Below are 115,343 nucleotides of genomic sequence, written 5' to 3'. Positions count from 1 at the left end.
CCTGACGGCCTTATTGGCATCAGCGCCCGGTCGCTGGGGCGGATGAACGTGCAGGTGGTTATGGAAAAGCTGGGAGGCGGCGGCCACTTGTCCAACGCTGCCGTACAGCTTGAAGGAACAAGCAAGGAAGCAGAAGCCAGACTGCTTGCAGTGCTGGCCGAAATTGAAGCGAAAGAGGGGCTGTTCGAATGAAGGTCATTTTCATAAAAGATGTTAAGGGTCAAGGCAAAAAAGGGCAGGTTAAAGAGGTATCAGAGGGCTATGCATCCAACTTCCTGCTGCCGCGGGGTTTGGTTCGCCCGGCTACTGAAGGCAACGTAAAGACGCTGGAGAATCAGGCGGCTGCAGAAAAGCGCCGCAAGGATCAGGAGAAAGAGGAAGCTGTTCAGCTGGGGAAGAAGCTTGATGAACTGACGCTGACGCTGAAGGCCAAAGCAGGCGAAGGCGGCCGGCTGTTCGGTGCCATTACCAGCAAACAGATCGGTGAAGCTCTGGCAGCTGCCCACGGCATCACCATTGACAAACGCAAAATCGAACTGAGTGATCCAATCCGCCATGTGGGCACATTTCAGGTAACGGTGAAGCTGCATACTGAAGTAAAGGCTAACCTCACGGTTCAGGTAACGGAGGAGTAAGATGGGTGGAGATCTCTTTTTCGATCGGATTCCCCCGCAGAACCTGGAGGCGGAGCAGGCCGTAATCGGTGCTGTGCTCCTGCAGGATGAAGCGCTGATTACCGCGATGGAGCGGGTGAATACCGAAGACTTCTACGATAAACCGCATCAGATGATATTTGAAGCGATGGTGCAGCTCGGAGAAGAGAGCCAGCCGATTGACCTGGTTACACTGACGTCCAGACTGCAGGACAAGGGACAGCTTGAGGATATCGGCGGAGTGAGCTATCTGGCGAAGCTGGCACATGCGGTACCGACTGCGGCCAACGTCGATTATTATGCCCAGATCATTGAAGAGAAGGCGATGCTGCGCCGTCTCATCCGTACAGCAACTCAGATTGTCAGCGAAGGCTATACCGGCGGGGAAGATGTAGCTAATATGCTGAGCGATGCCGAGCGGCGGATTCTGGAAATCTCCAACCGGCGCAGCGGCAGCGGGTTTATTGCGATCCGTGATGTACTTATGCAGGTGTTTGACCGTGTAGAATTGCTTCATCAGAATAAGGGCGGCACTTCAGGGATTCCTACCGGCTTTGTGGATCTCGATCATATGACCAACGGCTTTCAGCGCAATGATCTGATTATTGTGGCTGCCCGTCCTTCTGTAGGAAAAACAGCGTTTGCGCTGAATATTGCCCAGAATGTAGCGGTGCGGGCCAAAGAGACTGTAGCTATCTTTAGCCTGGAAATGTCGGCGCCGCAGCTGGTTCAGCGTATGATCTGCGCTGAAGCCAATCTGGATGCCAATATTATGCGTACCGGTGACTTCAAAAGCGATGATGACTGGTCGAAGCTGACGATGGGCATTCAGTCGTTGTCCGAATCAGAAATCTATATTGATGATACTCCCGGTGTTACGGTTACGGATATCCGGGCCAAATGCCGCAGACTGAAGAAGGAAAAAGGCCTCGGTATGATCGTCATCGACTATTTGCAGCTCATTCAGGGGCGCGGCAAGGCCGGTGAGAACCGCCAGCAGGAAGTATCGGAAATCTCCCGTACCTTGAAGCAGATTGCCCGTGAGCTCGATGTTCCGGTCATTGCCCTGTCCCAGCTCAGCCGTGGTGTAGAACAGCGTCAGGATAAACGTCCGATGATGAGTGACCTTCGTGAATCCGGTTCGATCGAGCAGGATGCCGATATCGTGGCCTTCTTATACCGTGACGATTATTATAACCAGGATACCGAGAAGAAAAATATCATCGAAATTATTATTGCCAAACAGCGTAATGGTCCCGTGGGCACCGTAGAGCTTGTGTTTCTGAAAAATTTCAACAAGTTCGTCAACTACGAGCGTGCTCATAACGAACCGTTTGCAGGTTAGGCAGTTTTCGCACAATATCCGAACGATCACACATTTCCTTGTGGGATCGTTCGTTTTTATTTGACTTTAAAAAGTCCCGCTGTTACACTGATTATTGTGCTTTAGCGGGTTAAACCGCTGGGCGTCCGGAGGGCTGCGTACATAAGAAGCACGTACAGAGCCCATATTATGAAAAATAATGGTGCTAAAGCGAGCACCTACGGAGGAATGAACATGTCAACGGTAGTCGTCGTGGGAACACAATGGGGAGACGAAGGCAAAGGCAAGATCACGGATTTTCTGGCGGAGAGCGCAGATGTGGTCGCCCGGTATCAAGGGGGTAACAATGCCGGTCACACGATTCTGATTGACGGGAAGAAATTCAAGCTGAGCTTGATTCCATCAGGCGTATTTTACAAAGAGAAAACTTGTGTCATCGGCAACGGAATGGTTATCAACCCTGAGGCTCTGATTCAAGAAATTAATTATATTCATGAGAATGGCTTTGACACCAAGAATCTGGTGATTAGTGACCGTGCCCATGTCATCATGCCTTATCATATGCTGCTGGATGCACTGGAAGAGGACCGCAAAGGCCCGAACAAGATTGGGACTACCCGAAAAGGGATTGGCCCGGCTTATATGGATAAGGCCGCACGCAACGGTATCCGCATTTCCGATCTGATGGATGCAGAGGAATTCGAGCTGAGACTGCGCCACTTAATGAAAGAAAAGAACCAGGTGATTACTCAGGTATACGGAGCTGAAGCGCTGGATGTAGAAGAGGTTCTGACCAAATACCTCGAATATGCAGAAGTTCTCCGCAGCTATGTTACGGATACGTCTGTTGTGTTGAACGATGCCATTGATGCCAATTCCAAAGTGCTGTTCGAAGGTGCGCAAGGCGTAATGCTTGATATCGACCAAGGAACATATCCGTTCGTGACTTCATCTAATCCGTCTGCAGGCGGGGTCTGCATCGGTTCCGGCGTAGGTCCGTCCAAGATTCAACAGGTTATCGGTGTAGCGAAGTCCTATACTACCCGTGTTGGCGATGGCCCGTTCCCTACGGAACTGAATGATTCTATCGGCGACTATATCCGTGAGACCGGACATGAGTACGGTACAATCACTGGGCGCGCCCGCCGCGTAGGCTGGTTTGACAGCGTAGTGGTGCGCCATGCCCGCCGTGTCAGCGGAATCACCGGTTTGTCCCTGAACTCGCTGGACGTTCTCAGCGGCTTGGAAACCGTGAAGATCTGCACAGGTTATAAATACCGTGGGGAAGTTATCACTCACTATCCGGCCTCGCTGAAAATGCTGGCGGAATGCGAAGCCGTCTACGAGGAGCTTCCAGGCTGGAGTGAGGATATCACTACGGCGAAGACGCTGGAAGACCTGCCGGTAAATACGCGGAAATATGTGGAGAGGGTATCGGAGCTTACTGGCATCCCGATCTCGATTTTCTCCGTAGGCCGCAACCGTGAGCAGACTAATCAAGTACTGCCGATCTATATCTAAACTTGAATATCCGTTTTATCCTTTGAGGGGCCTCAGCTGAGGCTCCTTTTTTATATCTCAGAATTATGCTATTCAGACAGTCTCTTTATCCGCCCAAAGACGTTTCCCAGCCTCTGTTCTAGTCAATACTGGAAGAATAGAAGAACCAAAGGCCTGATTCTCCGGAGATTGGCAATGAACAGAAGAAGCAAGGGAGAGATGAAGATGAAAATCGTAAAACATGCACTTGCCGTCTGTCTAATTATGGTGCTGGCGAGTGCGCTATCCATTTTGACCACAGCCTTTGTCGTCAATACGTATATTCAATCCGTACTGGCAAGCTTTGATATCAAGCTGGACGGGCCAGAGCCGGGTATCGGCGGATTCATGAAAAGTCTGACGGGGATGAACTCAAAGCCAGCCTCAGACCAAACAGAGGAGCAGAAAGTTACAGCACCCCGTGATCAGGAGAAGGATATAAGCGGGGCGGACGGTACTGTCAGCAGCGATGTAAACGGCAGCGGCAAGAAAGCTGGGGAGGAAGATGCCCCTGAGGATGCTCTGCCTGTGATGGGGGAAGCGTCCATTAATGAGGAGCAAAGCGGAAGTGCCCTTGATCAGAAATTGGTAATGACACCAGAAGCGATGAAGGACATGAAGAATAATCTGCCTGCCGATGAAAAAACCAATATTTTCAATATCTTAATGGCGAAGCTGCCGCAGGAGGAAATGCAAAAAATATCCAAGGCAATGGAGGATGGCCTGACGGAGAGTGAAGTCAAGGATTTGCAGCAGGTCATAGCGAAGTACGTAGATCAAGAAGAATACGATACCCTAATGAAAATGCTTACACCGGAAACTGCTGGCCCTTCGCAAAATTAAAACTGTCACTTTTTGGACACGGGCACGCTGTTTAATCGTCATATTTTTGGAAAAACCCGCTTAATTGGCGGGTTTTGTCGTGTGTGTAAAGTTGAAATATTTCTCCCGGCTGTGGTACAGTAAAAAAGGACTATAAAGGGTTAATTTTTTGTAACCTTTTTCATGTGCCTTACAACTTGATTATTCACACTAACGCAAATAGAAAAATAAATGCTCCAGCATATATAAGAGGGGACGTAAAACAAAGCTTGACCGCTCTTTGCAGTGGGAATGGGCGGACTGAAAGGGAGAGTTTCATGAAGGGATTTAAGTTCATGCGCCAGGTGGGGAAACTGCGAAACGAGGACGCGCGTTCTGTAGAACCCGGTGCAGCAAGTCAACAGGGCAGCGATGCCGCTAGCGATACTGATGTCTTTCATCAAGAAACCAAACCCCGGAGATTACGGCGCTCCTGGATTGCGGCTTCCGCTGGTCTGGTGCTGTTGGGTGCCTTTCTGGTCGGAGCCGAAAAAAGATATGTGACCGCCAATACGGTAACTTATTACAAGGTTCTGGTGAAGGGCGAGGAAATCGGCAGAATTAGCCAGGAGGCCGAGCTCGATCAGCTGTTTGAACAGAAGCGGAAGGAATACCAAGTAAAGTATCCTGAGTCGGTGATGGTACTGCAAACGGACGGAATTACCACAGAAGCGGAAAGAGCTTTTAAACCCCAGATAGACAGCCGTAAGACACTGGATAAGCTGGACGGTATGCTCAAAGCTTATGCTGTAGGCGTCCAATTAACGGTAGACGGCGAGGTGCTTGGAACCGTAAAGGACCAGGAGACTGCAGCAGCGGTATTAAAAGGTGTGAAGGAGCACTATCTGCCGCAAGCTGAAGCTTCCACAGGAGCCCGGCTCAAGAAAACGGCTGCTGCAAGTTCGGCCAAGGCATCGAATACAGGCGCTGACACCGTAGAATCTGCGGCGATCCGGGAGCAAGTGTCCATTGTGCCGGTCAAAGCCGATCCGAACAAGGTTTTAAGTGTAGATGAAGCGGTCAAGGCGCTTACAGAGGGAAAAGAAGAGCCGTTGACGTATACGGTCCAGGAAGGCGATACGATCTCGGGAATCGCCAAGCTGTACGATACGACACAGGCTGAGATTTTCAAGAACAACCCTACGGTTAAAGAACTGACACTGCAAATTGGAGATACTCTGCAATTGACGGTACCACAGCCCGCCCTTACGGTTGTTACCGTAGAGCAGGTGGCGGAACAGGTAGTGACCGAGCCGGAAGTGATTGTCCGCACGAGCGATCAGCTCACCGCCGGCAAGAGCAAAGTGGTCCGTCCCGGACAGACCGGTCTCAAAACCATGCAATACCGCTTGACCAAAGAAAATGGGCAGGTCGTCAAGGAAGAGTGGTTGGGACAGACCGTGGTGCAAGCATCACTGCCGGAAGTGGTGTACCGTGGAACGAAGGTGGTCGGAGAAGGTACAGGGATGTTCGCCTGGCCCGTTAGTGGGGCGACAATTTCCAGCAGCTACGGCGAACGTTGGGGCCGCGTACATAAGGGCGTCGATCTGGTATCCGGCAATCGTACAATCAAAGCAGCCGATGCCGGGACGGTCAGCTTCGCTGGCGTTCAGAACGGGTATGGCAACGTGGTTATTGTAGATCATCATAACGGTTATATCACGTATTATGGACATCTTAGCAGAATTTCAGTCTCTCAGGGACAGCGGCTTGAGCAGGGTGCATCCATCGGAATCATGGGCAGCACCGGACGTTCAACCGGAACGCATCTGCATTTTGAAATCCGCAAGAACGGGACCGCGATCAATCCTATGAAGTATCTGCAATAATTCATATCTTCAGCTCAGGGCCGTCCGATTTCGGGCGGCTTTTAAAAATTTAAGGGTTTATATGTTTCACGCCAGATAAGATTGCGTATCGTAGGGTGTGACGCCAGGACAGGTATGTTAAAATAGGAGCATCAATGATAAGTATGGTTAGAAAGGTGAAGCGGAGCATATGCAGATGGGGACGATTCTGGTAGTAGACGATGAACAGCCTATTGCTGATATATTGAAATTCAATTTGGAAAAAGAGGGCTATGAGGTGATCTGCGCCTTTGACGGCAATAGTGCAGTAGAGCTGGCATTGTCCAAACGGCCCGACCTGATGCTGCTCGATCTCATGCTTCCCGGCAAGGACGGCATGGATGTCTGCCGTGAGGTGCGTTCAGCGCATCTGGATATCCCGATTATTATGCTTACCGCCAAAGACGGGGAGATAGACAAGGTACTGGGACTGGAGCTTGGCGCAGATGATTATGTGACCAAGCCGTTCAGCACGCGGGAACTGCTGGCCAGAGTCAAAGCCCAAATGCGGCGCCAGCATAAGCCGGCTCCCTCGGAAGCTCTCAGTGAACCGCTGGAAAGCAAGCAGGGGATACATCATTTTGGCCTTTTTGTGGACACCGATATGTATATGGTCTATAAGGAAGGCGAACCGCTCGATCTGACACACCGCGAGTATGAGCTGCTCTATTATATGATTCGCCACGCCGGCAAGGTAATGACCCGGGAGCATTTGCTGCAGGCCGTATGGGGTTTCGAGTATTTCGGGGATGTGCGGACCGTCGATGTGACGATTCGCCGTCTGAGAGAGAAGATTGAGGAGAATCCCAGCAAACCGGAGTATATTTTTACCCGGCGCGGACTTGGTTATTTGATGCATAGCCCCAAAAGCGGAGGGCTGTGATGAAGGGACTGTCCTTTTTCCGGACGATACAGGCCAAGCTTATTATTATTTATGTGCTGCTGATTCTGATCGCCATGCAGCTGATCGGTGTGTATTTTGTCAGCTCGATGAAGAATTCACTAACCGATAATTTCACCAAGGATCTGAAAGCGCGGGCGGAGATGCTGTCAATTCTGACCGCCGATAAGTTCGGCAGCGAAGCCGGAACGGCAGATGAAGAGACGGCTGTGGAGAGTCTGCGCGGAATGGTCAACAATCTGTATATCAGTGGTGCCGAAATTCAGGTGCTGGATGCAAGCGGCAAGATTATCACCACTTCGGTGCCTTCGCAAAATGACTATGTTGGCCAGCGCAATACACAGACGGTAGTCAGCCGTGCCCTGCAGGGAATCAGCGATAACGAGGAATATATTATTGCGGATGATAATGTGCGCAAGAAGGTAGTCGCCAAGCCGGTGCTATCCGGTGACAAGGTGGTTGGGGCCATTTATATTGCTGCCGATATGAAGGATCTGTATGCCACCATCAGCCGGATCAACAGTGTATTTCTCTCCGGGCTGCTGCTGGCGCTGGCGCTGACAGCCGTTCTTGGTGTTATTCTGGCGCATACGATCACCCATCCGATCAAGGAAATGACCCGTCATGCCACCGCAGTAGCCGAAGGACGCTATAACCGCAAGATGCCGGTGTTCGGCAACGACGAGATTGGCCAGCTAAGCCAGGCCTTTAATTATATGACAGGCAGACTGCGGGATGCCCTGTCCCAGAATGAAGAGGAAAAGGAGAAGCTGGCCTCCATTCTTGCCAATATGAGTGACGGCGTCGTTGCCACTGATGAGAGCGGCGGAGTGATTCTGATGAACACCCGGGCAGCGCATATGCTGGGTTCGGAAGGTCCGCTTCCCGAAGGCGCTCCCTTGGATGAGCTGCTGGGTCTGGATCATGAGCAGTCCGGCTCGCTTGCCCAGGGCAATGCCCAGTCGGCCATGCTTCATCTGTCCCCAATGGGCGGAGAAGATCCTAACATTGTGCGGGTGACCTTCACGCCGATTCACCGCCGGGAAGGCGGAGGGATTGCGGGGACGATTGCGGTTCTGCAGGATGTTACTGAGCAGGAGAATCTGGAAGAGTCCCGCCGCGAGTTCGTAGCGAATGTGTCACATGAGCTGCGGACACCGCTGACGACCATCAAAAGCTATGCCGAAGCCCTGGATGACGGCGCACTTGAAGATCCGCAGCTTGCTGTGCGGTTCGTTGGCGTCATCCGCAATGAGACAGAGCGAATGATCCGTCTTGTGACAGATCTGCTGCATCTCTCGCGCCTGGATTCGAAGGAATCCAGCCTGCGCATTCAGCAGACGGATATCTCCGAAATGCTGGAGGATGTGGCCGACCGCTTCTCCTTTCAAATCCGCCAGAAGCGGATTCATATCAGTACCAGAGTCCGCGAGGACGTGGCGAGTGCCTGGCTTGACCGGGATCAAATCGACCAGGTACTGGGCAATCTTGTTTCCAATGCGCTGAAGTATACGCCGGAAGGCGGGATGATTCAATTGGAGGCCCTGAAGAATGAAGAGGGAATGCTGGCGATATCAGTCCGGGATTCTGGTATAGGAATCCCCAAGAAGGATATCGAACGGATCTTTGAGCGGTTTTACCGGGTGGACAAGGCCCGCTCCCGCAATATGGGGGGCACAGGCCTCGGGTTGTCCATTGCCCGGGAAATTGTCAAAGCGCATGGCGGCTCCATATCCCTCCAATCCGAATTGAATGAGGGCTCACTCGTTACCTTTACCTTGCCTTTGAAGCAGGAAGGGGGGAGTGCGTCATGAAAGAAAAAGTAAAATCCTGGATTCTTACGCTGCTCGTATTTGGAAGCCTTGTAGAGAGCTATTATCTGATTTACCGGCTGCCGGGCAGTGATTCTGCGGTCATGTCGGAGAATTTGTATGTAAAGACTGATAATATGGGGCCGGAGGAAAAGGTAGAGAACCTGCTATACCCCGACAAAATGATTATCCATATGGGGCAGAGCAAGCATACGCTTTTCTATCCCAATACTACCTTCTATAATCTGATCCTCAACCGCCTGAAAGGCCGGGGCTTTGAGAGCTTCCAACGGCGGTCGGTGCAGGACTTCGACTGGAACAAAATCCGGAATGAAAACCCGGGCATCGAGCTGTCGTTCGGTTCAGGCATTCCCGTAACCCTGCTGCAGCGTGTAATGCAGCTGTCTCCGGATTCGCTGTTTGAAGGGGAGAGCATTGACCGGATTTGGATTTACAATATCAAGAATGATTCCAAAGCGCATGCTGTCTTCTTCAGTACCCGGGGCGATATCGTGTATGAAGCGGCCAAGGCCGATCTCACAGTGCAGGATGTGCAGCAGCATGTGGACTTTGGCAGCGACCTGACGAATTATAAGGCCGTGAACAGCGACTATTATGTGCCGGCAGCGAAGGTATCCATGGTTGAAGTTGAAATGCCGCTGGGCATGTATACCATTCAGCAGATGCAGAGCAATCTTTTTTTGATGCGGGAAGCACCCGATATATTCCGGAAAAAGACGGCTCCGAGATTTATACGGACAGCAAACGCAGCCTCCAGGTGGACCAAGAGCAGAACTGGATGAGCTACAGCGATCCGGCTGCTCTTCCAGCCGGAGAGAGCACACCGGCCAAGGATGCGCTGGAGGCCGTTGATTTTGTCAATGAGCACGGGGGCTGGAATGGAACCTACCGGCTGGCGGCTACGGAAGAAGGCAGGCAGGAGCGCAAAGTCTCCTTTCAGCAGTTCTATGGCTCTTCACCTTATGGCTCATATCCGATTATCAGCCAGCCGCAGCTGCAGTACGGGGTAATTAATCTAGAACTGCAGCAGGGAACTGTATCCTCTTATGAGCGTTCGCTGATGTTTGTAGATGAGAGCAAAGCGGTTAAGAGAATTGTGGACCTGTCGTTTGGCGAAAGACTGGAGAAGCGGCTGGCGCGGCTCAGTCAGGCATCAGTGGTGAAGGAGCTTACCCCAGCCTATGTCCCTGAAGTACAGGGAGAGAAGCTTCGGCTGACTCCGGTATGGCGGGTCACGCTTAACGACGGCACTGTGCTCACGCTGAATTAGGCGTACAGCTAACAAAAAAACGTTTGAGGAGGACAAGGCATGGACTGGGGAAGAGCAAAAAATGTGCTGATATACGCCTTTCTGGTGCTGAATCTGCTGCTGTGCTACCAGCTCTGGATTGATCTGCGGGATCAGGCCAGCGCCAACCTTGATTTCACCTCCTTGTCCCAGGACACGCAAGCTGTCATGGAACAGAAAGACATCCGGGTTCTGTGTCCAATTCCGGCCGCCACACCACAGCTGCCGGACATTACGTACCATTACTCTGGTGAGGAGCAGAACCAACCGCCCGTTGAGCTTAAGGAGCCGGTAGACAGCAAGCTGATCTATTCCTCATTTACCGAGCTGAGCACTGCACTGCAGGGACAGATCCCGGACATCGCCAATTACCGCTTCGATTCACAGGAAAGCGAGGTCGGCAAATTCGTGCTTCATCCGCTGGTGGACAAGAAGTGGTCGCTGTTCAGGGTTAGGCTGGAGCTGATTAACAGTGATCAAAAAATAATCGCCTACCGCTGGCCGAAGATTCAGATTGGGGCCGGCAGCAGTGATAATGTGCAGAAGGTGCTTCCGGCCTCCCAGGCGCTCAGCAGTCTGATTGAGAAATATTTTCCGGAAAATTCAGTGGTGAAGGAAATTGAGCTCGGATATTACGGCGAACTGTTCAATTCCGAGAGCCAGGTAGCTTCGCCCATGTGGCGGTTCATGCTGGAGAATGGCAATGCCTACTACGTAGATGCCATAAGTGCGGACATTATCAGTCCCAAGACAACAGAGTAGAAGGAGCAGGGGAGAGAAATGGGAATATCTTTTACAGTGCTGTCCAGCGGTTCTACCGGGAACGTGACGGTGGTGCGCAACGGCGAAACGACACTAATGATCGACGCGGGCCTCAGCGCGAAGCGGATTGACGAGCTGCTGGCCATGCGCGAGCTGACCGGACAGGATATCGATGGAATTCTGGTTACGCATGAGCATTCGGATCATATTAAGGGACTCGGGGCGATGGCGCGCAAATATGATCTTCCGATCTATGCCAACACGAACACCTGGGGGGCGATTGAGAAGGGAATCGGCAATATTGCCGAGCAGAACCGGGTTGTTCTGGAGACGGGGCAGTATAGGGATTTCGGCAGTCTGCGGGTAGAGTCGTTTGCCATCTCGCATGATGCGGCTGAGCCGGTGGGGTATAACTTTTATGATGGCAAAGAGAAGCTGTGTGTGGCGACAGATCTGGGATATGTGAGCGATAAAGTGCGTACGGCGATCTCGGATGCCGATGTCCTTGTACTTGAAGCCAATCATGATATCGAGATGCTGCGGATGGGACGTTATCCCTGGAACACGAAGCGGCGGATTCTCGGCGATTTGGGCCATCTGTCCAATGAGGCGGCTGGCGCGGCGCTGAGTGAAATCCTTACAGGGCGGACCAAACGCACGTATCTGGCACACCTGAGCCGGGACCACAATATGATGGACTTGGCCAAAATGTCTGTGCGCGGAGCGATGGAAGACCGGGGCTGTTTTTTCAAAGACAGTGAGTTCAGACTCTGCGACACCTACTATGACCGGCCTACGCCATGGGATAAGGTGAGCCATTCATAAGCTGATCCATATCCGTAATCTTGGTTTCCAGCTCCTGGCGTGAAAAGAAGCCCTTGTCAATCAGCAGTTCGATGATGGCGCTCTGGACAAGAATGAGATGATAGTGCTCATCCTTAAGATCACCCAGCTTGCCGATAAATTGCACCAGATCCATACTGGCCGAAAAAGATTCCATTAGTACTCCTCCTTCTGTAAACGGGTCAAAGCATGAAATAATTTACATGGATTTTACGTCAGAAAAAATACGGTACGACATCTGTGTGTGATACAATCAAATAGTAAGAATGAGATAGGTGTTCAGCTCCCTCGCTTCTATTATTGTAGTCTTTTAGGCTGCAAAATATTCCTGAAAAACAGTAATAGCAAATCGCTAGGTTGCAAGAGTCGGAAGACAGATGTGTTGCTCTACCCCTGTACTTATATGGTGAATAAATAAGATGAAACCTTTTAGCGCTTCCTGGAGTCTAAGAGAAGATGAGGTTAACTCGGGCGTGGTTGCTTGGCGTTCAAGTCTTGAATGCAGTAGCAATAGAGGGGAGAGGATGTAACGGTGGGACTGTTTGATGATGATTTCTATTCCACGAAAATATCACGGCGCAGAAGCAGGATGCATGAAGCCTCAAGCGGATCGGGCGGGCATAAATGGCCGCGCAGATCGCGGAGGGGGCTGGCTACATGGCAGGTAGCGATGATCTGTTCTGTAGCCAGTGCAGTGACGGCGGTGCTTCTGTTCAGTCTGGTGACAGGACAGCTGACCCATGAAAAAGCCGAATCACCGGCGGTAATCGGTAAGGTTGCTGCGAGCAGCGGTGATCCCTATGACCGGATTATTCAGGCTGCCGCTCTTGTACGCCCTGCGGTAGTAAGTATTATTAATCATAAGGAAGATAACAAGGAACTTAATATTCTCGATGAATCCGCACTCGGGTCGGGAGTTATCTATAAGAAGGACGACGGCAAGGCATTTATCATTACGAACAACCATGTGATTGAAGGCGCCGGCAAGCTGGAAGTGGTTACGGTCAACGGGGAGACCCGCAAGGCAACCCTTGTTGGGGCGGATAAAGTCAGCGATATTGCAGTACTCTCCATCGATGCGGAAGGCATTAAAACGGTTGCCCAAATCGGTGATTCTTCCAAGCTCCGGCTGGGGGAGACCGTCATTGCCATCGGCAATCCCCTGGGGCTGGGGGATACGCTGACCTCTGGTATCGTCAGTTATACAGAGCGGACGATTCCTGTATCCTTGAACCAGGATGGTGTATATGACTGGGAGCAGGAGGTCATTCAGACTGACGCTGCGATTAACGAAGGCAACAGCGGAGGTGCGCTGGTCGATCTGAATGGCAAGGTGATCGGAATCAATACCATGAAGATATCCGACACTGGCGTGGAAGGGCTTGGTTTCGCAATTCCGGCCAACCATGTGATGGAAACGGCGGATGAGCTGGCAGCCAAAGGCAAAATCGCCCGCTCCTACTTAGGTGTCTATTCGGTTGATCTGAACAATCCTTATGTGCCGCTGGCGGAGGATCAACGCAAGGAGCTGAAACTTCCGGACAGTGTAAAGGACGGAGTCGTTGTACTGGATGCGGTTGGACCAGCGAAGGTTGCCGGTCTGCAGTTGAATGATGTAATCACGAAATTCGATAACCAGTCCATTACCTCTACGCTATCCTTGCGCAAGTATCTCTATGACCACACCAAGATCGGGGATGAGCTTAAGATTACCTTTTACCGTAATGGAGAAGTGAAGCAGGTCACGGTAAAACTTCTTGAGAAGCCGGAGGAATAAAAGCCGGTCGGGCAGTATATAATAAAAAGGCAGTCACATAAAGGAAGCGGTCAGGCCGTCCTTATCACTTAGATTTATTTAAGGACGGCACCCGTTTCTAAGCTGTGAATATGGGGTAAATGATAACGTAGAGATTAAATTATTAAGTGTATTTAGTACACTGGCAGCCCTTACATTGGAAAGTTAACCTAATAACTGAAAAAACGGAGATATTCGGATATGACTGCTTGCCTTTGTTATGGAGGTGTGGTAACATGAACTTAATCATACAATTGATACCTAATTCTCGTATTGAAAAGGGCTGTCAAGTGGAGTACAACCTTTTTCAATGTGTGAATTTTTTCTTTGTTTGAAGATAAAAAGAACATATTAATTTAAATTTGTGGAGGTAACACACATGCAAACAGGTACAGTTAAATGGTTCAACGCAGAAAAAGGATTCGGTTTCATCGAAGTTGAAGGCGGAAGCGACGTATTCGTTCACTTCAGCGCTATTACTGGCGACGGCTTCAAAACTTTGGACGAAGGCCAACGCGTTGAATTCAACGTTGTTCAAGGCAACCGTGGACCACAAGCCGAAAACGTTGTAAAACTGTAATAATAGAAGATACCGTCCCCGCTTGTGAGAGTTGGGACGGTCTTTTTTTACAATATAAGGAATGATATGCCTTGTGCAATAAAGGTCCTTATATTACCCGTGAAACGGTTGCCGTCCTTACTATCAAGGACGGCAATGTCGTTTCTACTTGTCTGGATTCTCTGGCTTGTGACATAAAGGAAGGGAGGAACGGCAATGAACTACCGGAAGAAACCTTTGGAGGAAGTACCGGAGGAAAATACCGCAATTTGGGCCTGTACCAACGATGGATGTAATGGATGGATGAGGGATAATTTTGCATTCGAGCATGCGCCCTCTTGCCGTCTCTGTCACTCCCCCATGGAGCGCAGTATGAAGATGCTGCCGCAGCTGCTCAATTCCAATGGCGATCTGAAATCGCTGAAGAAGGGTATTTCCATTACCTGACCAATGCCTTTATGAGTCAAGACTTCTATAGAACAATGAACACATCCAAGACGGTTAAACCGTCTTATTTTTTTTGCTTTCTGGAGGCAATATTGTGATATTTGTCACAAATTTATTGAATTCTAAGCCCAAATAGGGTGTATAATGTGATAAATATCACACTTTGCCCTTTGGATTTTTGACAGAATAGACATATCGAATGGGAAGAAGGAAGGGGAGAAATATGGATACAGTGATGCTGTCGCGTATACAATTTGCGTCGACGACAATTTTTCATTATTTCTTTGTACCGGTATCAATTGGACTCGCGCTCTTGATTGCAATTATGGAGACGATGTATGTCAGAAAAGGCAATGATGAGTACAAAAGAATGGCGCAGTTCTGGGGAAAGCTTTTCCTGATTAACTTCGCTGTGGGCGTAGTAACAGGAATTTTGCAGGAGTTTCAGTTCGGGATGAACTGGTCGGATTACTCGCGTTTTGTCGGTGATGTCTTTGGGGCTCCGCTGGCGATTGAAGCGCTGCTTGCTTTCTTTATGGAGTCTACATTTATTGGAATCTGGATTTTTGGCTGGGATAAGGTATCCAAACGCGTTCACCTGCTCTCGATCTGGCTGGTAGCGCTCGGAACGATGCTGTCGGCTTTCTGGATTCTGCTGGCTAACTCGTTTATGCAGCATCCGGTAGGTTTTGCTGTCAATAACGGACGGGCGGAAATGAATGATATCTGGGCACTCATTACGAACGGACAATTGCTGGTCGAGTTCCCCCATACGGTGCTGGCCGCTTACGCGACAGGGGCATTCCTGGTAACGGGAATTAGTGCATATAAATTACTGAAGAAGCAGGATGTTTCCTTTTTCCGCAAATCATTTGAGATTGCTGCGATTGTCGGCATCATTTCCTCATTTGGCGTAGCCATTGCAGGCCATGCTCAGGCGCAGTATCTGGTTGAGACCCAACCGATGAAGATGGCTGCTTCCGAAGGACTGTGGGACGACAGCGGTGACCCGGCGGCTTGGACGGTTATTGCAAATATTGACCCTGATAATAAAATAAGCACCCATGAAGTGAAAATTCCATATATGCTGAGCTTTCTCTCCTATAGTAAGTTTTCGGGATCTGTTAAAGGCATGAATACGCTGCAGGCTGAATATGAACAAGCATACGGTCCTGGTAATTATATTCCACCGGTCCGCACGACGTTCTGGAGTTTCCGGATCATGGTTGCTGCAGGCTCGCTGATGATTTTGCTGGGCGTATATGCCATTTACCTGATGTGGCGCAAGAAGATGGAACGTCCGAATACCTGGTTCATGCGCTTTATGTTCTGGGGACTGCTGCTTCCGCCGATTGCCAATACGTCGGGCTGGATCATGACAGAGATGGGGCGTCAGCCATGGACGGTATTTGGATTAATGACCACAGAGGATAGTGTATCGCCTAATATTACGAGCGGACAGGTGTTGTTCTCGGTAATTTCTTTTACAGCAATCTATGCAATCCTTGGTTTAGTGCTGGTTGGCTTATTTATCAAGGTAATCAAAAAAGGTCCTTACGCCATGGATAACGATCACGGCGAATCCCATGATCCGTATAACAAGGAGGGATCCCATGCTTTCTCTTAATGAATTATGGTTTGTGCTGATTGCCGTGCTGTTTGTCGGTTTCTTCTTCCTTGAAGGCTTTGACTTCGGAGTAGGGATGGAAACCCAGATTCTGGCCAAGAATGATACGGAGCGCCGGGTGCTGATTAATTCGATCGGGCCGTTCTGGGATGCTAACGAAGTATGGCTGCTTACAGGTGCCGGGGCGATGTTCGCCGCCTTTCCGCACTGGTATGCCACGCTTTTCAGCGGATTCTATATTCCTTTTGTGTTCGCGCTGCTGGCGCTGATTGCCCGTGGTGTGGCTTTTGAATTCAGAGGCAAAAGAGATTCGCTGGCCTGGCAGAAAACCTGGGATGTCTGCATTTTTGTAGGCAGCTTCCTGCCGCCGTTCCTGCTTGCTGTAGTGTTCGCCAGCTTCATCAAAGGGCTGCCGATCGACGGGGATATGCAGATGTATGCCGGATTCTTCGATGTAGTGAATGTTTACACTGTAGTTGCTGGTATTACAGTAGTGATGCTCTGCCTCGTACACGGCCTGATGTTCACTACGCTTCGTACGGTTGGTGATTTGCAGGAACGTGCACGCAGGCTGGCGCAAAAGCTGTTGTTCCCGCTGGCCGCGCTGCTGGTTGCTTTTGTGGTTATGACGTATTATATGACGGATGTATTTGAACAACGCGGAGGGCTGCTGCTCGTTATCGTTATTCTCGGTATTGCCGCTTATGTACTGTCCGGCTTCTTCATGAGCAAGAAGAAAGACGGGCTGGCCTTCGGAATGACTGGTGCAGTCATGGCCTTGTCGGTAGTTTCTGTCTTTGTCGGACTGTTCCCGCGGGTGATGATCAGCTCGCTGGACCAAGCCTTTAACCTGACGATTACCAACGCCGCTTCCGGCCATTATTCGCTGAAGGTGATGACGATTGTGGCGCTGTCGCTGCTGCCGTTCGTGCTGGGTTATCAGATCTGGAGCTATTTCGTCTTCCATAAACGGGTTCACGAGAAGGAGCATCTTGAATACTAATGGATAAAAATTTGCTTGGGTACAAAGGAGTTAAGCCGGTCTTTCTGATCGTCGGCTTCCTTACCCTGGTGCAAAGCCTGTCCATTCTTCTGCTGGCCAAGTCGCTGGCAGAAGTGGTCTCTGCGCTGTTTGCGGGAGAACCGCTGAAGGAACAAGGGGCGAAATTGCTCTTGTTCCTTCTTGCGTTTCTGGTGCGCCATGCCAGCGCCATGCTGATGAGCCGTGTATCTTACCGCTTCGCGGAGGCAACCGGCAGCAGCATGAGAAGACAAATGATGGATAAGCTGTTCCAGCTGGGGCCAAGGCTGGCAGGCAACCGGGGAACCGGCGATCTGGTCACGCTTGTGCTTGAAGGAGTCACGAAGTTCCGGACCTATCTGGAGCTGATTATCCCCCGGATGGTGGGGATGGCGGTTACACCGGCACTGCTGCTGGTGTATGTCTACACCCAGGATACATCAAGCGGTGTTATTCTTACCTTGACGATGCCGATCATTATTGTCTTTATGATTCTAATCGGGATGACGGCCCGCAAGCAGATGGACCGTCAATTGAAATCGTACCGCACCTTGTCCAATCACTTTGTGGATTCGCTGCGCGGTCTGGAAACGCTGAAGTTCCTCGGCCGCAGCCGCAGCCACAGCGAGAGTATTGCCGCGGTCAGTGACCGCTACCGCTCGGCGACTATGCGTACGCTGCGCGTGGCTTTTCTCTCTTCGTTCGCTATGGACTTCTTCACGATGCTGTCTGTGGCTTCGGTAGCCGTAAGCCTGGGGCTCCGGTTGGTGAATGAACAGATGACTCTGGTTACCGGACTGACGATTCTGATCCTGGCCCCGGAATATTTCCTGCCGGTGCGGCTGGTTGGTGCCGACTTCCATGCTACGCTTGACGGCAAGGAAGCAGGAGAAGCGATGAAGAGTATGATTGACCGGGAGACGGTGGAAGCCAAGCTGCTGGATGCTGCTGGAGATGCGGCTGCAGCAACAGATGCAGCCAAAACTGCTGTATTCACCTGGCAGAAGGATAGTGTGCTTGCCCTTCATCAAGTGGGCATGAAATATGAAGCAGACGGAATCGCCTCACTCTCCGGCGTGGATCTGGAGTTTAGGGGGAACGCCAAGATTGGAATCATTGGCGAGAGCGGTGCCGGGAAGTCCACGCTGGTGGATATTCTGGGCGGGTTCCTGCATCCTACCTCCGGCACGATTGAGGTGAACGGCAACAGGGTCACCGCGCTTACAGATGAGGAATGGCGCCGGCAGACCTCATATATTCCGCAGCGCCCTTATATTTTCAGCGGTACGCTTGCGGATAATGTGCGCTTTTATTATCCTGAAGCCACCACTGAAGCGGTTGCCGGAGTGGTCGCCGCGGCGGGCTTATCCAAGCTGGTGGCAGCGCTCCCGGACGGATTGGACGAAAGGATTGGCGGCGGCGGGCGTTCGCTCAGCGGGGGGCAGGAGCAGCGTGTAGCGCTGGCCCGCGCCCTGCTGAGCAGCCGCCCGGTCATGCTGCTGGATGAGCCGACCGCTCATTTGGATATCGAGACGGAGTACGAGCTGAAGGAAACGATGCTGCCGCTTTTTGAGGGGAAGCTGGTATTCCTGGCTACCCACCGGCTGCACTGGATGATCGATATGGATCTCATTGTCGTCATGCAGCAGGGGCAAGTGGCTGAGGTCGGCACACATCAAGAGCTTGTAGCCCGCAAGGGTGCTTATTATGAGCTTATTCAAAGTCAATTGGAGGGAATCCATTGAAACGTGAAGGATGGTTTGCTCCCTATTTCAACTCTTATTTCTGGCGGTTTCTCCTCATTATTGTCTTGGGCGCGCTGACTATTTTCTCCGCCTCTTCCCTGATGTACACCTCGGGGTTCCTGATCTCCAAGGCTTCCATACCGCCGGAAAATATTCTGATGATCTATGTACCGATCGTCGGCGTGCGCACCTTCGGGACCAGCCGGGCGGTGATCCACTACGTGGAACGGCTCGTTTCACATGATACGATTCTGCGGATTCTCTCGAAGATGCGTATCCGGCTGTACAATATTCTTGAACCGCAGGCGTTGTTCCTGTCTTCGCGCTTCCGTACCGGTGATATTCTCGGTATGCTCGCTGACGATATTGAATATTTGCAGAATGTATACCTGCGTACCGTATTTCCGAGTATTATCGCGCTCTTGATCTATGCTGCCGCAATCATTTCGCTGGGCACGTTCGATGTGGTGTTTGCGCTGCTGATGGGACTCTACATGCTGGTGCTTGTAATTGTCCTCCCGCTGATCTCCCTGCTGCTCACGCAGTCGCGGCAGCGGATGGTGAAGCAGGAGCGCAACCGGCTCTATCAGAAGCTGACTGACGCCGTGCTGGGCATGGGCGATTGGATCATCAGCGGACGGCAGAGCCAGTTCGTGGCCAGCTATGAAGCGGACGAGAGACTGGTCGCCCGCACAGACGGAGCCCTCCGCAGGTGGGCGCGCGCCCGGATGTTTATCGGGCAAGCCGTTGTAGGGATTGCCGTCGTATCGATCATCTACTGGGCCGCCGGAGAGTACCAGAGCGGTGCCATCGCCGGAACGCTGATTGCCGCGTTCGTGCTGGTGGTGTTCCCGGTGGCGGATGCCTTCCTTCCGGTCTCGGAGGCGGTAGAGAAGATTCCACAGTACCGTAATTCGCTGGAGCGGCTGAATGGCGTGGAAGAAGCAAAAGGGGCCACGCCGGGAGCCGAGGCCGCAGCAAGTAATGCGGAGACTGCAGCTCTTGCAAAGACTGCTGCCGGGAAGATCCAGGCAACCCGGCAGGCGCATATCCAGTTGAAAAACACAGGATACCGCTATGCCTCCGGGGAGGACTGGTCCATTCAGGACCTGAATCTTGATATCCCGCAGGGACGGAAGATTGCCATTATCGGCCGCAGCGGAGCGGGCAAGTCCACGCTGCTGAAGGTGATCCAGGGAGTGATTACCCCTTCTGTAGGGTCTGCTGTGATTAATGGCATCGCTGCTTCTGCCTACGGGGAGGACATTCCGAAGCTGATTGCCGTCCTTAACCAGAGCCCGCATCTGTTCGACACAACAGTGGCGAATAATATCCGGCTGGGCAAGCCGGATGCTTCGGACGAAGAGGTTAAGCAAGCCGGAAAGCTTGCTCAATTGGATGACCTGATCTCCTCGCTGCCTGAAGGGTACGATACACCGGTGCGTGAGGCCGGACAACGGTTCTCCGGCGGAGAACGCCAACGGATCGCCCTGGCCCGCATACTGCTGCAGAATACCCCTGCTGTAGTTCTGGATGAGCCTACCGTCGGCCTTGATCCGCGCACAGAACGCGAGCTGCTGGCCACGATGTTCACCGCAATGGCGGATAAGACGCTGATCTGGGTAACCCATCATCTGGTGGGTGCGGAGCAGATGGACGAAGTGGTCTTTATGGAGAACGGAACCGTGGAGATGCGCGGCACCCATGCTGAGCTGCTGTCGCGTGAGGCCCGATACCGCAGACTATATGAGCTGGACCGTCCGGCCGGGTTCCTTGCAAAGCAGGACGGGAAGTAGAAGGATATTGCACATTTTAGAGAGGCTCCATTCGCCCGGTTTGGGTGGAGGGGCCTTTTTCATTGAGCATATCTCACGTTCGTTCCTTGCGGCCGTATATAATTATTTATAACAGGCGTGATACAATGGAGTAATTACATATATAACCAAGATGAGGTGGAAGCATGTGAGCTCTGTCTGAGAAATAAGATAAGATCACAATCCCGGTGTCTCAGATGAGGAGAGATCAGAAATATGGAATTAACGTGGGAGCTGGACAGCCTGTACCCGTCTTTTCAGTCGGAGAAATACCGGCAGGACCGAAGGCTTTTGGCAGAATATGCAGAGCATTTGAACGAATGGGCGGCAGGACAATTACAGAACCGAATGCAGAACGAGAAGGAATTGGCACAAGTGATCGAGCAATTTTTAAAACAATATAATGCCTACAAAAGGGTCTACCACTGTCTATTCAGCTATGCGGAGCTAAGGTTCAGCCTGGACAGAAGCGATGTGGAAGCGATGAACAGGATGGATGAGCTGGAAGACGCCGCAACTGCAGCGGGTGAGGCCCATGCAGGCTTCAGCAAATGGCTGGCAGGTGTAGCAGATCTAAAGGCGGTAATAGCTTCGTCCGCATATCTTGCCGGGCACGAGTTCTATCTGTACGGGCTGCAGCGGCAGTCAGAGCATTTGCTTGGCGAAGAGGCGGAATCGGTCATTGCCCGTATGCAGAGCACCGGCTCCAAAGCCTGGGAGAGGCTGTATATGCGGACACTATCCATGCTCCGTATAGACGTACAAATCGGTGGACAAGCCCGGAGTTTATCGCTGGCTGAATTGCAGAATCTGGCCTATGACGGAGACGCATGGGTAAGAAAAGCTGCCTATGAGGCTGAGCGCGAAGCATGCCGGAGTGTAGAGGAGCAGAGCGCCGCCTGTCTGAATTCCGTAAGTGGAGAAGCGCTTGCAATCTATGGGCTGAGAGGATATGCATCACCGCTGCATAAAGTGCTGAAGGCATCCAGAATGAACCAGAAGACGCTTGGGGTGATGTTGGAAGCCATAGAGGAGAGTCTGCCGTTTTTCCATCAATATTATATGAAAAAAGCAGCGCTGCTCGGCCATTCCGGACCGCTGCCGTTTTATGATGTTTTTGCCCCGTTAGCCGAAGAGAGTTCAGCCAAAATCACCTACCCCGAAGCGGGGGATGTGATCGTCTCCGGCTTCAGCGCATTCAGCCCGGAGCTGGGCGAATTCGCCCGCAAGGTATTCCGGCAGCGCTGGATTGACGCCGAGCCAAGAGAAGGTAAAGGCAATTTCGGAATGTGCGTCGATATTTTTCCGATTGGCGAAAGCCGGATGATCACCAGCTTCACGGGGAATTATATCGATGTCAGTGTGCTGGCTCACGAGATCGGACATGCCTACCACAGCAGCTGCCTTGCTGGCGAGACTATGGTGAATACGGATTATCCGGTACCCGTTGCCGAGACGGCGTCGATTTTTTGCGAAAGCCTCATTCATGAGGAACTGCTGAACATGGCAGCTGAAAGCGAAGCCTTGGCCATTCGGGAACGGAGCCTGTCTGACGCGGGTTATTACATTGTGGATTTTTACGCCCGTTACCTATTTGAGAGCCAGCTGTATGAACGAAGACAGTCCGGTCCTCTGTCCGCCCGGGAACTGAATGACCTGATGCATGAATCGATGGCGGCAGCATATGGCGGCAGCGTAGACCCTGCGACTATCCATCCTTATCAGTGGATCAGCAAAGCCGGATATTATATGGCAGGCAATGAATTTCTGAACTTTCCCTATTCATTCGGACTGCTGTTCTCCAAGGGGCTCTATGCGCAGTATAAGAAGCAGGGTGGAGATTTCGCAGAACGTTACAGGTCTTTTCTGGCAGCTACCAGCAAAAATACCATCGCGGATGCCGCAGGACTGATGAATATCGATGTGGATTCGCCACAATTCTGGCGTGATGCGCTGGCGTTGATTGCGGAGGACATTCAGGAGTTTGTGGAGAGTGTGTAAACTCGGCTGCGGGAGTTCCTTTTTGCGGGGAAGTATGGTAGAACAGTAGAAGAAGTATATGCCCGCAGGGCACAGAAAGGGATGCTTGATGGATGTATGTAGTATGTAAGGAACATGTGGAGCTGGCTATCGACAAATTTGTGGACGAGTACGAGGATGCACCGGATATTGTGGATCTGAAAGAAACGGAGTTCTCGGATTGGGACCCGCCAGCGAAATGTGCGGAGTGCGATAAGAACGCTGAGGTTCTGGTAGTTTAGAGCTGCCTTACTTCAGAATAATGGGATCAACTATTCAAAAGCGGGCCGTGTGCCTGGATGATCATTTATCCGGCGGTATCCGGTCACTCTTGATCAGGCTTGCCCTGCAGCTGTAAAGTGAGCTGCAGGGTATTTTGCATCTTGCCGGAACGGTGTCCGTTCAAGCTTACGCCTCAGCCATTTCCTCAATCCGGCTCCCGCTGCTCCGGCGGTATGCAAAGGCGGAGACAATGGCGATGACGGCTGCAATGGAGAGTCCCCAGTAAATGTTGGAGTAAGCTGCAGACAGGGACAGCCCGTGCTGCCATTCCAGAGCACTGGCGGCCATGGCAACACCGAAGGCGCCGCTGAAGAACTGGAGCAGCTGAAATAATCCCATCCCTGAGCCAATCTGTGAGGCAGGCAGAACGCGGGAGATTTCGTTGGATACACTGCTGGACAGCGTGGTGAAGGCCAGACTCATAATCATATAGACGAACATCACTGCTATCCATGAGTGCCCGGCAAATAGAGCAAACAGTACGGTAGCGGTCAGCACCAGCAGCGGCACAAAGCGCAAGATGCCTCCATTGCCGAAGCGGTCAATGATCCGGCCTACCGACCGGGATACAAAGATCGCAAGCAGGGACCCGGGGAAAATGACAAACCCCGCATGGCTTGCGGTGAAGCCGAACCGGTGAACCAGAATCTGCGGCAGCAGGAACAGCGTTGCAAAGCTGCACAGATAGGAGGCGATTCCGACCAAAGAGAGTACCAGGTACGGGCGGTTCTTGAAAAGAGCCGGCATAACAAACGGATCAGAAATGGTGCGGATACGGCTCACGAACAAGAGAATAGCAGCTATTCCGGCAACCAGCGCAATCCACAGCCCGCTGGTCAGGAACAGCAGAAGCCCGGTGGTGCCGATGCCGAGGAAGACCCCTCCAAGTGCGTCAAAAGAGCCGCGGCTCGGCAGTTCTTTCGGCAGCAGCACCAGAAACAGCGGCACAAGCAGCAGGATAATAGCGGTAACGGCAAACAGCCAGTTCCAGCCAAAATACTGGGTAATCGCTCCGCCTGCAACAGGACCAAGTCCCAAACCAAGAGAAACAGAGGACATAATCGTCGCCATCGCCTTGCCACGGCGGCCCAGCGGGACATACCGGGTGAACAGGACAAGTGACAGCGACATAACGGCACCGGCACCGGAAGCCTGCACAATCCGCACAATCAGCAGCACAATAAAGTTCGTGCTGAAGAATCCGGCAACCGCCGCGAGGCCGAGTGTCAGCAGGCCAATCGTCAACAGCCTGCGGATCGGCAGAAAGTCGGAAAGTCTGCTGTAGGTAATCGAAGCAATGGAGAACATAATGGAATACCCGGTCACGATCCAGGAGGCGGCGGAGGCTGAGATGCCAAAGGTCTCGGTTACATCAGGCAATGCCAGATTGAACATGGCCGTATTCATAATGACGAGAACAACTGCAACACTGAACAGAAACGTCAGCAGCCCTTCCCTGGGAAGAGTGGCTTCCACTGAAGAATCTTCTTCCGCAGCAGCGGAGATTGTATTTACTGCGTTGATATAAAATGCAATTAGGAGCACGATAAATTTTTTGCAACCATTTGTACGACAAAAGGGGATATTGATCCATGAAGATACTATTTCATCCGGAACGCAAGGACATTCAGCTTGCCTCCGTACTGTATGCACTCAGTGATCCCATTCGCTTATCCATCATTTCAGATATCAGGAACAATGGTGAACAGGCCTGCAACTGCTTCAACGTGCCGGTCGCCAAATCGACGCTGTCCCACCATGCCCGGACACTGCGCGAGGCGGGGGTTGTGCATACCCGTATTCAAGGCACTCAGCGCATACTGTCCTTGCGCACCGAGGACTTGAATGCCCGGTTTCCGGGCCTGCTGGATTCGGTGCTGAGCGCTTATGAGGCCAATGGGCAGCCTGCGCTGGAGACGGAGGCAGAGGAGAGCAGCAACTGAGGGTTAACTTTTTCATGTTCTGCACAACTGAGTGGAATTTCCACGTGGAACATTTAAATTGCACCAAAAAACCACCTGATTCGACATTCCGAATTAGGTGGTTACATAGGATAGTTTTTTATAGCTGGTGTGTTATTTCAATTCAATCTGCCCTTGTTCCGTTCCCCAAAAGCCTGTTTGAACGTTCAATCAGGTTTATTCCACCTTCATTTCACTCATCAACGCATGAGTATTCCCCTCAGAATCCCGGAAGAACGCCATCCAGGTCTCGGTTTGGCCCATTTTGTTCACCATATGGGGTTCGCCGGTAAAAGCTACTCCCTTACCGATTAACTCTGCATACATTGCCTGAATATCTCCAACTTGAAAATACACAACGGAGCTGGCATTGGCGAACTCTGCTGTCTCCGGAAGGCTCAACAGCAGCCGCAGGCCGCCGAGTTCAAAGAAGGCCATACGGTCCGTCTGAAATAGCAGCGGAAGGCCCAGCAGGTTTTGATAAAAATGTACCGCTCGTCCCATTTCTTTCACAGGTATCCCGATTTGCCCCACCTTGTGAATCCTATTCTTTTCCACACTGCATTGCTCCCTTCTTCATCTCATGACTTCTTTATATAATAATAATTGTTTTTTGAACAATGTCACATTTTCAAGGGATGCTTCGTTGTACAGGTTGAAAGGGGGAGAGGATTGAATGATGTAGAGCTCCGCCGGATAATAGCTGACGTGCTGGAAGGGAACATCGAAAGGTTTGAGGAGATTATGCGAACCTATCAGAAAGCGATCATACTCTATTGTTATCATATGCTGGGGCATTATTCGGAGGCTGAGGACAGCGGGCAGGAGGTGTTTCTGAAGGCCTTTCGTGCATTGGGCAAATATAACCCGGATATCCCCTTCGGTGCATGGCTGTATACGATTGCCTACAATCAATGTATTGATGTGATCCGCAAGCGGAAATTGACCAAATATCTGCGTCTCTTACACCGGGATGAGCGGGACAATAGACATGTAGATCAGCAGATTGAAGGCAAATATCTGGATGAAGCGGTGCAGCAGGCTTTGTCAAAATTATCGATAGAAGAGCGGAATTTGTTGATTTTGCGCTGTGTGGAGGAAATGAGCTATCAGGAGATCAGTCTGATTCTTCATCACAGCACACCCAAGCTGCGCAAAAAATATGAGCGTTCGGCCAAAAAATTCCGGAGGTATTATGCTTATGCGAAAGGAGAAGGAAGCTGTGAGATTCGACAAGGATCAGGATTTGAAGGAACTTCTTCGTAGCCCGCAGTTCAATGAGACAGACTTGTCCGGAAAAGTGATGAAGAGGTTGTATGCCGGACAAAGCGGAAAGGAGCGATTCCTGGTGAAATATAAGGTCAGTGTGATGGTCATAGCGGGAATGCTGTTGACAGCATCCTCGGGTTTTGCGGCGGTTCAATATCAATCCTTGAAGAACAAACAGGGGGAAGTTACTTATCAGGTCAAGCCTGCCAAAGTAGCCCCTGTCCCTCAGGAAGAAGAATTACAACGTTGGAAAATCAGCCGTGATTTAGGGGATAAACTGCTACAGGAGGGTTCCGCAGCTGTTTTTTATGTCGTTGCCCATAATCCCAACAGGCAAATGGACACCCGGTTTAAGCCGGTGACATTTACCGACCTCTCTGTACTCCGCAGTAAACTGTCCGGCCAGCCCGTTGTCATTGCAGACAGCTTAACAGGCAACTATGCCTTCAAAAGCGCCAAGGTGTCCTTTAAACCGGTTAATATGGTGAATCCACCTACCGCGGAAGAAGAGGCAGCCATGGCAGAGAAGCTCCGCAAGCAGGCTGAGGCATCCAATCAGGAATATGCAATGATGCCTGTAGAGCTATCCAACCAGCTTCTCCATATTGAAACGATCTATGCTCAAGGGAAGAATGAAATAGCTGTGACGATTACCAAATCAAAAAATGAATTTACAGCATATGTGGATGAAAAAGTGGATTTTACCTCGGAAAAAGTGGTTGTAGATGGGGTAGAAATGATATATACCAAATATAAAGGCGGAAATTCAATGGTCTGGACTGCTGAGATTCCGGGCAGTACAGAGCTCTATCAATATCAGATTGACGACATGAGCGGACAATATCTCAGCAAAGCGGACATGATCGAAATCGCCAAGCTGTATCTAAAATAAAAGCCGAACGATCCTCCGCGGCTGCGGTCAGGATCGTTCGGCCGTTTCTTAGGGCAAGGGCGAGGACAGTGAAACGGCCAAGCTCAACGGGGATTCAGTTTCACCTGCGAGCCCTTGCCGCCGGATTGAATTCCGGTGTCTTTGACACCGGCTTCCTTAAGGTCGGCGACCAGCCGCTCGATGACAGCCTTGGCGGCAGCTGCTTCTTTTGCGCCGGAGGCCTTCACGACAAGCTGCACCGGCTTGCCTGAGCGCAGATGCTTGTCCGCCTGCCGCAGCTTGGTGTCGTAATCATGCTCCTCGATATGAGCGGTGAAGCGCAGCTCTTTGACCTTCTCTTTCTTGCCTTGTGCACCTGCTGCCTGAGCAGAACCCGACTTTCGCGCAGTCGTTGTCTCCTTCTGCGCGGCCGCCTTTGCTTTGCCCTTCGCCATCAGGCTGCAGGGCGGCGGACTGCTCATCAGCGAGGTGCAGACGAGGTCTGCGCCTGCCGCCTTGGCCTTGGCCAAAGCTTCCGCTCTGGAGACAACCCCCAGCTGCTCGCCCCGAAGTCCTGTAAGCACCACCTCGGATGCCCTGATCTGCTCATTTAACAATACGGCCATGCCACGCAGCCTCCCTGTACACATTGATAGAACTATCATATACGTAAAAGGGCTTGTGGTTCAAATGCGGGAGTTTATGCCATGGCTTGAAAAGCATCTGCCATTCGGATGAACCAGAACGGGCAGAGAGCAGCAAAGCCATGAGAGACTGGCAGCGGCCGAAAGTCCACCTATTCCACGAGTACCGGTTATATCCCCCTAATAAAGATTACATATTCAGTTTATATAAGAGGAGTCTATCTTGCAGCAATGCTGGATCGTTGCGTGTTTTGGACAGGCATGTGATAAACTACAAAGGACAGATTCACTGGCGGGCTTCGCAGTGTCCCGAAAGAAATTACAGTATCCATGACGGAAGCAGATAGATGGAGGATTTATGTTCATTCAAATCATTAGCGTAGGCAAACTAAAGGAGAAATATTTGACGCTCGGCATCGCAGAATACGCCAAACGGCTGACGCCTTACCTCAAATTTCAGATGATTGAGGTGGCGGATGAGAAAGCACCAGACAACCTCAGCGATGCAGAGGTTGTTCAGGTGAAGGTGCGCGAGGGCGAACGTATCCTCGCGCACCTCAAAAGCGAGGCGCATGTCATTGCGCTCGCGATCGACGGCAAGCTCTGGAGCTCGGAAGAGCTTGCCGCAGAGCTCGACCGGCTCGGCACCTACGGGACGAGCCATGTCGTCTTCGTCATCGGAGGGAGCCACGGGCTCTCCGATGACGTTATGCGCCGCGCCCAGCAGCGCATGAGCTTCGGGCGCATGACGCTGCCCCACCAGCTCATGCGCCTGGTCCTCACCGAGCAGATTTATCGGGCGGTGAAGATCAATCGGGGGGAGCCGTATCATAAGTAGGGGCAAGTTTAGGCTTTAATAAGGTGATTTTATTATCGTAATACACTATACTTGTTATAAGTAATATATTGGGTACTGGGGGAATTCTTATTTCATTATTAAATCAAATAGATTTGGCCGGAAAAGATATTTCGACCGATTCATATTCAATGTCTATTGGTGAATTACTAACCATGTATAAAGATGGGGAGCTTGAACTCCATCCTGAATTCCAAAGATTGTTTAGATGGACTATTGAACAAAAATCTAGGTTGATTGAGTCTTTACTTCTAGGAATACCAATTCCTTCGATTTTTGTTTCTCAGACAGATAAAGGAACTTGGGAAGTAATTGACGGGTTACAGCGTTTATCGACGATATTCGAACTTACAGGTGATTTACGTCATCCTGACGGTACTGAGCGCACTCCATTATCATTGAATGGAACGAAATATTTACCGGCTCTTAATCAACTTCAGTGGGTATCAGAAGACCTAACTAAGCAACTCCCATCTGAGGCCAAGCTCAGAATAAAAAGAGCTCGAGTGGACGTAAACATTGTTTTGAGTAAAAGTGATGTAACAGCAAAGTATGAGCTCTTCCAAAGACTAAATACTGGTGGTACTGAGGCATCGGAGCAAGAGGTGAGAAATGCAATTCTAGTTATGACAAATAGGGGTTTTTTCTCTTGGATAACTGATCTCGCTAACTATAGTAATTTTAGGGCTTGCCTACCGATTACTGAAAAGGCTCTGGATGAACAATACGATTTAGAATTAGTAACTAGATTTATTACGTTAAGCATTCTTCCTGAGGATCAATTAAAAAATATAAATGATCTCGGTACCTTCCTTACCGACAAAATTCTTGAGATGGCTATGGAGCAGTCACCAGCAATAAAAGAAAAAGTTGATTACTCTTTTAGAAGATGTTTTGATGCATTGGCAACAATACTTGGCGAAAACAGCTTTAAAAAGTATGATGTGGCAAGACAACAATCTTCAGGTCAAGTATTGATCTCTCTTTTTGAAGTTATTGCTATGGGGATTGGGTATTATGCAAAAGAAGAAACCTACGAAATTTCCGAAGAGCTAATAACTCGTGTTCATCAGGAAATTCCTAGGAATCCCAAATTCATGACAACAGCTGGTTCTGGTATTAGAGCATCAACTAGAATACCCAATACTATTGGATTGGGGCGTGAGCTATTCTCCCCATGAAGATTAGAAGCCAAACGGAACTCCAAGATTTTCTTGACAATAACCTCTCTAAGCGTAAAAAGGAGTTAACTACATACAAATTTACTATAAGTTCCGCAAGAGACCATGAAAAGGGTCCCCTCTTAAGAGGGGCAATACCGTTAGTGTATGCTCATTGGGAAGGTTTTATTAAATATTCTTCAATCGCTTATTTAGATTTTATCGCGAGAAAGAGTCCAGTTTTGAATAGTTTAAAAAGTAATTTTATGGCTGTAGCTCTGCGCGACAAGATTGTCACTACGGCAAGATCTAAAAAAACTGAACTTCATGAAGATTTAATCAGTTTTATCCTTGAAAATTTAGACAAAAATATTTCATTTGATCCAATTACTGTAATTGATACTGAATCAAACTTATCATCATCGGTACTTAAGAATATAATGTTTACAGTAGGGTTTGATTTTGATGAAGTATGGGAAAAGAAAATACAACAAATTGATAGTAAGTTATTAAAGCATCGGAACGAGATCGCTCACGGTGAATTAATCGAAATTTCTGAGGAAATATACGAGGAATTACATAATTTTGTTCTAAATACTTTAGAGCAATATAAAACGTTAATAGAAAATGCAGCCTACACTTCGAATTATCAAAAAACAAGTTAATTACTATGAATCCTGTGGCTACTGCCACAGGATTCATAGTTTTTCGGAAAGTATTAAGAAAAAGCTTGCCGTTATAGACAGCGCGGTGAACCGTATCATAAATAAGGCGAACGGTCACGATATTGTTAACATCAGAGCAGGTATTAACAGTAAGCAGGAGTTTTAAATCGATAACCGTACTGTTGCTCCAAATCCAGCGGTATATATATTTAGCATTAATTATTGAAAGGAGAATGGAGATGACTGTAAAATTTATCATGAATTATACGGATGGAGATTTCATCGAAAACATTGAAGTTCCAATTTATGAAGTGTACCGCAAGGGTACCTCTTTTCAACTGTACCACTTAAATCGCAACCCTGCTCTTATTGAACATAAAGAATTGCTGGTTATTGATGAAAAGGGGGTTGCACCAGAGTGTATGTTTAGAAGTGTTACTGAATTTTGCGAAAAAATTATCCCCTATTTATTAAATAGGAAAAATGAGTCATTATTTTTATTTGGGGAGTACTATGATGCAGAGAAAGATAAGATGATGGACATTGATGATATCGAGATTTCCTGTTTAATAGGCGGGGTAGCCACCTTACAAGAAGAAGAGACAAGGTAGTTTAGGTTTAATATGATATGAAAACGGCAGATGTCAAAGTGCAGTCAAACGTTACCTCATTAAGTTCCTTGAAGGAGAGTTGTAGAAATATGGTTTTTACTTGAGCAAAACAGGGTGCATCTCGAGAGAGATGCATTTTTTCGTTCCTAATTACAGCAAGATGTGGAAAGTCGAGCGAAACCCGTTATGTTATTTTATTTGCAGAGAAGGAATGATCAAATTCGAGCAAAGAAAGGAGCAGACAGAATGACGAGCGAGCCGCGATCTTACAAATCAGAATCGGTAGGGAGTTTTTTGATAGGCGCATAGATATGGTAGGTCGAATCCAGATGGTGGACGTCATCAAAAGCTTGGATGAGTTCAATATCGGTTTCTGCCGTTTCTTGCCTGGAAATCTTTAGGAATCTGGCATAGTCGCTTTTCAGTACATCCCCAATGTCAAGTATTTCACCACAATAGTTGAACCTCGCACAAAAAATCTGTGGCACATCAACCGTGAAAAAATAAGGTTTATCAATTTCAATGCTGCTTGGGATCCCAAACAGTACCTTAAACCGAGTTGAATCGGGTTGACAGTTTGAATAAATGACATAACAGGGACCGTGTATGGTTTCATCAATATGACTCAACAGCATTTCTGAATGTGCGCGGATCTTCTCCTTGTAATCATCATTGGCTAAATTCACTTCAAAAGCGATCCCGCTGATCCGGGTCTCCTTGAATTCGGTCAGGGTGAAATCCGTGACGATATCACCGTTAATGTTTTTTATAGGCCTCTTCACCACTGTAGGTATGGGGACAGGAGAGAGGGTTGTCAGTCCTGTTTTTAAAGAACTTGGAGCTACGCCGTATTGTCGTTTGAAAGCACGAGTGAATGAGGCTTGCGTACCGAAGTTGAGCTGATAAGCAATATCGGTTAGAGACCTGTTTTTGTTTTGAATAAGGGTTAAAGATGCATTCAATCTTCTGGATAGAATGTATTGGTTTAACGAACAGCTCATCATAGCAGAAAACAGCCGATGAAAATAGTATTTAGACATGTTGAAGGTATTGGCAACGGTTTCTACGGTTAAGGACTGTTGTAAATGGCCCTCAATATGGATCAAAGCACGTTCGATGACTTCGTTATGGTCCATAATAACTCCTTATATCAAGTTTTTGAGGCAAGTATACCATACGTCCATCAGCAAATAAATTTATTGTCTTAGGAGGCAAAAAAGATGACGCGAGACCGAAGGAATGCAAGGATACTGGGGATTTTTTATATCCTTGCTGCAGTGACGTCAATTATAGCGGTTGTTTTGTATGGGCCGGTTTTGTCAGAACAATGGCAGATGGCCGTGGCAAATGGATCGGAAACGAAGGTCTTAATCGGTGTATTAAATGACCTCTCACTTTTGGTAACCGCTGTTGGTACAGCAGTCATGCTGTTTCCCTACGTTCGGCATTGGAATGAGCATCTTGCACTAGGGTATCTTTGTTTTCGGTTTATGGAAGCTGTTTTTATTGCGATTGGTCTCGTAAGTATATTGGGTTTGTTACAACTTAGTTCATATTATGATACAACTACCTTAGCAAGTAAAACCAATTTTGAGCCCATAGGACTGTTGCTGCAGTCGATTTATCGCTGGACGGCTATGCTGGGTCCAAATTTCATGTTGGGCATAAATACTAGTCTGTATAGTTATCTGCTTTATCGAACAGGCTATGTGCCTAAACCGTTAGCGGTTTTCGGAATGATTACAGCGGTTATGGTATTTTTAGCTGGTTTGCTGCAAATGTTTGGGATCATCGGACCCTATTCGGCGGTAAAAGGATTGATGGCGCTTCCTGTGGGCGTTTACGAGATGAGCTTGGCAGCCTGGTTATTTGTGAAGGGATTTCATCGGGAGAACCTTGCTAAATTGAGAGCAAAAACAACTTGCTAGATATAGAAACTCATTTTTTTAAAACTTGCCGCTTCAGACAATGCGGTGAACCGTATCATAAGTAGGTCAAAATTTTGAGTAGGAGGAGTTGCCTATAGGTGGGGAATAGATTGGAAGGAGTTGTTGCGGGTGCCGCATTTATCTTGCGTCTCCGGCAGGCGACATAGATTCTTATGTTGACGGAGGCTGGACTGCTCAATAACCCTATTAAGGGGGATTCGGGTTACATTGGAGAAGTTGAGCGCCGCGATAAATGCGGCTTACTCATAACCGATGAAAAGGGCACCCATTAGGGTGTCCCTTAAAGCGATAGCCGCATTGCGAACGAAGTTCAGAAGATCGTCTCCTAAGCAAAGTTCTTCTGGAACTCAGCCATGAAGAACACCCCCGTCAAGAAACTCACGGCTATAGATGTCGGAGATTCTGTCCAGCACACGCTGCACTTGTTCTGTAAATTTCAAGTCCGCAACCCGATCTTTCAACAAAAACACGCCGGTCTCATTGCGGTGTTTGCCGAGGGCTCCCTCAAATAATAGGTTGGCGCCATGGGTAGGCGGAGAGGAAAAAACCTTCATAAACAGTTCAAACCATGCGGTCAGTCCGGAATCCTTTCCTTTTCTTAGCGTGTTGTTAATTCCCGGGTCTACGCTGCGGATCTTGATGCCTTCCTTGGCAAGTTGTGGTGCGACGGCTTGAGTCCACAACGAAAGAGCTAGCTTTGAAGTCGCATAAGGGCCATACATTTTGCGGAAGGTTTTGGGATGCTCTAAGTTTTCGATCGAAAACTCCTTCGTAAATCTAAGCACCTGCGATGAAGTGTTAATCACCGTTTTTAAGCTGCCGTTTTTCAACAGCTCCTTCAATTCCATCAGAATAATATAAGGAACGACCGTCAACAATTCATAATGCATTTCGCGGCCTTGTTTCGAATAGCGCAGCTCACTTAAGCCTCCTCCGGCGTTGTTGAACAAAATATCGATCCGCTGCTCCTTGCTTTTGATTTCTTTCAAAGAGCGTCTCAAGCTGCCATAATCGGTGAGATCCTTCACTTTATAGGCTCGGAGCCATCCGTTCTTGAGGGCATCTTGAATGAGCATATCGTCCGCCGGAAAATCGGAACGGTTCAAAGTAATGACCTGCCAGTTCTGCGATAGAAGTTTCCGGGCTAATGCCAAGCCGATTCCCTGGCTCGCGCCTGTGATCAGTGCGATATGTTCTCGTTGGTTCGTATTCAATGGATGTCCCCCCCCTCATATTTCAAAATACTCTCCACTTATTTGCGCACATCAGTCGGCGGTAGGCAGTAGAATCAGTTTGCCGTGGGCACGCCCACTCTGACTGATTTCGAGGGCTGTTCGCCAGTCGTCGAGTGAGAAAGTCTGGGCGACTGGGATCGTAAACTTGCCCTCTGCGGTATATTTGGCGAAGTGGCCAACAACGTCATAACGCAGGGAAGGTTCTTTTCCGTAGCTGCCCCGATCTCACCCCGAGAGTATCAATCCCCCGGTAAGCGGTTTCGACCGCCATTGGCAGTGCTGCGGCCTGTACAAAGTCGAGTCCAGCCGGCATGCGGAACCAGTAGTACATAATCGCTCGGTCCGGCGCACCAGCGCTCGATCCGCCCATGAAATCCGCGGCACCAAGAACGGCATCACCAATGGCGATACCGGTTACGCCCTCTCCAACCGCGTCTACAAATTCAAGCGGTCTGTTCTTCCAAGAAAAAGGGGCTTCAGATCTGGGAGCCGCCTCCGTCGACAGGGAACTCAGCCCCGGTGGTATAGGTGGCGTCAAATGCTAGGAATGCTACGACTTTGGCGACCTCGACTGGATCGCCCAAACGCAACATCGGGATCTGCTGTGTCATCTGTGCTTTTGTCTGTTCGGCAGCTTCTTTCGGCATTGCCTTCTCTAAGATACCTGTGTCAATGACGCCAGGACTGACTGCGTTGACGCGAATATTTCGAGGCAATAACTCGCGTGCCAGACTTCGAGTCATGGAGCGTAGCGCCGCTTTACTAGCTGCATACGCACTGAGCATGGGGAGACCCACTACGTTCACGATTGAAGTAGTAAGTACTACCCCGCTTCCTGTGCTCAGGAGTGGAGCGAGTTTTTGTACGGTGAAGTACGGCCCTTTGGCGTTGATTGTAAATATCTCGTCGTACGTTTCTTCGGCCGTTGACTCGAAAGGGACAAAGCCAGTGACACCTGCGTTAACGAACAGGGCATCTATCGTGCCAAATTCAACCTTCACTCGATCGGCCAACGCGGCGATATCCTTCAATGAGCCGGCATCACTCAAGAACGCGATTACGTTGTTGCCGAGTTGTTCACGAGCCGTGTCAAGCGTCGCCTGAGTACGTCCGGTAATCAGCACGTGTGCTCCTTCATCCACTAGCAACTTCGCTGTCGCGAGGCCGATTCCACTGCTGCCTCCCGTAATCACGACTTTCTTACCGGAGAATTTGCCCTTACTGGATAGTTCCATTTGAATCGTCCTCCCTTTGTATAATCCGCAATCGGATGATTAGGTACAGGAACGATTATACAACAGTGACTTTACTAAGTAAACTAAATTAACTAAATTAGTTAATCTAATTCATTTAATTATTACTGTAAATAAAAAGACAGCAAATTTGTTATAATGCATTTGATACTTATCACAGGGAGGGGCATTTATTCGTGAGAAAAGCCGTTAGTGTGGAGACATATATTGAAAAAATAAAGCCCGTTATTAGAAGAACAAAATTCAGCCAACTCAAAGTCGACGATCTCGCAAAATATATGGATATCAGCAAAGTGACACTATATAAGTATTTTGCCTCCAAAGATGACATCATCGAACAGGTTGTAGATTATTACATTGATTACTCGAAGAAAGCTGACGCCACGGCTAATGATGATTCCGTCTCTTTTTTGGAGCGGTTTCAAATCACGTTTTTACAATCTTTGATGTGTGCCGTGTATATCTCTGATTTGTTCTTGCAAGATCTGAAGGAATTTTATCCGCACCATTTTGAGAATCTGTCAGTTGCCCTGCACAATCGGAATAAAAACTTACAGGCTTTTTTTGAATCCGGAATGGAGCAACAGATTTTCAACAGATTGAATGCTGTATTGTTTATGGTTCAAGATGACGCTGTGCTGCGGCGCTTTATCGAGCCATCATTTTCGATTCAGTATGATATCACCTTGAAACAAGCAATTATGGATTACTACCATATGAAGCAGTATCAATTGCTAAAACCCGAATACCTGAAGATGATAGACTACTCCAATATGGAGGGGAAAATCGTTCATATTTTGCAAACCATCTCATAAGTGAGAGTCCTGCGCATGTCACGGCGAAATCGACCTGAATTTGGAACCAAAGTTTAAAATAACCGGGGCCTACGGGTTCCAACCTTTGCCGCCTGAAGGAGTACGAATTATACGTGACTTTTTATCCAAAGCACCCAACAGACATTCTAGCGTGTGGAGCCAGAGCTTAGGTGGTGCAGGAAGTGCGGTGAGCCGGGTATCGCCTACTGAAACGGCCTATCCTCATCGGAAGGCTCAGACAATCTACGAACTGTCAGCCCGGTGGAGAAACAACAGGGAGCTTCGCTAAATCCCGTTCCATTACGCTGAATGGCGGTTGGAGTTTTTATCCAGAAGCATTATAAATATAGTTATAGGAGAATAATTTTTTCTTGTCTACAGCAAAGGCCCCTTCCGCCGTTTGGCGGAAGGGGCCTTTGCGAATGTAGGTAAAGTTTTAACTTGATGCTTTGTACTTCACTAAGAAAATACGTCTCAATGCGGGTGGCGACGAGGCTGTGCGATTTCGCTTGATGTTATAAGTCTTTTCATTAAGAAAGCCAAAAATATTGAACATATGACAAAGAAGTTAGAATTTAAAGCGTTTTCAATCCCTTTTATAATCAAGTTATGATAAAAGAAAGGGGTTACAAAAATTGACTAACTTATTTTACAAGCCGGACGGGGCTTGGGTGGGAGACCTGATCCCCTTTTACAAAGACGGCAGCTTCCGTTTGTTCTATCTTCATGATTGGAGAGATAACAAGAAGATCCATGGAGAAGGAACCTCCTGGTTCGAGCTCCGCACAAGCGATTTCGTGCACTATGAAGAAGTGGGCGAAAAGCTGAAGCATGGAAGTGTGAGCGAGCAAGACCTCAACTGTTATACCGGCTCGATCATCGAAGCCCATGGGGAATATCATCTGTTCTACACCGGTCTCAATCCGAATCCGGAATTCGTAGAGGACGGAGTGCCGCTCCAATGCGTCATGCACGCCGTGAGCACGGATATGGAGTCATGGCAGAAAATCCCCGAAGATACCTTCTATTCCGACGGGATTCAATATGAAAGACATGACTGGCGCGATCCCTTTGTATTCTGGAACGAAGAGGCGGGGGAATACTGGATGCTTCTTGCTGCAAGGAACAAAGAAGGTCCTTCCCGGCGCCGGGGGAGCATCGGACTCTGTGCTTCCAAGGATCTCAAAAGCTGGGAAATCCGGCAGCCTTTCTGGAATCCGAAAATGTACGTGACGCACGAATGTCCGGACTTATTCCAAATCGGGGAATGGTGGTATCTGGTTTACTCCACGTTCTCGGAACGGTTTGTCACCCATTACCGCATGAGTAAATCTTTAAGCGGACCTTGGACGGCGCCGAGAAACGATGCGTTTGATGCCAGAGCGTTCTATGCTGCGAAAACATGGAGTGACGGAAATAAGCGTTACGCTTTTGGCTGGGACCCAAGCAAGGAAAACGAGAATGATTACGGCGATTGGCAGTGGGCCGGAAACTTGGTCGTACACGAACTTGTTCAAGAACAGGATGGAACGTTAACGGTTCGTGTCCCGGAGACTGTTTCCCATCATTTTTCAAATAAACAAGCAGCCAAGTGGGATTCGCGGATCGGGGAATGGGAGGAGTCGGAGGGGCGTATAGAAGCGGCTGCGAACGAGACATACTCTTGTATATCAGCCGGCTTCATGCCCGAAACTTGCAAGATTTCGGCCGAGCTGTCCTTCTCGGAAGGGACGAGAGGCTGTGGCATCATGCTTCGCGCAAGCGAGGATCTTGACGAGGCCTATTACATTCGCCTTGAACCCATTCATAACCGCCTGGTGTTCGACATGTGGCCCCGGCGGGAGCAGGGTGAGATGCAGTGGCATATCAAAGGGGATCACCCTCATGCGGTAGAGCTGGAAGTACCGATAGAATTGCAGGCCGGTACGGTTTATAATATCGAGATCGTTGTGGAGAATTCCGTTTGCGTAGTATATTTGGCCGATCAGGTCGCCATGACTACACGTTTGTATAATTTGAAAACCGGCAGCTGGGGCTGTTTTGTCCAGGAAGGCCGGGCAGTTTTTGAACAAGCATCCATTTCGGTTCCCAACTAACAGGAGGTTTTATAAATGAAACGTTATGTCAAAAGGCTGGCTCTTGCGTTATCGCTGGTTGTCCTGATGGCGATGGTGAGCGCATGCGGAGGCGGAAATAATAATAACGGCGCTGCGGCAACCGGATCGGCAAATCCGCCGAAGGTGGACAAGAAAACATACAAATGGTTCGTGGCCCGAGGTGTAGACAGCCCTCCAGCCGTTACGGTAAAGGAAATTGCGGACGAGTTTTCCCAAACACATCCGGAATTCGAGCTGGTTCTGGAAGGTACGGGTGATCGCCCGTCCTATTTGCAAAAGCTGCGGACATTGATTGCGAGCAACGAGATGCCCGCTATGTTCGATACTGACCCGGATGCCTATGCTTCCAAGCTAGTGCAGCAAGGCAAACTGGTGGATATGAAAAAACTGCTGGAGGAACTTGGGAAATACAAAGATTTCCGCCCGGTGGCCCTGCAATATCAGCAGTTCGCGGACGGCAGCATGTATACTTTCCCGCTTGAATACGGAATTGAGGTATTCTGGTACAACATCAAGATGTTTAAGGATCTTGGCCTTGAGCCGCCGAAGACGTTCGATGAGTTCATGAAGGTTGCTGAGACGCTGAAGCAAAGCGGGGCTACGCCGATTGCCGTCGACGGCAAGGATAAATGGCCGGTTCTCCGGTACCTGGCGTACAAACCGTTCCGCATGACAGGCAATGATTTTATTGAAAATGTAAAGCAAGGGAAGGCATCTTTCAAGGACCCTGCCGGCATGGAAGGTATTAAGTTCGTGCACGATCTGGGCACCAAAGGGTACTTTCAGGAAGGATTCACTGCAACGGATTACACCGCAGCGCGCGACTTGTTCCTGGGCGGCAAAGCCGGCATGTATTACATGGGTTCATGGGAAACTATGAACTTCGTAAATGATAAAGTAAGCACAGAAATGAAGGACAATATCGGTTTTTTCCGGCTTCCCATGATGGAAGGTGCCAAAACGGCTGAAAATGATTATTTCATCAACTCGGGCATCGGCGTTGCCTTCAACCAGGAGACCTTCGATGATACGATGAAGGAATTCGTCAAATTCCTTCTGGAACAATATCCGAAGGCCTATACGGAAAAAGGCCAATTCTCGCCTTTCAATTATTCGCTTGATCAAGAGCAAGGGATGCCGGAGCTCTTCTATAAAATTCAAGACGAAATCGCGAAATCCGGCAACGTCTTTGCGGTCCCGTGGGATACGCGCCTTGACCCGGCCACGAATGAGCTGCTCGGCAACGAATTGAATGCCTTGGCTCTGGGAGCCCATACTCCGGATGATTTTGCAAAACTAATGGATCAGGCGATTAAAGAAAATGCGCCGAAATATTTCAAATAGCGATGCTAAACAGGCGGCCAATCAAAAAGCCGGTTGGCCGACTGTAAGTAAAATAAAACTAAAATTAGGGAATGAGCAAGCATATGGATAAAATCCTGCGTAACCGCAAAGCCGCTCTCGTCTTCCTGTTGCCTGCATTATTGGTGTATCTGCTAACCGTTCTGGCTCCCATTCTTTGGTCGATGTATTTCAGTTTCTTCTCCTGGGACGGAGTTTCAGATATGCTCTATATCGGCTTTGACAATTACGCCAAGATGTTCGGCGGCGACAAGACATTCTGGAAGGCATTCAGCAACAATCTGATCTATGTTTTCATTATTGTAGCCATGCAGGTATTTCTTGGTTTGTTGGTAGCCATCTTGCTGACCAGCATCACCAAGGGGAGGGAATTGTTCAAAACATTATATTTTGCTCCTGCTATTATCACGTCAGTAGCCATAGCACAGTTGTTCCAAAATGTGTACTCGTTTGAACCGGTCGGAATCCGGAACTTTTGTCTGCAGCAGATGGGTCTTGGAGACTGGAGCAGGCCTTGGCTTTCCGACTTGAATTGGGCTCTGAGTGCCGTATCGGTACCCGAAGGTTGGCGTTATATCGGTCTTTATATGATTATCTTGTATAGTGCGTTAATTTCCATTCCTTCCGATATCGAGGAAGCTGCCAGAATAGACGGAGCCTCTTCTTGGAACCTGTTCCGTTCGATTAAAATGCCGTTGATTAAGCCAGTGCTGATGGTTTCTATCATTATGGCTACTACGGGAGCGCTAAAAGGATTTGACATCCCGTATCTCATGACGAACGGGGGACCGGGCCGCGTAACGGAATTGTTGCCGACTTATATGTACAAAACCGCATTCTCCAGTCTGGACTTTGGTTATGGCAGCGCGATGGCCGTATTTATCGTCGTTGAAAGCCTCATTGCAGTCGCCTTTATCAGACGGATGATGGACAGTAAGGAGACCTGATGATGAAATTTTCTGGTTATACTAAAGCGGTTCTTGTGGTAGTTTCCTTTGCTCTGCTTGTCATTCAAGTGTATCCGCTTGTCTGGGTGTTCATCTCCAGTTTTAAGGTGCCTACCGATTTTTCCGGTGATAACCCGCTCAGCCTGCCAAGCCAGTTCACTTTCGGAAATTATTACAGCGTGTGGAATAAAGGGAATTTGGGGACTTATTTTTCCAATAGTCTTATCGTCGCCGCGACGACCATCGTACTTGTGATCCTGTTCAGCGCCATGGCTGCTTTCGTTATTGAGAAGATGTCTTTTAAATGGAGTCAAAGCGTGTTGTTTTTATTTCTGTGCGGCATTATGATCCCGATTCAGGTCGTGCTCATACCGCTGTTCATTCTTTATAACAAAATAGGAATTATCAATACGCTCACATCTCTCATTTTGCCCCAAGTAGGGTTTGCACTGCCGATCTCGATCTATCTTTTCGTGAGCTTCTATAAATACATTTCGAATGAGATCATGGAGGCCGCTGTCATGGATGGCTGCGGTGTGTATCAGGTTTTCTGGCGGATGATATTCCCACTATCCCGGAATACGATAGTTACGGTTGTCGTTATGAATCTGATCTTTGTCTGGAATGAGTTTATTTTCGCGAATACGTTTATTCATGACCTTAAATCACGGACCATTCCAGTTGGCTTGATGGATTATATCGGACAGTACGGTTTAACGGATTGGGGAGCCACCTTTGCTGCAATTAGCATTACGACCATCCCGACTATGGTGGTTTACTTCATTTTCAACAAGAGCGTTATTTCCGGTATGACCGCAGGTGCGACTAAAGGTTAATCTCCCATATGCCTTTGACTGAAGGTATACTGATAGTATCAGGTTGCCACTCTTCTTGGTCAGGGGGATTTCATGAGCATAAAACGGCTGTTCCTGTCGATAAGTATCCGAAGCAAGATTATTATTTTGTCCATAGCCTGTTCCTTGCTTCCGCTGGTCCTGATCGCTTCCTTAACCTTTGTCTATTTAAGCAAAGTGATCGAGAACAAGATGTCCGATACCACCTCGAATTTGCTGGGCTCCATCAATTGGAATATCCAGACTTTCGTGAATGATGTTGAATCGATTTCGAAGCTGATGTTGTCTTCCCGGGATGTTCAGAATTTCCTTTCCTATACTAAGAATGATTTCAAGGAGATCTATGACCTTCAAAATGCGACCCGCAGTCTGATCGTCAATATTACCAACAACAAATCCTATATTCGTTACGTTTACGTTGGCAGCGGGCAAAGGGAACTGATTACCACAAACCAATGGGACAGATTAACTTATGATAATATCTATCAGGCGGTCTCACGGACAACATGGTATCAACAGGTGGGGGAGATGGGCGGCCAGGGCTTGTGGCTGAACAGCGATGAAGTCCGGCTTCTCAAGGGCAGCCCGAACCTGCTGCTGTACGGCAAACGGTTAAACAATCTTGAAACGCTCGAGCCGATCGGCATGTTGATTATTTCCATCGATAGTAGGGTCTTTGATGAAATGTTCAAGAACATTTCCAATGCTGAAAAAGGGGATTTGATGATCCTGGAGCAAAACAAAATCATCTATTCTAATTCCCATAATAATGATTTAAAAAAAGTTCCCCAAAAGGATTTGAATCAGATCTATGATTTGCCTGAGCGGGGGAACCGCATCGAAACGATGGGCGGAGAACGGTATGTCATCACCTTCGAAACGAATCCGGTAACCCAGTGGAAAGTGGTCAGCATGATCCCCTATTCTAGCATTAACTCGGAAATCATCTTGATTCGTAATGTTACGCTCTCATTGACGCTGGTAGCTTTCCTGCTTGCCGCCTACGGCGCTTATCTCATCTCGAAGCGGATTACTAAACAGTTGACTTTGCTCACTTCTGTAGCAAGAAAAGCGGCAAAACGCGATGAAATTGAAGGAATCCTGTTTGTAGAAGAAGATGAAATCGGTAAAATCGGAAATCAATTCCTGCGAACCTTCCGTACCAACACGGAATTGTCGGACAAATTGATCGAAGCCAAGCTTAAGGAGAAGGAAGCTGAGCTTCATGCGCTGCAGAGTCAAATCAACCCTCATTTCCTATACAATACGTTGAATTCCATATATCTAATGGCGGAACGAATCAGTGCCAAAAACATTTCCAAAATGGTCATGTCCCTTTCGAATATTTTTAAATTAAGCTTGAACAACGGGGACTATATTACAACTGTCGGCAATGAAATCGAACAAGTGAAAAATTATTTAGAGATTCAGAACATCCGCTATAAGGGGAAGTTCGAGGTGATCATCGACCTCGAGCCGGGAATCGAGCACATCCGCATGCTGAAGCTGCTTATTCAGCCGTTGGTAGAAAATGCGATCTTTCATGGAATCGAGTTGAAGGAGGGCAAAGGGAGCATTGTCATTCGGGGCCGGAGAGAAGGGGCAATCCTTATATTCGAAGTTGAGGATGACGGAGTGGGTTTTGATCCTGTTGATATGCAGCCAAGGGGATATGCCTTAAGGAACATACAGGAAAGGATCCAATTGCATTACGGCCAAGACCGTGGAATCCGCATAGACAGTATTCCGGGTGCCGGAACCAAAATCACCCTTGAGATCGGTATAATGGATTGAGGTCGGGCTATGAAGGGGGACATGACTTGTATAAACTTTTTATAGCGGATGACGAACAGCTTGTAGTGGAAACGTTGTCGGAAATGATCGACTGGGATGCATTCGGAGTACGGATCATAGGGACGGCAAATAACGGCAAACAAGCGTTGGAACGGATTCTTCAGTCGGATCCGGACATAGTCCTGACAGACATTCGGATGCCCGGCCTGAACGGTCTTGATCTAATCCGTACCCTAAAGGAGAATGGCCGCAAAGCGGAATGCATTATCGTGAGCGGCTATTCCGAGTTTGAATACGCCAAAGAAGCTATTGAACTGGAGGCGGTGGATTATCTGATCAAGCCTGCAGAGCTTGATGAAGTGGCAAGGACCGTCTCAAGGGCAATTCAGCGTCTGGGGCGCAAAGCGGATCAAACGGGGAATCACCCTGAGCTTCGAATTGCAAAAGCATTAGACCGGGCGGTGTTTACCGATCTAATCGTCCATGGGAAACGTCCATCATTCGATCAAACGCCATACGGACAATATGACCAGTTTGCAGTGATCCTGATCGGCAGCCCGGCGACTCTTTTGCTCGAACGAATGAAGGACAAGGGCATTGCCGATGCTCTCCTGAGCTTTTTAGCGAACCGCGGAATCGTCGTCGATCTGCTCTACGAGCAGCAGAAAGTCATCTTATTATGCATGGCGAACCTGAAGGAAGACGCGCCATTAACGGAAATTCTGATAGCTGCAGCCGCAACATTTTCGAATGACGGCTCATGGGACGATACTTTATTGTCGTTTGCAATCGGTCCGATTGTAACCGAAATAATGCATATGCATGTCTCGTATTTGGCAGCCTACAAGGCATGTCAAATGGGTTTGTTCTTCGGCGCTCCGGTAATGGACGCAAGCAGCTGGACGGAGATTACCCGCATTTCCGAAAGAATAGTCTCCGATTGGTCTAATCAAATACAATCCTTCATCCGTTACGAACAAAAAGAGTTCGAAGCGATGCTAGAACGTTGGACGGAATGGGGGACAAAGCAATTAATCGCTCCCGATACCCTGAAGAAGACAGGTGCCCAGTGGGCGAACCGGCTGCACGATCTGATCGGGCAGGACTATGGAATCAAGATCGAGAGAGTGACCGGAGACCGCACCCGGCTGATTGAAGAGATACATGAAGCGCCGGATTGGGCATCTTTGAAGAAAATATGTATGGATTTGGCGCAGAGTGTGCAATTTTATTTGAACGTAACGAAGACTACCCTGAAAGAAAAGGTGGTTCATGAAATCAAAGTTTACCTTGAATCCCATTATCATGAGAATATCCAGCTCGATCAATTAGCAGAGCGGTTTGATCTCAACGCTTCCTATGTAAGCAACTTATATTCTAAATCAACCGGGCAAACGATTCTGGAATATGTCACTTTGCTGCGCATCTGGCAAGCGAAAAAGATGCTGAGGGGAAGCAGCTTCAAAATCTCTAAAATATCCACTAATGTCGGATATGATAACCAGCGGTATTTCTGCCAAGTGTTCAAGAAGCATGTAGGCGTTAGCCCCAGCCAGTATAGAGAAGAGCATATGATAAAAAGCGAAGGGGATCAATCTCCAATTGGATAATGGAGTCTTTTGACTATTTTCGCTTTTTCCCAACAGCGCCCAGTAAAAGGATAAATTCTTCATCGCCGTCTAAACCTAATACCTCGTCGATCAGGTTTTGGTCATAAATACCGATCGCACAAGCTCCTGCATCGATCGATTCGCTTGCCAGATAAAGATTCTGAGAAACATGGCCAATATCAATCAGGATTTTTTTATGTGCTGAGATATCATATTTCCATTCGGAACGGTATGGAATTGTACTCCATGCGAACATTACGGCCGCCTTTTTCGAGAAATTCGGGACAAATGGCTGGTCTAATGTAATGGCATCAATTTTTTGTTCAATTTCATCCAATTCAGACATATATAAGAGCTTGTGTTCCACCGGTAAATATCTGTAGATTCCTTGGCGAATTCCCTCCACCCGCATAATGAAAAGGTAGGTTTCAAAGGTATGTGTTGCGCCACTGCACGGCACAGTCCGAAGGGTAAGTCCGGTCTTCGTTGTACTTGTTATTCCTTGAGTAGCCCATAATAGATAGGATAACTCCTCAAGATTTAGACTTTCCTCAGAATAAAATCGTGTACTTCTTCTTTCCTTTATGCAGTCATAGATATTTTGTTTTTTTACAACGCCTTCGTTACATTCCGGAAGGTCAATAATGACGGATGAAGAGGAATAAGGTTTGACGGTCATTGGTTTTGGCAGACCTTTTATCTTATCTGTTTTCACATGTTTAAATTCAAGAAAGTTAGACTTCAAAAAACTTCTTTGCTCTTCATATCGCCCCATGCTAGAACCTCCCATGATGATCTTTACTCTATAAAAGTATACACGTCCAGTTATTCCTGGTTGTGATTAGAATCACGTACTCTTATTTGCATTTTTTTGCATGATATGTGGGATAGCGGGTTTGGGGAAGATCTTCGGTGGGTCTTTTGGTATGATCGAAAAAGCTTCTGGCTGAGACTATACGACGATTATTGCGGATATGCGGCCTGGAATGTTGTCATGGCGGGGATGGCCGGGTAATAGAGAGGATTAGAACTTTTGAATTGGCTTGATTCAACGTGGGAGCCAAGGAGACGGAGGGACCAATCATGGCGGCACAAATAGTATCAGGTATCAGCCCAGTACAAAACATTGCACCTTACGGCGGAACACAGAGCGATGTCAGTTCCCTGGAGAAACAGCGAAACCAGCTGATGATGGAGCTGGACAAGGCGAACGCGGCGCAGGGCAGCAAGATGCAGACTCCCTATCTCCGGGAGCAGCTGCAGCGGCAAATCCGGCTGCTGGAGGCTAGACTGGTGCAGAAAAGCGGGAGCAGCACCCCGGTCAATTTCGTACCGGTTTCTCCGCTTCAAGACCATCTCCCGTTCTGGCGGACTGAAGCAGAGGGGAGCCTCAAAGGCAACGGTCTAACCGATCCCCGGACGGCGACGGTGAACGCGGAGGGCCACTTCGACGCATTAATTTAGACCAGAAAGCGAAGGTACGGAAAACCCGGTAATGAACCGGCTTTTCCGTACCTTCTTGCTTTTAGAGGCGGCGGGGTATCAATTCTACTGTACTAAACTTTCCAATTCCGGCTGCAATTTGTTCCGCAGAACATACAGCATGACGGCACCGACAAGGAAGGCAGCGGCATCCGCAATGACAAGCGACCAGACCACCCCGTGGAAGCCGTTCATTTGATTGGCGATATAAAGCACAGGAATCAGCGTAATTCCTTGAATAATTGACATAATAAACGCGGCAGTTCCTTGCGCTGTTGCCTGGAAGACCCCGGTAAACAGAGTGGTCATCCCTGTAATGAACAAGGATAGGAACGTTACATGCAGAATGTAGCTGCCCATTTCAATTAATTGCGGGTCGTTTGTAAAAAGACCAATTAAATGATCGGAAATCAAATAGACGACGATGCCGAATACGACTGCTAACCCCACGATTGCTTTAATCGTAAATCCAATGGTATTCTTCATGCGCAATTTATCCGCTGTAAAAGAGAAGGCAATGAGCGGCACAACTCCCTCGCATAAACCCATCAGAATAAACTCAGGAAACTGCAATAAACGTGATGAAATTCCGTAAGCTGCCACGGCTGAATCCCCATATTCGACAAGGAAATGGTTAAAGATGAGCGACATGGCGCCCAAAAAGATGCTCATAATAAAGACGGGAACTCCGATTTTGAATACATTGCCCAGAATGTCCTTGGTAGCCTTGAACCATTTTACGGAGACTGTTAGAAATTGGCTCTTATACCCCATATGGAAGGCGTAATATATACTCGCAACCAAGTTGGAAATGACCGTAGCCGACGCAACGCCGATCACGTCCCAGTGGAACACGAAGATGACGAGCGCATCGAGAATGATATTTACAACAACACTGAGAATCATACCGATCATAGACGTCATGGCTGCACCCTCTGAGCGCACGATATTCTCCAGCGTGAAGAATAATACGACAAATGGTGAACCGATAAGCATAACCGTGACATAGTCCTTCGTGAATCCGAAGGAGTCAGGCGTTGCCCCCAGGCCGTGTACGATTAGTTCGATCAATGGGAGACCCACAGCCATCAGGATAAGTCCGAGAACTAAACTGCTGTAAAAAGCGAATGAAGACACATGCTTTACGTCATCATATCTCTTCTCCCCCAGCAAACGGGAGATGAATGTGCCGCTGCCCATGCCAATCAAGTTGCCCAGCGCCATAATGATTGCGAATAACGGCAAGGTTAGTGCGAGTGCGGTTAACATAGCAGTATTATGGAGTGTACCAAGGAAATAGGCATTCAAGATGGAGTATATGACATTCATTGATGTGCCTAGCATCATCGGTACAGCGAAGTGAGCTACGGCCTTTGCGACCGGTGCTTTTTCAAAGTAATAGAGGTTTTCTGCATCCATGTTGGATCACTTCTTTCTTTGTTTTTTCAAGTCTAACGGTGTTAGATTGAACCTTACAGTGTTAGATGATATCATGAACCTATAAACCTGTAAAGCATAAACTTACACTGTTAGATAAAAGGACGGATAACGATGAAAAAGCAGCAGCCTCAAATTTCGGAGGACAGGATTCTGGAAGCCTCGTGGGAGCTTCTTGGAGAGGAGGACATCGAGAAATTCAGCATGAGACGATTGGCCGACAGGCTGGGGATTCAGGCTCCCTCCCTGTACTGGTACTTCAAGAGCAAACAAAATCTTTACCAGCGCCTGGCCAATCAGGTATCGAAGATTATCCTGGAGGAGTTCCACTCCGAGGGGGACTGGAAGGAGCAGCTGACAGGGCTTGCCGTAACCGTACGGAGCGTGCTCAGCCGGTATCCCTGCTCTACGCAGCTCATGATGATGACGCTGCCCCACGAACCGGACATCATCCGGTTCACCAACCGTATGCTGCTCTGCGTGGAATCGACGCCGCTTGAGCAGGCGCAGAAAATGCAAGTGGTGACTACGCTTGTGAACTATGTTTTCTACTTCGTTCTGGACGATTATCAGCATGAGCGCAATGTCTCCGCGATCCTTAAGGATCAGGGAGCGGCTCCGGGTGAGGAGATGATTCGCCTTCTGGACTCGATGAGCGACACGGATGCGGGACTGTTCCGGAGGCTGTTCACGAACGGGCTGTTCGAGCTGATGGGGACCGACGGGGCATTTGAGTTCGGCTTGAGGCTGATTCTGCTCGGGATTGAGCAAGTGATCAAGGAGCAGGCGCGTTAGGAACTGTAATAATTATTCCAGGGTATAGAAAATATTGACTTTTTATATTGAACTCTATGAATAAATGGTATATTATGGTGCTGTAATTGCGGCACTTCAATATTTTCTTATTTACTCAATTATGGGGAGGAAATGGAAAACTATGAAAAAGCGCTTGTTTGTTGTTTTGGCAACGGTTGCAGCTTTATCCCTGGCAATGCCTATGAGTGGATTTGCAAAGTCCAATCCTGCAGATGTAACTAGCTCCTCCACGCAGTCGAAGGCTTTTAAAGTTGAGAAAGCCAAAACTATCCAGGGCTTCGGCGATGTGTCTGCACAAGAGTTGATTCATTCCGAGAATTCCTTCGTAGAAAATGACGGGGAAAACGATTACTACGAAAGCTACAGTACGTCGATGGGCAATACCATTCGCTATTACCTGCTTGACGAAGGAAATAAAGGTTTGACGATTAAAATTTATTATGCTGATGAGGATTACAACACCACCAGCTTGTACGCAAGCGGATCTACTTCTTCCTCTAATAATTGGACGGTGCTTACCGAAATCCCAGCGCCTTCCAAGGATACAAACTTCGTTGTTCGTATTGTTTCCAAAGATGGTTCTGGCGGCTATGAATACGGTTTCCAATCGGCGATACGAGCCTTCTAAATTTATTGAAATAACGGGAGAGAGGTTGCTTTTTTAAGCAATCTCTTTTCCGCGTTCACCATTTTCATCTTTTGATACTACTTTATTTGCTAAAGGGAGATAGGGTTAATGTTAGGAAAAGTGAAAAGCTTTATATTTGGATTTTTCGCCTGCTTGCTCATCACAGGAACAAGCGCTTATGCGATGGAGCCTACGATGACCGGGATCTATCTTAGAAAAATCACGTATATGTTCGACGGAATCGAGAAAAAGCCTCCACAAGGATCGGAAGGGTTTATTTATCAAGGTTCGATCTACGTTCCTTTGCGGTTTGTCAGTGAATCGTTGAATAAAGATATCGAATGGGACGATACCAAAAGCACGGTTTGGATCGGGAAAAGTAATGCCGATGATTACTTCTCGCACCAGATCCCCACTAGAGTTGAGGGGGATTTAAAGTTTGAAATTGGTGTTGCTAATATTGGGGGCACCAAATATAGCCATAGAGGCTATAAAGTTTCTTTCCCCGAAAAAGGCAATCAAGGGATGCTGCAATTTAACCTTGCAGGCCAATACTCCAAATTCGATGGCTTTGTAGGAATTGATGATTACACCAAAAACAGTACAGCATTAGGGACGTTGAAAATCATAGGAGACAATAGAGAATTACTTAGCTTCATGAACTTGAAGGGTGGGGACCAGCCTAAACGATTCGAAGTCGATTTATCTGGGGTTTCCACGTTGCAAATTTTGTATACAAAGGACACCGGCTCGGATCTTACGATTGATATTGCCGATGCTATTTTACATCACAAATAACCAGCCTGGAGGAACATAGAATGAAAATAATCCGTCTTCTTAGTTCTTTTTGTCTGATTACTGTTATGTTAACAAGTGCGGGGGCATTAGCAGCTTCTGAATCTAGTGATCCAAGCATTTCGAAAACTTACGATGGAACGTATCTGGTGAAATTAAACAGTGTGACGACTGCCCCGAATGGTGTTATTGAGAAGCTGGGAGGGAAGCTTAAGAAGATAAGTGAGTCAGGGGATATAGTTGTGGCCGAACTATCCGGATCCTCTCTTTACGAACTAAAAAATAGCCCGGATATCCAATATATCGAACCAAACTATGAAGTAGAGACTGAAATCGAAGCTGAAAAGACAGATAGTGTAACGGAAACGGTCCCTTACGGCATTCAAAATATCCATGCTATTGAAGCACAGCAAGAAGGATACACAGGCAAGGGTGTAAAAATCGCCGTGCTAGATTCCGGTTATAGCCAGCATTCAGATGTGAACGTGAAGAGCGGATACTCTTTTATCACGAATTCTGAAAACTATGATGATGACTTTGGCCACGGTACCCACGTTGCTGGTATCATCGCCGCATCGATCAATGGAGAAGGTGTGGTCGGAGTCGCCCCAAAGGCCGATATCTATGCAATCAAAGTATTAGATCAGGGTGGCCGGGCTCCTATTTCACCCTTATCGAGGGAATTGATTGGGCCATTAAGCATAAAATGGATATTATTAATATCAGCTTTGGTGGTGAGAATCCATCGCAAATTCTGGAGGAAAAACTCCAAGAGGCGTATGATGCAGGTATCCTTATTATTGCAGCTGCTGGTAACGATGGGTATATGGGTGATGACACAATCTTGTATCCGGCAAGGTACTCTACGGCAATTGCAGTAGGGGCGATTGACTCGGGTAACAAAAGGGCGTTTTTTTCTGCTAAAGGTCCTGACTTAGACCTCGTGGCTCCCGGCGTAAAAGTATTAAGCACGCTGCCAAGTAATCAGTATGGGATGAAATCGGGAACATCTATGGCCGCTCCACATGTAACAGGTGTTGCCGCACTGATTTTGGAGAAAAACAAAAAGCTTAGCCCGGGCGAGGTCGCTGACATTTTGGAGTCAACAGCAAAACCATTGGGATTGGTCCCGGAGTATGGTCATGGGATAGTGCAAGCTAAAGAGGCCGTAGATCAGACTGCTTGGAAATAATAATCTCCATTTTATTCTCTAAAAACGCGATTGCAAAAGCGCTTTATCCTTAAACAGGAAACAAAAGCAGGCCAAACGAGCAAATGGACTCGTTGAGGCTTGCTTTTTTTATTTTCAAAAAGGCATTGAAATTATTGTAACCCTTAGTTATAATACTAGACATAACAATTAAAAACGCTTACATGAGAGGGGGTGAAACAAAATGAAGATTGCGGGAATGAATATTACGTACAGGCATTTTCCCTTCGAGTACTTCCTGGATCAGGTGACCGGGCTCGGGATCGAGCACATCGAGCTGTGGGCGGGCGAGCCTCATTTATACGTCTACCGGAATGTTCTTGGCAACTTGAGGCACATGAGGCAGCAGCTGAAATCCCGAGGCATAAAAGTCGTCTGTTATACGCCGGAACAGTGTGTCTATCCCTTCAATATTGCCGCCTCCGACTCCCAGCTGCGGCAGAAGAGTATCGATTACTTCATAGATAATCTGTACGCGGCTCTGGAGCTGGAGACCAACATGATGCTTGTGACTTCAGGAATAGGAGACTTCGCTGTATCGCAATCGGAATCATGGAAATATGCGGGTTACTCCATCTATCAGATAGCTAGGGTGGCTGAGAAGGAAGGGGTGACTTTAGCGTTGGAGCCTCTGACCCGGTTCGAATCGAATCTAATTATCGATGTTAAGGGAATCAAGAGGATGCTGGAGGAGATCCGTTCCCCGGCTTTAAAAGGGATGATCGATACCGTAGCGATGCAGCTTGCTAACGAGACACCCGAAGATTATTTCTCCCTACTCCCGGAGCTGAGTCATTTCCACCTGGTCGACGGTGACGGCTCGTCTGATGCGCATCTGGCTCTAGATGACGGGGTGCTGAATTGGCGGGAATATCTAACCAGTCTTCAGAGCCATAATTATGAGGGAGCTTGCACACTAGAGATTATGGGGTTCAAGTATTATCAGAATCCGCAGGAAGCACTTAGGGAATCAGTCAGGAAAATAACGGAAATGGATGTCTTATCATCTTGATTTGGAGGAACTCGTTATGAGTAATGGCTCACTTACACGAAAACTGGGCTTTTGGTCGGCCCTCGCCATCGCTGTAGGAACTACGGTAGGTTCCGGGATCTTCGTCTCTTCCGGCGATGTCGCAAAAGCTGCGGGTATCCCCTCGATTTCAATTCTGGCCTGGATTATTGGTGGAGTTATTGCGATTCCGCAGGTCATGGTGCTGGCCGAATTGTCGACTGCCTACCCGCAAAATGGAAGCGGTTACGTATACTTGAATAAAGCAGGATGGAGGCCCTTGGCCTTTCTATATGGATGGGCAACCTTCTGGGCGCTCGACCCTCCGTCCATTTCGATTATGGCTCTGGCCATTGTTGCTTATCTGGCGAGCTTCTTCCCTTTCTTCGCTGGAATTGCCGGTAAACTGCTGGGAGTAGCGATTATTCTGATCATCACGTCCATCCATTACCGGAGTGTCAAGGCAGGCGGCAGCTTTCAAGTCATTATTACGGCTGTCAAAATCATCCCTTTCCTGATTGTCATTGTGCTGGGCTTTATGTACATGAACTTTGACAACTTTGCTTACACGCCCGCTGCGGGAGCGGCAAGTTCAAGCTTAATCGGCGGCGTATCTGCCACGACGTGGGCTTACACAGGAATGGCTGCCATTTGTTTTATGGCTGGAGAATTCAAAAATCCAGGGAAAGTTCTTCCCGGGCATTAATTAGTTCGGTACTGGTTGTATTGGGTCTATATACGCTGCTTGCGGTGTGTGTCACCGGTCTAATGCCGTTCGACAAACTGATGGGCTCCAGCTCCGCTGTGTCCGACGCCGTCAAGTATATTCCCGGATTATCCGGCATGGCCTCATCTTTTGTGGCCGTTACCGCGATTATTGTTATTCTGGGTTCCTTGAGCTCTTGCATTATGTTTCAGCCTCGCCTGGAGTATGTTATGGCGAAGGATGGGCTGTTCTTTCAGCGTTTTGCGAAAGTTCATCCCAAATTCGAAACACCAAGCTTCTCGATTATTGCTCAGGTTACGTTTGCCTGTATTCTTGTGTTCTTCAGCAATTTAACCGAACTGCTTGGTTATTTCACGCTGATTCAGCTGGTCATTAACATTCTGGACTTTGCGGCAGTCTATAAATGCCGTAAGAGAGAAGATTATAACCCGATTTACCGCATGCCAATGTGGAGAGTGACCACTATTCTGGCGATCCTTGGGGCAGGATGGCTGGCTTGGGGAACTTTTGTGTGGGCTCCAGTGCAGGGCATGATTGCTGCGGCGATAGTCATCGCAACCGGTCTGCCTGTGTATTACTTTTGGGAGAAGAAGTATGGATCTAAAAGCAGGCATGACAGCAGCAATATAGTCGCTTAGCCCGGATGAAATGAGGAGAGTGGGCTCTGACGCGCTGACTTCCTTCAGATTTTACAAAAAAGTTGTTTAAATTATGTCGTCTAATTATAATACAAGATATAACAAATAAAATTGGATGATATTGGAGCGAGACCGCTCCAGTATAGGGAGGGAACGTAAATGTTGAATTTTGACGAACAATTATTTCTTAAGCTTGTGGAGCAGGAGGGCCTGGCCTTTAGAGGACAAATTGAAGAGATTGTAGACGGGATTGCCAAGAAAGGGTACAGCAATATTTTTCTGATCGGTGCGGGTGGCACAATTGCGATGATGTATCCTTATGAGTATATTCTGAAATCAAACTCGACCATTGATGTGCATGCGGAGATTGCCGCTGAATTCATGGTGATGAACAACAGACATTTCAGTAAGGATTCCGTATGTATTTTCACATCTGTGTCGGGAACCACGCAGGAGACCGTTGCAGCAGCCGAGTTCTGTAAGGAACGGGGAGCGACTACAATTGCACTTGTGGCAGAGAGGGATACTCCATTAACCAAAATTGTAGATCACTGCATCACAACCGGTTCGGAGAAGCATTCCTTCGATACATTCTTCATGCTCCTGTACATGGTTGTGTTCCGGTTCATGTATAACAACAATGAGTTCCCTCAGTATGAGCAGTTCACGAAGGAAGTTGCCTTATTGCCGCGTGCGATTCTGGACGCAGTCAAGGCTTTTGACCCTAAAGCGGAAGCTTTTGCAAAAGAACATAAAGATACTGACTATCATATGATGGTTGGCTCCGGCAACCTGTGGGGGAATACGTACTCCTACGCGATGTGTATCCTGGAAGAAATGCAGTGGATTCACGCGAAGTCGATTCATGCGGCGGAATTCTTCCACGGCACGCTTGAGCTTGTGGTTGAAGATACCAGTGTTATTCTGTTGAAAGGCGAAGATGAGACAAGACCTCTGATGGACCGGGTGGAGAGATTCGCCGAGAAAATTACGAAGAAGCTGACCCTTATTGATACCAAAGACTTTGCCATGGAAGGCATCAGCGGGGAGTTCAGAAAGCACTTTGCCGTAAGTATCAACTGGTCTGTACTAAGCCGTATCAGCGCCTACCTGGAGCGTGAGAGAAATCATCCGTTAACACTCAGAAGATACTATCGTCAAATGGAATATTAAGATACGCGGTCTTTAGTTCAATCTATATTGATGCATTGGTTTGAGCACTACTTGATAGTGCTCATTCTTTAATAGCAGGGAAGGCGGGAGTAAGATGAGAATCATTACAGTCGGGGATAACTGCATGGATGTCTATCAAGCAAGCGGCAAAGCCTATCCTGGAGGCAATCCGGTGAATGTGGCCGTCTATTTAACAGGAATGGGTGCAGAGACGGCCTATCTGGGCTGGGTAGGCACCGACATTTATGGGGAGATTATGATCCAGGCTATTCAGGACAAGGGCGTGGATACTTCCCGGATTTCAAAAAAGGCCGGAAAAACAGCGGTAACCCACGTGGAGATGGTAGAGAATGACCGGAAGTTCGGCGATTACGACGAGGGAGTTATGGCACAGTTTTTCCTTACAGCAGAAGAGCTCGATTTTGCCGGGAATTATCAGCTTGTCCACTCGGGGATATGGGGCCATGCCGATCCGTACTTTCCTCTCTTCAAGAAAAAGGGCATGATCACTTCCTTTGATTTCTCGGATCAGCTGAAGGATGACCGGGTACAGACGTTAACGCCCTATGTAGACTATCCATTTTTTTCGTACACTCAGGATGATGATTATATCCGCCAACACTTGGTGGAGGTTAAGCAAAGAGGGGCACAGATTGCCGTGGCTACCTTGGGAGAAAACGGTTCGCTTGCTTACGATGGAGAACAATTCTTTCCGCACGGCGTAGGTAAGGTGAACGTCGTAGATACGATGGGAGCTGGAGATTCCTTCATTGCCGGGTTCATTTACGGCCGATTGAAAGGGCTTTCAGTCGAGAGCTGCCTGGAGCTTGGGGCAAACACAGCTGCGAAGACGATAGGTTATTTCGGCGCATGGTGACTGGAGCTGATCATCAATGTATAATACGTATTATAATCATTGATGAATAAGGGTGAATTTACCATGAATTTAAATCCTTCAACCCCCCAGCCCCTGTATATGCAGATCAGGCAAATGTTGAAGAACGATATTCAGAACGGACGATACAAACCGGATGAACAGATTCCAACGGAAGCAGAGCTCTGTGATACTTATAGTGTAAGCCGAATCACCATACGAAAAGCGATTGAGGAGCTTGTGCGGGAAGGAACCCTGACGCGAATTCCCCGTAGAGGCACCTTTGTGGCCTCCAACAAATTTCATAATGAACTGTTATCAGTAAGCGGTTTCTCAGAGTTCAGCCACCAGCTGGGCATGATTCCAAACTCACGGATATTAAGAAGCGAAGTCATCCCGGCGTCTGAAGAGGTGGCCGGACATCTTCTTATTGACAAAGGCAGCCCCGTATTGGAGCTTGAACGGTTGATGTATGTAGATGACCGCCCGCTTTTCTATGATATTGCCCATTATTCACTCACCCGGTTTCCGGATTTGGAAAAGAAGATCGCGATGAAAGAATCGACTTACAAGATTCTGTCGGAGGACTATCATACTGAGATCGTGAGCAATGACAAGATTATTGATGTGATCGGTGCGACCAAAGATTATGCGAAATTTCTTGAATGTGATATCGGTGCGAACTTGTTCCGGATATTAAAAATTGCTTTTGACGCAAATGATGAGCCTGTTCACCTCTCCACATTTATGTGTGAGACCAATCGGGTCAATCTGACGGTCCACCGGGCAAAGTAGGTCAATGGGTTATAAAGAAAACAACACGTACTGCGATATGCACTCGTGTTGTTTCGTTTGAAGTCTTTTGATAAGGACGGTTTTTTACTGGGCTTTCACCCAAGCGCCTTTTCCGCGAATGCATATGATGATTATGCCTAATCAATGAAAGGAGTGATCACATATGGGGGTTTTTCCAACACCAGGACCTGGCGGAGGGTTTCCGGGATTCCCGGGCGGACCTGGCGTGCCGGGAGGGCCGGGGTTTCCGGGCGGGTCTCCGGGAGGTGCACCAGGAGGTGTTCAAGCGCCGACAGCGCCTCCACCGCAATTCGTACCGCAAATGCAGGCTACTACATTTGCCATCGACCCCGGAGGGATCAGACGCTGCCTATTCCGCAACACATACATTTGGCTGAATAATGGCGAGCAATTCTGGTTCTTCCCGGTATTCGTCGGGCGTAATTCAATTGCAGGGTTCAGATGGTTCGGTTTCTTCTGGGGGTACTTCGGCATTGATTTGAATCAGATTCGCTCGTTCACGTGCTTCTAAGTCTTTTGACCGCCTGACAGGCGGATGCTGCGGTTTTTTTCATACTACAAAATAATGGTGTACCTCGAAGGGGGCTTTTGCCGATTCACAGCAAAAGCCCCTTCTTCCGTTTCGGCAGAAGGGGCTTGCTGAAAGATGAACGATCATTTCAAATTTTCTCTTTTCAAGAAAAATGCTGAGCTATATTTGTTATACTCTTCCTCATCCGTATTTTCTTTCATATGAATGAGCATCTTTGCATCTCCTCCAACTACATACCGGAATTGACCTGTACCGTCTGTGGCCGCTTGGTAGATGGTTTGGGCACCGTCAACAAATCCTCCAATTTGCAGTAAGAAGAGCCAGTCTCCAATGGACTGACTCTTCACCATGTCACTTTTATTTCTTTTTTAGAGCAATGATTTCAGCCTCAGACAGCTCAGAAGCCTTAGCTATAATAGCTGGATCTACCCCGAGTTTGAGAAGCTCCAGAGCCATCTGGACCGCTTTCCTTTTCTCGCCGCGGGCTTCGCCTTCAGCCAATGCTCCTTCGATCATGGAAGCTTCGTCATGCAGATACTTTTGTCTGACTTCGTACAATCGGCGGGCTTCGGCATCCTGACTAAGAAATTCTAACGTGTCCATGGCTTTTTTCAAAACAGGCTCGTTCATCGTCAGCACCTCCCAATTGGATTTATCAACACCCTTCAAGAAGAGCAACCAGTTGACCAGTCCCCCGCTCTCCACAGGAGCCGCATGATTGTCAAGCTTGGGTAATTCAAGAAAATGCAGTTCCATGTCATCTACAAGCGGGATGCCGCTTCGATCTTCACGGAGATGGAATACATTATGATATTGGTTGTTAGGCAAGAAGGAATAGTTCAGAATGTTGATGGTTACACATTTCTTCAACACTTTATAAGATTGGCCTTCTTGAAGCTGACCGCTGTATAGCTTGCTCCAATAGAAAAGGGTGCGCTTCTCGGTATCGTATTTGTTGAATAATTGCATTTCAACATTGATAAGTTCCCCGTCCGCTGTTTTGCCGCGAATGTCCAATATCGACTGCTTGTCGCGGGGAGCGTCCTTTTCGGTATAGGGATTCAGCAGGATGATCTCTGTCAAAGGCGGTCTGTCATAATAGTATATCATGCTCACAGGTTCTTAGACACACACCAAGCAGACTCGCAAAAGTGAATTCACGTGCCTGCGTGAACAGTTGTATGTTAATGTAGCGGAGTATCTGATTCATCCGAGTTTACCCAAGTTTTCATTTGGCCAATCATTTTATATAGTGAAAAGATGGAAGTAAGATGACGCGAGGAATAGAGGCGCTGGCGGCGGAGTAAGCGAAAGATGCGAAACGATTTCATAAGACTAGGAATAAGGAGTGGTATGGATGATCGTCCTGAAAGATATCGGGAAGTTCGAGGAATTGCCCGAAATTGCTATGCATATTTACAAAGGAAATATTCCGGCTCTGCAAGCTGCAATCGCAGCTGGCTGGGATATTGAAGAGGGTATTGTACTTAGCAAGCATACCACGCTTAGTCCGTTGGATCTGGCGCTTGTCTCACAGCAAATGGAGGTTGTAAAGCTGCTGGTGGAGCACGGCGTCAACTTGAATGTTCATCATCATCCGGCTTTTTTGCGGGCTGTCCGCTATTGCAGGGAGGACATCGTTCGCTACATTGCAGCGCAAGGAGCCGAGATGGACAAGCTTAATCAAACGGGTTCAGGCGCATATTCACAGGCTTACTATGGCAACAAAAACAATATTCCACTCATTCATGAGCTGGGATTAGATATCAAGCTGCATGGCGGTCCCGTATTGCGTCAAGCCGTATCAGACCATGACCTGAGGACTCTCACATATTTGCTCGATCAGGGAGTGGACATCAATTATAATAAACCGGATATGGTCTATCCTTATCAAGCGACTCCGTTGACTGTGGCTGCACGTATGGGTAATATGGCCATGGTCAAATTTTTGATTGAACACGGTGCGGACGTTACTATAGCGGAAAAAGACGGCGATCGGCCGTATACGATTGCTGTCAGCAATAAGCATACCGTCATGGCTGATTATTTGAAATCGCTGGAACCGGCTGATTTTCATAATGCGGAGAACAAGAAATACGAGCTTAAAAAATATAAATTAACCGATGAACTGGTCAGCTTTCTTACAGGAGACAAGCTGCGCCTTGAGCTGGCGCAAAATGAATACGAAATCGGGTATATCGACTTTTTCACATTGACCGATACGATTGAGATGAAGGTTGGCAGGCAAAAACTGCTGCGTCTTTCAGCCGATATCGACAATTACTCTGACCTGCAGCTGGTTTGGAGTCCGAAGAAAAAAGGTCTGATCGGCTGTTATGATGTGGAGCACCAGGTGTATGCTGATTTAAGCAGCTTTACAGAGTTCCTTGCGCAGCCTGAAGTGTACCTCATGAAGTTTCTTGAGGGGGAGTTGGAAAATGACTAATGAAAATCAAATGAATATTTTAGCCCTTGGCAGACAAGAACAACGCCACACCCCAGATCCGGGCACAAAAAAAGAGCGAATAAGCAAATGCCTTATTCGCTCTTAAAGATTTAGCAACGGTCGTTTCTCTAATTATTTGATAACGACATATTCCAGACCAACCAGCTTGGCATAGGTAACAATCTGGTCGGTTGTCAGGTTCAAGGACACTACGGTGTGGTGGCCGCCGCCGTTCTCAATCCAGGCTTTGACCCCATCCTGGAAGTTCGGCTTCACCTTCCACAACACACGTGCTACCGGAAGCTTCGGAGCCGGCACCGTCGGTTCGAAGGCCTCCACTTCGTTGATTAGCAGCTTATAATGTGTGCCGAAGTCGGCCATGGATACAACTACGCCTTCTCCTGCCTTGCCGTCAAATACGAGACGGGCCGGGTCTTCACGGTCGCCAATGCCTAGCGGCGAAACAACGACCTTCGGCTTGTTGCTGGCCAGACATGGATCTACTTCAAGCATGTGAGATTGCAGAATGGCTTCCTGGCCTGCGGCCATTTCATAGGTGTAATCTTCCATGAAGCCGGTGTTCTGGTTGTGGCTCATCACTTTCAGCAGGCGGTCCAGGGCGGCAGTCTTCCAGTCTCCTTCGCCGGCGAAGCCGTAGCCTTGTGCCATCAGGCGCTGCACTGCAAGACCGGGAAGCTGCTTCATGCCGTGCAGGTCTTCGAAGTTCGAAGTGAAGGCGTTATAGCCGCCATGATCCAGGAAGCGTTTCAGGGCGATTTCATAGCTGGCCTGTACTTTGACGCTGGCTTCCCATGCTTCCTTGCTGTAGGTGCCATACTCGAAGTCATACAGCTGTGCATATTCTGCAAACAGCGCATCTATTTCTTCTTCCTTCACAGCCTTTACGTACTCCACAAGGTCGCCAATACCATAGTAGTCAACGGTCCAGCCGAATTGGATTTGGGCTTCAACCTTGTCGCCTTCCGTAACACCAACGTTGCGCATGTTGTCGCCAAAGCGGGCAACCTTGATGCTGAAGCTCTCGTTGTAGGCAACCGCTACGTCCATCCATGCTGCGATTTGCTTCTGCACTTCGGCACGCTCCCAGTAGCCTACTACCACTTTGTTTTGCTTGTTCAGACGGGCATTGATGAAGCCGTATTCACGGTCGCCGTGGGCAGCCTGGTTAAGGTTCATGAAATCCATATCAATGGTAGCCCAAGGAATGCTCTCATTGTATTGGGTTGCCAAGTGAAGCAACGGCTTCTGCAACAGTTTCGTTCCGCGAATCCACATTTTTGCCGGAGAAAAGGTATGCATCCAAGTGATGACGCCGGCAACCTCGTCACGATAGTTGACTTCTTTCATGATGGAGGTGATTTTGTCCGCGCTGACGGCCAGATCCTGCAATACGAGCGGATAAGGCAGAACACCGCTGTTATTGAGCGCATCGGTCATAGCCTGCGCATGAGCCTTAACTTCCCCCAGTGCTTCTTCCCCATAAAGATGCTGCGATCCTACAACAAACCAGAATTGCTTAGCGCCTACTGTTGACATAATGCTCATCCTCTTCTCTTATTTTGATGATTTTCAAGTCCAATGTATTTCAATTATTTCTGACCGTAGTAAGCGTCTTTGCCATGCTTACGCAGGTAATGTTTATCCAGAATCCGCTGCGGCAGCTCTTCGGCAAAGTGATTGAGCTCCCGGGCAAACAGATTCATCTTGGAGACTTCCTCCAGCACCACGCTGTTCATTACTGCGGAATGGGCATCCTTGCCCCAGGTAAACGGAGCATGGCCCTTAAGCAAGACACCGGGCACCGCCATAATATCCAGACCCCGCTGCTCAAAGGTTTCGATGATGACACGTCCGGTTTCCGCTTCATAGCCGGTGTCAATCTCCTCCTGGGTCAGGAAGCGGGTACAAGGAACGGAGCCATAGAAGGTATCGGCATGCGTAGTCCCCATGACAGGAACATCCAGACCGGCCTGAGCCCAGACTGTTGCCCATGTCGAGTGCGTATGCACAATGCCGCCAATCTCTGCATAATGCTTGTACAGGACGGCATGGGTAGGTGTATCAGAGGAAGGCCTGAGATCGCCTTCAACCACATTGCCGTCGAAATCCACAACCACCATATCGCTTGGCTTCATTTTGTCATAATGAACACCGCTCGGTTTGATTACGAACAGGCGGCTTGCCCGGTCAACCGCGCTTACATTGCCCCATGTGTATTTGACGAGTCCGTGCTTAGGCAGGTCCAGATTGGCCTGGAATACCTCTTCTTTCAGTTGCTCTAACATGTTATTCCCTCCAGTTCTCTACCAGATGATCTACAGCGGCCTGCTCAATCGCAAGACCCTTGCTGTAGCGTTCCATGAACAGTTCAAAACCAGCAACATCAGCGCTGTCCGGATGAATCTCGTGTCCTTCGGCAGCCTTAAATACTTTGTCTGCAAGGAAGTCATCCAGAGGTTCCTGCTGACCTTTGTTTGACATATAAGCAGCCAGAATCGCCATTCCCCATGCTCCGCCTTCTCCGGCTGTTGCCATGACAGAAACCGGGACGTTCAGTGCGGCTGCTAACATTTTCTGCCCGACGATTGGGGTTTTAAACAGTCCGCCGTGAGCCAGAATACTGTCGATAGCGACATTTTCTTTCTTGGTCAGAATGTCCATTCCGATCTTCAAAGCGGCAAAAGCGGTATACAGATGCGTCCGCATGAAATTGGCCAGATTGAAACGGCTCTCAGGCGAGCGGACAAACAGCGGACGGCCTTTCTCCATCCCGGTAATATTCTCACCGGAGAAATACCCGTAGCTGAGCAAGCCTCCGCCGTCGGAGTCCGCTTCCAGCGCTTTTTTGAACATTACACTGAACAGTTGGTTCGGGTCCGCCTTTTGCCCCATTGCCTCATAGAACTCGCGGAACAGACCCAGCCAGGCATTGATATCGCTTGAGCAGTTATTGGCATGAACCATCCCTACCGGACTGCCGTCCGGCGTAGTTACCATATCAATTTCCGGATATACGGCCGAAAGATCCTTCTCCAGGACAATCATCGCAAAAACCGAGGTGCCTACGGAAATATTGCCGGTCCGTTTTCTGACACTGTTCGTAGCCACCATGCCTGTACCGGCGTCGCCTTCCGGAGGACAGAGCGGAATGCCCGGCTGCAGGTCACCGGACGCATCCAGTATCTTAACGCCGGCTTCGGTTAAGACGCCTGCCTGCTCCCCTGCATGGCAGACCTTGGGGAGAAGGTCCCGCAGCTTCCACGGGTAGCCCTTGGCGGCAATAAGCTCGTCAAATTGCTTTACCATCGGGGCGTTATAATCTTGCGCGGCTTCATCAATCGGGAACATCCCCGAGGCATCCCCGATGCCAATGGCCTTGCTGCCGGTCAGCAGCCAGTGAATATAACCGGCCAAGGTCGTTATGAACCGGGCATGAGGCACGTGTGGTTCCCCGTTCAATATAGCTTGATATAAATGAGCAATACTCCAGCGTTCAGGAATGTTGAACTTAAAGGTATCCGTTAATTCCTTTGCGGCAGCACCAGTGGTTGCATTGCGCCAGGTCCGGAACGGAACAAGCAGCTCCCCCTTGTCGTCAAAAACCATATACCCATGCATCATTGCCGAAAATCCTATAGAACCGGCTGTTGTAAGGGTAACGCCATATTTCTGCTCAACCTCCAGCTTCATTTCGCTGTAGGCGGTCTGCAGCCCCTTGATAATGTCAGCCAAATGGTACGTCCAATAGCCGTCCACCAACAGATTCTCCCACTCATAGCTTCCTGAGGCGATTGTCTCAAAACGATAATCAATCAGCACTGCCTTGATACGTGTGGACCCAAATTCGATACCAAGTGAGGTTTCTCCCTTGAGTATCGCTTGCTTGATGTTCTGATCCATGCTCACGTGACTCCTCTCTGACCAAACGGTTATAATATCACAATAGAAAGAAGGCGCTTCCTTTATTAACAGACTTAGTATATTTTTTGTTCGTACATTTGTCAATGCGATAGATAAGATATACCTACAAATACTGAAAAAATCTGTCTTGTCTTCGCTTCTAAAAGTTTTTCTGTTTATACATACGGACTATGGATTATAATAGGCTAATATTCATGGTATTATATGTACGTACAACTATTACAGGCAGACCCGTTTGCATTTGAACAATCATGAAAGAAGTGAAGAACGTGAAGACCAAATATCAGGTTATTTTTGATGATATAAAAAGTAATATTCTATCGGGAGCGTATACTGTAGGCGAACAAATCCCTACCGAATCCGCATTGCAGGAAATGTATAACGTTAGCCGGCAGACGGTTCGGAAGGCGATTTTAGAACTGTCCAACGAGGGTTTTCTCAGAAGTGAAAAAGGCTCCGGCACGTATGTCAGCCACCAGTTCCGTTCCAAATCCGCAGGCAGCTCCAATAATAAAACCATCGGTGTGATTACGACCTACATCTCGGACTACATCTTCCCGTCCATCATCCGCGGGATTGAAGGCCGGTTGAATGAGGATAATTATTCGCTTTTGTTAGCCAGCACCAACAATGATGTCGCCCAGGAAAAGAAAGCGCTGGAAATGATGCTGTCCTTCGGTGTAGAGGGTCTGATTATTGAACCTACGAAGAGCAATCTGTACAATCCCAATATCGCCTACTACCTGTCATTTAAGGAACAGGACGTGCCCTTCATCATGATTAATGCCTATTATGAGGAGTTGGAGGTTCCGTTCTTTTGTCTCGATGACGTCCAGTCCAGTTATCTGGCAACCAAAGAGCTGATCTCCAAAGGACATACCCAAATCGGGATCATTGCCAAAATGGATGATTTGCAAGGAAAATACCGTATGAAAGGCTATATCAAAGCGCTTGGAGAAGCCAAATTACGGTTTCACCCCGAGCAGGTGCTCTCCTTCGATACCGAGACGAAGCAGGCGTTGTCCGCCAACCTGAAGAACTTCCTAAGCGAAAATAGAGAGGTGCTAACCGCAATTGTCTGCTATAACGACGAGGTTGGCCTGGAAGCTGTTAATGTCTGCAGGCAACTGGACATCGCTATTCCGGAGGATTTATCGATCATTGGCCAGGACAATTCTTACATTGCCAAGAACGCCAGCATTAAGCTGACGACCTTAACACATCCCCAGGAACAGATGGGGCGCGATGCCGCAGAATGGGTCATTAAGAAGCTGCAAGGAAAGAAGGATCTGCGAAACAGCACCTACTACCAGCCTGTGTTAATTGAAGGGGAAACGGTAAGAGCGCTGGAGTAGACAATGGCCTCTTGGCGAATATGCGGCAGTGCTCCGGCAATAAGGCGGACACCTACAAGGTGTCCGCTCTTTTGTGTTGGGATATTATCGCAGACAAATGAACGTTCAGCAGAAGCTGTACGTATTATAAATATTCTGCTGGAAAGGCGTACAGGACGAGATATACGCTTTTCAAAAACCACATACACCAATAAAGAGGTGAAGGGAAATGCTTACAATCACACATTTTACCAAGAGTTATAAGGGGGGTAAAAGGGCCGTAAATAACCTGAACTTAGTGGTCGAGCGGGGCGATATTTATGGCTTCATTGGACATAACGGTGCAGGCAAAACAACAACCATCCGGGCAGTAGTTGGTGTGCTTGATTTTGAAGAAGGGGATATTGAAATTGACGGTGTCTCCATTAAGAAAGACCCGGTAGCCTGCAAGGCGAAAACTGCGTACATTCCGGATAACCCGGATCTATACGATCATCTTACCGGCATCCAGTATTTGAATTTTATTGGTGATCTCTTTAGGGTATCCAAGGCGGACCGTGAGCGGCTCATTTCAAAATACAGCGATGCTTTTCAGATTACGGCGAATTTGGGGATATGATCTCATCGTATTCCCATGGTATGAAGCAAAAACTTGCCATAATCTCTGCTCTCATTCATAAACCCAAGCTGTTGGTGCTAGACGAACCCTTTGTCGGCCTTGATCCAAAGGCAGCCCACATGCTAAAGACCATCATGGTAGAGCTGTGCAGCAGCGGCAGTGCGATCTTCTTCTCAACCCATGTGCTGGATGTGGCAGAGAAGCTCTGCAATAAGATAGCGATCATCAAGGGAGGCCAATTGATAGCCCATGGCAGGACGGAAGAAGTAAAGGGCAAGAATAGCCTGGAAGATGTATTCCTGGAGCTGGTAGATAATGATTGATATATGGAGATTAACGAAAATCCAGCTGCTCTCTTCATTTGGATTAAATAAAGCTCTGCATACCAAAGATGTTAAGGAAAGACGCAAAGCGCTTCTGCTGAGCACCGGTATTCTGGCGGGTGTGCTTATGATAGCAGCGGCTTCCTTTGGGTACAGCTTTATGATGGCGCTGGCTTTTAAACAAATGGGGCGGATGGATCTACTGCTGGCCATTATGATGACTGTTACTTCTCTTGTAGGGTTCTTCACAACGGTCTATAAGGCAAGCGGTGTATTATTCAGCTATAAAGACTACGATTTGGTGATGTCGCTGCCTATCAAGACGAGTCATGTTGTTGCAAGCCGCATTCTTCAGCTCTATGTGCTTAATTTGTTTTTTACAGTGATGGTCATGCTGCCGGCAGGTGCGGTCTATGCTATAAAAATGAATCCTGGGGCGTTATTTTATCTGTTTTTTCTAATAACACTCTTATTTATCCAATTACTGCCGATTATTGCTGCAACGGTTATTGGCTCATGCATCAGCTGGATCTCTTCCCGGTTTAAAGCGAGCCGGATGATCAGTCTGGTGTTAACCTTTGCCGTAATGATTACACTCATGGTGGGTTCATTTGGGATGAACGGGAACGAGCAGGTACTTGCTGATATGGGGACTGGGCTGGCAGAGATGATATTTAAGCTGTATCCTCTTGCAGCCTTGTATGTAGATGCTGTTTGCTCGTACCGGATGGGCTCATTGTTATTATTTATCGCGCTATCGGTACTTTCATTTATGATATTTGCTGCTGTACTTGGTACAAGATATAAAGCAATTCATACAGGGTTAACGACCTATCATGCAAACAGTAAATATATAATGAAGCCACAAAAGGCATCCTCTCCATTTCGTGCGCTGTATAAGAAGGAGTTGCGCCGGTATTTTAGTTCTTCTATTTATGTACTGAATACAAGTATGGGTATGATTCTTCTACTGGTGATGTCGGTTGCTTTATTGTTTGTCAGCCCGGAGAAACTGGGGGAACTGATCGAAATTCCACAATTATCCCATTATCTGAGTACGGTGGCTCCCATCATAGTTTCCTTGTTCGTAACTTTAAGCTGTACAACGTCAAGCGCGATTTCTCTTGAAGGTAATCATTTATGGATACTCAAAAGCTCACCCGTATCGAAACAAAGCATATTGCTTAGCAAAATTGCCGTGAATCTCACCATTACACTGCCGATTGTGGTTGTGAGTGGTGTACTGCTTATGATATCGCTGCGTATGGGATGGATCGAAGGCTTATTATTGCTTGTCATTCCTTCGCTATATGCTTGTTATTCAGCGATGCTGGGCGTTATTATTAATTTGAAATTACCTAAACTGGAGTGGACAAGTGAAGTTGCGGTGGTCAAACAGAGTGCGGCTGTCCTTGTATCCATGTTCACAGGAATCATTAGTCTATTAATTCCATTGGGGATATCCCTTCTTTTGGCTCATATGAATGGCAATCTCATTTTGTCGGGAGTGGGAATGATTATGATAGCGGGATGCATAGCGATGTTCAGATATATACAGACAAAAGGGGAGCGGTTGGTTCAGAAGCTGTAACACATCTAACGGAGGGTTCCCGCACATGGCTAAAACCATTGTAGACAAATTAAATTTACAGAAATTCAAGAAAGTTGCTGTATTGTACAGACCCGAGAATGAAAATAGTTTAACGGGGTTAGGAGACCATGATACCGAATTAACAGCCAGCCGGTATGATCTCATTTTTGCCTACGTGCTTAATATGGAGGCGCTTCAGGATCTTGTCAATCAAGTGATTGATCACAACTATTTAAATAAAGGCGGCTATTTGTACGCAGCTTATCCCAAAAAGGGGAATAAGGTTTATTCCACCTACATTCACAGAGACAGCCTTTTTGAAGGAGTAGGAGCCGATGAGGACGGCTATATTGGGGAGAGCAGCCTGAAGTTTGCGCGTATGGTAGGCTTAAATGAGGTGTTTACCGTTGTCGGTTTCAAAGAGGAGGCAAGGAAGAAAAAGGATGCGTCCTCCAAGCCGAGTCAACGTGTGGACGATTATACCTCTATGATCCCTGCTGTGGAAAAAGAGCTGCAGGATAGTCCGGAAGCGCTGGCTCTTTACCAATCCCTGACTCCCGGCTACCGGAAGGATTGGGCCCGTTATGTATACAGCGCCGTACAAGAGGAGACTAGAGCAAAACGGCGGGCAGAAATGAAAAAGATTTTAGGTGAGGGGTATAAAAGCGTCGATTTGTACCGGAGAAAGCCGTAAACGGGATATCCATTCACTTACAGAAAAGTTGTTTCAAGGAGAAAAAACTTGGAATTTTCCAATACAGGATTGAATATTCCTATAATAAGATGATGCATCCTCTTGTTTATTATTTTAGGTTCAGTCTTGAATTTACATTATGCATTTTACAAAGGCGAGGTTGTCCGTTAATACTTCTTTTACACTCATCTTCTATAGTTAAGCAATTATAAACAATAGAGGGGAACATTGAACATCAATGAAAACATGGGAAACTGTACTATCTACGCTGCTCCTTGCAGGTGCTCTATTCCCTGCCGCCACAACTAACGCAGCGTCGGCCTCAGGCCTGAATGGATATGAACCTCTGCGCAAGCATATGGAAGGGATCGGAGCAACAATCACTTGGGATAGCGATGATAAGTCGGCACTGGTCAAGCTGAAGAACGGATTCGCGGGCACGTTCACAGCCGGCGAGAAGGAATATCGTCTAGCGGGTAAAGTAGGCGAGCTGGAAGCGGAGGTCAAATTAGCCGATGGCAAAATGTACATTCCTTCCAAGCTGCTTCAAGCTATTCTGGCGGAAAATGCAAAGTTCATCAATTCCGCAGATATCATCATGCCTTATTCGGTAACCGCCCAGGTTGAGACGGCAGCCGTTGAAGATGGCGAGGATGCAGCCGATGACCCGGCCATCTGGCTCGATTCTGCGAACCCGTCGAACTCCAAAATCATTGCTACAAATAAAGGTGGAGGCGTCCTTGTCTATGATTTGAACGGCCAAGAGCTTCAAAATTATAAAGTAGGAAAAATGAACAATATCGATATTCGTTATGATTTTCAGCTTGGCGGTAAAAAAGTAGATATTGTTGGCGCGACGAACCGTTCTACGAACACGATTGATATTTTTTCCATGGATGGGGCAACCGGGAAGTTGACTGACATCGTAGCAGAACCCATTAAAGCGAAGATGGAAGAGGTATACGGATTCAGCCTTTATCACAGCCTGAAATCAGATAAATATTACGCATTGGTGCTGGGTAAAGAAGGTGAATTTGAGCAATATGAGCTAACTGAGAATGGGAAAGGCAAAGTTTCAGGCAAGCTCGTCCGCGAATTTAAGCTGGCTACGCAATCAGAAGGAATGGTAGCCGATGATGAGTATGGCATGATGTATATAGCGGAAGAGGATTACGCGATATACAAATATAATGCGGAGCCTGACAGCGGCACACAACCTCTATCCACTGTCGATATTGCGGACGGACGCCGCCTGCAGGAAGATATTGAAGGGTTGACTCTCTACTATGGTGCCGATGGTCATGGTTACTTAATCGCCTCCAGCCAAGGCAGTGACAGCTATGCGATATATGACCGTGAAGGCAATAACGCCTACCTTGCCAGCTTTAAAATCGCCGATGGCCCATTGACTGATGGCACCTCGGGAACCGATGGTATTGATGTACTCGGGTTCGGACTGGGTGATCAGTTCCCTTATGGCATTTTCATCGCACAGGATGATTCCAACATCAACAATGGTAAAGAGATTAACCAGAACTTTAAAGTGGTAGCTTGGGATCAAATTGCAAAAGGTGCAAAGACTCCGCTTCTGATGGACAACAAAGTTGATCCTCGTAAACTTGTGGACCGCAGTGCAAAGTAATATTTCTTAGCAGCAGCCTCCAACCCCCGCCTTTCAGGGGTCTTGGGGGCTGTTTTGATTTATTCAGTAAGGAATCAGCCATCAGGCAGCGATCCAGAGGAAGGCTATTCTGGAACCGGAGGGAAAAATAGTCTATCATATATGCTGAAGAAAATAAGATTGATAGCTGATTATAGACAGTATAAGGAGATTAGATGAATAATTCGATTCATATTCTCGTAGCCGAGGATGACAGTGACATCAGCTCGCTGCTGTGCAGCATTATAAGAAAAAGCGGTTACGTGCCACAGCCTGCCTTCTCTGGAACGGAGGCGCTGCTCTATCTGGAGCAGCGGCAATGGAGCATGGTACTGCTTGATCTGATGCTGCCGGGAATGACGGGCGAGGAGCTGCTCCAATGGATCCGCGGGCGGGGCGGTGTGCCGGTCATCATCATTTCGGCCAAGGGTGAGCAGCAGACCAAGGTGTCAGCGCTGCGCGGAGGCGCGGATGACTTCATTACGAAGCCATTCGATATCGAGGAAGTCTCGGCACGCATCGATTCTCATCTGCGCCGCTATGCGCAGATTGCTCCGCCGGCGGTGCCGAGCGTACTGCAGCATAACGGACTGGTGCTCGACCCCGATTCCAAAACGGTGACGGCAGAGGGGGCGGAGGTTGCATTGACCGCCCGGGAGTACGAGATTGTTGCATTGCTTCTATCGGCACCGAAAAAGGTATTCACCAAAGCCAATCTATACGAAAGCGTATGGGATGAGCCATACTACGGAGACGACAATACGGTCAACGTCCATATGAGCAATTTGCGGAGCAAGCTGGCGAAGGCTGCGCCCGGCAGCGAATTTATCGAGACGGTATGGGGCATGGGCTACCGGCTCAAGCCTTAAGACATTCTTAAGAATTGGCTTTAGCCCCTCTTAAGTTTTCGTTTCTATGCTTGGTCTATCACATAAGGGAGGCCAAGACGACAATGAGCGAATATGTATTGCAAACGAATCAATTGACTAAGAAGTTCAAAGGCAGCGTAGCGCTGGATAAAGTGAATTTGTCTATCCGCAAAGGCTCCATATATGGCTTTATCGGGCAGAACGGAGCCGGAAAATCGACGCTGATGCGCATCGTCACCGGACTTGCTTTTCCGTCCGGCGGAAGTATCGAGCTGTTCGGCGCCAGCGACGAGCGGGCGTTGACCCTCGCCCGCAAGCGGATGGGGCTGATCATCGAGAGTCCCTCGTTGTTCCCCCACATGACCGCCGCCGAGAATCTGGAGGTGAACCGGCTCCTCCGGGGCATTCCCGGCAAAGACTGCGTCGCAAGGATGCTGGAATTGGTCGGGCTGCAGGGAACAGGCAGGAAGAAAGTGAAGAATTTCTCGCTTGGCATGAAGCAGCGGCTGGGTCTGGCAATCGCCATGCTAAGCGATCCGGAATTTCTCATTCTGGACGAGCCGACCAATGGGCTCGATCCGATGAGCGTCATTGAAATGCGCGAGCTGCTCAAGCAGCTCAATCAAGAACGAGGGTTAACGATTCTGATCTCCAGCCACATTCTGAGCGAACTGCATTTGCTGGCCAGCCATTACGGCATCATTCATCACGGCAGGCTGCTGGAGCAGCTCACTGCCCAGGAACTCAACGATAAATGCCAGCAATACGTGTACATCAAAGCGGATAATCCGGACAAGGCGGTAACGGTTATTCAGAACGGGCTCCGTACCAACGATTTCGAAGTGATGCCGGATGGGGCCATCAAGCTGTATGGACATATGGAGCAGCCGGGCAAAGTATCGTCGGCGCTGTTCTCCGCAGGCCTGGAAATCGAGCAGTTTATGCCGATGGGGGAGGACCTGGAGAGCTATTTCATGAAGCGGATCGGAGGTGCCGGGCATGTATAATCTGATCAGATCCGAGCTGTTCAAGCTGCGTAAGGACAGATCATTCCGGGTGCTGCTGCTCGTAACCGCCGTTCTTTCATTGGCCTATCCGCTGCTCTACTATTTTGACAATAAATCAAGCGGAGATCCGCAGTTCACAGGAGCCGAATTTCTGATTAAGTTTATGGCAAGCAATGGCTATGTGATCAAATTCAGTGTAGCAGCACTGGCCGGATTCTTCATCGCGAGTGAATATGCAACGGGTGTCATGAAGACGATCGCATCGTCGGGCAACGACCGGGGACGGCTGTTCACCGCCAAGCTGATCGGCTTCTCGGTGGGTGCCATGGCTGTCTCTATAGTATTTCCGATTGTGAGTACAACTGAAGTTTCACTGCTGTCAGGTTTCGGTCATCTGCCGGAGGGGGTGGACGCGTTCTTCATACCGCGGGCCCTCGGACTAACACTGCTGTACACTGCAGGCTACGCGGCGATCGGGGCGCTGTTCACTGCCGTGTTCACCGAAAGCGGCAAGACGATCGGCTTCTCAATGATTTTTTTCCTAATGATTGATATGATTTTGGGGGACTTGGGTAAGTACATCCCTTTCTTTACTACAGTGTATGATTATTCCATCTTCAAGCTGATGGGCGATATTAGCAAGCCCAGTATCGGCAGCGGCGATCTGCCGGCGCTCCTGCTTGTGCCATTGCTGACGATTGTCGCAGCCGGACTGCTCGGGATTCTAGTGTTCCGCAGGAAGGAGATTAAATAATAAGGAGAGGGGCGGGAGAGTCTTGCTTATCCTAACGCTCGTATCGGTTACGGTGGCGGCTCTTCTGCTTGCCCGTCTGCTGCTGATGAGGCGGGAGCTGGGGCGGATGACGGCGCAACTGCGCCGGTATAATAAGGGGACAACCGGTAAAAAAATAGACGTGTCTCTATTCGACCAGAGGCTCGAAGCGCTTGCGGGTGAAATTAACCGCCAGTCCGATCTTGTAGTCGACGCAGAGGCCCGCAGAAGACGAACCGAAAATGAGCTGCGGCAGGCGGTTGCGAACATTTCCCATGATATCCGTACTCCGCTGACCTCCATATTCGGCTATATTCAACTGCTGGAAGCAGAGCCTATTACGTCCCAGGAGAAGCACGAATACCTCACAATTGTTAAAAATCGCACGAAACGGCTGCAAGCGCTACTGAACGATTTCTTCGAGCTGTCCTTAATCGAATCTTCGGATTATCAGCTTAAGACCGAGCGGATTGAAATGAATGTCCTCCTGTCAGACATTCTGGTCGGTTTCTACGACAGCTTCAACGAACGGAACATTACACCGGATATCCGGCTGCCGCAGGAAGCGGTGGCTGTATATGCCGACGAATCGGCCGTACGGAGAGTCGTTGAGAATTTGCTTATCAACACGGTCAAGCATGCGGCTGGTCATGTGGAAATCTGCTTCGAGCACAGGGAGAAGACAGCCGAATTGAGGATCGTGAACGAAGCGAAGGAATTAACCGACATCGATGTAAGGCTGCTATTCGACCGCTTCTATACGGTCGACCGCACCCGGTCCGCCCAAGGATCGGGACTTGGCCTTTCCATCGCCAAAAGCCTCATGGACAAGATGAACGGCACACTGACAGCGGAGCTGCACGGAGGCAACTTAACGATGACCTGCCGTTGGAAGCTTACTATAGCAGGGGAAGCGGTGTAGTTGATGTCCAATATTTTAATTACCCCCAGCGTATTCCACTCTCTATATTCCTCTCTGAAATGTTCATGAAGAGCTAACGTTAGATCATTTCCAATGATATTGAGAAAGTTGCATTTTTACTTTCAATGATATTAATAATATGTTATTATCATGTTGTGAGTAAGATGCAACTGATTTTATGATGCACAAATCGGGTGGAAGCGGAGGGGATGCAAGTGAATAAATCGTGGGGCGGCTGGAATCTGTTTGAATTGTCGTGGCTGGTGTTATTTACCGCAATTGCTGTAGGGTTCACGGTGATTTCCAAGGATTCTTTATTCGGATTTACGGTCTTTGTCACCGGGGTGCTGTGCGTGGTGCTCGCGGCGAAAGGCAACCTGATGAGTTATGTGTTTGGCATGTACAATACGGTCGGTTATGCATACTTGGCTTACGTCAACGGTTTGTTTGGCGAGGTTATGCTCAATCTGCTTTTCTTTGTTCCTATGAATGTCGTCGGCTTCTACATGTGGAAAAATAACAGCAATCACGGCAAGCTGTCCATGCGCCAATTGGAGCTTAAGGGTCTGCTTCTTGTGGGAGCGGTTTGCATCGCAGGCTGCCTGCTGCTGGGCTTCGGATTATCTTTCATACCTGGGCAGAATTCACCGTATATTGATGCTATTACGACAGTGTTATCCGTTGTGGCTACACTTCTGATGGTTCGAAGATTCAAGGAACAATGGCTGGTCTATATCGTCCTCAATATGTTCACGGTACTGCTGTGGGTGATTCGAATGCTGGAGGGGAGCGGGGAAGGCCTGCTGATGATTGTCATGTGGAGCGCGTATCTGATTAACGCTGTATACGGCTACTACAATTGGAACAAGGGAGCCAGGGAGGTGGCGGCATGAAGACACTTGGTTTAACGCTTGGGAAGTTCGCCCCGCTGCATAAAGGGCATCAGTTCATGATCGAGACGGCGCTGCAGGAGGTCGATGAACTGATTGTAGTGATCTATGAGACGACGGTGACAACGATCCCACTGCATATCCGGGCGAACTGGATTCGCAAGCTCTACCCGGCGGTCCGGGTGATCGAAGCCTGGGATGGTCCGGACGGGTATTCGGACGACCGGGAGCATGAGATAAGGGAAGAGCAATATATTCTGGGGCTGCTGAACGGTGAGCAAGTGACGCATTTCTACTCCAGCGAATTCTACGGAGAGCATATGAGCATCGCTCTGGGAGCAGTAGACCGGCGGGTGGATGAAGCCCGCAGGCGGGTGCCGGTTTCAGCCACCATGGTCCGTTCTGATCCTTACAAGTACCGGGCATATGTGAGCGATATCGTATATCGGGACTTCATTACAAAAGTGGTTTTTGTAGGAGCGATGTCGACGGGGAAATCCACGATCACCGAAGCATTAGCACAGCGGTACTGCACAACCTATGCAGGCGAATACGGACGCGATTATTGGACGGAGCATCAGGTGGACCGCAGAATCGGCCTCAAGGCGTTCGATGAAATCGCTGTAGGCCATATAGATCGCGAAGAGCAGGCTTTACTGCAAGCGAATAAATATCTTTTTGTCGATACCAATGCGATCACGACTTATATGTTTGCCCTGGATTACCACGGCCGGGCGCCTGAACACTTAACCCGGATCGCCTTGGAAAATGCGCAGCGTTATGACCTTTTTTTCCTGTGCGACGATGATATTCCTTACGAGGATACATGGGACCGCAGCGGGAATCAGAAGCGGCATGTTTTCCATAAGCAGATCATTGCAGACTTGAAGGAACGGCGGATTCCCTATATTACGCTCCGGGGCAGCCTTGAAGAACGGATGTGCAAGGTAGATGAAGTGTTGGCAAAGTTCGAGCCTTACTCTAATTATTTTGGCGAGCGAGGTAATTAATGTTATTGACAAAAGAGCCGGCTATGATTACTATTGAAAAATATTTACACGAAGTTGACATCAAAAAACTAAAAAGCTAAAAGCTATGATTGCTATGGATCACACTATAGCAGGAGCAGCTTCTGGAGAGACCGTGGGGATTCCCCGGCGCCGAAGGGTTCATAATCTCAGGCAAAAGGACAGAAGAGTACTGGATAATTCATTTGTTGTTCTGATCACCGTCAGAATCACTTATGTATTTTATTTATTATTCTTATGACCTTGAGAGATTGGAGCCCATCCAGTCTCTTTTTTTATTGTCAGCATTTCTTGTTCATCTTTTCACATGGAAAAATTATTTAGATTTAGAGGGGGAGTTCGAAGTGGCACCACAAGAACTAAAGAGGGATTTAGAGAATCGGCATGTTCAGCTTATTGCAATTGGCGGGACCATCGGCACCGGATTATTTTTAGGATCGGGCAAAGCGATACAACTGGCAGGGCCATCCATCATCTTTGCGTATTTGATTGTGGGGATCGCCGTTTTTTTTGTGATGAGGGCTTTGGGAGAACTTCTGTTGTCTAAAGCAGGTTATCAATCCTTTACAGACATTGCCGAAGACTATCTTGGACCGCGGGCGGCGTTTGTAACCGGATGGACCTATTGGTTTTGTTGGATCATGACGGCGATGGCTGATATTATCGCTGTTGGCGTGTATGTCCAGTATTGGTTTGATATCCCGCAATGGGTCCCTGCCGTCATCTGCTTAATCATTTTATTAGGACTCAACTTATTAACTGTCAAAAATTTTGGCGAATTGGAATTTTGGTTTGCCTTAATTAAGGTAGTGACTATCCTCGCATTGATTGCCATTGGGGTTATTTTGGTGGTAATTGGATTTAAAACAGATGCCGGAACAGTGGCTCTTAGCAATATTTGGACACATGGGGGAGTATTCCCCAACGGAATTTCAGGCTTTTTGCTTTCCTTTCAAATGGTTGTGTTCGCCTTTGTCGGTGTGGAATTGGTGGGTGTATCGGCAGCGGAAACCGCAAATCCGGAAAAAAGCATTCCGTCGGCGATTAATAAAATCCCTTTAAGAATTCTGTTTTTCTACGTGGGTGCGATTATTGCCCTATTATCCATCAACGCATGGACGGAACTGACTCCGGCAGAAAGCCCTTTTGTAAAAACATTCAGTTTAGTGGGGATTCCCATTGCCGCAGGCATTATTAACTTTGTCGTATTAACTTCAGCCGCATCTGCCTGCAACAGCGGGATGTTCTCCACAAGCCGGATTCTATATAATTTGAGCAGGAATGAGCAGGCTCCCGCCCATTTTGCCAAGCTGAATAAAAACCATGTGCCAAGCAACGCTTTGCTCATATCTACGCTTGTCTTGTCGGTTGGCGCTCTTTTGAGTAAGCTTATTCCGGAAACTGCCTTTGGAATCGTGACCACCATTAGTGCCATCTGTTTCATCTGGGTCTGGGGTGTCATTCTAATCTGTCATTTGCGGTATAAGAAAACAAAGCCGGAATTGCAGGCCAAATCAAAATTTAAAGCCCCGTTGACTCCCTTTATTAATTATGTTGTCCTTGCGTTGTTTGCTGCAATCCTCATTATTATGCTGTTTGCTGAAGAAACGCGCCCGGCCTTATTGTTGACGCCGCTATGGTTTATTCTATTGTTTGTTTTGTATTCTATGAATAGAAGAAAGAGGGAAAAAACAAATATCCAAGGGTTTAAGCCTATGGAAAGATAGCCGGCAATCCCTTTACAGTGGCTTTCGGGTTAATCCATGTTGTCAGGGTGCCATCATTTACCACAAAACCATTTTGCTTCTGCTTCGTCCAACTGTATAGGTACAAATCTATACAAAAGGTGATGAACATATGGATAAGCGCAATGCTGCACTTCTGTCTCTGTTAGCCCTTTCACTCTATTCCTCCGGCGTTGTCCATGCAGATGCCCGGCCGCAGGCCGAGGCCCGGGCAATCTCCGTCTATCTGGACGGACAGCGGCTTCAATCCGGAGTCCAGCCGCTGAATCTAAACGGTACAGTGTTAGTACCGATGCGCGGATTGTTTGAAGCACAAGGGGCCAAGCTGTCCTGGAACAACGTGGATAAAACGGTCACCGCAATCAAGGCGGATACCACGCTTACGTACCGGATGGGAGCGTTGACTGCCGAGCTGAACGGGCAGACACTGAGTCTGGCGGCTCCTGGTCAAATTGCCGAAAATACGGCAATGATCCCGCTGCGCTTCGTCAGCGAAGCCTTGGGCAACAAGGTAGACTGGGTGCCCGGCACCCAATCCGTGCAAATCTCTTCCGGGATTATTTATGAAACCTCAATTCTCCATGGAGTCAACCTGCGCAGCTTACCGGATGCGAAGAGCGCTCCCGTAAGTCCGGAACTGCTCTCCGCAGGTACGAAGGTGCATGTGGTGAGCGTTGTCGATGCCCTGTGGTTGAAGGTGAAGACCGGGGACAACCAGACGGGATACATCTCTGCCAAACCGAAATATACCGATTACACCAGCAGTTCGCTTGCGGATAAGCAAGCGGATGCTCTGATCGCTTACGGCAAGACCTTCCTCGGCACGCCGTATGAGTTCGGCGCTTCACCAGACCAGACCGCGACCTTCGACTGCTCTTCCTTTGTGAAGCGCGTATTCGAGGATACCCTGTCCATCGAGCTCCCCCGTGTGTCCTATGACCAGGCGAAGAAAGGCAAGGAGGTCGGGCTGGACGGGCTGCGTCCGGGTGACCTGCTGTTCTTCAGCGCACGCGGTTTGGACATCGGCCATGTAGCGATATACGCCGGGAATAATCAGCTCCTGCATACATACTCAACCAAGCTTAACGTGCATGTGGAGGCCTTCGACGGGCAATGGAAGAAGCGGTTCGTAACCGCCCGCAGAATTTTATAATAGGGTAGCACCTAAAGTCCTTCACCGATAAATTTGTTATTTATGCAGCAATGCACATTCTTGGAATAGTAAAACAATTACACTAAAGCATATTCCAACACAATCGCAAGTCTACGGTTGGCTGTCAGATGCCGGATTCAGCATTATCTGGGCAAGAAAGTTATAATTGGACGAATCAGGCGACAGCAAAGAGAGGCCATCCCCACATAGGATGGCCTTAAAACTTGCCGTTACTTTTTAGGGTTACAGAACGATACGGTATGAGAGGGTTTTACTTGCGGAAAGCAAAAGTCTCCTCCGCCGTTTTAGCGAGAATGGAGGAAATGGAAACGGAGATAGAAAACCACGAACAAGCAGCGGCATACCGCTGCTTGTTCGTGTAATTGTACGCATTGTTTCATTGTTTGCTTGTGACGGATTGTATGCCATTCGGAGACTGACTTCGCATCGAGAACGATAATATAGCCGGAAGGAGTGCGATTGCAACACCAATTGCGCCAGCCACGCCGATTGATTGTAAGGAGAATATTTCCACAACAAGACCGCCAATGGCAGCTCCGACAGCAATCCCCAACTGGATGAATGATGTATTCAAGCTCAGAAGAATGCCCGCTGCGCTTGGTGCCAAGCTAATCATATAAACTTGTTGAATGGGACCCGTAGACCAAGCAAAAAACGACCATAACAGCAGCAACGGAAAGACAGCTATAGATGTATGGGCTAAGAGAGACATAAGGATCAAAATACCAGCGTGGATCATTAAGCTTCCATTCAGCGTACGCGGAATACCTAATTTATCCGCACCATAACCTCCAGCCTGGGCGCCCAGCAAACTTGCTATGCCGAATGAAAATAGCGCGATGCTCACCATCCCATTGCTCATACCCGTAATGTTCATCAGAAATGGTGTAATAAACGTGTAAATGATCGTATAACCGACCATCCAAAAGAAGCTAATCGACAAGGTTAATAATAGCTGCGGCCTTTTCAACAGGGCGAGTTGTTCTTTAAGAGGCACATTTGCCTCTCCCTGCGACTTTGGCAAAGCCATTAAAATGACCAGCATCGCGATAAAACTAAGAAGGCCGATTCCATAAAAAATCATTTTCCAGTCGTAGGTGCTGGCAATAACTCTTCCCAGAGGAACGCCTAAAATAAGCGATAGATTAAATCCCATCATGATAGTTGCTATGGCGGTGCCTTGTTTTCCAGGTCCGGCAATTTGAGCAGAAACAGTTAGGGCAACCACGGTAAAGACACCTGTACTAAGAGCTAAGATCACTCTCGCACCAACAAGCATCGGATAGCCCGTCGAGACCACCGTAATTAAATTCCCTATAAAAAAGAGCGCCAAAGCAGCCAGCATAAGTGTTCTCCGGCTTAGTTTAGAGGTAGCCGCAATGAGAATCGGAGTACCAACCGCGTAAGATATGGAATAAACCGAAATGAGTTGGCCGGCAGCAGCAATGGTTACGCCTACATCTCTGGAAACTAGATCCAATATCCCGGCAATTACAAATTCCGAAGTTCCCACTAAAAAACTTATAATCGCTAAAATATAAACTTTCCACGATTTAATCATTTGATTGTTCCCCTTTCTAATTCTATATATCTAAACATGTAGAAATTATAACGATGAAGGATTGAATTTTTTAACAGTGTACTTTCTTTAATGCCTAGCTAGCTCAAGCGTTTTTCCAAAATGGTTTCCCTCCCTCGGTATTCTATAATTCTAAATATATAGAAATGATACTTAAAAAAATTTACGCCAGTAAATATGGCGCAAACTTCTTTGCCACTTCTTGATCAACGCTGTAGTGAATAAACGAACCATTCTTTTGCGACTGGATTAAACCCGATTCCGTCAGCTGCTTGAGATGATGGGATAACGTTGAACCGGCTACGTGTCCAAGCTGTTCACCGATCGCGGTAACGCATTGATTCTCTTGCTTGATTAGCATTAAGGCAATTTTTAGTCGTGTAGGCTCACCTAGAGCCTTGTATACTTTGACAGCTTGCACCAGATCGTGATCTACATCAGCCATTAAATTCTCCTTTCCACCATCATTTCTATATTTATGGAATTATAGAAATGATATTACCACCTAATGACTGCGGTGTAAAGTGAAGATTTGGCTGTTTGTCAATCGTCTGGGAAAGTGTCACCTTACCTCGTCCGAGAAAATGCCCACTTTTAAGTGTGGCCGAAGCGTTCACCAAAGCGCTTCGGCTCTATTTTCGCCGATAGAACCGTTAAGGAGAACCGCATCATAAGCAGGGCAAAATATTGGTAAAAAACGCTTATGAGTGTGGAATTGGTGAAGAGAAAAATCTTTCTCGGGTAACATGTGGGTATTGGGATAACGAAGTTCCAGAAATCGGGTAAAAAGTAGGTAGATTAGGGACAAACGATCTTTATAATGGAAATAAGATCTATATTATCGAAGGAATTGCAATGTTTATCAAAGGAGTGCGTATATGTCTTTGAATCAACAGCTTCACAAGGAATCAATGAGGTATCTAACGACTGCCCCCCTTCGTGAAAATAACGCTAAGTTTATCAGCGCAGTAAGTGATATAGCCTATGAGTTTTTAACAACAGAGGAAGCAGTTTTGATAGAGCAGTTGTATTTTAAGTTGAAAAATATCGCACTACGAAACCAAATTCTGTACGGTCTAATCCGGTGCAAGGAATTGGAATTGAAAGATTTTTTTCAGAAAGCCTATAAGAAAGAACGGTACTTGGACATGAGACTGCTCGCGGTCCATGGATTAGCATATTATGCCTCAGAAGAAGAGATCGACAAGGTCATGGGTCATTTCCTTAAGATTTTGATAAAAAGGCCGGAGAATACCCCCTATAACTACCAAGAATATGAGTTCTTAAGGTCTGCCTTCGGGTTGCCTCGCCTCATTAAAAAATACGGTTATCCCTGTTTTGAAAAAGCACTGCAACAAGTCGAGAAACAGTATCATGATATGCCAGAAGCATTTCAAGGGCATTTTACCTTTGATGAAGATGGAAAGGCAGTTCAGTTGAGAAGTCCAAGGGAAACGAAACAAATGATTGAACGCTTTTTTGCCTCACAGTACGGTCACTAATCAGCCGGACGAGGCGGCCTGAATTGCACCTTATGAAGTTTCTTGAGGGGGAGTTGTAAAGTGACTATGGAGAATCAAACGAATATTTTAGCCCAGAGAGTAGACTGTATTCTTTATTATGCAGAATCGGCCTTATCGAACGAACCTCGGGCAGGCTGGATCGGCGGGAATGCACCCGAATTTTTTGACGGCCAATCAGACCTCATTCACGAAGGAAACCAAAAATATATTTTTTATCTGAGCCTCATCCATCCCTTTAAACCGGAGAGTATGATTTCGATCTTCATCCCTGAAGACTATGAGGAGTATTTGGAAAACAACATTTATCCTAATTGCTCGATCAAGGTGATTGAGCATCCCATTTCAACGGAAAGCACCAAAGCTATGTTTACTAACCCAGGTCTTATAAAACACGCCATTTCAGGCGGAGAACTAAGCAATGACGAAAAATCGATGGATCAGTCTTTTTTGATCAAAGTGGGCGGGAACCCGAGACTGATTCAAAATGAAGACTATTATTTGACGAAACTGAAGGAAGAGGCATTTTCTTTTTTATTTCAAGTAGACGAAGAGGGTTACCCCGAAACGTTGCTTCAAGAGGATTGCAATTATCCTTTTGGTTTTGGTTCACTCTATATTTACGCCAAAATGGGGACGACGGAGGTCCAACATCCAGTAGCAGGTTTTTGGCAATTCTCTTGAGCGCGATGGACGGATTCACCTTTCATGAGAAGAGTATTTGGATACTTCGTTGATTCGTGATTCCCCGAACGTCGTAATACTTTTACCCTGTTGGCATATGCTCAGGTGTGGGATGATGGGTACATCAAAGGTTCGGAGTTACGGCTTCTGAACGTTGATCTTCAGGCTATTGCGATCCTTCCTTCTACTTCATTGGCGAAATTAGGGTCGCAGCTTTCCTGATGTACTTCTATCACGAGAGGAGGCGTCCAGGCTATCATATTCCTTCCTTCTACTGAATCTTCCAATGATATTAGGGATATGGCTTTCCTGGACACTTTTTATGATGATAAATACCATCTATCTGCGCAGAGCAAACAAACTGATTGTAGACGAAGGAAAAGGGCCGGACCGGCTCCCGAGGGCTTATTTGGCAACAGCCATTAAAAATATGGAGACGCTTGGGTTTACCTTCTCACGCCCTTTGATGCGCGCTTTGTCTACCTTATCCAAAGAGCAGTTCGAAGCATTATACGATCAAATGATTGCTGACTTAAGGGTAATGGTAGGTGCGCATGTGAAATACTGTCCGATGTATCCGGCGTTCCCAATGCAAGTGATGCAGGCGGATGAGGCAGAGCTGTACCTGAATGCCTTTTATTATTATCTTACTTTGGATTTGCCTGAATATGCGGCTGCAGACAGACCGGCATTACAGGATCAGGTAAATCTGAAAGTGATTGATCTGGGAAGCACAGCGGAGCTGCACGCCCTGATAAGCCAGCTTATACAGGCTAAGGGATCAATCTCTGAAACAGACAAAAAAGATATTGATACAGTTCTGGAGTTCGCAGATCCGGAGGCAATGAATGAGATTCTCCCGTCCGAGATTCCATTCAAGGAGAATGCCGGATTCGTAGCTGCTTCCTTACTGAAGCATGAGAAGGCCAATGTAGAGCAGATTGGACGATATTTTACAACCGCTACGGATGTGCTCCGGCTGGCTGTGGCTTGGTCGGATGGCGATGTCAGTCTGGCTGAAGCATCGCGGTTCCGTAAATTCAAGCGGCGTGAAAGACGGCTGCTGCTTGGACTGCTGGAACGCTGCCACCCTATTACAGAGGATATGCTGAGATACAAGGAGCGCTGGATTCGGTTAGGCGAAATCCTGCACCCCTCTGAATATAAGCACCGTTATATGCGCTGTGAGGAAGCTTTTGATATTTTACGCAATAATAAACCCTTTACGACCTTTAACGGAAGTGTAGAACTTGCATTCAAGTATCGTCAGATCTGGACCTTGATCGATCTGTTGATGCAGCGCCCAGGTGAATTTGCCAGAAGATTAGATCAATTATTGCGGTCAACCGAATACACGGAGTATGTCGTGCTGGCATTTGGTGAAGTGGCGAATCAAGTATCGACGCCTGTACTGCTTCAAGTGAAAAATCATTTTGCCCGCCGCCATGAGCCGCAAGAGCTGCGTGTCTTTTTCCCTAAAGGAAATGTTGCCAAGGCCTTTGCAGTTCCCGATACTCTCCCGGAGATTGATGAAGCGGCATGCCAAGACCTTGTACAATGGTGTGAACGGGTGCTTATGGAGCGGTTCTCCTTGCTCCCGCCTCTGGGGAAGACATATGTCGATGAACGGTTGCAGGATTATCATGTGCCGTTCTCCCAAAGATCGGCAAGCAAAGCGCTGCATACGATTGTCCGGGGAAGCCGTGTGCCGATGATGGAGGGGGATACCGTCCGTTTCTTCAGCTGGTGGAAAGAGGGGACAGTGAACGGAACGCCTACAGGCCGTGTGGATATTGACCTGTCCGCTGTCTTGTATGATCACAATTGGCAGTATGTTGAGCATATCTCTTATACGAATCTGCGGTCCTCCAAATACAAGGCCGTTCACAGCGGAGATATCGTATCCGCCCCTCAAGGCGCATGCGAATTCATTGATCTGCACATTCCCTCCATCGTGGATTATGGCGGACGTTATATAGTGACAACTCTCCATTCCTTCACTAACCAACCCTACTGTAACTTGCCGGAGTGCTTTGTGGGCTGGATGATGCGCAAGAAACCCGGTTCCGGTGAGATTTTTGAGCCTTCTACGGTTAGCAATAAAATCGATGTCACCGCTGATACGGAGATTGCCGTTCCCGTTATTCTGGATCTGGTAGAACGCAAGATCATCTGGACCGATCTGTCTCTGACCAGACACCCGCATTACTATAACAATGTGGAGGGGAACCAAAAAGGCATGGTCTTGATAGGTAAAGCTATGATTGATTTACGGAAACCGGATCTCTACGATTTATTCCACCTCCATGCCAAGGCAAGAGGGGAGCTAGTAGCTGCGGCGGATCAGGCCGATGCGATATTTTCGGTGGACACAGGCGTTACGCCATTCGATATCGAGCGGATTATGGCTGAATATGTGGTTTGAGTGCAACAGTCTGACCCCTCAACGGTTGCAGGTTGTCTTTCCACCGGATATTCAGGGAACGGGAGCTGAACAGGTCGGCTCCGTCCGATACCTGGTAATGCAGGTGCGGCTCGCTGGAGTTGCCGGAATTGCCGGCCTTCCCGATCACATCGCCTGCTTTGACCGGATCACCTTTCTTCACGGTGACCGAGCCTTGCTTCAGATGGGCCAGAAAGCTGTATTCCCCGCCATGGTCAATGACCACCACATTGCCGGCGGGCTCTTTTTCATTCATGACGCCAACAGGCGTATTATCGGGGATGTCATTGACGACTTCGATAACGACTCCGTCAGCGGGGGCGGTGATATTCTGCCCAAAAGCATGGTAGCTCTCATTGTCCAGCGGATCTCCCTCGTATGAGAAACCATCGGCCGCCTGCACGAAGTCGTAAGCATAACGCTGGCTTGCGTACTCATAGTGGTAGTTGTTCAGTACGTTGCTGCCACCCCAGAATACGAGCCACTCCCCTTGGAAAGGCAGGGTCATAGCGGTTTTGGTCAGTGCGTTATCCGTATCGGGATAGGTGGACAACCCTGTAATGTTCAGACCGAGAATCGCACCTGAATCATCGAAGACGGCAATGATCCCTTTGTCGCCTGCCTCGCTAGTCCATACCCGTTGTTCACTGCCATTCAGCAGCATTACCGTGGACGGGTTAAAGGCTGTAACCCCCTGAATGAAGTCCGAACCCATTTCCGCAACCTCAGCTTCGCTGATTTGCTGCTTAAATTCAGGACTGAACCGCTTATAAATTCCGCTGTAATTCCCGCTTAACAGAGCTTGCGCCAAATTCTCCGGCTGTACACCCTGTTGTCCGCGGTCACCGGTTTCTGGTGACGCTGTCGGCTTAATCTGCGCCGCATTTTGTGTGGGGGCTGCAGATGACTCCGGGCGTTTATTCATTGTATCCTCTCCTCCGCATGCTGATAATAAGACGGCCAGAACCATTGTGCCCGCCAGCATTGTGCTTAAATTTCGCATATCAGTTTCCTCCCCGGGCTGTTGGTGTTCTTATGGCCTCTTCATTGTATACTGCCAATCTTGCCGTTACTGAAACACTTCATTAACGGTTACTTAACTATGGAGTGCTGCCCATGGAGACGAATTAAGCTATTGTTAAGGTTAAGCAGTCCATTCTTGCGGAGCCAATCATGTTATGATAATTGCGACTATGTAATGGAGAGGGGAGCCGGCATGAATCATGCTGCCATTCTGCTCGTCGATGACGAAGAGTCCATTATCGGGCTGATCAGGACGGTGCTGTACAAAGAAGGATTTACGGATATAGATTCGGCAGGGACAGGGGAAGCGGCAATTCTCGCCTGCCAGAGCAAGGTATATGACCTGATTGTACTGGATGTGATGCTGCCGGGACGCAGCGGTATTGATATTTGTCCTTTTCTGCGGCAGACGACAAATGCGCCTGTACTATTTCTGTCTGCGCGTACCTCCGATTTTGACAAGCTTACCGGCTTTGCTGTCGGCGGCGATGATTATATGACCAAACCGTTTAATCCGCTGGAGCTGGTGGCCCGGATCCGCTCGCAGCTGCGCCGCTACCTGGGGATGGTGGGCGGGCCGGAACCGGTTCAAGTGAATGCGCTCCATAAACAGCCTTCTGAGGCTAATGCCGGACAGGGGCGGCAGCCGGTTCAGCATCATCTCCGCTATGATTTTGGACGGTTTCAGGTGGATGAAGCGGCGGGTGAACTGAGAGTAGAAGGGGAGGTGGTCGCCTGCCCGGCGCTGGTGTTCCAACTGCTGCTGTTTTTCTGCAAGCATCCCAACCGGCTGTTCACCAAAAGCGAGCTGTACGAACGGGTATGGGGCGAGGATGCGCTAAGTGATGATAATACGGTCATGGTGCATATCCACCGGATCCGGGAACGGATTGAGCTGGAGCCGGCAAATCCCGTATTTCTGGTCAACGTCAGAGGACTGGGGTATAAGCTGGTGCAGCACAGCGGGAGGGACAAGGAACAGGCATGAAGATAAGAAGGCGGCTCACACTTAGATTCGTGCTGCATTCGGCCATTGCCGGATTGGTAGTGCTGCTCATTGCGGCAGTTACCGTCTACTGGGTGCTGATGCGGCTGTCGGAGATCACTCTTTCCAATAATTTTGCTTCGGTTGGTTTAGAGCGGCTGGTTGAATCCTCTGAGTTCGGAGCGGACGGGATAGTCTTTGAACGGAAGCTTCTGGAACAAGTGAAGCAAAATAACGGCTGGCTCCAGAGCCTGGACGAAAACGGAAAGGTGGAGAAATCCTACAACAAGCCTTCCGATGTTCCCCTGCAGTACAATCCGGGGGAGCTGGCCGCATATTGGCAGCTGCAAAAGGATTTTCCTTATGACGTCTACCTCTGGATTCAGGAAAAACAGGGCAGAGTGTACACACTTCTCTATGGAGTACCAAAGGTGATAGAGCCATTGCTGCAGGCGGTCAGAGAAGAGCACTCCTCCTACATGGATGGCAGGCTTATACTCCCCGAAAAGACAGGGAGCAAAATTCAGGCACTGGGAGGGTACGTACAGCTGCTGGATCTGGAGGGCCGCGAGCTGGCAGCGCTCAACCGGCCGGAATCCATTCCGGACACCTACACTATACAAGAGCTTGCTTTGCGTTCGAAATATCCCGAAAGATACGACTACCGCATGACTTTTGCCTATGATGAGAATACCGGGGAGACCTGGGTGGTAGGTTTGCCTAACAAGACAGAAGGGCGTTCATCCAAAAATTCCTTGATCTCTGCAGAAATGCGCATTGTGCTGACCGGAATTGCCGGAATGCTGGGGGCGACTCTGCTGATCTTTGCGCTGCTGTCCTTCTTGAATGCACTCCGCTTCGGTGCGCCTATGTTCCACATGCTGGCTTGGCTCGATTCCCTCGGGCGGGGGACTTATGACGAGCCCGCAGACCGCAATGGACGCCCGCACAGCCGGCTCAGTTCAGGGAAATGGAGGCGGCGCTATTCTACTTTTGCTGAAGTCATGCTGTCTATGGATCAGCTGACTGTCATTCTGCGGCGCGATGAAGAGCGGCGGCGGCAGACGGAAACACTGCGTGAAGAGTGGATTACCGGCATCACCCATGACCTCAAAACCCCTCTTTCCTCCATAAAAGGCTACGCCCATTTACTTGCGGAGGATGCTTATGACTGGTCCCCGGAAGAAGTCCGCAAATTTTCTGCCATCATGCTGGAGAAGTCGGCCCATATGGATACGCTGATCAGTGATTTGGCGATTACGTACCGGCAGCGATCAGGTATTCACGCCCCGCAGATCGAAGAGGTGAAGATGAATGCATGGCTCGGCAATGCCTTGGTGCAGGCTGCAGCCAACCCGGAGTATGGAGAGGGGCGGATTATTTATCAAGCCCCTGATAAAGAGATTACGGCCAGCATCTGTCGGCCCTGGATGGAGAGGGTGGTCGGCAATTTAACCGCCAATGCCCTGCTGCACAATTCTTCAGACACCCGGCTTACTGTGACACTAAGCGAGGGGGCTGACGGCGGGCTGACGATTATTTTCCGGGACAATGGCCAGGGGATGGATGAGCAGACGACGGCGAATTTGTTCGAACGGTATTACCGCGGGGGAGATACGGCTTCCACAACCAACGGGTCGGGCCTGGGTATGGCAATCTCCAAGGGACTGGTTGAGGCGATGGGCGGACAGATCACCGTGAGCTCAGCACCCGGCAAAGGAACGGAGATCCGGCTTAGCTGGGATGCCCATGAGTAGGGCGGATGGGCAGCAAATGTCCGGCAAGAGTGCTTGCGGAACGGAGAACGGTGAAGCTGCCAAAGGATTAGGGGCCGATATTGCTAAGGTACAACCTGCCCCTTCCTCCTCCGCAAAAGTGCCCGGTGGAGCTGCTGTGCTGATGTTTTGGCTAAGTATGCTTAACTGGGCTGTTATTTTCGGCTTACGTTTCCGCCAATGGCCCCAAGCTTAATTTCACCGTTCCCGGTCTGGGAAATCACGGCATCGCCCGAAATATGATCCAGCTCCAGGGACCCGTCTCCGACAGCAGCCTCGACCGAGCCTTCTACCTGGGTTACTGCAATATGTCCATTGATATTATGGATATTAACGTCCGTCTCGATATTGCGCACGGTGATATCGCCGTCCCGGTTGGAGAGCGTTACCGGGCCTTTGGTGTCGATTACCTCTAAATCCCCGTTCACGTTGTCCACCTCCAGCGGGGCCGAGAGATCAGCCACCTTAAGCTTGCCGTCCCGGTGCGAGTCCACTTCCACAGCGAGTTCACGCGGAAGGGTAATCACCAGATCGACAGCCCCGGAACCCATAGCCAGCATCTGGCTGCCAAAGGAAGCATCCAAATAAGCAGCAGCCCCTTCTGCCCGCAGCTTCAGCTTCAATTTATCCATACTTATGCCTTTGGCGGTGACCACAGCGGTGACCTCAATCGTATCCGTATCTGCGCCGCTTACTTCAATTTCTCCGTTGCGGTTGTCTATGACCAGCTTCGTCAGCTTGTCAGCCTCCAGTTCAAGCTTTTGCGTTGACGACGTTGCTTCACCCTTGCTGCAGGCGGTTACCAGCAGCAGGCAGCCTACGATCATTAATCTCCATGTCCAGCGCATTCTTAATACCCCTTTTCTAAATATTAAATTGAAGAACATTGTGCATCGTTAAGAGACATCACGTTTGACGAACAAGGTGTGCGAAAGAAGATGCATGACTGCCAGATGAACTCCTATAAAAGCCAGAGAGAAACCGAGGGTCATCCCTTTCACCGCCGGATCCCCCAAGAAATAACCGCTAAGGTCGGAATGGGAGAAAATAAAGAAACGGGTCCACGGCCAGCCGTTCATGGCGATGGCCATAACAAATCCCGCCACGGAGACGAACAAGGGAATGACAATAGCAAAGATAGAACTGCGGAAGCCCGCGGATATCATAAAAGCCAGCGTAACTGAAATCAGCAGAAACGGAAGATGGAACAAGTAACTGCCGAGGATGGAAAGCAGCATAGGCGTCTGGTGCACGGTGTGATCCTTCACATACATATAGCTGTCTCCCAGACCGCCCCAGCCGAACATGATTCCCCCGAACAGCAGGGAGAGCAGCAGGCCAACCAGCGTCAATCCCAGCCCGAAGAGGAGTGCGGCAATATATTTGGCGGTATACACCTCTGTCCGGCTGGCCGAGCGGGTCAGCAGCAGCTTGATCGTGCCGGACACAAATTCGGCAGCTGCAATCTCTCCGGCAATAATGATCGAGATCAGCGAGACGGCAAAGATAATGTTTCCTGAGAGATCCCCTGCAAAGCTCCAGGCATTCGTCTCAGGCGGCAAATTATGCTGCAGGGCGTACTCGTTCAGCAAAATATTTTTCTCCGCCTGCCGGATCTCAATCTGCAGCGCATCCGGTTCGGCAGCTTCCGCTGCCAGCCGGTGATTCTCCTGCTCAAGCTGCGACCTCCAGTCTGCCGCTGCGGTGCCCCCATCCCCGGCACGCACGTTGATGATCTGGAGGATGACGAAGACCGCAACGAGAGCAATGAGCACCCAGGTGCGTTTTCTTTTGTAAATCTTCATATTCTCATTCCGGATATAGTTGATCAGCTTCAATGTCCTTGCCCTCCTGTAATCTCAAGGTATTTGTCTTCAAGCGTCCGCTTTACCATATTCACCCCGTATACGCTGATGCCTGAATCCAGCAGCTTCTGGCTGATTTCGGGTATGCGGCTCTTGGGAAGGCGCACGCGAAGCTGGTTGTGGCCGGCCGTAATTTCCGCCCCTGACATGACTGCCTGCAGCACCTGAACCGCCAGCTCCGGCCGGTCCACCTCGAACTGTACGAGCGCGTCATCCTCCTGAACCAGCTCCGACAAGCGATGCACTCCGATCAGCTTGCCTTGCTGAAGGACGGCAACGCGGTCGCACATCATCTCCATTTCGGACATCAGATGACTGGAGATCAGAATGCCGACATTCTCCTGGCGGGCCAGATTCTTCAGATGCTCCCGCAGCTCATGGATGCCCGCCGGGTCCAAGCCGTTGGTCGGTTCATCCAGCAGCAGCAGGGAAGGCTTATGCATCAGGGCTACGGCCAGGCCGAGGCGCTGCCGCATCCCCAGCGAGTAGGTACTGACTTTGGCGGAAATGCTCCGCTCCAGCCCTACAAGTGAGATGATCTCCTTCAGCCTGTCCGTTGTGACGCCCGGACTCATTCTTGAGAAGAGGACCAGATTGTCATATCCGGATAAATATTTGTACAGATCGGGCTGTTCCACGATAACGCCAACCTTGCCCATGGCTGCGGAGAACTGCTGCCCGGTATCGATTCCATCAATAATGACCTGGCCTTCCGATTTGGAGACAAGCCCCACAATCATGCGGATTGTCGTTGTTTTTCCAGCTCCGTTGGGGCCCAGCAGACCCATGATTTCCCCTTTTTCCATTTCCAGTGATACATGGTCTACAAGAGTTTTGCGGCCAATGACTTTGGTCAGATCCCGTATTTGAAGCAGCGGCAAAGCTACCCCTCCCTTTTCCAAATGATTGTAGTAGGATATAATTTTGCATATCGCTTAGCTGTATCCCGCTGCCCTTAACCTATCAGGCGGCCTGTCATATTGACCAGTTACTGCGTGTCATAGGATGGATGTGACAACAGATCAAGCAGAATTGGAGTTGCTGATTGATGCAAAAGAATAAAGCCCGGTGGGCCTGGCAAGATCTAACCGTTCTGCTCCTGCGCCTGTTATGGAGCACGGCCGTCATTATATTGATGTATCAGGATAAACCGGATTTTCCGCTCTTGCTTGTGCTGCCAGCGGTGTTGCTGGGCGGCGTAGTTCCTTCATGGGTTGGACGGAATTTCACAACGCGGTATGTTCTTCTGGAATTTATACTCGCAGGCGGGATTGCGCTGGCGCTGGCGTACTATTTTGGCTTAACGCGATTATTCCTGCCGGCCGTGCTGATGCTTGCTTTCCATACCCGGGGCAAGGCGCACTTCTACACGCTTCCGCTTACCTTATTGCTGTTCAGCTTAAGCGCCGGACCCGCAATACAGGCGGGCCTGTCGCATCCGCTCATCTGGCAGAGCCTGTCGGACGGCTTGTTCGTGTATGCCGCCGGTTATGGCCTGCAGGTGGGAGCTAAGTCGATCAACGGAATCCGGCAAAAACTGGCGCTGGTCAACGAGCAATACGCCATTCTGGAGCAATATTCTTCTCAGATTGAGCGCATGACCCTGCTGGAGGAACGTTACCGGATGGCAAGGGAAGTGCATGATACCATTGGGCACAGCTATACCTCAATCATTCTGGGGCTCGAAACGCTGAGACCGTATGTAGCTGCCCAGGAAGGTGAGCATAAGCTTCAGGGAGTACTGGAGCTGGCCCGCAAGGGGCTGGACGATGTGAGGCTGCAGGTCCACCAGATGGACCCGCTGGAGGAGCCGGTGACCCTGGACCGGGCCCTGATGCAGATCGCGGGGCAGTTCGAATCCAATACGGGGGTCGCCTTGTCATTCCGTACGATGGGCGAGCCTTATGCAGTGATTAAGCAGGCCAAGCATACGCTAAGCCGTTCGCTGCAGGAGGCGCTGACCAATGCCAGCAGGCATGGGCAGGCCAGCGCCATCCGGGTGGTTCTGCAATATGATCCGGCCCAGCTCATGCTGCAGATTCAGGATAACGGCAAGGGAACTGCACAGCTGCGCTACGGCTTCGGCCTGACGGGGATGAAGGAGCGTCTCGCGGCATTGCAGGGCAAGTTATATATCGATTCTCAGGAGAATGACGGTACGCTGGTGACCTGCATCATCCCTAACCAGACGCAGGAAGGTGAACGGCGGATTGATATCCTGCTGGCAGATGACCAGCCGCTGGTCCGCGAGAGTCTGAGGCTGCTGCTTGGAGAGGAGAAGGATTTCCGGCTCCGCACAGCCGCGAGCGGCAAGCAGGCACTGGAGCAGTGCGCCGCCGAGCAGCCGGATATTGTTCTGATGGATATTCATATGCCGGAAATGGACGGCCTGGAGGCTACCCGGCAGCTTAAGGAGAAGTGGCCGGAGGTCCGGGTCATTATCATTACAACCTTTGAGGAGATTACCTATGCGGCAGAAGCGCTGCGGCTTGGTGCAGAGGGGTATCTGCTGAAGACGCTCCATCCTAAGGAATTGGCCGCAACCATCCGGCTGATCTACGGAGGCGGGACCATGATCTCGCAAGAGGTGGCCCAGCAGTTGTTCCAGGATCAGCAGCTGGAAGCCCCGCTGAATCAGTATGACCTGACCGAGCGGGAGCTGGAGGTTCTGCAGGAATTGACGGAGGGACTGCGCAACAAACAGATTGCCCAGAAGCTGCATCTGTCGGAGGGGACCGTCCGGAACTATATTTCTGCGATTTATTTGAAGCTGCAGGTGGGAGACCGCGACGAGGCTGTGGAGAAGAGCAGGAAAGAGCAGCTGGTGCAGCAGACTCGAATTTATTAAAATCCTGAACGGCTGCGCCGTCCTTAACCGGACAGTGCAGCCGTTCATTTTTTGGGGTTTGCCTGGGTGCCAAATAAGAGAGCAACATTTCAAAAATTACTCTGTGATATAACTGTAATGAATTCGGATAAAGGAGATGGGACCATGAGCAGGTTGGACGGTAAACTCGCTTTAATCACTGGGGCAAGCCGGGGAATTGGCCGGAGCATCGCATTGCGTCTGGCACAAGAGGGTGCATATATTGCTGTGCACTATGGAAAAAGGCGAAACGAGGCGGAGGCCGTTGTTCACCAAATCAGGCAGAGCGGAGGGAACGCTTGCGTGATCGGCGCAGATCTGGGTACTCTCGATGGCATTCATGATTTATTTTCGGCATTAGATGACGTTATTCGGGAACAAACGGGCGGCAGCGGGTTCGATATTCTTGTCAATAATGCCGGGATCGGTCAAGTGATTACCCTGGAAGAGACGACGGAAGAATCTTTTGATGAAGTAATGAAGATCAACGTCAAGGCGCCGCTTTTTGTTACCCAGCAAGCTTTGCCGCGTCTGAAAGACGGCGGGCGCATTATTAATATTTCATCCTTTGTAACACGCGCAGCCTCACCAAGTGTATTTTGCTACAGCATGTCAAAAGGGGCCATTGATACATTCACGCAGCTTTTGGCAAAACAACTGGGGACCCGCAATATTACGGTCAACGCCATCCAGCCGGGCATTATTAACACAGAGATGAATGCAGGAACATTGCAGAATCCGCAAGGCCAGAAGTATGCAGCCGGTCTTTCCGCCTTCAACAGATGGGGAGAGCCCGAAGATATCGCTGATATTGCTGCCTTTCTGGCTTCACAGGACAGCCGCTGGGTAACCGGCCAATTACTCGATGCAAGCGGCGGATCTCACCTGTAGGTCCACCTTTTGGCACCGCCGTATGCGGACCCGTATGTACTTGTAGTGTAAGAGGACGGGGGCTTGCCGCCCCCTACTCGATTTCTATCCGGTCTCGCCCCTCACTGTATTCCTGCCATAAAACTCCTGAAGTTCTGAACGATTTCTTTGGAACGGGTATGGTGCAAATAATGCTCCCCTTCCAAGGTCATGACTTTACCATGTAGAGAATCTTTGATCTGTTCTTTATGCTTGGGCACCCAGTCCGGGACATCCGTATTATCGTCTGCCAGGAAGAAGATTACTGGAAGATCCGCAGGAAAGCTGAAGGACTCTGCAGCTTGAAAATTATGCTTGAAGTTCTCGCTTTCACTGATGATATTTGGGTTCATCATATTTTTGAGAGAGAGCATGCGGATCTGCGCTTTGGTTTCAGCATCCACGGCAGGTGCAATAATCTGGTCAGGGTTCAGTTTCACCAGCAACCGGTAGAAGCCTGAGTTTTTGAGCAGTTTGTAGGCTCCTGCCGGAAGCTCCTCCAATCCGCCTTGCTTCGGAAAGCTGCTGTCGATCCCGACAAATGCGGTAACCTCGTCCTTATATTGGTTCACATAGTCCAGTCCGTAAATTCCGGCAATGGAGTGGCCCATCAGCGTGTAACGGTGAATATTCAATTGCTGCAGGCATTCATGAATTTCAGCAACGATGTTTTCGATGGTTCGTGCTTTATCACTGACCTCACTTAGTCCATAGCCAAAGGGCTCGATCACTACCACTCTATAAAATGGGGATAGTTCTTTCACAAGCGGCTGGTAATCAAGCCCCGGTGCCGCTGTCCCATAACCAGGCAGGAGGACGACGGTTTCTTCGCCTTTTCCTTGAATCGTAACATTCATGTTTTTCCCATCCACAGAGACAAGCTGGCCATAGGTTTTGATTTTAGCTGCCTCCGATTTGCTGCTGATCACATTCACTATATAAACAGTCCCCAGAAAAAGCCCGGTTAATATAAATAAGGATATGATTGCTTTAAGTAAAAAAATAAAGATCTTCTTCACCATCCCAACCCCTTCACGATCTGATTCATCCATTATAACAAGTCAGTCTTAGATGCAACGTAACTCTACCTTTCTTGAAGCTTAACTATAATAAGCCACTAAGAGGTGGAGTTAAGTTTCCGTTAAAGTGGAGAAATGGATGCTGACAGTGTTGGGGAGCTCAACAGCCAATTAGCTTATACGAACCTCTTTTGAACCTGGTAATCATCATAACTCTCCGTTTCCTTTCATTCTTGTGCTCCCAAAAATGTGTCAGGGTGACCCCGGGAACAGGTTTTTGGGAAAATAACCGCGACAGCATCAGCAGAGTCATGCCGTATGACGAAGATTCACGTGCGCCCAGCACATCAAGAACACCGGCGTCGCAGGCGACCTCCTGATCGGCTTTCATTTTTCCTTACGGCCAGCCAGACAAAAGGGTTGTACCAATGCAGCCCTATCGACAGCGCCCACAGGAAGTTGAACCACAAATCCTTACGCTTGTAATGGGTAAGCTCATGCATCAGGATGTGTGCCGGCTGATTCGAATCGGCGATCACGGCAATATCCTCAGGCAAATAAATTGCAGGCTGTAGTAAGCCGTGAAGACAGGGGCTGCGCAGACTGCTTGTCTCATAGATGGGAACCGTTTGATGAAGATTCAATTTTTATGTGCACGCTTCAAGAATATGGGTGATGAGCCGGAAAAGGTTAAAACGCTACTGACATACCGTTGTCAGTAGCGTTTTTCTATACTCATAATAGATAGTTTATAAAGGAGCTGTTTGAAGAACATGAATACCACCGAAGCATTACAGCGTTTTGAAGAAACTGCAAATCACTATATTCAGGAATTAGATAGTTTCAGCATGGAGCAGTTGAAGCGTCAGCCTGCGGAGGACGAGTGGTCGCTTGGACAAATGTATCAGCATTTAATTAACTCGGCGCTGTATATGCAGCTTCGCAATATTGAACAATGCCTGACCGCAAGCGAAGACACTGCAGCCCCTATAGCGGTAAAAACTAAAGAAGGCACAGCGATATTTGATCAGGGAAGCTTTCCGCCAATACGTGTTCATGTCCCGCCATCCCCGCAGTACACTCCGGGGCAGCCAGAGAGCAAAGAACAGCTGATTCAGGGATTATATACGGTGATCGGCCGCATGAAAGAGATCCTGCCACAGCTTGAAAAGGGGACTATGCAGAATACGGTGCCCCATCCGCGATTCGGTCCGCTCAATGCACAGGAATGGTTTCTGCTTATTGAAATGCATTACCGTCATCATCTGCTGCAGATGGACCGGTTGACACAATTTTTGGAAGGCAGCGCATAACATGAAGAAGGATAAGCTAGATGTTCCATCGACGGATACAATAAGCGAGCATAGCCGCTTCTGGATTGGTGTAGTCTCTGCTTCCCATGTGAAGCGGGGAATACTAGGCGGATTCGCCCAACTTAACCACGGCAAGGCAGCGCCATTGCAGCGGATGAGCCGTGGGGATTGGCTGATATACTACTCACCACGAACGGATTTGGCGAAAGGCGCCCCTCTCCAAGCATTCACCGCGATCGGACAGATTGCCGATAACAATGTCTACACCTATCAGATGTCCGAATCCTTTGTGCCTTTCCGTCGCAACATCAGCTATATTCCGTGCCGGGAAGTGAAGATTGCTGATCTATTGGATCAGCTTAGCATTACACGCGGGAATCCAAATTGGGGATACTCCTTCCGGTACGGCCATTTCGAGATCGGACGGGAGGATTTTTTGACGATTACCGGCTCCATGCTGGGGACCACGGAAGGGCTTCAATTGTCCTCCGCTTCCATGTTTGGGATCAAGGAGACAGTGTCTTCGATACAGCAATACTAATTGATAATGTAATATTAAAATAATCAAAAAACGGCTGGATCAGGGAAACCTGAGACCAGTCGTTTTTTTATGGGGAAATAAAGCCAATGGCTTGCGCGGCCCTTTTCCTTGATGAGTGGGCAAAATACAAAAATCATGGATGATCGCCGTATTTCTATTCAAGTCATTGAAACGGATAAGCCCGACCCGGTAATGATTCATCCAGGCGATATAAGTGGTATGGCCCGGTTCATTAGTTCGCTGGGCTGTTAATTTTCATAGGATTCAATGTCATCAAGTATTCAGAGCGGTTAAAGACTGCTCCAAGAGACTGGACAGAGGCAAGTCCGGCCTGTGAGCCTTGAGGAACCCGGAAGCAGAGAGCTTCTATGCCTTGAGGTTTCATAGCCTCGGCAGCACGCTGGAGCAGGCTGCGGAATACTCCCTGGCGGCGGTGCCCCGGATGAACGTATAAATTCCTCTAACTAGCCTATATCTTTCGGAATCATAGTTTAATAGGTCATTGCTGCTTATTATATACCCAAGCTCCTTTATAGCTTGTGCATAAAATGTAAAGAGAACTCATTTACACCGAATCCGAAGATACTGACTTTATAAGTAGGGGGTATGTTTTTATGAAAGGATTAATTTTATGCGCTGGCCGGGGAACCAGACTACAGCCTTCAACCTATACCAAACCAAAGTGCATGCTGCCTGTTAACGGGGAGTATATTCTTGTCTCCATCATTAACAAGCTTGTTGCCGCCGGAATTACCGAGATTGGAATCGTTGTGAACCATTCGCAGGGAGAGATCCGGCAAACAATCGGGGACGGGGAGCGGTGGAATGCCTCGTTAACCTTTCTTATGCAGGAAGAACCTATGGGACTGGCGGATGCGGTAAAAAGCGCGAGGTCTTTTATGGCGGATTCCCCTTTTGTATTGATGCTCGGCGATAATTTGTATGAAGGTGATATAGCGCCTTTAATCCGGTCATTGGAAGCAGACAATGCTGCGGCTTCAATACTGCTTCAGCAGGTTAAGGACCCTGGTCAATTTGGTGTCGCTGCCGTCGAAGCCGGGCAAATTATCGGTTTGGAGGAAAAGCCTAAATACCCCAAATCCGATTTGGCTATTGTTGGCGTATACGCTCTTACTGCAGCGATCTGGCCGGCAATGGACAGGCTAACACCCTCCCCGCGTGGAGAATACGAGATGACGGATGCCATTCAGTTGTTAATAACAGAAGGCGGACATGTGGTGTACAGCATAGCGGCTGAACCGTTTTTTGATATCGGAACCCACGACAGATGGCTTGCAGCGAATCGCTACAAGATGGGTCAAGATCCACAGAACTTTGTAAAACCATCCGGCATGCACAGCTCTGTTCAGTGGATTCCTCCGGTTAGGATTGATCCGACCGCCACCGTAATGAACAGTGTGGTTGGACCTTATGTGGTTATTGGCCCGAATAGTGTGGTCGAGGATTGCATTCTGTCCAACAGCATTTTGACGGATCAGGTGACATTGTCCCATGTTCATGCGGAGGGAAGTGTTTTTGGCTCCTATGTTCATCTGGCTGAACAAGAAATCCAAGAGCAGCCGGCCCGTCATATTCTAGGCGATCGTGCATCAGTCACAAGAACTCAAGCGGGCTTGCAGAACGATTCAAAATAAAATGGGTAAGAACTGGGGAATAGTCCAATCCGGTCACCAGGGTAAACATACACTTAAAGTAGTCGAGTGCATCAAGTAACTGTGCATTAGTATACTTTAAAGGTAGGTGATCTTTGATAATGGTTGAATTGGTTTTAACGATTAACGATAAAGACGGAAGTTATACGGAGCATGCGGCTGTAGTTCTTGCCTCAATTTTTTCCAAGACCGAGCAAACGATCAGAGTGCACATTGTGCATGATGATTCCTTAAGTGAGGAAAACAAGTCAAAACTCACACAAATGGTCGATGTATTTCATCACAACATCTTTTTTTATCATGTAACAATTCCTGAAGATATGCGGGAAGTGGCAGCAGGCGTGCATAAAATCGACTACTGGACAATGGCCAGTATGTACCGCTTGCTGCTCCCGATAATTATTCAGACCGACCGAGTGATTTACCTGGATTGCGACATTTTGGTCAATATGGATATTAATGAACTATGGAGCATTGACCTGGGAGATCGTTATTTGGGCGCCGTATTGGATCAAGGGGAAAACTTGCTGGAGTACTTTATCTCCATGGGGCTAAGTGCGGAGCTCTATTTTAACTCAGGCGTCATTCTGTTCCATCTGGACAATATCCGCAAAAAAGACAACTGGTATGGAGAAATGCTCAATTTCCTGCGGAATTTCCCTAAGATGACTATGCCTGACCAGGATGTTCTGAATGCGGTGTACAGCGGAAACTATTTACAATTGGACCAGTGTTTTAATACGTTCGCTCAGAATGAACTCGATCTGGAGCATAAAATTATTCATTTTGCCGGAGACAGCAAATGGTGGGATGCAGATTCCCCCATGCAGAGCTATACAATAATTTCCGTTCCATGACCCCCTGGGGTTGGGGAGGAGGGTATGCGCCGGAGCCGGTTTTCGAGGCAGCTTTCGAGCCGGTTCAGGCCGACATCCCGGTGGAACCGCCTGCTCCGGAAATTCATTTCCCTGAACCTCCGGTTCAAGAATTTCAGTTTCTGCCTCCTCCGGTCCAAGAAGCCCAGTTCCTGGCTCCTCCAGTTCAGGACATTCAGCTTCCGGCCCCTCCCGTTCAGGAAATTCCGGCCGCTGAAGTGCCTGCTCCGCCTCCGGATAACCTTCCAGTGAAGCGGCACAGACGGAAAATCCGCAGAACCCTGCGGCTGAGACGCAGACTGAGAAGAAAAAGAATAATCCGCGCCAGATATCGTTCGATTAAGCGCGCAAGACTGATTAAGTACCGGTATGTAAAGAGAAGAATTCTGAAACTGAGAAGGAAGAAACTGCGGACTGTGAGCAGAACGAGAAAACTGCGGAAAGTGAGCAGAAGAAAACATGTAATCAAACGGCTTTCACTGAGAAAAAGCAGATACTCTCTGAAGCGTAAGCAACATCGTAAACTTCATAAAGCAGGCTGATGGGCATAGTCCGTCTTTGAGATAGTAAGCGCCAAAGAAGCAGAATTGTCGGGGATTTGGACAGATCTGCTTCTTTATTTCCCGGGCGGTACGCTTAGCTTTTAAGATACAAGACACCCTTTGGTTTTCGCTGTACCCATTTTTTATAATTTTTCACATTTGGGATGGTTTTATGATGAGCGATCAGCTCCTTGTCACTAATGATCCATGTATGGTTGGATGAATTTTTCCTGCGTATGGCGACAAAATTATATCTTCCCGCAGAATAGACCTTATACCCCTTCCTCCTGCTTGTGATACAGAAGCGGTCATCTTCACCCACGCTTTGATCAGGAAAATGGACTTGGTTGAATACGCTCCGTTTAATGACAAGGGTAGCTCCCGGAAGTGAGGCCACAGACCGGTTTTCATCGGGCGGAAAACGCAGAATCAGAGTTTTAGATCCGCGCAAATACATATAATGTGCCCGCTTTCCTATGACGTCGGCATTGGTTCTTTGAAATACCTGCAAAGCTTCTGTCAAATAATAACGCGCATAATAATCATCATCATCAAATTTGGCAATGTAGCTGTATTTCGATTTGTTGACGGCATAGTTCAAACAAGCACCGAGAGAAAAACGCTCGGGAACACGATAAATGCGGACGTTCCGGAGCCTTTTGGCCAAATGCTGATAGGGGGCCAGCGGTATTTTATTGTTGTTAACAACGATAATGAGTTCTTTCTTTGGATAGTGCTGTCTGCTGTAATTGTTGAACAGGTTTTTCAAAAAACCTTGGCGGTTCGTGCAGGTAATAATGGAAACCCCCTGCTTTTTTACTGAATTTTTTGTGCCAGCTTCCATTACATCGCTCCCTTATCTGTGTGCATTTATACGATCTCCATTTAAAATATGTAAACGGCAGGCAGGGGTAACGGCATATCCATAAAATAGAGAATAAGCACATATGCGGCAATATGATCATGAAATGATTCCGTTTTCTATAAAAAAATAGATAAATATTAAAATTTATAAATAATAGTGATACACTAAGAATAGGTCTTCTTTAATCCATTAAAGGTGTGCGGCTTAGGCTGCATCCTAGCTTGTATGGCGCCTAAGCAGGAGCGCCTTAATCCTTCCTGCAAATCCGTAGGGTAGAAGGACGGTAAAAATGAGCAACCCACAAACAAAAACAGATGTTATTTTAATTGGTGCCGGAATCATGAGTGCGACGTTAGGTTCACTGCTAAAAGAATTAGTGCCGGACTGGAAAATTACAGTGTTTGAGCGGCGGGCGGGTGCAGGTGAGGAGAGCTCTAATGAATGGAATAATGCAGGAACCGGGCACTCTTCGCTATGCGAGCTCAACTACACCGTAGAACAGCCGGATGGCTCCATCGATATCAGTAAAGCTATAAAAGTGAATGAAGAGTATCAGTTTTCCAAGCAATTCTGGTCGTATCTGGTGAAAAGCAAACGGATACAGCATCCGCAGGATTTTATCGTACCCGTGCCCCATATGAGCTTTGTGCAAGGGGAAGCCGATGTGACCTTTTTGAAAAAACGATTTGAAGCGCTTTCGCAAAATCCGCTGTTTCAGGGAATGGAATTTTCCGATGATCCGGAACAGCTGATGGAATGGATTCCGCTTATGATGAAAGACAGAAGAATTAACCAGCCCCTCGCGGCGACCCGGATTGAATCAGGTACGGATGTGAACTTTGGCGCTTTAACGCGCATTTTGTTTGACCACTTACAGAGTAATAACACGGATATCAGATATCAGCATAATGTCGATGATATTAAACGTGCCGGCGACGGCTCCTGGGACCTGAAGGTGCGGAATCTCGAGAACGGTACCACTACGCGCCATTCCGCGAAATTCGTCTTTATCGGCGGCGGGGGCGGGAGTCTGCATTTGCTGCAGAAATCCGGTATTCCTGAGGGGAAGGGCATTGGAGGCTTTCCGGTGAGCGGACTGTTTATGGTGTGCCAGAAGCCGGACATTGTCGCACAGCATCATGCCAAAGTATACGGAAAAGCTGCACTTGGTGCTCCGCCTATGTCTGTCCCGCATCTGGATACCAGAGTCATCGACAAAAAAGAATCGCTGTTCTTTGGGCCGTTTGCCGGCTTCTCGCCAAAGTTTCTGAAATACGGTTCGGTGTTTGATCTGATAACTTCTGTAAAACCGGGTAATCTTACAACAATGCTGGCGGCAGGTGCGAAGAATCTTTCATTGACCAAGTACCTGATCGGGCAAGTGATGTTATCAAAAGATCAGCGTATTGAAGCCTTACGGGAATTTGTCCCGGGCGCCCAAAACGGGGATTGGGACCTGGTAGTGGCGGGCCAGCGTGTGCAGATCATCAAAGATACAGCAGCCGGCAAAGGCACGCTTCAATTCGGCACCGAAGTCATAAGCAGCGCCGATGGGTCGATAGCCGCATTGCTGGGTGCTTCTCCCGGTGCTTCTACTGCCGTTTCGGTCATGCTTGAAGTCATTGGCAAATGCTTCCCGCAGCAGATCAAGGCGTGGGAGCCGAAAATAAAAGAAATGATTCCTGCCTATGGCGTCACTCTTATGGAAAACCCTAAACTGATCAACGAAATTCAGAAATTAACGGACCGCTCCCTAAATCTGACGAGTAGAGCAGGGGAGTATGAAAAAAAGGCTCCTGTATCAAGTTCTTCCTAGGTAATTTGCACAATGATCGAATAGATCAGAAAACACCCGATTCCGGTTGATGCGGAATCGGGTGAATGCTGAGGAACCTTATTTCAATGGCTTGATCACAATATTGCTGAAAACCGCTGTGCCGCCGTCGGAAAACAGTGTGATCCCCTGATCGTCTAATTCAGGGAAAACGACATTGGAATATACGACAGAGCCGTCATCAATAAACACTTCAACGCTCGTTTTATCCACAAGAATCTTCAGGTGTATCTTCTTTTTGCTTACATCAAAGGGAGCTGTGCTTTCCAGATATTTTCCGCTTTTGTCGGGGTTCCCGGTGTAGGCCCGATTGACATAAGTGTACCCGGCTTCGGCAAAAACTCCTACATCCACATGACGGCTTTTATCAGCCGATTCCCGAAGTCTGACACCCGCATTCTTAAGCTCAGACCAATTGATATCGGTGTTAAGCTCGTACGAATCGCCTGTGACAGGAAGCGCTGCAGAGCCGTTCACAACGAAACGCTCATAAGTGGCAGCCTCCTTGGCCGCATGGCTTAAGGCTTCAAGAGGTTCTGACACAAGCCGATAGCTGTCCCCGCCCGCCTGCTTCAGTTCAATTTGACGGACAATCGAATCCATTCCGTTGAAGCCTTCCCGCATCGTTGGCGTATGCTGGGCATATTCCCAATTATTCATCCAGGCCATGGCGTAACGATGATGAGTGGCGTCGCGGCTTGTTCCATCCTCAAAGGTTACGGCACCGTACCAGTCAAAGCCGTAATCCAGCCACTGCGGCTCCTTCCGGTCAGGGAGAAACGCCATGCCGTCGAAGTCCCCTATCCAGTAGGCATAGGTGTTGGGTTTCCCTGAGGCGATGCCATTGGCGCTGGCGCCGAGCACCCATTTATAAGCCCCGTCCTCCGCATGCATCAGGTAAAGATCCGGACATTCCACAATTCCGATACCCTCAGTTACGAAACCGCTCATATAGTGCCAGGCTTTTAAGTTCTTGGACTCATAGAAGCCTATTTTTGTGCCTTCAGCCAGGACCATGATCCATTTGCCGGAGAGGTCATCCCAAATGACCTTTGGGTCTCTAAAGTCGGCCGCTCCCGGATTGGGCAGAACGGGAGCATTTCCGTAAGGGCGAAAGGAGTATCCGTGGTCTGTGCTATACCATAAAAATTGCTCCTGCTGTCCGCCATCGGCGGAGGGCTGGGTCATAATCGCGACAACAGCCCCTTTTCCGAAACCGGCTGATCCTGTCACATCTACAACAACAGACCCTGACCAGGGATCTCCGTTGGGGGTTGTATACTTGGGGATGGCGATTCCCTCATCTGTCCAATGCACCAGATCAACAGATACCGCGTGCCGCCATTCGGTACCATTTCCAGCGGGATAGTCGCGGTTGTACAGATAGTAGTAATGGTATACCCCGTCCAGATAAACAGGCCTTTGCGGATCGTTCATCCACTTATCGGGTGTGGTAAAATGGTAGGCCGCCCGATAGGTCGGCGGTGAATGAGAAGGGGCGGCCCCCTCCGGGATATTGTTCCTTCCGGAATAGTAAGCCGCCGCCCCTATAGCGATTACAAGGCCCAAGCCAATCGCAGCAAAAAGGGAATGCTGTTGCCATACACGCTTTTTCGGGTTCAAAAGGCTACTTCACCGTCAATTGTCCTTGTTCAAGGACACTGTCTTTGACAACCGAAGTTTTCGGGCCCTTAATATTCACGAGGAAGCTTGGCGCAAAAGTGGAATGCTGCTCGGCATACAAGCCCCGGTTAGTCATATAACTGGTGATGACCACATTATTTCCTTCGGCCTGCGGGATGGCGAAGTGAGAGTATGTCCAGGTAAGATCGTTAGGATCAAGGTTCATATGCAGCACAAGCCCGCTTCCGTTCAACGGTTTATAAGGACCGGTCAATGAATCTGCTACATAGCCCAGCATGTATACATCATTGGCGCCGATTCCGTCAATGGTCATTTTGGAGCCCCGGGAATCCGTGAACAGGTACCACTTGCCATTCATTTCAAACACGTTCGCCCGTTCAATTTCATCGGTTACGGTATTGGAGGCGATGAGCGGCTTCATTACTGTTTTCAGGGTGTAGTCATCATTCAGCTCGATAATCCCCAGTGATCCGTTCGCTAATGCTGCGAGCGATTTCTTAGGGCCAGACAGCAGCTTGTTTTTTTCATTCTCGAAGAAGACCTTGCTTCCTTCGTAGAAGGATCTGTTGTACAGCGATTCCTCGCCCTGGTAACCCGTTTCCGTACCGGTATTCGATTCAAAAACAAGGTACTTACGGCCGTTATCCTCAACATAGTGAGGGTCTCTTAAGGTATGGTTATCCGCATAATCGCCTCCGCCGAAAGCCTGATCCACATTCTGATAGAACTTTCCGTCTCCGTCAAAGATCGATTTGAAATCTTCCACGCCATCCACCTTCAGCGTATCCGCATCCGGCTTCGACACATTCACCTGTGCTGTGGTCAGGGTTTGCTTGCCAAAAAATCCGTGTGCCGGGTCCCAGCCCTGGCGGTTGGTATAGAACAGGCGGACTTTGCCATCCTTCGTCAAGGTTGCGGAACCGGACCATTCTTCAGCTTGCTTGTTCAGAATCGGGTCGTTTGGAACATATTTATCGCTGTCCTTAAAAACTCTGCCGGCATTTTTCCAGCTGTCAATGGAGGTGTCGCCCACTTTTTGATAGAACATGTAGATGAAGGTGTCCCATCCTTTTTTGGGGTCTCCCGCCAGCGCAAAAACGATATGGTAGCCGTTATACTCGGCAACGGTTCCGTCCGCATTTTGCAGCGGCCAGCTGTCCCAGACATCAAGGTCGATGGCGTTGCCCCACTGGTCCGAGCCTTTTGCAGAAGAAATATTCTGGATCGAAGCGGCATTGAACGCCGGAACCTGAAATTGCTCGCTTTTTTGTTGTTCCGGTATTTTCAGCATGTCAAAGCGGGTAATATGGGAAAAACCATAGCTTTCTTTGTAATCCCCGCTGTTATTCCCCTTATAATCTCCATTGTTATTTCCATTTGCCAAAGCCGAAGCTCCGCCACCTGCAAGTAAAGCTGTTGCAAAGGTTACTGCTGCTGCTTGTCTTGCCATCTTTTTGATAATCATATTTCCCTGTCTCCTTTTCTCTGATCAAATTTTCTCTTAAACAGAAAAAAGACCTAAAAATACCCTTGGGGACACGCGAACGTATCGATTCCCAAACGGATTTTTAGGTCTTGCCTGCTTAACAGTAACAATCCCGACATATTTTGTTGTCGCGTTAATTCTATAATTTTATAACGGATAATAGCTATAGACTGATACTCCTATTTTTTTAGGGTGAAAAACGATATTTTTTGTTATTTATTATAATATCTAGGGTCTATGGGCCTAAAATATTAAATTAGGATATATTACCATTTCCTGAGCGAGTGTTGATCCGGTTGATCTCCATAGCAATACATACCCGCTGACTGTCACTGAGAATATAGCCATAATCTTCTTCAACCAGCCCGCTGATCTCTGTGGCCTGCACATAAGCCCGGGTGTAGCGCTCTTTGGCAATCCGTACAATCTCCGGGTTCAGCTCGCTCAGCAGCTTGCCGTTTTCATCGGTCCGCAGGATATTTTCCAGCTGGGTCACCAACCGCTCATAGTTGGCAGAACCCCGTTCCAGCGTAATGCCTGCGGCCTGCTCCACGCCTTCAGCAAGATCGCGGATCATTGCCGCCGTTTCGGCAGCCGTTCCGCGGACCCCGGCGTTTTTCCAGGCGGTATGGATATGCATCGCGATGTATCCCACCTCATCCACGGGGATATCCACCTGCAGGGCTTCACGAATAATGCTCTTTGCATGCAGCCCAATCTGGAACTCTCTCGGGTATAAAATGCGGATTTCATCCAGCAGCGTGTTCTGAATCATCGTTCCTTTGCGGATACGCTCCAGAGCAAAAGAGAGATGGTCCGTCAGCGCAATATGAATATGCTCATTAAACGTCACTTCCAGCTCATGTTCAGCATACGAAATAATTTGTTCCGATGCCGCAATCTCCTCTTCGGGCAGTGTACCCAGCATTTCCTGCAGATGCCCGTATTGATCCGGGTCGTCCATAATGAACACTTTCTCAACAAGGGACGGATCAATAATATCGTTTTTCCTTTTCTGAAAAGCAATCCCGGATCCCATGACAATCTTTTCTTCGCTGAGGTCGTTCACTACAACCGCGTTGTTGTTCAGAATTTTTTTGATTTTCATGTTATTCTCCTATGCTTTTTTGTTCCATAACCAGACGGCTCGTCAACACCAAGGACCCAGGTAACCGCAAAGGCTGTTGCCGCTGCCAGCAGAAAACCGGCCGCATAATGGATAACATTCAGCTGTCCAAGCTGGACGGTAAAAACGAACATCGGAATTCCGGTCAGGCCGAACGAATCGGCCGCCACCTGATGAAAGGCAACATAAGCCCCTCCTGCAGCCCCTCCTGCCGCAGCGCCCAGGAAAGGGCGGCCAAGCTTCAGGTTGACCCCAAAGGTAACCGGTTCGGTAATTCCCAAGAAGGCGGTGATTGAGGCGGGCAGCGCTATTTTGCGCAATGCCGGGTCCCGGGTTCTGGCATACACAGCCAGTCCGGCCGCACCCTGTGCGATATTTGCCATAGACCAGATAGGGAGCAGAAAATTGACGCTGATGTCCGGGTTGGTGATCAGTCCGAGCTCTATGGCCTGAATCCCGTGATGCAGGCCGCTCACAACGAGCGAGCTGTAGATTCCGCCAAGCAGCAGGCCAAACACCGTACCGCCAGATCTGAATACAAGCTCCAGCATGCTGCCGAGAGAAGCGCTAAGCTCAGAGGTAATCGGTCCGATGGCCAGGATGGCAATCGCGCCTCCGGAGGCCAGGCTTAGAAAGGGGATCAGCATCGCCGAAGCTGATGCAGGAAGCATCCGGCGCAGCCCTTTCTCGATCAGCGTCATCACCAGTACCGCAAGAATGGTGGGAATGACCGCACCCTGATATCCGAACTGCGGTGCGATCAATACATCTGCAGAGCTTACCCGGTCTCTGCCGAATCCGGTGACCTGCAGAAGACCGGGATGGGTCATGACAAGGCCGATTACGGCACCGAGCGGCGGTGTGCCTCCAAATCTCTTGGCCGTATGATAACCGAACATTACCGCCAGCATCTGAAATGCTGATCCGGTCAATAAGGACAAGGTCCGAAACGCGGCACTATCCCGCGGGGCCCAGCCGAAAACCTCCATCATGCTGAGCAGACCGAGCAGCAGTCCGACCCCGACAAAGAGCGGAATCATGGGTACGACGATATCCGAAAAGAAGCTGACCGCATCAGCTATCTGTCTTAACACGCCCTGCTGCCCCGGACGGTTCTTTTGGGACAGCTCACCGGTACCCTCCGGCTGCTGCTTGGCCCCGCCTTCTTGAAGGATGCGGACAACCTGACGGTGGACCTTGAAGACATTGGCCGATCCCAGTATAATTTGCAGCTGTCCGGTGCGGAAGAATACGCCTTGGACCTCCTGTATGCCCGATAGTCCGGCCTCATCCACCCGGGAGCTATCCCGCAGCCTAAGGCGAAGCCGGGTTGTGCAGTGAATGGCTTCCAGCACATTGGCGGCGCCTCCGGACAAGCCAATCAGGCGTTCAGCCAATTCCCCCGCCGGGCTGCGGGTTTCCTTTGTGGTCAGTCCATCTTGTTCTGTGGGGATATTGTTATGGGGCATAGCAGCGCCTCCTCAAAACATAAAAAAAGACCTTCAGAGCCAAGCATCGTTCCTTCATTTCCAGAACGGCCGATCATGGCGCTTATCAGGTCTTTGCCTGCCTCCAAAAGTAACAACTTCGTAATATTTGGATGTAATCTTATTGTGACAATGATTGTTTCCAAAATCAATGGTCAGGAATTACCACCTTGCTGCAGTAAAGCAGGTATTCCGACTCACTTTTTCACTCTTTGGCCTTTCGAATCAGAGCAGCTGGCAGCCCGTATCAATCATTTGCAGGAATGTTCCCGTGGATCGTTGAATATAAACCGGAAGCAAAGGATCGAAATACAGGCGTATTCCGAATACATCCAAGCCGCAGGAGGAGAACAATATGAAGTCTGTCACTGTTCAAGGTCTTACGGAAAAGTTCCATTTGGAAGTGCTGGCGGGTGCCAGCCGTATGGATCGCGAAATTACCCGTCCAAGGACGCATAGACCGGGGCTGGAGTTTGTCGGCTATTTTGATTTTTTCCCTATGGAGCGGGTACAGGTACTCGGCCGTAAGGAAATCAACTATTTATTGACACTAAGCGTAGAAGAACGCAAGCTGCATATCGGGAACATCGTCAAATATCATCCGCCGTGTTTTATCGTGACGTCCGGGCAGCAGGAGATCCCTTATTTGACGCTGTTTTGCAACCAGGAGGGGATTCCGCTGCTGCGGACCGGGGATACCACAACGGAGTTCATTGCCAAGCTGGACAGCTATCTGGTGAAGGCGCTGGCACCCGAGCTGTCGATCCATGGGGTATGCGTGAACGTATCAGGCATTGGCATTCTGCTTAGGGGCAAATCCGGGATCGGCAAAAGCGAGACTGCACACACCCTTATCCGCAGGGGCCACCGGTTCGTGGCGGATGATATTGTGGTGCTCAAGAAGCTGGGCCCGTCGACGCTGCTCGGGACACATAATGAGACCACGCGTGAATTCCTCGCGCTGCGCAGCATCGGCCTGATCAATGTTGTGCGCCAATACGGACGCAAGGCCTTTCAGGACGAGACGCGAATTGTGCTTGATATTGAGCTTTGCCCATGGCGGGAAAATTCGCTGAACAACGAGCTGGAGCTGGTGCCCCAGTTCACTGAATATCTCGGTGTCCAAATTCCGCATATTGAGGTCCAGCTTCAGCCGGGGCGCGATGTAGCCGGATTAATTGAGGCAGCGGCTAACAACTGGTACCTCAAGCAGCTTGGCTACAGCGCCGCCGAAGAATTCATGAAGCGGATCGAAGACGGGATGCAGTCTTGAGGAAATACTGAAGGGCAAGCTCCGCTAACCGGAATGATCTAGATGGGGATAAGTAGCGAGGCAGCAAACTCACCCATAAACGGGTGGAAATCAGCCGGATTCGATGGCCTTTTTCCCACTAGCACTGGCCAAGAAGCAGGTGAACAGGGCTAGTTGGAAAAAGGGAGCTTATTCTCTCAGAAATCAACAATTGTGAGATTTAAGTGGAAAAAGGGAGCTTAATTGGACCAAATTTCCTGATAAAGGGCGAAATGTGCTGAATTAGGTATCCTTTTTCCACTTAACCTGCGGAGAACAGGGCGTTCGAGCAAATTAGTTATCCTTTTTCCACTTGGAGTTGCTGAAGGACGGTCGATACCGTCCTTTTAAAGGCCGGAAGCCGCTTCTGCTTGAATAAGCATAATCCGTTCTACAGGAAGGAAAAAATATTCCGCAGCAGCCCGCGCTTCCTTGGCGGAGTCTTGAGCTTCTTAGCGGCAACGGGATGCAGCTCATCATGCGGAGAAAGGGAGGGGGCGCCAGGCTTCTGGATAGTTTCCAGGGATACGGCTAACTGCTTGATCATTTGGCGCAGGTCCTCAAGCTCCGCGCGCTGCTGGAGCAGCTGCACTGAGACTACCTCGTCGGCTTTGTGATCCAGTGAGCGTTCGATATAATCGATCCGGGACAGCATATCGCCCATAGGCCAGTCCTGTGTGTGGCGGAGCGGGTTCTCCTGTTGGGATACAGGCGGCTGGATGCCTGCTGCGGACCCCAGATTCATATACTCTAGCACTTCCCCGTGATTGATGCGCTCTTTAATCGATTTTAACAGACTAATCTCCTGCTCTGAGAATATATAATGTCCAAACCGGTCCTTTGGAAAATAATCAGGGAACATGGCAGCCCAGCGTTTGATGGTTGTCTGGCTGACAGACAGCAGCTCTGCGGCATCCTTCGTTTTCAGCATTTCCATATCGATTCCTCCAGTTCAGGTAGTCTTGAAACGGATGCAGGTCTTGAAATGACGGCATCTGTTTCCTCTTGCTATGAACAATTCGTTGTTCATTAGCGGCTCCCTGCACGGGTGACAAAGGAAGTGCTGATTCGATAAACAAAGTGGTATTACGAGCAATTATTTAGGGGGTATTCGCCTGAAACAGACTATTTCTGTATGAGGTGAGCGGAGCCAGCCAGACCGTGCCTGTTCCCCGGTACACATTGACCAGACCCTCGCCGGAAGCGGCAGAGCCGAGCCGGGTTTTGCCCGATTTCTCGACGGTGAAGTCCAGCGTGTTCGACCACATTAACGCAAAATTGCCATCGACCTTCAGCACATCATTCTGCAGCTCAATGACGACGGCTTCCTCGGAAGGAATCGGTGCTTCCAGGGCCAGAATGCCTTTGCCTTTGGCGCTCAGATTGAACAGCCCTTCTCCGCCCAGTGCGGCCGAGGAAAGGCTCTTGCGTGCGGTGACGGCGAGCTGGAGTGAAGATTCACAGGCCAGGAACAGGCCGTCATCGATGACGATATGATCGTTGTCGACATCAATCAGCCACAGATATTTATAGGTGGTTTCCAGCAGAATCGTACCGGTGCCTTTGTAGAGAGGTTTAATCGCACTGGTCCCGGTTGCGGCACTGGATACGATATTTCTCATCAGGCCGCCGACCCCTTTTACCCCTGAGATCATTTCAATATTGCCGACCATATACTGCATCGCCCCGGCGCTCAGGGTAACCTCGCTGTTATTCAGCTCAATCATGAGCTGCTTGTTGCGCATATTGCTTTTGCTCATGAAGAAGTTGGACTGTGCTTCCGCCAAGGTGGTGCTGCTCAAATCTTCTTTGTATTCGATAACCGTAAATCCGCCGAGCTGTTCCTTGATCACAACATTGCTGTTATCTTTCAAATTATTGATAGTGTAGGCCATATTAATCTTCTCCTCTGCTGGCAGTGATGTCGTAAGCGTAAGCAGTTCTGCTTCGAAGTTAAGGTATTCGACACATAAGTTCTATCTCCTTGCCTTTGTTTTAATAAAAAAGATAATGTACCGGGAGAGCGACCAGCAACTGGCGATAGGGATGATGGACAGCTGTTAGCGTACCCTAGAATCCCCTCACACTGGAGGGGGTTCTTTGCTTATGCTTTTTGAAGGTGCGGCTAAAATAGTAAATATCGTTGAACCCGGTGGCTGCGGCGATTTCGGAAACGGTAAGCTGAGTATGGCGCAGCATGTAGTCGGCCCGGTCCAGCCGGACAGCGTTGACATATTCAGAGACGGTGTGTCCCGTCAGCTCCTTGAAGAGCCGGCTGAAATGGAAGCGGCTCAGTCCTGCCAAAGCTGCCAGGCCCTCTACGAAAATCGGCTCCTGGTAATGGGTGTCAATATGGCGCAGCACAGGTGCGAAGCGTTCAATGGTCTGAATGCGCCGGGTCTGTTCGGCCTGCGACAACTCGGTTACGCCATGTCTGCGCAGCAGCAGCGCAAGCAGCCGGTACAGCTCAGCCTTAACCGCCAGCTCATAGCCGAGTTCACGGCGTTCAAGCTCACGGATAATGGTTAGAGCACAGTCGGAAATATGCTGGTCTCCGGAGACATGGTTGCTGAACAGGAGCCGGTTCTGCTGGATCGGTGCGATGAACTTGGTCTCGGCAGAATCACTGGCGGCGCTGTGCAAGAGTGCGGTATCCGCAATAATGGCGTAATAGAGCAAATCATCCGAGGCGCTGATGCCGTAATGCAGCTCGTTGCTGTTCACGGCGATCAGATCGCCGGCCCGGACGGAGAACGGCGTCCGTCCGCATTCGAACACAGCCTCGCCGCTCTCAATGAACAAAAATTCCAGATGCTCATGCCAGTGATGGGGGAACGTCACAACTCCCGCCCTGTCGAAGCGCTGGGTATGGACTTTGATCGGAAACCCGGGGTCCGGCATGTCCATAGGCTCCCGAAGATGTTTATCATAATTCAGCATTTCTGGATATCCCCCTCTCACAGCACAATTATACAAATAAGACCGCAAGGCTCTGCATGGTGTTCATGGTTGAAATCATTATAATACGAATCAGAAGTGATGCAAATTAAGGAAAGAAGGTTATGGATATGATCAGGATTGGCGTAATAGGAACGGGCTCCATTTCGGGCATGCATCTGAATGCCTACCGGAATAATCCGCAGACGGTTGTATATGCGGTGTGCGACCTGAACGAAGAGCGCGCAAGGGCGGCAGCCGCCGAGTATGGCGCCGGAAAAGTGTATACGGATTACCGCGCGCTGCTGGCTGATTCCGGCGTCGATGCGGTCAGTATCTGCACCTGGAACAATTCCCACGCTGAGATTAGCATTGCGGCGCTGAAGGCCGGCAAGCATGTGCTGGTGGAGAAGCCGCTCTGCCGCACGCTGGAGGAAGCTGTTCAGGTTCAGCAGGCAGTGGAAGAGAGCGGCAAGATTTTGCAAGTGGGCTTTGTACGCCGCTACGATGCCAACGTCCAGCTGCTTCAGAAGCTGGTGGGGGCAGGGGAGTTCGGCGAAATTTATTATGCGAAGGCGACAACCTTGCGGCGTCTGGGCAATCCGGGCGGCTGGTTCTCTGATATTGAACGCTCGGGCGGTGGGCCGCTGATCGACATCGGAGTCCATGTGATCGATTTATGCTGGTATTTGATGGGCCGCCCGAAGCCGGTTTCCGTAAGCGCCAACACGTACCGGAAGCTGGGCAACCGGGCTAATGTGGAGAACCTTTCTTTCTATAAAGCTGCCGACTACGATGCGGCGAACAACACGGTGGAGGATCTGGCAAATGCGCTGATCCGGTTCGAGAACGGCGCTTCGCTGCTGGTGGATGTCAGCTTTACGCTGCATGCCAAGGAAGACGGGCGGTCAGTGAGCCTCTACGGTGAGAAAGGCGGCTTTGAAATCGATCCGGAGACGGTCATCGTCAGTGAGCGGGCGAATACCATCGTTAATATCTATCCGCAGACCGATCATAAGGGATTTGATTTCAACAGTGCATTCCAGAACGAGATAGACCATTTCACCCATTGCGTGCAGAGCGGCTCGCAGCCGCTAAGTCCTGTACAGGACGGGGTGGCAATCATGAGGATTCTTAGCGGGATCTACGAATCGGCAGCCAAAGGTGAAGAGGTGAAATTATGAAGCTGGGGATCAGCACCTATAGTCTGCATTCGGCTTTTGCAGCCGGAGAGCTGACACTGAAGGGCGTCCTTGAGACAATTGCCGATCTGGGAGCAGAACATGCGGAGATTGTGCCCCTGGGCTTCAATCTGATCGACAATCCGGAGCTGGTGGGTGTCATCCTCCAGACAGCAGCAGACCGCGGCCTCGAATTGTCCAACTATGCGATCGGAGCAAATTTTGCCGGGCTGGAGGCAGCAGAGCGGCAGCGGGAACTGGAGCGGGTCAAGCGGGAAGTGGATGTATGTGCGGCACTTGGCATTCAGCGGATGCGGCATGATGTGGCTTCATCACCCGATCTGTCGATCGCCCGCTTTTTGGAGGAGCTGCCGCAGCTGGCCGAAGCCTGCCGTGAAATTGCAGATTATGCATCCGGCTTTGGCATTACAACCAGTGTGGAGAATCACGGATATTTTATTCAGCACAGCGACCGTGTGCAGGCGCTGGTAAATGCCGTGGGCCGGGACAATTTCCGTACGACACTGGACGTTGGCAACTTTCTGTGTGCCGATGAGAATCCGCTGATCGCTGTGGCCAGCAACCTGAAGCTGGCTTCCATGGTTCATCTCAAGGATTTCTACATCCGTCCACAGGACCAGCATCCGGGAGAAGGGTGGTTCCAGTCCTCCGGCGGGAATTGGCTCAGGGGTGCTATTGTCGGCCAGGGCGACATAGATATGCCGCGTGTACTCCAACTGGTGAAGGAAAGCGGGTATGACGGCTATATCTCCATCGAATTCGAAGGGATGGAAGAATGCCGCAAGGGAACCAGACTGGGTCTGGAATACGTCAAGCGGACATGGAACGCACTCTAATCAACGACAAGGGAGGATTACTGCTATGGCTAGACCTGTGATCACTAATAAAATCGGTGTCATCGTAGACAGCTTTCAGGTTGGAGTGAAGGAGGGCTTGCGCAAGGCGAAGGAAGCGGGCGCTGATGGCGTGCAGATTTATGCGGTGCAGGGTGAATTCGATCCGGCGAATCTCTCGCCGGCTGCCCGCCGGGAATGGAAGGATTATATTGCTTCGCTGGGGCTTGAAATCTCTGCCCTTGTTGGCGACCTAGGGGGCCATGGCTTCCAGGACCCTGCGCAGAACCGGGCCAAAATCGACAAGTCCAAACGCATTATGGAGCTGGCCAAAGAGCTGGGTACGGATATCGTGACTACCCACATTGGTATTGTTCCTCCGAACCGGGACAGCCAAATCTACGAAACCATGCATATTGCCTGCGAAGAGCTAAGCCGGTATGCACATGAGATGAATGCTTACTTCGCCATTGAGACCGGGCCGGAAACTGCCGCACATTTGAAAATGTTCCTGGATGGGCTGGGCACAAAAGGGGTTTCCGTCAATTTTGACCCGGCCAATATGGTCATGGTGACCGGAGATGATCCGGTGCAGGGTGTTCATGCCCTGAAAGACTACATTGTGCATACCCATGCCAAGGATGGCGTCAAGCTGGCAGAGATCGATCCGCGTAATGTATACGGCCAATACGGCTATGAAGCACCTGCGCTGGACCATGAAAAAGTCGCGGAAATGGCAGA

General features: G+C 49.0%; 107 protein-coding genes, 7 pseudogenes and 1 riboswitch (2 of these 115 only partly in view). Of the genes and pseudogenes, 79 read left to right on the top strand and 35 right to left on the bottom strand.

What is annotated here, in order from left to right:
• From JI735_RS08505 to JI735_RS08455, 12 genes are all read left to right on the top strand, one after another.
• Positions 1-192 carry the final stretch of a DHH family phosphoesterase gene (locus JI735_RS08505; RefSeq protein WP_039832197.1) on the top strand. 1,815 nt of this gene lie to the left of the window's left edge, so 192 of the gene's 2,007 nt are visible here — the last part of the coding sequence; its start codon lies beyond the left edge, outside the window; the stop codon is at positions 190-192.
• Positions 189-635, top strand: a complete 447-nt coding sequence (gene rplI, locus JI735_RS08500; RefSeq protein ID WP_039832196.1) for a 50S ribosomal protein L9 — start codon at positions 189-191, stop codon at positions 633-635. Before JI735_RS08505 ends, rplI begins: the two co-directional genes overlap by 4 nt.
• Before the next feature lies 1 nt (position 636).
• Complete coding sequence (dnaB, locus tag JI735_RS08495; protein WP_020426899.1) at positions 637-1,998, top strand: replicative DNA helicase; 1,362 nt, start codon at positions 637-639, stop codon at positions 1,996-1,998.
• 213 nt (positions 1,999-2,211) lie between these two features.
• Positions 2,212-3,498, top strand: coding sequence for an adenylosuccinate synthase (locus JI735_RS08490; protein WP_039832195.1), 1,287 nt, complete (start codon positions 2,212-2,214; stop codon positions 3,496-3,498).
• Between the two features lie 174 nt (positions 3,499-3,672).
• A complete protein-coding gene (locus tag JI735_RS08485) occupies positions 3,673-4,359 on the top strand; it encodes a hypothetical protein (protein ID WP_051051310.1) in 687 nt (228 codons plus the stop codon).
• A gap of 296 nt (positions 4,360-4,655) precedes the next feature.
• Complete coding sequence (locus JI735_RS08480) at positions 4,656-6,206, top strand: M23 family metallopeptidase (RefSeq protein ID WP_039832194.1); 1,551 nt, start codon at positions 4,656-4,658, stop codon at positions 6,204-6,206.
• 169 nt (positions 6,207-6,375) lie between these two features.
• A complete protein-coding gene (gene yycF, locus JI735_RS08475; RefSeq protein WP_020425969.1) occupies positions 6,376-7,107 on the top strand; it encodes a response regulator YycF in 732 nt (243 codons plus the stop codon).
• The gene (walK, locus tag JI735_RS08470; RefSeq protein ID WP_039832193.1) at positions 7,107-8,939 is read left to right on the top strand and encodes a cell wall metabolism sensor histidine kinase WalK; all 1,833 of its coding nucleotides are present in this window, start codon (positions 7,107-7,109) and stop codon (positions 8,937-8,939) included. Before yycF ends, walK begins: the two co-directional genes overlap by 1 nt.
• Complete coding sequence (gene yycH / locus JI735_RS37225; protein WP_325175587.1) at positions 8,936-9,739, top strand: two-component system activity regulator YycH; 804 nt, start codon at positions 8,936-8,938, stop codon at positions 9,737-9,739. Before walK ends, yycH (JI735_RS37225) begins: the two co-directional genes overlap by 4 nt.
• Positions 9,715-10,227 (top strand): two-component system activity regulator YycH, encoded by a 513-nt coding sequence (gene yycH / locus JI735_RS37220; RefSeq protein WP_325175586.1) that lies wholly within the window; start codon positions 9,715-9,717, stop codon positions 10,225-10,227. The genes yycH (JI735_RS37225) and yycH (JI735_RS37220) overlap by 25 nt, the downstream gene beginning before the upstream one ends.
• 39 nt (positions 10,228-10,266) lie before the next feature.
• Positions 10,267-11,007 carry a two-component system regulatory protein YycI gene (gene yycI / locus JI735_RS08460; protein ID WP_039832191.1) on the top strand — a complete coding sequence of 247 codons (741 nt, stop codon included), beginning with the start codon at positions 10,267-10,269 and terminating at the stop codon, positions 11,005-11,007.
• A gap of 18 nt (positions 11,008-11,025) precedes the next feature.
• Positions 11,026-11,832 carry an MBL fold metallo-hydrolase gene (locus JI735_RS08455; RefSeq protein WP_039832190.1) on the top strand — a complete coding sequence of 269 codons (807 nt, stop codon included), beginning with the start codon at positions 11,026-11,028 and terminating at the stop codon, positions 11,830-11,832.
• Here JI735_RS08455 and JI735_RS08450 read toward each other — a convergent pair.
• Complete coding sequence (locus JI735_RS08450) at positions 11,801-12,007, bottom strand: hypothetical protein (RefSeq protein WP_039832189.1); 207 nt, start codon at positions 12,005-12,007, stop codon at positions 11,801-11,803. The genes JI735_RS08455 and JI735_RS08450 overlap by 32 nt on opposite strands.
• A 375-nt stretch (positions 12,008-12,382) precedes the next feature.
• On the opposite strand from JI735_RS08450, the gene JI735_RS08445 reads away from it, so the two are divergent.
• The 9 genes from JI735_RS08445 (at position 12,383) to JI735_RS08405 (ending at position 23,119) form a co-directional block, all read left to right on the top strand.
• Positions 12,383-13,627 (top strand): S1C family serine protease, encoded by a 1,245-nt coding sequence (locus JI735_RS08445; protein WP_039832188.1) that lies wholly within the window; start codon positions 12,383-12,385, stop codon positions 13,625-13,627.
• A 397-nt stretch (positions 13,628-14,024) separates the two neighbouring features.
• The gene (locus JI735_RS08440) at positions 14,025-14,225 is read left to right on the top strand and encodes a cold-shock protein (RefSeq protein WP_019914582.1); all 201 of its coding nucleotides are present in this window, start codon (positions 14,025-14,027) and stop codon (positions 14,223-14,225) included.
• 195 nt (positions 14,226-14,420) lie between these two features.
• Positions 14,421-14,651, top strand: a complete 231-nt coding sequence (locus JI735_RS08435; RefSeq protein WP_020425962.1) for a cold-shock protein — start codon at positions 14,421-14,423, stop codon at positions 14,649-14,651.
• Positions 14,652-14,874: 223 nt separating this feature from the next.
• Entirely contained in the window at positions 14,875-16,278 is a 1,404-nt protein-coding gene (locus JI735_RS08430) for a cytochrome ubiquinol oxidase subunit I (protein ID WP_039832187.1), read from the top strand.
• The gene (cydB, locus tag JI735_RS08425) at positions 16,265-17,281 is read left to right on the top strand and encodes a cytochrome d ubiquinol oxidase subunit II (protein ID WP_039832186.1); all 1,017 of its coding nucleotides are present in this window, start codon (positions 16,265-16,267) and stop codon (positions 17,279-17,281) included. The genes JI735_RS08430 and cydB overlap by 14 nt, the downstream gene beginning before the upstream one ends.
• Positions 17,281-19,044: a thiol reductant ABC exporter subunit CydD gene (gene cydD, locus JI735_RS08420; protein ID WP_202677316.1), complete on the top strand. Its 1,764-nt coding sequence runs from the start codon at positions 17,281-17,283 to the stop codon at positions 19,042-19,044. Before cydB ends, cydD begins: the two co-directional genes overlap by 1 nt.
• Entirely contained in the window at positions 19,041-20,840 is a 1,800-nt protein-coding gene (gene cydC, locus JI735_RS08415) for a thiol reductant ABC exporter subunit CydC (RefSeq protein WP_039833532.1), read from the top strand. Before cydD ends, cydC begins: the two co-directional genes overlap by 4 nt.
• A 234-nt stretch (positions 20,841-21,074) precedes the next feature.
• A complete protein-coding gene (locus JI735_RS08410) occupies positions 21,075-22,859 on the top strand; it encodes a M3 family oligoendopeptidase (protein WP_039833533.1) in 1,785 nt (594 codons plus the stop codon).
• A gap of 92 nt (positions 22,860-22,951) precedes the next feature.
• Positions 22,952-23,119 carry a CxxH/CxxC protein gene (locus tag JI735_RS08405; protein WP_019914591.1) on the top strand — a complete coding sequence of 56 codons (168 nt, stop codon included), beginning with the start codon at positions 22,952-22,954 and terminating at the stop codon, positions 23,117-23,119.
• Positions 23,120-23,285: 166 nt separating this feature from the next.
• On the opposite strand, the gene JI735_RS08400 is transcribed toward JI735_RS08405, so the two are convergent.
• Positions 23,286-24,635, bottom strand: coding sequence for an MFS transporter (locus tag JI735_RS08400; protein WP_233476314.1), 1,350 nt, complete (start codon positions 24,633-24,635; stop codon positions 23,286-23,288).
• A 116-nt stretch (positions 24,636-24,751) separates the two neighbouring features.
• Here JI735_RS08400 and JI735_RS08395 point away from each other — a divergent pair, with 116 nt between their 5' ends.
• Positions 24,752-25,102, top strand: a complete 351-nt coding sequence (locus JI735_RS08395) for an ArsR/SmtB family transcription factor (RefSeq protein WP_039833535.1) — start codon at positions 24,752-24,754, stop codon at positions 25,100-25,102.
• Between the two features lie 195 nt (positions 25,103-25,297).
• Here JI735_RS08395 and JI735_RS08390 read toward each other — a convergent pair whose 3' ends face one another.
• Positions 25,298-25,678 carry a VOC family protein gene (locus JI735_RS08390; RefSeq protein WP_039833536.1) on the bottom strand — a complete coding sequence of 127 codons (381 nt, stop codon included), beginning with the start codon at positions 25,676-25,678 and terminating at the stop codon, positions 25,298-25,300.
• 114 nt (positions 25,679-25,792) lie between these two features.
• Here JI735_RS08390 and JI735_RS08385 point away from each other — a divergent pair, with 114 nt between their 5' ends.
• Both JI735_RS08385 and JI735_RS08380 read left to right on the top strand, forming a co-directional pair.
• Entirely contained in the window at positions 25,793-26,386 is a 594-nt protein-coding gene (locus JI735_RS08385; RefSeq protein ID WP_039833537.1) for an RNA polymerase sigma factor, read from the top strand.
• On the top strand, positions 26,343-27,281 hold the full coding sequence (locus JI735_RS08380; RefSeq protein WP_039833538.1) for a hypothetical protein: 939 nt from the start codon (positions 26,343-26,345) through the stop codon (positions 27,279-27,281). Before JI735_RS08385 ends, JI735_RS08380 begins: the two co-directional genes overlap by 44 nt.
• Positions 27,282-27,364: 83 nt before the next feature.
• On the opposite strand, the gene infC is transcribed toward JI735_RS08380, so the two are convergent.
• The gene (infC, locus tag JI735_RS08375) at positions 27,365-27,886 is read right to left on the bottom strand and encodes a translation initiation factor IF-3 (RefSeq protein WP_039833539.1); all 522 of its coding nucleotides are present in this window, start codon (positions 27,884-27,886) and stop codon (positions 27,365-27,367) included.
• Positions 27,887-28,262: 376 nt separating this feature from the next.
• On the opposite strand from infC, the gene rlmH reads away from it, so the two are divergent.
• The 4 genes from rlmH (at position 28,263) to JI735_RS08355 (ending at position 31,196) form a co-directional block, all read left to right on the top strand.
• Complete coding sequence (gene rlmH / locus JI735_RS08370) at positions 28,263-28,742, top strand: 23S rRNA (pseudouridine(1915)-N(3))-methyltransferase RlmH (protein WP_202677315.1); 480 nt, start codon at positions 28,263-28,265, stop codon at positions 28,740-28,742.
• 68 nt (positions 28,743-28,810) lie between these two features.
• Entirely contained in the window at positions 28,811-29,941 is a 1,131-nt protein-coding gene (locus JI735_RS08365) for a DUF262 domain-containing protein (protein ID WP_209439915.1), read from the top strand.
• Positions 29,938-30,585, top strand: coding sequence for an MAE_28990/MAE_18760 family HEPN-like nuclease (locus JI735_RS08360; RefSeq protein ID WP_039832499.1), 648 nt, complete (start codon positions 29,938-29,940; stop codon positions 30,583-30,585). The genes JI735_RS08365 and JI735_RS08360 overlap by 4 nt, the downstream gene beginning before the upstream one ends.
• A gap of 239 nt (positions 30,586-30,824) precedes the next feature.
• The gene (locus JI735_RS08355) at positions 30,825-31,196 is read left to right on the top strand and encodes a hypothetical protein (protein ID WP_039832500.1); all 372 of its coding nucleotides are present in this window, start codon (positions 30,825-30,827) and stop codon (positions 31,194-31,196) included.
• Positions 31,197-31,462: 266 nt separating this feature from the next.
• Here JI735_RS08355 and JI735_RS08350 read toward each other — a convergent pair whose 3' ends face one another.
• Positions 31,463-32,332, bottom strand: a complete 870-nt coding sequence (locus JI735_RS08350) for a helix-turn-helix transcriptional regulator (protein ID WP_039832501.1) — start codon at positions 32,330-32,332, stop codon at positions 31,463-31,465.
• An 84-nt stretch (positions 32,333-32,416) separates the two neighbouring features.
• On the opposite strand from JI735_RS08350, the gene JI735_RS08345 reads away from it, so the two are divergent.
• Entirely contained in the window at positions 32,417-33,124 is a 708-nt protein-coding gene (locus tag JI735_RS08345) for a DUF4386 domain-containing protein (RefSeq protein ID WP_039832502.1), read from the top strand.
• 368 nt (positions 33,125-33,492) lie between these two features.
• On the opposite strand, the gene JI735_RS08340 is transcribed toward JI735_RS08345, so the two are convergent.
• The 4 genes from JI735_RS08340 to JI735_RS08330 all read right to left on the bottom strand — a co-directional run bounded on the left by JI735_RS08340 (position 33,493) and on the right by JI735_RS08330 (position 35,615).
• Positions 33,493-34,359 (bottom strand): SDR family NAD(P)-dependent oxidoreductase, encoded by an 867-nt coding sequence (locus JI735_RS08340; RefSeq protein ID WP_039832503.1) that lies wholly within the window; start codon positions 34,357-34,359, stop codon positions 33,493-33,495.
• Positions 34,360-34,410: 51 nt separating this feature from the next.
• Positions 34,411-34,518, bottom strand: coding sequence for a hypothetical protein (locus tag JI735_RS35465; protein WP_233476455.1), 108 nt, complete (start codon positions 34,516-34,518; stop codon positions 34,411-34,413).
• 46 nt (positions 34,519-34,564) lie between these two features.
• On the bottom strand, positions 34,565-34,750 hold the full coding sequence (locus JI735_RS35460) for a hypothetical protein (protein WP_039832505.1): 186 nt from the start codon (positions 34,748-34,750) through the stop codon (positions 34,565-34,567).
• A gap of 106 nt (positions 34,751-34,856) precedes the next feature.
• Complete coding sequence (locus JI735_RS08330) at positions 34,857-35,615, bottom strand: SDR family oxidoreductase (RefSeq protein WP_039832506.1); 759 nt, start codon at positions 35,613-35,615, stop codon at positions 34,857-34,859.
• Between the two features lie 194 nt (positions 35,616-35,809).
• Here JI735_RS08330 and JI735_RS08325 point away from each other — a divergent pair, with 194 nt between their 5' ends.
• From JI735_RS08325 to JI735_RS08295, 8 genes and pseudogenes are all read left to right on the top strand, one after another.
• The gene (locus tag JI735_RS08325; protein WP_039832507.1) at positions 35,810-36,448 is read left to right on the top strand and encodes a TetR/AcrR family transcriptional regulator; all 639 of its coding nucleotides are present in this window, start codon (positions 35,810-35,812) and stop codon (positions 36,446-36,448) included.
• A gap of 25 nt (positions 36,449-36,473) precedes the next feature.
• Positions 36,474-36,728 (top strand): annotated as a pseudogene (locus JI735_RS35455) (FAD-binding oxidoreductase); the annotation flags it as partial.
• Positions 36,729-37,083: 355 nt separating this feature from the next.
• A complete protein-coding gene (locus tag JI735_RS08320; RefSeq protein WP_039832508.1) occupies positions 37,084-38,544 on the top strand; it encodes a glycoside hydrolase family 32 protein in 1,461 nt (486 codons plus the stop codon).
• A 15-nt stretch (positions 38,545-38,559) separates the two neighbouring features.
• Positions 38,560-39,909, top strand: coding sequence for an ABC transporter substrate-binding protein (locus JI735_RS08315; protein WP_039832509.1), 1,350 nt, complete (start codon positions 38,560-38,562; stop codon positions 39,907-39,909).
• Positions 39,910-39,992: 83 nt separating this feature from the next.
• Positions 39,993-40,874 (top strand): carbohydrate ABC transporter permease, encoded by an 882-nt coding sequence (locus tag JI735_RS08310; protein WP_202677314.1) that lies wholly within the window; start codon positions 39,993-39,995, stop codon positions 40,872-40,874.
• Between the two features lie 2 nt (positions 40,875-40,876).
• Positions 40,877-41,710 (top strand): carbohydrate ABC transporter permease, encoded by an 834-nt coding sequence (locus JI735_RS08305; protein ID WP_233476313.1) that lies wholly within the window; start codon positions 40,877-40,879, stop codon positions 41,708-41,710.
• A gap of 72 nt (positions 41,711-41,782) precedes the next feature.
• Positions 41,783-43,522 carry a cache domain-containing sensor histidine kinase gene (locus JI735_RS08300; protein ID WP_051051372.1) on the top strand — a complete coding sequence of 580 codons (1,740 nt, stop codon included), beginning with the start codon at positions 41,783-41,785 and terminating at the stop codon, positions 43,520-43,522.
• Between the two features lie 26 nt (positions 43,523-43,548).
• On the top strand, positions 43,549-45,132 hold the full coding sequence (locus tag JI735_RS08295) for a response regulator (RefSeq protein ID WP_039832511.1): 1,584 nt from the start codon (positions 43,549-43,551) through the stop codon (positions 45,130-45,132).
• Between the two features lie 13 nt (positions 45,133-45,145).
• On the opposite strand, the gene JI735_RS08290 is transcribed toward JI735_RS08295, so the two are convergent.
• Complete coding sequence (locus tag JI735_RS08290) at positions 45,146-45,907, bottom strand: SagB/ThcOx family dehydrogenase (RefSeq protein ID WP_039832512.1); 762 nt, start codon at positions 45,905-45,907, stop codon at positions 45,146-45,148.
• Positions 45,908-46,215: 308 nt separating this feature from the next.
• On the opposite strand from JI735_RS08290, the gene JI735_RS08285 reads away from it, so the two are divergent.
• Positions 46,216-46,596, top strand: coding sequence for a hypothetical protein (locus JI735_RS08285; protein WP_039832513.1), 381 nt, complete (start codon positions 46,216-46,218; stop codon positions 46,594-46,596).
• Between the two features lie 84 nt (positions 46,597-46,680).
• Here JI735_RS08285 and JI735_RS08280 read toward each other — a convergent pair whose 3' ends face one another.
• Positions 46,681-48,033, bottom strand: coding sequence for an MATE family efflux transporter (locus JI735_RS08280; RefSeq protein ID WP_039832514.1), 1,353 nt, complete (start codon positions 48,031-48,033; stop codon positions 46,681-46,683).
• Positions 48,034-48,165: 132 nt separating this feature from the next.
• Between JI735_RS08280 and JI735_RS08275 the strand changes: the two genes are divergently transcribed.
• The 11 genes and pseudogenes from JI735_RS08275 (at position 48,166) to JI735_RS08225 (ending at position 57,248) form a co-directional block, all read left to right on the top strand.
• Entirely contained in the window at positions 48,166-48,846 is a 681-nt protein-coding gene (locus JI735_RS08275; protein WP_039832515.1) for a TetR/AcrR family transcriptional regulator, read from the top strand.
• Between the two features lie 142 nt (positions 48,847-48,988).
• Positions 48,989-49,495 (top strand): hypothetical protein, encoded by a 507-nt coding sequence (locus tag JI735_RS08270; protein WP_039832516.1) that lies wholly within the window; start codon positions 48,989-48,991, stop codon positions 49,493-49,495.
• A 108-nt stretch (positions 49,496-49,603) separates the two neighbouring features.
• A complete protein-coding gene (locus tag JI735_RS08265; protein ID WP_039832517.1) occupies positions 49,604-50,293 on the top strand; it encodes an NPCBM/NEW2 domain-containing protein in 690 nt (229 codons plus the stop codon).
• A gap of 20 nt (positions 50,294-50,313) precedes the next feature.
• Positions 50,314-50,928: pseudogene (locus JI735_RS36850) on the top strand (S8 family serine peptidase); the annotation flags it as partial.
• Positions 50,929-50,996: 68 nt separating this feature from the next.
• Entirely contained in the window at positions 50,997-51,482 is a 486-nt protein-coding gene (locus tag JI735_RS36845; RefSeq protein ID WP_267919187.1) for a S8 family serine peptidase, read from the top strand.
• 202 nt (positions 51,483-51,684) lie between these two features.
• Positions 51,685-52,512, top strand: coding sequence for a sugar phosphate isomerase/epimerase family protein (locus JI735_RS08250; RefSeq protein ID WP_039832519.1), 828 nt, complete (start codon positions 51,685-51,687; stop codon positions 52,510-52,512).
• Between the two features lie 16 nt (positions 52,513-52,528).
• Positions 52,529-53,874, top strand: a pseudogene (locus JI735_RS08245) (amino acid permease).
• Between the two features lie 159 nt (positions 53,875-54,033).
• The gene (locus tag JI735_RS08240; RefSeq protein WP_039832521.1) at positions 54,034-55,047 is read left to right on the top strand and encodes an SIS domain-containing protein; all 1,014 of its coding nucleotides are present in this window, start codon (positions 54,034-54,036) and stop codon (positions 55,045-55,047) included.
• Between the two features lie 94 nt (positions 55,048-55,141).
• On the top strand, positions 55,142-55,924 hold the full coding sequence (frlD, locus tag JI735_RS08235; protein WP_039832522.1) for a fructoselysine 6-kinase: 783 nt from the start codon (positions 55,142-55,144) through the stop codon (positions 55,922-55,924).
• A gap of 63 nt (positions 55,925-55,987) precedes the next feature.
• Positions 55,988-56,716: a GntR family transcriptional regulator gene (locus tag JI735_RS08230; RefSeq protein ID WP_039832524.1), complete on the top strand. Its 729-nt coding sequence runs from the start codon at positions 55,988-55,990 to the stop codon at positions 56,714-56,716.
• 163 nt (positions 56,717-56,879) lie between these two features.
• Positions 56,880-57,248, top strand: a complete 369-nt coding sequence (locus tag JI735_RS08225) for a hypothetical protein (RefSeq protein ID WP_039832525.1) — start codon at positions 56,880-56,882, stop codon at positions 57,246-57,248.
• A gap of 143 nt (positions 57,249-57,391) precedes the next feature.
• Here the strand turns inward: JI735_RS08225 and JI735_RS08220 are convergent, their stop codons facing one another.
• Together JI735_RS08220 and JI735_RS08215 are read right to left on the bottom strand one after the other, a co-directional pair.
• A complete protein-coding gene (locus tag JI735_RS08220) occupies positions 57,392-57,619 on the bottom strand; it encodes a hypothetical protein (protein WP_039832526.1) in 228 nt (75 codons plus the stop codon).
• 7 nt (positions 57,620-57,626) lie between these two features.
• Positions 57,627-58,361 (bottom strand): annotated as a pseudogene (locus JI735_RS08215) (Rpn family recombination-promoting nuclease/putative transposase); the annotation flags it as partial.
• A 265-nt stretch (positions 58,362-58,626) separates the two neighbouring features.
• Here JI735_RS08215 and JI735_RS08210 point away from each other — a divergent pair.
• Complete coding sequence (locus JI735_RS08210) at positions 58,627-59,715, top strand: ankyrin repeat domain-containing protein (RefSeq protein ID WP_039832527.1); 1,089 nt, start codon at positions 58,627-58,629, stop codon at positions 59,713-59,715.
• Positions 59,716-59,847: 132 nt separating this feature from the next.
• Here the strand turns inward: JI735_RS08210 and araA are convergent, their stop codons facing one another.
• Genes araA through JI735_RS08195 form a run of 3 tightly spaced genes read right to left on the bottom strand, consistent with a single transcriptional unit; the run spans position 59,848 to position 63,636 of the window.
• Positions 59,848-61,272, bottom strand: coding sequence for an L-arabinose isomerase (gene araA / locus JI735_RS08205; RefSeq protein WP_039832528.1), 1,425 nt, complete (start codon positions 61,270-61,272; stop codon positions 59,848-59,850).
• Positions 61,273-61,325: 53 nt separating this feature from the next.
• Positions 61,326-62,021 (bottom strand): L-ribulose-5-phosphate 4-epimerase, encoded by a 696-nt coding sequence (locus tag JI735_RS08200; protein WP_039832529.1) that lies wholly within the window; start codon positions 62,019-62,021, stop codon positions 61,326-61,328.
• Position 62,022: 1 nt separating this feature from the next.
• Positions 62,023-63,636, bottom strand: coding sequence for a xylulokinase (locus tag JI735_RS08195; protein ID WP_039832530.1), 1,614 nt, complete (start codon positions 63,634-63,636; stop codon positions 62,023-62,025).
• Positions 63,637-63,926: 290 nt separating this feature from the next.
• Here JI735_RS08195 and JI735_RS08190 point away from each other — a divergent pair, with 290 nt between their 5' ends.
• The 13 genes and pseudogenes from JI735_RS08190 (at position 63,927) to JI735_RS08130 (ending at position 78,264) form a co-directional block, all read left to right on the top strand.
• Entirely contained in the window at positions 63,927-65,012 is a 1,086-nt protein-coding gene (locus tag JI735_RS08190) for a GntR family transcriptional regulator (RefSeq protein WP_039832531.1), read from the top strand.
• A 208-nt stretch (positions 65,013-65,220) separates the two neighbouring features.
• Positions 65,221-65,933 (top strand): annotated as a pseudogene (locus JI735_RS08185) (ABC transporter ATP-binding protein).
• The gene (locus tag JI735_RS08180; RefSeq protein ID WP_202677312.1) at positions 65,926-67,524 is read left to right on the top strand and encodes an ABC transporter permease; all 1,599 of its coding nucleotides are present in this window, start codon (positions 65,926-65,928) and stop codon (positions 67,522-67,524) included. Before JI735_RS08185 ends, JI735_RS08180 begins: the two are co-directional and overlap by 8 nt.
• A gap of 25 nt (positions 67,525-67,549) precedes the next feature.
• Complete coding sequence (locus JI735_RS08175) at positions 67,550-68,218, top strand: YdeI/OmpD-associated family protein (protein WP_039832658.1); 669 nt, start codon at positions 67,550-67,552, stop codon at positions 68,216-68,218.
• 238 nt (positions 68,219-68,456) lie between these two features.
• Positions 68,457-69,860, top strand: a complete 1,404-nt coding sequence (locus JI735_RS08170; protein WP_039832657.1) for a phytase — start codon at positions 68,457-68,459, stop codon at positions 69,858-69,860.
• A 194-nt stretch (positions 69,861-70,054) separates the two neighbouring features.
• Positions 70,055-70,747 (top strand): response regulator transcription factor, encoded by a 693-nt coding sequence (locus tag JI735_RS08165; protein WP_039832656.1) that lies wholly within the window; start codon positions 70,055-70,057, stop codon positions 70,745-70,747.
• A gap of 83 nt (positions 70,748-70,830) precedes the next feature.
• A complete protein-coding gene (locus JI735_RS08160; RefSeq protein WP_202677311.1) occupies positions 70,831-71,754 on the top strand; it encodes an ABC transporter ATP-binding protein in 924 nt (307 codons plus the stop codon).
• Entirely contained in the window at positions 71,747-72,508 is a 762-nt protein-coding gene (locus tag JI735_RS08155; RefSeq protein WP_039832632.1) for an ABC transporter permease, read from the top strand. Before JI735_RS08160 ends, JI735_RS08155 begins: the two co-directional genes overlap by 8 nt.
• A 22-nt stretch (positions 72,509-72,530) precedes the next feature.
• A complete protein-coding gene (locus tag JI735_RS08150; protein WP_051051398.1) occupies positions 72,531-73,448 on the top strand; it encodes a sensor histidine kinase in 918 nt (305 codons plus the stop codon).
• 215 nt (positions 73,449-73,663) lie between these two features.
• Positions 73,664-74,341, top strand: a complete 678-nt coding sequence (pnuC, locus tag JI735_RS08145) for a nicotinamide riboside transporter PnuC (protein ID WP_233476311.1) — start codon at positions 73,664-73,666, stop codon at positions 74,339-74,341.
• A complete protein-coding gene (locus tag JI735_RS08140) occupies positions 74,338-75,348 on the top strand; it encodes an AAA family ATPase (protein ID WP_039832630.1) in 1,011 nt (336 codons plus the stop codon). The genes pnuC and JI735_RS08140 overlap by 4 nt, the downstream gene beginning before the upstream one ends.
• Before the next feature lie 112 nt (positions 75,349-75,460).
• Positions 75,461-75,541, top strand: a riboswitch (glycine riboswitch).
• Between the two features lie 169 nt (positions 75,542-75,710).
• On the top strand, positions 75,711-77,093 hold the full coding sequence (locus tag JI735_RS08135; RefSeq protein WP_039832629.1) for an amino acid permease: 1,383 nt from the start codon (positions 75,711-75,713) through the stop codon (positions 77,091-77,093).
• 130 nt (positions 77,094-77,223) lie between these two features.
• On the top strand, positions 77,224-78,264 hold the full coding sequence (locus tag JI735_RS08130) for a C40 family peptidase (protein WP_039832628.1): 1,041 nt from the start codon (positions 77,224-77,226) through the stop codon (positions 78,262-78,264).
• A gap of 397 nt (positions 78,265-78,661) precedes the next feature.
• Here the strand turns inward: JI735_RS08130 and JI735_RS08125 are convergent, their stop codons facing one another.
• On the bottom strand, positions 78,662-79,846 hold the full coding sequence (locus tag JI735_RS08125) for an MFS transporter (RefSeq protein WP_039832627.1): 1,185 nt from the start codon (positions 79,844-79,846) through the stop codon (positions 78,662-78,664).
• A gap of 181 nt (positions 79,847-80,027) precedes the next feature.
• Positions 80,028-80,309: an ArsR/SmtB family transcription factor gene (locus JI735_RS08120; protein ID WP_020434328.1), complete on the bottom strand. Its 282-nt coding sequence runs from the start codon at positions 80,307-80,309 to the stop codon at positions 80,028-80,030.
• Between the two features lie 433 nt (positions 80,310-80,742).
• Here JI735_RS08120 and JI735_RS35450 point away from each other — a divergent pair, with 433 nt between their 5' ends.
• The 3 genes from JI735_RS35450 (at position 80,743) to JI735_RS08105 (ending at position 84,493) form a co-directional block, all read left to right on the top strand.
• Complete coding sequence (locus tag JI735_RS35450; protein ID WP_233185299.1) at positions 80,743-81,366, top strand: hypothetical protein; 624 nt, start codon at positions 80,743-80,745, stop codon at positions 81,364-81,366.
• A 66-nt stretch (positions 81,367-81,432) separates the two neighbouring features.
• Positions 81,433-82,068: a hypothetical protein gene (locus JI735_RS08110; protein WP_039832636.1), complete on the top strand. Its 636-nt coding sequence runs from the start codon at positions 81,433-81,435 to the stop codon at positions 82,066-82,068.
• A 322-nt stretch (positions 82,069-82,390) separates the two neighbouring features.
• A complete protein-coding gene (locus JI735_RS08105) occupies positions 82,391-84,493 on the top strand; it encodes a TerD family protein (protein WP_039832626.1) in 2,103 nt (700 codons plus the stop codon).
• Here JI735_RS08105 and JI735_RS08100 read toward each other — a convergent pair.
• Positions 84,471-85,436 carry a peptidoglycan DD-metalloendopeptidase family protein gene (locus tag JI735_RS08100; RefSeq protein WP_085979219.1) on the bottom strand — a complete coding sequence of 322 codons (966 nt, stop codon included), beginning with the start codon at positions 85,434-85,436 and terminating at the stop codon, positions 84,471-84,473. The genes JI735_RS08105 and JI735_RS08100 overlap by 23 nt on opposite strands.
• Positions 85,437-85,727: 291 nt before the next feature.
• Here JI735_RS08100 and JI735_RS08095 point away from each other — a divergent pair, with 291 nt between their 5' ends.
• Together JI735_RS08095 and JI735_RS08090 are read left to right on the top strand one after the other, a co-directional pair.
• Positions 85,728-86,522, top strand: a complete 795-nt coding sequence (locus JI735_RS08095; protein ID WP_039832624.1) for a response regulator transcription factor — start codon at positions 85,728-85,730, stop codon at positions 86,520-86,522.
• Positions 86,519-88,276, top strand: coding sequence for a sensor histidine kinase (locus JI735_RS08090; protein WP_039832623.1), 1,758 nt, complete (start codon positions 86,519-86,521; stop codon positions 88,274-88,276). Before JI735_RS08095 ends, JI735_RS08090 begins: the two co-directional genes overlap by 4 nt.
• Positions 88,277-88,449: 173 nt before the next feature.
• Here JI735_RS08090 and JI735_RS08085 read toward each other — a convergent pair whose 3' ends face one another.
• Genes JI735_RS08085 through JI735_RS08075 form a run of 3 tightly spaced genes read right to left on the bottom strand, consistent with a single transcriptional unit; the run spans position 88,450 to position 91,040 of the window.
• Positions 88,450-89,142, bottom strand: a complete 693-nt coding sequence (locus JI735_RS08085) for a DUF4097 family beta strand repeat-containing protein (protein WP_039832622.1) — start codon at positions 89,140-89,142, stop codon at positions 88,450-88,452.
• 48 nt (positions 89,143-89,190) lie between these two features.
• Entirely contained in the window at positions 89,191-90,132 is a 942-nt protein-coding gene (locus JI735_RS08080) for a DUF2705 family protein (protein ID WP_233185293.1), read from the bottom strand.
• On the bottom strand, positions 90,129-91,040 hold the full coding sequence (locus JI735_RS08075) for an ABC transporter ATP-binding protein (RefSeq protein WP_039832621.1): 912 nt from the start codon (positions 91,038-91,040) through the stop codon (positions 90,129-90,131). Before JI735_RS08075 ends, JI735_RS08080 begins: the two co-directional genes overlap by 4 nt.
• Positions 91,041-91,207: 167 nt before the next feature.
• On the opposite strand from JI735_RS08075, the gene JI735_RS08070 reads away from it, so the two are divergent.
• Together JI735_RS08070 and JI735_RS08065 are read left to right on the top strand one after the other, a co-directional pair.
• Positions 91,208-93,007, top strand: coding sequence for a helix-turn-helix transcriptional regulator (locus JI735_RS08070; protein ID WP_202677301.1), 1,800 nt, complete (start codon positions 91,208-91,210; stop codon positions 93,005-93,007).
• Positions 93,008-93,151: 144 nt separating this feature from the next.
• A complete protein-coding gene (locus tag JI735_RS08065) occupies positions 93,152-93,916 on the top strand; it encodes an SDR family oxidoreductase (protein ID WP_039832548.1) in 765 nt (254 codons plus the stop codon).
• Between the two features lie 101 nt (positions 93,917-94,017).
• Here JI735_RS08065 and JI735_RS08060 read toward each other — a convergent pair whose 3' ends face one another.
• From JI735_RS08060 to JI735_RS08050, 3 genes are all read right to left on the bottom strand, one after another.
• A complete protein-coding gene (locus JI735_RS08060) occupies positions 94,018-94,953 on the bottom strand; it encodes an alpha/beta hydrolase (protein WP_039832551.1) in 936 nt (311 codons plus the stop codon).
• Positions 94,954-95,113: 160 nt separating this feature from the next.
• Positions 95,114-95,344: a M56 family metallopeptidase gene (locus JI735_RS37740; RefSeq protein ID WP_039832547.1), complete on the bottom strand. Its 231-nt coding sequence runs from the start codon at positions 95,342-95,344 to the stop codon at positions 95,114-95,116.
• Positions 95,301-95,597, bottom strand: a complete 297-nt coding sequence (locus JI735_RS08050; protein WP_083886328.1) for a M56 family metallopeptidase — start codon at positions 95,595-95,597, stop codon at positions 95,301-95,303. Before JI735_RS08050 ends, JI735_RS37740 begins: the two co-directional genes overlap by 44 nt.
• Positions 95,598-95,726: 129 nt before the next feature.
• Between JI735_RS08050 and JI735_RS08045 the strand changes: the two genes are divergently transcribed.
• Both JI735_RS08045 and JI735_RS08040 read left to right on the top strand, forming a co-directional pair.
• Entirely contained in the window at positions 95,727-96,266 is a 540-nt protein-coding gene (locus tag JI735_RS08045; RefSeq protein WP_039832546.1) for a DinB family protein, read from the top strand.
• 1 nt (position 96,267) lies between these two features.
• The gene (locus JI735_RS08040; protein WP_051051381.1) at positions 96,268-96,807 is read left to right on the top strand and encodes an EVE domain-containing protein; all 540 of its coding nucleotides are present in this window, start codon (positions 96,268-96,270) and stop codon (positions 96,805-96,807) included.
• Positions 96,808-96,846: 39 nt separating this feature from the next.
• Here JI735_RS08040 and JI735_RS37735 read toward each other — a convergent pair.
• Together JI735_RS37735 and JI735_RS37730 are read right to left on the bottom strand one after the other, a co-directional pair.
• Positions 96,847-97,029: pseudogene (locus JI735_RS37735) on the bottom strand (GNAT family N-acetyltransferase); the annotation flags it as partial.
• A 10-nt stretch (positions 97,030-97,039) separates the two neighbouring features.
• Positions 97,040-97,219 (bottom strand): annotated as a pseudogene (locus tag JI735_RS37730) (hypothetical protein); the annotation flags it as partial.
• 202 nt (positions 97,220-97,421) lie between these two features.
• On the opposite strand from JI735_RS37730, the gene JI735_RS08035 reads away from it, so the two are divergent.
• Both JI735_RS08035 and JI735_RS08030 read left to right on the top strand, forming a co-directional pair.
• Positions 97,422-98,462: a sugar phosphate nucleotidyltransferase gene (locus JI735_RS08035; protein WP_039832545.1), complete on the top strand. Its 1,041-nt coding sequence runs from the start codon at positions 97,422-97,424 to the stop codon at positions 98,460-98,462.
• 119 nt (positions 98,463-98,581) lie between these two features.
• Positions 98,582-99,337: a glycosyltransferase family 8 protein gene (locus tag JI735_RS08030; RefSeq protein WP_202677300.1), complete on the top strand. Its 756-nt coding sequence runs from the start codon at positions 98,582-98,584 to the stop codon at positions 99,335-99,337.
• A 654-nt stretch (positions 99,338-99,991) separates the two neighbouring features.
• Here the strand turns inward: JI735_RS08030 and JI735_RS08025 are convergent.
• Entirely contained in the window at positions 99,992-100,741 is a 750-nt protein-coding gene (locus JI735_RS08025; protein ID WP_039832542.1) for a glycosyltransferase family 2 protein, read from the bottom strand.
• 310 nt (positions 100,742-101,051) lie between these two features.
• Here JI735_RS08025 and JI735_RS08020 point away from each other — a divergent pair, with 310 nt between their 5' ends.
• Positions 101,052-102,578: a malate:quinone oxidoreductase gene (locus tag JI735_RS08020; RefSeq protein ID WP_039832541.1), complete on the top strand. Its 1,527-nt coding sequence runs from the start codon at positions 101,052-101,054 to the stop codon at positions 102,576-102,578.
• A gap of 78 nt (positions 102,579-102,656) precedes the next feature.
• Here JI735_RS08020 and JI735_RS08015 read toward each other — a convergent pair whose 3' ends face one another.
• The 4 genes from JI735_RS08015 to JI735_RS08000 form a co-directional block, all read right to left on the bottom strand.
• Positions 102,657-104,165: a glycoside hydrolase family 32 protein gene (locus JI735_RS08015; protein WP_411830070.1), complete on the bottom strand. Its 1,509-nt coding sequence runs from the start codon at positions 104,163-104,165 to the stop codon at positions 102,657-102,659.
• A 58-nt stretch (positions 104,166-104,223) separates the two neighbouring features.
• Positions 104,224-105,705, bottom strand: coding sequence for a glycoside hydrolase family 68 protein (locus JI735_RS08010; protein WP_039832539.1), 1,482 nt, complete (start codon positions 105,703-105,705; stop codon positions 104,224-104,226).
• A gap of 277 nt (positions 105,706-105,982) precedes the next feature.
• Complete coding sequence (locus tag JI735_RS08005; RefSeq protein ID WP_039832538.1) at positions 105,983-106,834, bottom strand: PRD domain-containing protein; 852 nt, start codon at positions 106,832-106,834, stop codon at positions 105,983-105,985.
• Positions 106,831-108,321, bottom strand: a complete 1,491-nt coding sequence (locus tag JI735_RS08000) for a PTS transporter subunit EIIC (protein WP_051051379.1) — start codon at positions 108,319-108,321, stop codon at positions 106,831-106,833. Before JI735_RS08000 ends, JI735_RS08005 begins: the two co-directional genes overlap by 4 nt.
• A 373-nt stretch (positions 108,322-108,694) precedes the next feature.
• Between JI735_RS08000 and hprK the strand changes: the two genes are divergently transcribed.
• Positions 108,695-109,612 (top strand): HPr(Ser) kinase/phosphatase, encoded by a 918-nt coding sequence (hprK, locus tag JI735_RS07995; RefSeq protein ID WP_020434352.1) that lies wholly within the window; start codon positions 108,695-108,697, stop codon positions 109,610-109,612.
• A gap of 409 nt (positions 109,613-110,021) precedes the next feature.
• Here the strand turns inward: hprK and JI735_RS07990 are convergent, their stop codons facing one another.
• From JI735_RS07990 to JI735_RS07980, 3 genes are all read right to left on the bottom strand, one after another.
• Complete coding sequence (locus tag JI735_RS07990) at positions 110,022-110,567, bottom strand: MerR family transcriptional regulator (protein ID WP_039832240.1); 546 nt, start codon at positions 110,565-110,567, stop codon at positions 110,022-110,024.
• A 163-nt stretch (positions 110,568-110,730) separates the two neighbouring features.
• The gene (locus tag JI735_RS07985; protein WP_039832241.1) at positions 110,731-111,525 is read right to left on the bottom strand and encodes an AIM24 family protein; all 795 of its coding nucleotides are present in this window, start codon (positions 111,523-111,525) and stop codon (positions 110,731-110,733) included.
• Between the two features lie 175 nt (positions 111,526-111,700).
• Positions 111,701-112,570, bottom strand: a complete 870-nt coding sequence (locus tag JI735_RS07980; protein WP_039832242.1) for an AraC family transcriptional regulator — start codon at positions 112,568-112,570, stop codon at positions 111,701-111,703.
• A gap of 122 nt (positions 112,571-112,692) precedes the next feature.
• Here JI735_RS07980 and JI735_RS07975 point away from each other — a divergent pair, with 122 nt between their 5' ends.
• The 3 genes in view from JI735_RS07975 to JI735_RS07965 are tightly spaced (at most 25 nt apart) and all read left to right on the top strand, a layout consistent with a single transcriptional unit that may run on beyond the window.
• A complete protein-coding gene (locus JI735_RS07975; RefSeq protein ID WP_039832243.1) occupies positions 112,693-113,751 on the top strand; it encodes a Gfo/Idh/MocA family protein in 1,059 nt (352 codons plus the stop codon).
• Positions 113,748-114,605, top strand: a complete 858-nt coding sequence (locus JI735_RS07970) for a sugar phosphate isomerase/epimerase family protein (protein ID WP_039832244.1) — start codon at positions 113,748-113,750, stop codon at positions 114,603-114,605. The genes JI735_RS07975 and JI735_RS07970 overlap by 4 nt, the downstream gene beginning before the upstream one ends.
• Positions 114,606-114,630: 25 nt before the next feature.
• Positions 114,631-115,343, top strand: partial view of a sugar phosphate isomerase/epimerase family protein gene (locus JI735_RS07965; protein ID WP_039832245.1) — the 5' portion only. 181 nt of this gene lie beyond the right edge of the window; only the first 713 of its 894 coding nucleotides appear in the window; its start codon is at positions 114,631-114,633; its stop codon lies off the right edge, out of view.

It is taken from the genome of Paenibacillus sonchi (assembly GCF_016772475.1).
In the GTDB taxonomy this organism is placed as follows: Bacteria; Bacillota; Bacilli; order Paenibacillales; family Paenibacillaceae; genus Paenibacillus_AQ; species Paenibacillus_AQ sonchi.
This window is presented reverse-complemented; position numbering and strand designations above follow the sequence as displayed.

Coding starts and splice junctions, on each gene's coding strand:
- rplI (WP_039832196.1), top strand. CDS start 189: ATGAAGGTCATTTTCATAAAAGATGTTAAGGGTCAAGGCAAAAAAGGG.
- dnaB (WP_020426899.1), top strand. CDS start 637: ATGGGTGGAGATCTCTTTTTCGATCGGATTCCCCCGCAGAACCTGGAG.
- JI735_RS08490 (WP_039832195.1), top strand. CDS start 2,212: ATGTCAACGGTAGTCGTCGTGGGAACACAATGGGGAGACGAAGGCAAA.
- JI735_RS08485 (WP_051051310.1), top strand. CDS start 3,673: ATGAACAGAAGAAGCAAGGGAGAGATGAAGATGAAAATCGTAAAACAT.
- JI735_RS08480 (WP_039832194.1), top strand. CDS start 4,656: ATGAAGGGATTTAAGTTCATGCGCCAGGTGGGGAAACTGCGAAACGAG.
- yycF (WP_020425969.1), top strand. CDS start 6,376: ATGCAGATGGGGACGATTCTGGTAGTAGACGATGAACAGCCTATTGCT.
- walK (WP_039832193.1), top strand. CDS start 7,107: ATGAAGGGACTGTCCTTTTTCCGGACGATACAGGCCAAGCTTATTATT.
- yycH (WP_325175587.1), top strand. CDS start 8,936: ATGAAAGAAAAAGTAAAATCCTGGATTCTTACGCTGCTCGTATTTGGA.
- yycI (WP_039832191.1), top strand. CDS start 10,267: ATGGACTGGGGAAGAGCAAAAAATGTGCTGATATACGCCTTTCTGGTG.
- JI735_RS08455 (WP_039832190.1), top strand. CDS start 11,026: ATGGGAATATCTTTTACAGTGCTGTCCAGCGGTTCTACCGGGAACGTG.
- JI735_RS08450 (WP_039832189.1), bottom strand. CDS start 12,007: ATGGAATCTTTTTCGGCCAGTATGGATCTGGTGCAATTTATCGGCAAG.
- JI735_RS08440 (WP_019914582.1), top strand. CDS start 14,025: ATGCAAACAGGTACAGTTAAATGGTTCAACGCAGAAAAAGGATTCGGT.
- JI735_RS08435 (WP_020425962.1), top strand. CDS start 14,421: ATGAACTACCGGAAGAAACCTTTGGAGGAAGTACCGGAGGAAAATACC.
- JI735_RS08430 (WP_039832187.1), top strand. CDS start 14,875: ATGGATACAGTGATGCTGTCGCGTATACAATTTGCGTCGACGACAATT.
- cydB (WP_039832186.1), top strand. CDS start 16,265: ATGCTTTCTCTTAATGAATTATGGTTTGTGCTGATTGCCGTGCTGTTT.
- cydD (WP_202677316.1), top strand. CDS start 17,281: ATGGATAAAAATTTGCTTGGGTACAAAGGAGTTAAGCCGGTCTTTCTG.
- JI735_RS08410 (WP_039833533.1), top strand. CDS start 21,075: ATGGAATTAACGTGGGAGCTGGACAGCCTGTACCCGTCTTTTCAGTCG.
- JI735_RS08405 (WP_019914591.1), top strand. CDS start 22,952: ATGTATGTAGTATGTAAGGAACATGTGGAGCTGGCTATCGACAAATTT.
- JI735_RS08395 (WP_039833535.1), top strand. CDS start 24,752: ATGAAGATACTATTTCATCCGGAACGCAAGGACATTCAGCTTGCCTCC.
- infC (WP_039833539.1), bottom strand. CDS start 27,886: ATGGCCGTATTGTTAAATGAGCAGATCAGGGCATCCGAGGTGGTGCTT.
- rlmH (WP_202677315.1), top strand. CDS start 28,263: ATGTTCATTCAAATCATTAGCGTAGGCAAACTAAAGGAGAAATATTTG.
- JI735_RS08360 (WP_039832499.1), top strand. CDS start 29,938: ATGAAGATTAGAAGCCAAACGGAACTCCAAGATTTTCTTGACAATAAC.
- JI735_RS08355 (WP_039832500.1), top strand. CDS start 30,825: ATGACTGTAAAATTTATCATGAATTATACGGATGGAGATTTCATCGAA.
- JI735_RS08350 (WP_039832501.1), bottom strand. CDS start 32,332: ATGGACCATAACGAAGTCATCGAACGTGCTTTGATCCATATTGAGGGC.
- JI735_RS08345 (WP_039832502.1), top strand. CDS start 32,417: ATGACGCGAGACCGAAGGAATGCAAGGATACTGGGGATTTTTTATATC.
- JI735_RS35460 (WP_039832505.1), bottom strand. CDS start 34,750: ATGGGCGGATCGAGCGCTGGTGCGCCGGACCGAGCGATTATGTACTAC.
- JI735_RS08330 (WP_039832506.1), bottom strand. CDS start 35,615: ATGGAACTATCCAGTAAGGGCAAATTCTCCGGTAAGAAAGTCGTGATT.
- JI735_RS08315 (WP_039832509.1), top strand. CDS start 38,560: ATGAAACGTTATGTCAAAAGGCTGGCTCTTGCGTTATCGCTGGTTGTC.
- JI735_RS08310 (WP_202677314.1), top strand. CDS start 39,993: ATGGATAAAATCCTGCGTAACCGCAAAGCCGCTCTCGTCTTCCTGTTG.
- JI735_RS08305 (WP_233476313.1), top strand. CDS start 40,877: ATGAAATTTTCTGGTTATACTAAAGCGGTTCTTGTGGTAGTTTCCTTT.
- JI735_RS08300 (WP_051051372.1), top strand. CDS start 41,783: ATGAGCATAAAACGGCTGTTCCTGTCGATAAGTATCCGAAGCAAGATT.
- JI735_RS08290 (WP_039832512.1), bottom strand. CDS start 45,907: ATGGGGCGATATGAAGAGCAAAGAAGTTTTTTGAAGTCTAACTTTCTT.
- JI735_RS08285 (WP_039832513.1), top strand. CDS start 46,216: ATGGCGGCACAAATAGTATCAGGTATCAGCCCAGTACAAAACATTGCA.
- JI735_RS08280 (WP_039832514.1), bottom strand. CDS start 48,033: ATGGATGCAGAAAACCTCTATTACTTTGAAAAAGCACCGGTCGCAAAG.
- JI735_RS08275 (WP_039832515.1), top strand. CDS start 48,166: ATGAAAAAGCAGCAGCCTCAAATTTCGGAGGACAGGATTCTGGAAGCC.
- JI735_RS08270 (WP_039832516.1), top strand. CDS start 48,989: ATGAAAAAGCGCTTGTTTGTTGTTTTGGCAACGGTTGCAGCTTTATCC.
- JI735_RS08265 (WP_039832517.1), top strand. CDS start 49,604: ATGTTAGGAAAAGTGAAAAGCTTTATATTTGGATTTTTCGCCTGCTTG.
- JI735_RS36845 (WP_267919187.1), top strand. CDS start 50,997: ATGGATATTATTAATATCAGCTTTGGTGGTGAGAATCCATCGCAAATT.
- JI735_RS08250 (WP_039832519.1), top strand. CDS start 51,685: ATGAAGATTGCGGGAATGAATATTACGTACAGGCATTTTCCCTTCGAG.
- JI735_RS08240 (WP_039832521.1), top strand. CDS start 54,034: ATGTTGAATTTTGACGAACAATTATTTCTTAAGCTTGTGGAGCAGGAG.
- frlD (WP_039832522.1), top strand. CDS start 55,142: ATGAGAATCATTACAGTCGGGGATAACTGCATGGATGTCTATCAAGCA.
- JI735_RS08230 (WP_039832524.1), top strand. CDS start 55,988: ATGAATTTAAATCCTTCAACCCCCCAGCCCCTGTATATGCAGATCAGG.
- JI735_RS08225 (WP_039832525.1), top strand. CDS start 56,880: ATGGGGGTTTTTCCAACACCAGGACCTGGCGGAGGGTTTCCGGGATTC.
- JI735_RS08220 (WP_039832526.1), bottom strand. CDS start 57,619: ATGGTGAAGAGTCAGTCCATTGGAGACTGGCTCTTCTTACTGCAAATT.
- JI735_RS08210 (WP_039832527.1), top strand. CDS start 58,627: ATGATCGTCCTGAAAGATATCGGGAAGTTCGAGGAATTGCCCGAAATT.
- araA (WP_039832528.1), bottom strand. CDS start 61,272: ATGTCAACAGTAGGCGCTAAGCAATTCTGGTTTGTTGTAGGATCGCAG.
- JI735_RS08200 (WP_039832529.1), bottom strand. CDS start 62,021: ATGTTAGAGCAACTGAAAGAAGAGGTATTCCAGGCCAATCTGGACCTG.
- JI735_RS08195 (WP_039832530.1), bottom strand. CDS start 63,636: ATGGATCAGAACATCAAGCAAGCGATACTCAAGGGAGAAACCTCACTT.
- JI735_RS08180 (WP_202677312.1), top strand. CDS start 65,926: ATGATTGATATATGGAGATTAACGAAAATCCAGCTGCTCTCTTCATTT.
- JI735_RS08175 (WP_039832658.1), top strand. CDS start 67,550: ATGGCTAAAACCATTGTAGACAAATTAAATTTACAGAAATTCAAGAAA.
- JI735_RS08170 (WP_039832657.1), top strand. CDS start 68,457: ATGAAAACATGGGAAACTGTACTATCTACGCTGCTCCTTGCAGGTGCT.
- JI735_RS08165 (WP_039832656.1), top strand. CDS start 70,055: ATGAATAATTCGATTCATATTCTCGTAGCCGAGGATGACAGTGACATC.
- JI735_RS08160 (WP_202677311.1), top strand. CDS start 70,831: ATGAGCGAATATGTATTGCAAACGAATCAATTGACTAAGAAGTTCAAA.
- JI735_RS08155 (WP_039832632.1), top strand. CDS start 71,747: ATGTATAATCTGATCAGATCCGAGCTGTTCAAGCTGCGTAAGGACAGA.
- JI735_RS08140 (WP_039832630.1), top strand. CDS start 74,338: ATGAAGACACTTGGTTTAACGCTTGGGAAGTTCGCCCCGCTGCATAAA.
- JI735_RS08130 (WP_039832628.1), top strand. CDS start 77,224: ATGGATAAGCGCAATGCTGCACTTCTGTCTCTGTTAGCCCTTTCACTC.
- JI735_RS08125 (WP_039832627.1), bottom strand. CDS start 79,846: ATGATTAAATCGTGGAAAGTTTATATTTTAGCGATTATAAGTTTTTTA.
- JI735_RS08120 (WP_020434328.1), bottom strand. CDS start 80,309: ATGGCTGATGTAGATCACGATCTGGTGCAAGCTGTCAAAGTATACAAG.
- JI735_RS35450 (WP_233185299.1), top strand. CDS start 80,743: ATGTCTTTGAATCAACAGCTTCACAAGGAATCAATGAGGTATCTAACG.
- JI735_RS08110 (WP_039832636.1), top strand. CDS start 81,433: ATGGAGAATCAAACGAATATTTTAGCCCAGAGAGTAGACTGTATTCTT.
- JI735_RS08105 (WP_039832626.1), top strand. CDS start 82,391: ATGATGATAAATACCATCTATCTGCGCAGAGCAAACAAACTGATTGTA.
- JI735_RS08100 (WP_085979219.1), bottom strand. CDS start 85,436: ATGAATAAACGCCCGGAGTCATCTGCAGCCCCCACACAAAATGCGGCG.
- JI735_RS08095 (WP_039832624.1), top strand. CDS start 85,728: ATGAATCATGCTGCCATTCTGCTCGTCGATGACGAAGAGTCCATTATC.
- JI735_RS08090 (WP_039832623.1), top strand. CDS start 86,519: ATGAAGATAAGAAGGCGGCTCACACTTAGATTCGTGCTGCATTCGGCC.
- JI735_RS08085 (WP_039832622.1), bottom strand. CDS start 89,142: ATGCGCTGGACATGGAGATTAATGATCGTAGGCTGCCTGCTGCTGGTA.
- JI735_RS08070 (WP_202677301.1), top strand. CDS start 91,208: ATGCAAAAGAATAAAGCCCGGTGGGCCTGGCAAGATCTAACCGTTCTG.
- JI735_RS08065 (WP_039832548.1), top strand. CDS start 93,152: ATGAGCAGGTTGGACGGTAAACTCGCTTTAATCACTGGGGCAAGCCGG.
- JI735_RS37740 (WP_039832547.1), bottom strand. CDS start 95,344: ATGAAAGCCGATCAGGAGGTCGCCTGCGACGCCGGTGTTCTTGATGTG.
- JI735_RS08045 (WP_039832546.1), top strand. CDS start 95,727: ATGAATACCACCGAAGCATTACAGCGTTTTGAAGAAACTGCAAATCAC.
- JI735_RS08040 (WP_051051381.1), top strand. CDS start 96,268: ATGAAGAAGGATAAGCTAGATGTTCCATCGACGGATACAATAAGCGAG.
- JI735_RS08035 (WP_039832545.1), top strand. CDS start 97,422: ATGAAAGGATTAATTTTATGCGCTGGCCGGGGAACCAGACTACAGCCT.
- JI735_RS08030 (WP_202677300.1), top strand. CDS start 98,582: ATGGTTGAATTGGTTTTAACGATTAACGATAAAGACGGAAGTTATACG.
- JI735_RS08025 (WP_039832542.1), bottom strand. CDS start 100,741: ATGGAAGCTGGCACAAAAAATTCAGTAAAAAAGCAGGGGGTTTCCATT.
- JI735_RS08020 (WP_039832541.1), top strand. CDS start 101,052: ATGAGCAACCCACAAACAAAAACAGATGTTATTTTAATTGGTGCCGGA.
- JI735_RS08010 (WP_039832539.1), bottom strand. CDS start 105,705: ATGATTATCAAAAAGATGGCAAGACAAGCAGCAGCAGTAACCTTTGCA.
- JI735_RS08005 (WP_039832538.1), bottom strand. CDS start 106,834: ATGAAAATCAAAAAAATTCTGAACAACAACGCGGTTGTAGTGAACGAC.
- JI735_RS08000 (WP_051051379.1), bottom strand. CDS start 108,321: ATGCCCCATAACAATATCCCCACAGAACAAGATGGACTGACCACAAAG.
- hprK (WP_020434352.1), top strand. CDS start 108,695: ATGAAGTCTGTCACTGTTCAAGGTCTTACGGAAAAGTTCCATTTGGAA.
- JI735_RS07990 (WP_039832240.1), bottom strand. CDS start 110,567: ATGGAAATGCTGAAAACGAAGGATGCCGCAGAGCTGCTGTCTGTCAGC.
- JI735_RS07985 (WP_039832241.1), bottom strand. CDS start 111,525: ATGGCCTACACTATCAATAATTTGAAAGATAACAGCAATGTTGTGATC.
- JI735_RS07980 (WP_039832242.1), bottom strand. CDS start 112,570: ATGCTGAATTATGATAAACATCTTCGGGAGCCTATGGACATGCCGGAC.
- JI735_RS07975 (WP_039832243.1), top strand. CDS start 112,693: ATGGATATGATCAGGATTGGCGTAATAGGAACGGGCTCCATTTCGGGC.
- JI735_RS07970 (WP_039832244.1), top strand. CDS start 113,748: ATGAAGCTGGGGATCAGCACCTATAGTCTGCATTCGGCTTTTGCAGCC.